Genomic DNA, 110,381 nt, shown 5'->3' with positions numbered 1-110,381 from the left:
GCGGATCTTCGGCCGGACCACATTGGTAAGCCAGTTCATGGTTTGCTCCGATGTGCGAACCCGCCCGGGGATCGCCTGAGGGGATATATGGCGGCCGGGCCCCTGCCCGGCAAGCCGCCGTGTCGCCCGCCTGGAAGCGGAATTATGGCCTATTCGGCCGCCTGTTGCGCGCCCTTGACGCCTTGGGCAAGAGAGGCCGTCAGTTCGGCGACGGCGTTGACGGTTTTGGCGGTCGCCCGCCCTTCCGCATCGAGGCTGCTCTTGAGCGCGTCGACCAGCGCGGTGCCGACCACGGCGCCGCTGGCATGCGAGGCGATGGCGCGGGCATTCTCCGGCGTGCGGATGCCGAAGCCGACGCAGACCGGCAGTTTTGTGTGTCGCTTGATGCGGGCCACCGCCTCGCTCACGGCCGTGGCGTCCGCAGCCGCCGCACCCGTGATGCCTGTGATGGCGACGTAGTAGACGAAGCCCGAGGAGTTGGCGAGCACGGCCGGCAGGCGTTTGTCGTCGGTCGTCGGCGTTGCCAGACGGATGAAGTTGAGGCCGGCCTTCATCGCGGGCACGCAGAGCTCGTCGTCCTCTTCCGGCGGCAGGTCGACGATGATCAGGCCGTCGACGCCGGCGCTCTTCGCATCACCCAGGAATTTGTCGACGCCGTAGATGTAGATCGGATTGTAGTAGCCCATCAGCACGATCGGCGTCGCGTCGTCGTCCTTGCGGAAGCCGCGCACCAGCTCCAGCGTCTTCTTCAGCGTCATGCCGGCCTTGAGCGCGCGAAGCCCTGCAGCCTGGATCGACGGACCGTCGGCCATCGGATCGGTGAAGGGCATGCCAAGCTCGATCACGTCAGCGCCCGCCTTGGGCAGCGCCTTGATGATCTCCAGCGAGGCCGCCGGATCGGGATCGCCGGCCATCAGGAAGGTGACGAAGGCCGAGCGGCCGGCTTTCTTCAGCTCGGCGAAACGGGTGTCGATGCGCGTGGTCACTTGCTCTTGCCCTTCAGGATGTCGCCGACCTGCGGGACGTCCTTGTCGCCGCGGCCGGAGAGATTGACGACCATCAGGTGCTCCCTGGGCCGCTTCGGCGCGAGCTCCATCACCTTGGCGATGGCATGGGCGGGCTCGAGCGCGGGGATGATGCCTTCCAGCCGCGACAGCAATTGGAATGCTGCGAGCGCCTCGTCGTCGGTCGCGGAGAGATAGTTCACGCGGCCGATCTCGTGCAGCCAGGAATGCTCGGGGCCGATGCCGGGATAGTCGAGGCCGGCCGAGATCGAATGCGCGTCCTGGATCTGGCCGTCGGCATCCATCAGCAGATAGGTGCGGTTGCCATGGAGCACGCCGGGACGGCCGCCCGCGATCGACGCCGCATGCAGCTGCGTCAGCCCGTGGCCCGCGGCTTCGACGCCGAAGATTTCGACGCTGGGATCATCGAGGAACGGATGGAACAGGCCCATCGCATTCGAGCCGCCGCCGATGCAGGCGACCAGCGAGTCCGGCAGACGTCCCTCGATCTCCTGCATCTGCGTCCTGGTCTCGTTGCCGATGATCGACTGGAAGTCGCGCACCAGCGTCGGATAGGGATGCGGGCCCGCCACCGTGCCGATGCAGTAGAAGGTATTGTGCACGTTGGTGACCCAGTCGCGCAGCGCCTCGTTCATGGCGTCCTTCAGCGTGCGCGTGCCCGACTGCACCGGGACCACCGTTGCGCCCAGCATCTCCATGCGGATCACGTTGGGCTGCTGCCGCTCGACGTCGACCGCGCCCATATAGACCACGCATTCGAGGCCGAAGCGCGCGCACAGCGTCGCGGTGGCGACGCCGTGCTGGCCGGCACCGGTCTCGGCGATGATGCGCTTCTTGCCCATGCGCCGCGCCAGCATGATCTGGCCGAGCACGTTGTTCACCTTGTGCGAGCCGGTATGGTTGAGCTCTTCGCGCTTCAGATAAATCTTGGCACCGCCGAGATGCTCGGTGAGACGCTCGGCGAAATAGAGCGGCGAGGGCCGGCCGACGTAATTCTTGAGGTAGCCGTTCATCTCGGCCTGAAAGGCCGGATCGGCGTTGGCGTCGGTGTAGGCCTTCTCCAGATCGAGGATCAGCGGCATCAGCGTTTCGGCGACGAAGCGCCCGCCGAAAGTGCCGAAATGGCCGCGATCGTCGGGACCGCTGCGATAGGAGTTTGGTTTGGCGATGTTCATCGGACGCTCAACTCTTGACTTGCATCTTGGATGGCGCGCGCAGCGCGGATGAAGGCCCTGATCATCTCGGGATCCTTGACGCCGGAGGCACTCTCGACACCGGAGGAGACGTCGATACCACCGGCACGGGTGACGCGGAGGGCTTCGGCGAGGTTGTCGGCATGAAGCCCGCCCGAGACCATGTAAGGCAATTTCAGATCGAGATTTTCCAGCAGGTGCCAGTCGAACGGCTCACCCAGACCGCCGGGACGGGTCGCGTCTTTCGGTGCGCGTGCATCGAACAGGATGCGATCGGCGACCGCGGCATAGCCGGGTAGCACCGCGAGATCGGCCGCGGTTGCGACCGGCACCGCTTTCATCACCGGGCGGCCGAACCTCTGCTTGATGTCGCGCAGCCGCGCGACGCTTTCATGGCCATGGAGCTGAAAAATGTCCGGCGACAGCGTGTCCATGATGTTGTCGAGGGCCGCATCGTCGGCATCGACCGTGAGCGCGACCTTGAGCGCGCGCCGGTTCACCTGCCGGCCGAGGTCGCGGCCCGTCTCCAGCGAGACATGCCGGGGTGACGGCGGGAAGAACACGAACCCCACCATGTCGGCGCCCGCGTCGAGCGCGACGTCGAGCGTCTCGCGCGTGGACAGGCCGCAGATTTTGACGAGCAGGGACATGGTCTCAAAGCAGCTGGAGGCCGCAAGCGGCGGCCGGGAAACGGGTTTTCGGTCGGGGCCGCTTCTACAACGTCGCGCGCTGCTTGTCTCGCCCGACGGGCCCGTAAAGGCCGGTCCCGGAGGGGGCGGGCAGGCGCTGCGGGTCGGGCCTTGCCGGGGCCGGCTGGGCCCGCAGATCGGCCAGTTCGCCCTTGGCAGCCCGGGCATCTGCCTCATGCCGACGCGCGGCGCGCCGCCAGTGCCGCTGGCCGAACCAGACGGCACAGCCGCCCGCGAGGACGCCGAGGGCGGTCACCAGGATCAGCAGCAGGAACAGCGGCAGCGTGATCGACAATGACGGGTCGCTCGACACGAAGGGATCGAAGGAGACCGTGACGAAATGCCGGTTGGCGACGGCGAAGACAACCAGGATCAGGCCCAGCGGAATCACGATCAGCGCGGTCAGGAACTTTCGCATCTCGCTTCGCTCGCCTTGAATCAAGGTTCGGGCCGCATCTCGCGACCGCGGGGCGCCGGCCTCAGTCCGGCGCGCCTGGATCCGGATGATCGCGGTTCAGCCGTTCGCGCATTTCCTTGCCGGTCTTGAAGAACGGAACGCTCTTCTGGTCGACGGGCACATGGGCACCGGTGCGCGGATTGCGCCCTGCACGCGCAGGGCGATGCTTGACCGAGAAGGCACCGAAGCCGCGCAGCTCGACGCGGTCACCGCGCGCGAGGGCTGCTACGATCTCTTCGAGAATCGCATTCACAATGTTCTCGACATCCCGCTGGTACAGATGCGGGTTGTGCTCGGCGATACGCTGAACAAGTTCGGATTTGATCATCGAGAGATAGGACCCGGAAGCGTGCGGATGACCATTTCCGTGAAAATACTGTGATCTGTCAAGACGCTAAATCAAGATTGAGCGTCGTGAAAATGCGTGACAAATGCCGAAAAAGCGGGCTGCCCCTCCACTCGTCAGACGGGAAAATTCTTTGTCGCTCGCCTGGTTCCCTCAATTTGACGCGGCGGGCTGCCACAAGGCCAGCATTCCATCCATTCCGAGCCGATCGACGGCCTGCACGACGCCGGTTTGCCCGAGTTGATGCGCAATCGAGCCCAAACCAAGCGCTTCCAGCGTGACGACAGCAGCTGTCTTGAGGAATGTCAGATCGCCAAAGCGCGGATCGAGCTTGTAATCGCGCACGGTGAGCCCCTTCTTGACGCCCTTCTGCTCGACCAGCCAGGTCACCGCGGTCTTCTCGTCGCCGAGCTGATCGATCAGCTTGAGGTCGATCGCCTGGCGTCCGGTGAACACGCGGCCATCGGCAACTTTTTCGAGCTGAGTGTCATCCATGCCACGCCGTTCCTTCACCAATCCCTTGAACCAGGCGTAGGAGTCTTTCACCAGCGCATCGAGCGCGGCGCGTGCCTCGGGGCTGGTCGGCTCAAAACCGTTCGGCGAGGCCTTCAGTGGCGACGACTTCACCTCTTCGACCTTGACGCCGACGGTCTTCAGCAGCTCCGAGACGTTGGGAAACTGGAACAGCACTCCGATCGAACCGACCAGCGAGCTCTGCTGGGCGATGATGTGGTCGCTGGCGATCGCGGTGATATAGCCGCCGGAGGCGGCAAGGCCCTCGACCACGACGACGAGCGGCTTCTTCGCCTTCAGCCTCACAAGCGAATCGTAGAGCTGCTCGGAGCCGGCGGTGGTGCCGCCCGGCGAGTTGATGTGAACGATGACGGCGGCGGCCTGTGAATTTTCCAGCCGCTCCAGCGCCTGCGTGCGATCGGAATCGCTGCGGATCAGGCCTTCGATCTGGACCCGCGCGATCGAACCGGCGGATGCGAACGTGCCGCGCGCACCGGGTGTCGCGACCAGCGCAAAGCTCGCGATTGCGGCGATCGCGATCAGCGCGGCGGCCACGCGCCAGAACGTCAGCTTGCGGCGGATCCTGCGGCGATCGACGATGATGTCCGAATCGAGCGACATCGGAATATCTCCAAATCAAAGACTGGGCGGCGTTGTGCCGTCACAACGTGACCACCGGCTTATCTGGATACATCAATTGCGGCGCAATTTGAAGAAAACAAGGCCCCGTGAGGGCGGAGGAAGTCGCCACAAACTCATTCGTCATCCCCGCGAACGCGGGGATCCATACCCCCAGGGAGAAGTTGTTGGCGCGAAGCTGGTAACTCCGAGTCTTCGCCAAACTTCTCCCTGTGGCTATGGGTCCCGGGCTCGCGCTTCGCGCGCCCCGGGACGACAGTTGAATATGCGGGCGCAACAAAAAAGCCCCGGCTCGCGCCGGGGCTCTGATTTCAGCGAGAGGAAGCGTTCGCTTACTTGTCGCGGTTCTTGAGCGCGGTGCCGAGGATGTCGCCGAGCGTCGCTCCCGAATCGGAGGAGCCGTACTGCGCGATGGCTTCCTTTTCTTCGGCAACTTCGAGCGCCTTGATCGACACCTGGACCTTGCGGGCCTTCTTGTCGAACTGGATCACGCGGGCATCGACCTTCTCGCCGACGGCGAAGCGTTCGGCGCGCTGGTCGTTGCGGTCACGGGCGAGCTCCGAGCGCTTGATGAAGGTCGAGAAGTCGGTCCCGGTGATCTTCACCTCGATGCCGCTCTCCTTCACTTCGAGCACTTCGCAGGTCACGACAGCGCCCTTCTTGACATCGCCCGGCTCGGCGAAGGGATCGCCTTCGAGCTGCTTGATGCCGAGCGAGATGCGCTCCTTCTCGACGTCCACATCGAGCACCACGGCCTTCACCATGTCGCCCTTCTTGTAGTTGTCGATCACCTGCTCGCCCGGAAGCTTCCAGTCGAGATCGGAGAGATGGACCATGCCGTCGACGTCGCCCTCGAGACCCAGGAACAGACCGAACTCGGTCTTGTTCTTGACTTCGCCCTCGACCACCGAACCGGTCGGATGGCCTTCGACGAAGACCTCCCACGGGTTGCGCATGGTCTGCTTGAGGCCGAGCGAGATGCGGCGCTTGACGGAATCGACTTCCAGCACCTGCACTTCGACTTCCTGCGAGGTCGAAACGATCTTGCCGGGGTGCATGTTCTTCTTGGTCCACGACATCTCGGAGACGTGGATCAGGCCTTCGATGCCCGGCTCGAGCTCGACGAACGCACCGTAGTCGGTGATGTTGGTGACGCGGCCGGTGAAGCGGGCACCCAGCGGGTACTTCGCTTCGATGCCCTGCCACGGATCGTCCAGCAGCTGCTTCATGCCCAGCGAGATGCGGTGCGTCTCGTGGTTGATCTTGATGATCTTGACCTTGACGGTCTGGCCGATCGAGAGCACCTCGGTCGGGTGGTTGACGCGGCGCCACGCGATGTCGGTGACGTGCAGCAGGCCGTCGATGCCGCCGAGATCAACGAACGCACCGTAATCGGTGATGTTCTTGACCACGCCGTCGATGACCTGACCCTCTTCGAGGTTCTGCACCAGCTCCTGGCGCTGCTCGGCGCGGGTCTCTTCCAGCACCGTGCGACGGGAGACGACGATGTTGCCGCGGCGGCGGTCCATCTTGAGGATCTGGAACGGCTGCGCGTTGTTCATCAGCGGCGCAACGTCGCGGATCGGACGGATGTCGACCTGCGAGCGCGGCAGGAAGGCCACGGCACCGTCGAGGTCGACGGTGAAGCCGCCCTTGACCTGGTTGAAGATGACGCCGGTGACCTTTTCGTTGTTCTGGAAGGCCTTCTCGAGCTTGCCCCAGCTTTCTTCGCGGCGCGCCTTGTCGCGCGACAGCACGGCTTCGCCGAGGGCATTCTCGATGCGATCGAGAAACACTTCCACCTCGTCGCCGACCTTGAGCTCGCTGTCACGGCCGGGGCCCGAAAATTCGCGCAGCGCGACGCGGCCCTCGGTCTTCAGGCCGACGTCGATGACGGCCATGTCCTTTTCAATTGCAACTACCTTGCCCTTGATGACGGAGCTTTCTTGCAGGTTGCCACCGGCGAAGGACTCGTCGAGCATCGCCGCGAAATCGTCGCGCGAGGGGCTATAGGTATCAGCAGAAGTCGAAGCCATTTGTTCTCCAGTTGCGGATGTCTTGCCGGCCGTTGGGTTCATGGGCGTATCGGGCGCGCAGTGTCGGAAGGTCCGCAAGACCTTCGAGCGACCGCTCGCTGCTCCGGCCCGGAGGCGGAACAGCGGAAGCGGGCCGGCTGAGGCCCGCGCGTTCGATACGTGGAATCAGTGTCCGGAGCCTGGATCGCGCCGGCCCCAAACAAAGGACCGGGGGTATCGACCTCAAAGAGCGGGAGCGGGCGCTTCCTCCAATGACGGCAGCGGCTTAACCCCGCGACCGGCCCGCTCGGACGGCCTCGATAATGTCGATGGCGGCCCGGGCGCCGCCTTCTATATCCAGTTGGGAGTTATCTAGCAAGTAAGCATCCGGGGCCGGTTTCAGGGGCGCAATCGGCCGGTTCTTGTCGCGCTCGTCGCGCTGGATGATGTCGGCAAGCACGGCCGCCTCGTCGACCTCCTCGCCCCTGGCCTTGGCCTCCATGGTCCGACGGCGCGCGCGGACCCTGGGGTCGGCGACGACGAAGATCTTCACGTCGGCGTGCGGGCAGATCACGGTTCCAATGTCCCGGCCGTCCAGCACAGCCCCCGGCGGATCGGCGGCGAACTGCCGCTGGAAATTGACCAGGGCCTCGCGGACCCTGGGGATCGCCGAGACGATGGAGGCGCCCTCGCCGGCCTTCTGGGTCTTCAGGGCGGGATTGCCGAACTTTTCGGGATCAAGCTCCAGCGCAGCCTGCACCGCAGCCGCCTCGTCCCGGAGATCATGGCCGGACTGCATCAGGGCATAGGCCACGGCGCGGTAGATCACGCCGGTATCGAGATGACGGTAGCCGTAATGGTGGGCAAGGCGCTTGCCGAGCGTCCCCTTGCCCGAGGCCGCGGGCCCGTCGATGGCGATGATCATGAAAACTCGGCCCCTAACGAACGCATCATAGGGATAAAATCCGGAAAGCTGGTGGCGATGAAGGCGGTATCATCGACCGTCACCGGCTGGTCGGAGGCGCAGCCCATCACCAGCGCGGACATCGCGATGCGATGATCCATGTGCGTGGCGACAGTGCCGCCGCCCGGAACGTGGCCGCGGCCCTCGACGAGCAGATCGTCGCCGGAAATCTCGACCTTGACGCCGTTGACGCGAAGCATCGCGGCTGTGGCTTCGAGACGATCGGATTCCTTGACGCGCAGCTCGTGCAGGCCGCGCATGATGGTGGTGCCTTCGGCGAAGGAGGCCGCCACCGCCAGCACCAGATATTCGTCGATCATCGAGGGCGCGCGCTCCGGCGGCACCTCGACGCCGCGGAGCTTCGAGGCGCGCACCCGCAATTGCGCCATCGGCTCGCCGGCGTCGCCACGCACTTCGTTTTCCTCGATCGAGGCGCCCATTTCGCGCAGCGTCGTGAAAAGACCGGTACGTAGCGGATTGGTCATGACGTCAGACAGAACGACATCGGAGCCTTCGACGATCAGCGCGGCGACCACGGGGAACGCCGCGGAAGAAGGATCGGCGGGCACCACGACAGTGGCGCCATGCAGCTCGGGCTGGCCGACGAGGGTGATGCGCCGGCCGTGCTGACCTTCCGGCGCCGAAATGATGTCGGCGCCAAAATGCTTCAGCATCAGCTCGGTGTGGTCGCGGCTGGCCTCGCTCTCGATCACGATCGTGGTGCCCGGCGCAGCCAGGCCCGCCAGCAGCACGGCGGATTTGATCTGCGCTGAGGCGACCGGGGTCTTGTAGATGATCGGCAGCGGATCGCGGGCGCCTTGGACGGTCAGCGGCAGACGACCGCCCTCGCCGCCTGACATGACCTTCGCGCCCATCTTTTCGAGCGGGTCGAGAATCCGGCGCATCGGGCGGCTGCGCAGCGAGGCGTCGCCGTCGAACACCGCCGAGATCGGGCAGCCGGCGACGGCGCCCATGACCAGCCGGCAGCCGGTGCCGGAATTACCGAAATCCAGGGCCGCCTTCGGCTCGGCAAAGCCCGCGACGCCGACGCCGTTCACTTTCCAGGCGAAATCGCCGGTGCGCTCGACCATAGCGCCCAGCGCTTGCATGGATTTGGCGGTATTGAGGACGTCCTCGCCCTCGAGAAGGCCCGAAATGCGGGTCTCGCCGACCGCGAGCGCCCCCAGGATGAGGGCGCGGTGGGAAATCGACTTGTCCCCCGGCACCCGTACTTTCCCGGTCAGGGGGCCGCTTGCGCGCGATTTGAGCGGCGTCGGCTTGTCGGAATGGGTCAAGATTGTGTCCTTGGATGCGCCTTTGGAGCTCGCGGGCAGGTACCACATGGTCTCCCCGCCGTCACGGGCATGTCGTTCTCTCGTAATGCGCTATTGACAGCGGGCCGCCAACTAGCCAAGTGAAACACCGCTTTTCAGACATTCCCAGGATTCCTCTGCCGTGGCCAAGTCCGAACTCGGAACCAAACGTATTTGCCCAACTACGGGCAAGAAGTTCTATGACCTCAACAAGAATCCGGTGATCTCGCCCTATACCGGCGAAGTGGTGCCGATTGCGCCCGTGGCGCCGGCTCGCGCGCCCCGCGGCGCCGAAGCCCGCCACGCCGCGGCCGCCGAGGCCACGCCGGAGCCGGCCGAGGTCGAGGAGGTCTCGCTCGAGGAGGCCGATGCCGAGGAGAATACCGGCAAGGTCAAGGCCGTGGTGCCCGAATCCGAGGACGACATCGAGGTCGACGAGACCCTCGACGACGACGATGACGACGATTCGACCTTCATTCCCGACGAGGAAGAAGGCGACGAGGACGTGACCGACATCATTGGTGACGTCGGCGGTGATGAAGAGACTTGAGATCAGCCCTGATCTGTGAAAAAGGGTGCACCGCGCGAGTCGCCTAGGACTCGCCGGCCGGGACGATCCCCCAGGATCGCCCAACTGGAAGACTAAGGGGCCATAGCTCAGCTGGGAGAGCGCTTGCATGGCATGCAAGAGGTCGGCGGTTCGATCCCGCCTGGCTCCACCAGCCTTCGCAGGCTGCGCCTGCTTCGGCTCGGCAAGCCCCCTCGTAGCGAAGGCTGCCCCGCCATAGCCCGCAAGGGCGGAGGCGGGCCTGGGCAGATTCCCAATCGCGTCCATAGACTGGTTTTGTATCCTGTCCTCGCGGGGGGATGGGCCATGAAATACGTCTACACGCTCGAAAGTCTCGACCACGAGCACTTCTATGTCGGCATCACCGACGACCTGCGGGCTCGCTTGGCGAAACCTAACGCCGGCGAGGTGCCACACATCTCAAAATATGGACCTTGGCGAATTCGGACCTATTTCGCGTTCGATGACGCGGCTCGCGCTACTGCGTTTGAACGATATCTGAAATCTGGCTCGGGGCGCGCGTTCGCGAAGAAGCACTTCTGACCGCTCCTGCTTGTCTCCCCCTACTCCCCGATCACCGCATTCAACCGGTCGCGCAGCGCGACGATCTCGTCCTTCATCGCGACCAGTTCCGAGACCGAGCAGTCCGCCGCCGCCAGGATCGATTGCGGCACGGCGCGCGCCTTGTCCTTCAATGCTTGGCCCTGTGGGGTCAACGCGATCAGAACCTGACGCTCGTCCTCGCTCGAGCGAGTGCGCTTGACGAGGTGGGCGGCTTCGAGCCGCTTGAGCAGCGGCGTCAGCGTGCCCGAATCCAGGTGCAGCCTTTCGCCGATGTCCTTGACCGGCACGTCGTCGCGCTCCCACAGCACCAGCATCACCAGATATTGCGGATAGGTCAGGCCGAGCCGGTCCAGCAGCGGCTTGTAGACGCGGTTGAAAGCGTGCGCGGCGGAATAGACCGCAAAGCAGATCTGGTTGTCGAGGCGCAGCGGCTGGTCCGCTGCCGAGTGTTTCCGGGGCATGGAGAATCTCACGAGACTTCCTCATTCTGGGGCCGGGCGCCGCCACATTCAATTGCGAACAATTAAATGTGAGGCATGCAAATTTCAATTGCGCACAATATAATTGTTTGCGATATAGGACGCACCCCAACCGAAGACCCGAGGAGACGAAGATGTCCGTGAACGTGCTCTACAAGACCAGCGCAAAAGCCACCGGCGGCCGTGACGGCCATGCCGCGACCCTCGACGGCGCGCTCGACGTCAAGCTCACCACGCCGAAGGAGCTCGGCGGCGGCGGCGGGGCCGGCAACAATCCCGAGCAGCTGTTTGCGGCGGGCTACGCCGCTTGCTTCATCGGCGCGATGAAGTTCGTCTCCTCGCAGGGCGGACCGAAGGTGCCGGCCGACGCCTCCGTCACCTCCACCGTCGGCATCGGCCCGCGCTCCGAAGGCGGCTTCGGCCTCGACATCGACCTCGCCGTCTCGCTGCCGGGCCTTGCCCGCGCGGAAGCCGAGGCGCTGGTCGAAAAGGCCCACCAGGTGTGCCCCTATTCCAACGCCACGCGCGGCAATGTCGACGTTCGCCTGACGGTCGTCTGATCCAGCGGCGGAGCGGCCGGCCCGAGATCCCCTTCGGGCCGGCCGCTTCGAGCTAATCTGCCACGCTGCGGGATTGCGCAGCGGCGGCGCATGCAGCCCTACGCGGCAGCCCATTGCTGGCGCGAAAAAACCTCGCTAGGCCTGTGATCAAATGATCGACATAGGGGAAGCGAAAGGTATGATAGAAGCTGCCAGTTCTGGAGCAGCATTGGGCGCAATGAGCGGGCTGCGCGTCATCGATCTCACGCGCGTGCTCGGCGGTCCCTACTGCACCCAGATCCTCGCCGACCACGGTGCCGACGTGATCAAGGTCGAGCCGCCCGCCGGCGACGAGGTGCGCGACTGGGGCCCGCCCTTCCACGACGAAGACGCCGCCTATTTCATCGGCATCAACCGCAACAAGCGCTCGATCGGCCTCGACCTCGCCTCCGAGGGCGGCCGTGTGGTGCTGCTGAAGATGCTGGAGAGCGCCGACGTCCTGATCGAGAATTTCAAGCCGGGCACGCTGGAGGAGTGGGGCATCGGCAGCGAGATGCTGCGCGAGAAATTTCCGCGCCTCGTGCACTGCCGGATCTGCGGCTTCGGCGCCGACGGCCCGCGCGGCGGCAATCCCGGCTATGACGCCATCATCCAGGCCATGACCGGCATGATCGCGGCGACCGGCTCGCCCGAGAGCGGACCGATGCGGATCGGCGTGCCGCTGGTCGACATCACCACCGGACTCTATGCGGCGATCGGCATCCTGATGGCACTGTCGGAGCGGGAGCGCTCGGGCCAGGGCCAGTTCCTGGAGACGACGCTGTACGAGACCGGCCTTGCCATCATGCATCCGCACACCGCGAATTATTTCATGCATGGCAAGCCGCCGTCGCTCACCGGCAACGAGCATCCCAACCTCGTGCCCTACGCGATCTTCCCGACCAAGACCGACGACATCTTCATCGGCGTCGGCAATGACGGCACCTTCCGCAAGCTCGCCAAGGAGATCGGCAAGCCCGAGCTCGGGAGCGATCCGCGCTTTGCCCGCAACAAGGACCGCATCGCCAATCGCGAGGCTCTGCGCGCCGAGCTTGCCGCCGTGTTCAGCCAGCACGAGGCCGAGCCGCTGTGCAACCGCCTGCTCGCGGCGGGCCTGCCCGCGGGCCCGGTGCAGAAGATCGACCAGGCCCTGACCAATCCGCATACCATCGCCCGCGGCGATATTATCGAGAAGGACTGGTACAAGGGCGTGGCCTCGCCGATCCGGCTCGACCGCAGCAAGCCGAGCCTGCGCCGCCTGCCGCCGAAATTCAGCCAGCACTCGGCGGAGGTGCTCGGCGAGTTCGGGTATTCCAAAGCCGAGATCGACGCGATGGTTGCGCAGGGCACGGTCTGCGGCCCCGAGCGCAAACGCTAGGGGCCATCACCTCCCACACCAGCGATGCCGCACTGCGGCGCGGGCGTGCATGTGCAATGCGGACGGAGGAGGCTCCGCGCTCGGCATTCGCCTATTTGACGACTTCCCTTCTGCCGCGCTTGCCGCTTTCGTTTCTCCCGCTTACACAGTCATGTGAACGTCATATGGCACTGCTAGCGCAAGCGATCTTTTTGACGGCCAAGGGAGGTTTACTTGATGGCTCTTCGACATTTTGGAGCGGCTGCCGCTGTTGCAATCGCAATTGGCATAACGGCTTCGCCGGCGCTGGCCGTGACCGAGATCCAGTGGTGGCATGCGATGACGGGCGCGAACAACGACGTCATCGTCAAGCTCGCCACCGACTTCAACGCGTCGCAGACCGACTACAAGGTGATCCCGACCTACAAGGGCAACTATCCCGACACGATGAACGCCGGCATCGCCGCGTTCCGCGCCGGCAACGCCCCGCACATCATGCAGGTGTTCGAAGTCGGCACTGCGACCATGATGGCCGCGACCGGCGCCGTGAAGCCCGTGTACAAGCTGATGGCCGAGGCCGGCGAGAAGTTCGACCCCAAGATCTACCTGCCCGCCATCACCGGCTACTATTCGACCTCGAAGGGCGAGATGCTGTCCTTCCCCTTCAACTCGTCGTCGACCGTGATGTGGGTCAACCTCGACGAGCTCAAGAAGGCGAATGTCGAGATCCCCAAGACCTGGCCAGAAACATTCGAGGCCGCCAAGAAGCTGAAGGCTGCGGGTCACGACACCTGCGGCTTCTCCGGCTCCTGGGTGACCTGGGTCAATCTCGAGCAGCTCTCCGCCTGGCACAACGTGCCGCTCGCCAGCAAGGCCAACGGCCTCGACGGCTTCGACACCGTGCTGGAGTTCAACGGACCGCTCCAGGTCAAGCACCTCGAGACCCTGGTCGAACTGCAGAAGACCAAGACTTATGACTACGCCGGCCGCACCAACACCGGCGAAGGCCGCTTCACCTCCGGCGAATGTCCGATCTACCTGACCTCGTCGGCATTCTTCGGCAACGTCAAGGCGCAGGCCAAGTTCGCCTTCACCGCCGTGCCGATGCCGTATTATCCGGACGTCAAAGGTGCGCCGCAGAACTCGATCATCGGCGGCGCCTCGCTCTGGATCATGGGCGGCAAGTCGGCCGAGGAATACAAGGGCGTCGCGAAATTCCTGACCTTCCTCTCCGACACCGATCGCCAGGTGTATATCCACAAGGCCTCTGGCTATCTGCCGATCACCAAGGCGGCCTACGCCAAGGCGAAGGAAGAGGGCTTCTACAAGGACCAGCCCTATCTCGAGACCCCGCTGCTCGAGCTGACCAACAAGGAGCCGACCGAGAATTCGCGCGGCCTGCGCCTCGGCAACATGGTTCAGCTGCGTGACGTCTGGTCGGAAGAGATCGAGCAGGCGCTTGCCGGCAAGAAGACCGCCAAGCAGGCGCTCGACGCCGCGGTCGAGCGCGGCAACACCATGCTGCGCCAGTTCGAAAAGACCGCCGTAAAATAAGGCGAGGGCGCCGGCAGACCGCAGGGCCTGCCGGCGCCGCCCATCATGCAAAAGCAAGCCATTTTCCAATCGAAACTATTGCCCTACGCGCTGGTTGCGCCGCAGCTCGCGATCGTCCTGATTTTCTTCTACTGGCCGGCCCTGCAGGCGGTGATCCAGTCCTTCCTGCTGCAGGACGCCTTCGGCCTGTCGACCACCTTCGTCTGGTTCGACAATTACCTCGAGCTGTTCAGGGACCGCGCCTATTTCGAGTCGATCGTCCGGACCTTCTTCTTTTCGTTCGCGATCGCCGTGTCGTCGTTGTCGTTCGCGCTGCTGCTCGCGGTGATGGCCGACAAGCCGCTGCGCGGCTCGATGCTCTACCGCACGCTCCTGATCTGGCCCTATGCGGTGGCGCCGCCCGTCGTCGGCGTGCTCTGGATCTTCATGCTGCATCCCTCGCTCGGCGTGCTCTCGCGCTATCTGCGCAGCCTGGGCGTTGACTGGAATCCGCTGCTCGACGGCGACCAGGCCGCGGCACTGATCATTCTCGCCGCCGCGTGGAAGCAAATCTCCTATAATTTCCTGTTCTTCCTCGCCGGCCTGCAAGCCATCCCGAAAAGCGTGTTCGAGGCCGCCGCGATCGACGGCGCCCGTCCGATGCGCCGGTTCTGGACCGTGACCTTCCCGTTGCTGTCGCCGACCATCTTCTTCCTGCTGGTGGTCAACATCGTCTACGCCTTCTTCGACACTTTCGGCATCATCGACACCATGACCCGCGGCGGTCCCGGCACGTCGACGGTCACGCTGGTCTACAAGGTCTATTCCGACGGCCTGCTCGGCGGCAATCTCGGCAGCTCCGCGGCGCAATCGGTGATCCTGATGGTCATGGTGATCGTGCTGACGGGAATCCAGTTCCGCTTCGTCGAACGCAAGGTGACCTACTGATGGTCGAGGAAGAGGGTATCAGGCGCTACGTCGCCCACTTCATCCTGTGGATCGGGATCGCGATTGTCGCCTTCCCCGTCTACATCGCGATCGTCGCCTCGACCCAGGACAACGCGCTGATCGCCAACGGGCAGATGTCGCTGCTGCCGGGCGGGCATTTCTTCGAGGTCTACTACCAGACCATCTTCGTCGGCACGAGCGGCTCGACCCGCGAGCCGGTCGGCAACATGATGCTGAACTCGCTGGTGATGGCGCTGGCGATCGCGATCGGCAAGATCGCGATCTCGATCATCTCGGCCTATGCGATCGTGTATTTCCGCTTTCCGTTCCGGATGCCGATCTTCTGGATCATCTTCATCACCCTGATGCTGCCGGTCGAGGTCCGCATCTATCCGACCTACAAGATCGTCGCCGACCTGCACATGCTCGACAGCTATGCCGGCCTCGCCCTGCCGCTGATCGCATCGGCGACCGCGACGCTGCTGTTCCGCCAGTTCTTCATGACCGTGCCGGACGAGCTGCTGGAAGCCTCACGCATCGACGGCGCCGGTCCCCTGCGCTTCTTCTGGGATACGCTGCTGCCGCTGTCGCGCACCAACATGGCGGCGCTGTTCGTGATCCTGTTCATCCTCGGCTGGAATCAATATCTCTGGCCGCTGCTCATCACCACCCGCGACGACATGCAGACCATCCAGGTCGGCATCCGCAAGATGATCACCACCACCGACGCGCTGACCGAATGGCCGATCGTGATGGCCACCGCCGTGCTGGCCATGCTGCCGCCGGTGTTCGTCGTCGTCGTCATGCAGAAATTATTCGTGCGCGGACTCGTGGAGACGGAAAAGTAGATCTCATGGCTAACGTCACCCTGCGCAACGTCCGCAAGACCTATCCCGGCGGCTTCGAGGCCATCAAGGGCGTCAACGTCGATGTCGCCGATGGCCAGTTCTGCGTTCTGGTGGGCCCCTCCGGCTGCGGCAAGTCCACATTGCTGCGCATGGTCGCGGGCCTCGAGACCGTTACCGGCGGCGAGATCGACATCGGCGGCCGCATCGTCAACCAGATCGAGCCCGCCGATCGCGACATCGCGATGGTGTTCCAGAACTACGCGCTCTATCCGCATATGAGCGTCTTCAACAACATGGCCTACGGCCTGCGCAACCGCGGCATGAAGGAGGCCGAGGTCAAGACCCGCGTCGACGAAGCCGCGCGCGTGCTCGAGCTCACATCGATGCTGGAGCGCAAGCCGCGCCAGCTCTCCGGCGGCCAGCGCCAGCGCGTCGCGATGGGGCGCGCCATTGTGCGCCAGCCGAAGGTGTTTCTGTTCGACGAGCCGCTGTCGAACCTCGACGCAAAACTGCGCATCGCGATGCGCGTCGAGATCCGCAAATTGCAGCGCCGGCTGAGCACGACGTCGATCTACGTCACCCACGACCAGTTGGAAGCAATGACGCTCGCCGACATTCTCGTGGTGATGAATGGCGGCCAAGTCGAGCAGGTCGGCAATCCGCTGGCGATCTACGAGAAACCGGCGACGACCTTCGTCGCTTCCTTCATCGGCGCGCCACCAATGAACCTGATGTCGACGCGCGCCGACGAGATCAAATCGCAGCTCGGCGGCACCGACGCCGGCATCCTCGGCATCCGCCCGGAAGATTTTGTCATCACCGACCAGACGCCCGCCGGCGGCGTCGCACTTCCGCTCACGGTGGAAGCGATCGAGCGCGTCGGCGCCGAGACCTTCGTCTATGGCACCCGCGCGCAGGACGAGCAGCGCATCGCCGCCAATCCCGGCGAGTTGCCGCCCGGCGAAGTCATCGTCCGCATTCCCGGAACCGGGGCCCCGGCCATTGGTGAGAGGATCCGCGTCGCCGCGGTGCGCCCAAAACTGCATCTGTTCAGCGAGGACGGGCGGACGCGGCTGGAGACCTGACGAGTTCCGAGGGGCCCTCGATCAAAAACAGCAAAAACAACCCCATGCACAGTAGCCGGGGGTTTGTTTTCATTGGGATAAATCGTCCGGCAAATTCGCCAAGCCCGGACCGGTTCGGCCGTGATGATCCCTAAGCATCTCTGCGATGTTCCGCCTGGCGCCGGCGGAAGCACTGAATCCACAGCCCCCGGCTACGTCCTTGAACCGACACGGGGATATGACCATATTGCTGACCAAGGGGCGCCTCTACGGGCCCTGATGCACCAAAGTCGCTTCGAGAGGACTTTGTAAACTATGTCTCGTGTTCCCACGCTTTCCAGTCCGTTCCTTCTGGGCTTCGATGAGATCGAGCGCGTGCTCGACCGCGTCGTCAAAGGCGCCGACGGTTACCCTCCCTACAATATCGAGAGGTGCGACCGGTCGGACGGCCAGCCCGAGCGCTTGCGGATCACGCTGGCGGTCGCCGGATTCACCCGCGACCAACTCGATGTATCCATTGAGGAAAACCAGCTCGTGATTCGCGGGCGGCAGCAGGACGACAAGACCCGGCAATACATCCATCGCGGCATCGCCGCGCGCCACTTCCAGCGCACCTTCGTGCTGGCGGAGGGGATGCTGGTGCTGGGTGCGGATCTGAAGAACGGGCTGTTGTCGATCGATCTTGCCCGGCCTGAACCGGAGAGGATCGTTAAGACAATCGCTATCAATGAGCACGAATAATGGAACGAGTAGCGGACTCGACCGCTTAGTTTCTGTGAAGGAGTCGAGACCATGAGTGAAGGTCACGTTGCGTTCGAATACGAAGCCAAGAACGTCTCTCCGGAGACGCTGGCAACCCTCGGCGAAGGCCATATCGCCTATGTGAAGCAGATCCGCTCCGAGGATGTTCCGGGCCTGTTTCCCGAAGCGCCGAAGATCGCGCCGGGCCTCAAGCTCTTCGCGCTTCACGCCGCCGACGGCACGCCGATCATGCTGACCGACAGCCGCGAAGCCGCGGTCGCCAACGCCTGGAGCAACGAGCTGCAAGCGGTGAGCGTGCACTGAGCGCACGCGCGTCAAACGAATAGGGTTTCAAGCGGGCACGCCTTCGCACGAAGGCGTGCCCGTTTTGCTTTGCGGTGACGGCCTGCCTTTGCACGCCTCAGCTTTGCTTCGCGCTTCAATGCGGCGCCGGGATCAGGGCGCGTATGATGTCTGGCTTCCAGGTCTGGCGCGCGCTATCGAACGCGGCGAAGTCATGGTCGAACTGCCAATAGGCCCAGGCCCAGCCAAGGCGGTCCGCATTTCGCGCCACGAACGACAGGTATCTCGTCCGACTCTCGGCTGGAGCGCGCTCGTACACTCCGAATTCGCCGATATAAACCGGGCGCTTTTTGCTTTCGGACCAAGCACGCACCTTCTCGAAATCGGCGAGAGCGTTCCGTTCGTCATCCGGAGTGCCCCATTCAAGCGGCCCTAGTCGCGAAAATGTTTGCGACCATGGCGCGCCCTGATGCGTGAATCGTATGGGCGCGTAATAGTGAAACGTAACGATGATATTTCTGTCCTCCGGTGGCAGCACCAGCTCCTCGACCGGCATGTCATCAATATTGAGAACAGCAGCAATCACCGTCCGCTCGGCGTTTGTGCGGCGGATGATGCCGAGACACTCATTCAGAAGGGCGTTCCAGCTGGTGGACGTCATCTGCCCGCCCGGCTCATTGAGGACCTCGAAGACCAGCGCCGGATATTTTCCGGCATAACGCTCGGCGATTTGCGTCCAGAACGCCTTCAGCTTCTCGGCGCATCCAAGCACGTCGCGCTGGCAAACATCGGTGTCGTGCTCGTCAAGGACGGGGATGAGGTTCCGGGCCAGTACCTCTTCGATAACGGCATCAAGCCGCCTCAACACGATCTCATCCACCAGATTCCCCTCGCCCATGAACTTGAAGGCAAAGAAGTTGATCCGCACGTGCGAGAACCCTGCGGTTCTGATCGCAGTGAGGTTGTCCAGACGGAATGGCGCGTCCCGGCCTCCCTCCCAGATGCCGTCGTAGCCAAGAATGTTGATGCCGCGCCCCAGTTTTGCCGGAGCGCGTGCGGTGCCCTGCCCGGCAGCATCGGCGCGGCAGCAGATCGCGAGGACGGATACCGCCAAGGCCAGAGCGAAAGTTGCCGGCCAGCGGCCGCAGGTGGCGCTCATCCGATTGCCTTCATCATTGCTGCAAGTCCTGCTGCGGCACCGGCCTGCATACGGCGAAGAAGAATGCGACGAGAAGCACGGAGGTGAACATCGTCGACCGAAGAAACATGGTCTCTGTGAAATTGGTTTGAAAGCTAAGGACGGCGAATCCGATGATGAGAGCGCAGTGGCTACGATCGATCGATCGAGTGGCGATCAGATACAGAACCTTGTCCGAAAACAGAAAAACGCTGGTGACGAACAGCACATAGCCTAGAAATCCCGTTTCGATCGCGATCGCAATGTAACCGTTATGATAGTTGTCGAGCACCCAGCCGTGGTTCTGGTTGAAATAGTCGTAAATCGAGGGAAGCGTCCAGAACCCGTTGATGCCAAAGCCCAGCAGCGGCGCGTCGTCGAAATGTTTGATGGCGTACTGCCAGATCAACGTCCGTTCGGTCAGATCGATGGTTGATTCGCCGATATGGATGGAATCATAGCCCGTGACATAGAAGTACAGGAACAGCAGGGCGGCCAGGATGCACATGATGAATGGCAGCACCGCATAGACTTTCATGCAGCGAATCGACCACATCGAGGTCACGAGCAGTCCACCCGCTGCAACGGCAACGGCCCCGGCACCTCGGGATTCCGAGGCGATGACGCAGGTCGATGCAAGCAGAAACGTCGTGAGAAAGACCGTCCATGCCTGCCCCGTCATCTTCTGATAGCAGGCAAAGAACATGAGATACGCACTGATGAAGCCGAGCGTCTGCTTCGATTCATATATTCCTTGCCACTGACCATTGTGCATCCAGCTCTGGTCCACCCCGATCTCGGGCACGAAGACCGCACAAACAGCCGAGGCCGCGACCAGTATGAAGAGACCCAGCGCCGTCGACCTGACGATGTCGTCGATGTCGATACGCGTGACGAGGCAATATGCACCGAAGGTCGTCACCCCAAGTGCCGCGCTCTTCATGATTGCCGCGGTGGTGAGGCTGGTCCAGAAAACGGAAATGGCGGCGAGAGCGTAGAATGCAGCCAGCGCAATCAGATCGGGATTGAACTGCACTCGCACGCGTGGACGCACGAAGGCACTGGCATAGATCAAGATGGTCCACATCAAGAGCGCAACGGCTTGCTGGACATAGCTCAACTCTGCGGGGAGCAGCGCGGCGTTGAAGACACCCATCGACGCGACCACATTGATGGTGATCGAGCTACGGATCACGTTTTTGGCAAGCTTTTCCACGGGAAGGCCGCGCGGCTTCCGGATCGCGCTCTCGTATGCCTCGGAATTCGCCGCGCTGTGCAAGATGGCCATGAGCTGACCTTCCTCAAGCACGGTTAATACTTTCTTAGCTCAGGGCGCGACCGCTTCCACGCCTCTTGCAGGCCCGTGCGAAACTTCGGCGTCTTACCGTCAAAATTGATCGTTTAGCTCGGAGCTGCTTAGATGCAGCATGTCACTCAAAAACGAACGCCTGCCCAAGCAACAACTCTGGTTTCCGGCCGGGCGCTATTTCCTCCGTACCGTCAAGCGCGAAGATGCGTCGCAGCGCTGGGCGGACTGGTTATCCGATCCCTGGACGGTACACGTTCTCAACACGCCGCCGCGCGCGATGACCAAGGCGGAGATCGCCGACTACATCAAGACCTTCGATCAGCGCGAGCGGCTGCTGCTCGGAATCTTCGAGAAAGGCAGCCGCGCCCATGTCGGCTTCATCCGCCTCGATATCAACGCAGCAGTGAGCGAGGGCCTCGTCAGCGCGGTGATCGGCGAGAAGGAGCACCGCCATGCAGGCGCGACGGTGAACACCTTCATTCCGTTGCTCAAGTTCGTATTCGACGATCTCAAGCTGAGCCACGTGCGCGCATTTGTGCTGGAGCGAAACCAGACGACGATTCAATATCTGTCGAAGCTCGGATGGACGCTCGAATCCGAGCCCCAGAGCCCGGTTCGATCGCATACGGACGGGTCGCTCCTGGTGCTGCGCCGGATGAGTTGGGACCGGGCGGGCTTCCAGACCTGGCTGAAAAGCCCCATCGGACAGCGGATCGTAAATCGCATGGAAGCGGCGCAAGGCTGAGCCCGGCCGCGTCCTGCGTCAGACTGCAATCGGCGCTTGTCGGTACTTGGCTCAGTACCTTGCTCAATACTTGGCGACGACCGCCGATCCGCCGAAGCGATAGTTGATGCCGACTTTCACGATATCGATGTCCTGACGGATGTCGATCAAGGCGGTGGACCCCGCGGGATTGACGAAGCCTACGCGCTTGCTGTCGAAACCGTAGTGGTTGTACTCGACCAAAGCCGACCAGTTCGGAGCGAAGGCCCACTCGACGCCCGCACCTGCGGTCCAGCCGACCCGATCGGTGCTGGTGGTTGCGTTACATGCGATGAAGGGAGGTCCGCAGAAAAATCCGCCGACGGTGATAAAATTGTCCAGGCTGTAACGGTCATGCGCGAAGCCGACGCCGCCCTTGCCGTAAACAAGGAAACGATCCCAGGTGTAGCCGACGCGGCCGGTGACGCTGGCAACCCAGTCTGTTCGGCTGGAGAGTGTCGCCGGGTTGCCGCTCTTGCCGCCGAAGAACGGATCGTTCGCGACCCCATGGATGTCGGTTCCGGCAAAATCGCCCGCGATGCCGATCACCCAGTTATTGGAGAACTGATAGTCGCAACCGGCCTGAACGCCGCCGACCACCCCGTCGCCGTTGACGCCGATGCGGTCGCCCGGCAACGCCCCCGTCGTGGTGACCGGAAAACCGGGAACACCCGTCGCTATCGCCGGATCCGTGAAACCGGTCCTGCTCCAGCCCCCGCCGACATGGCCGCCGACATAACAGCCGGTCCAGCTGAAGGGCACGGCCGCTACGACCGGAGCCTTCGTGTAGGGACGCGCCCCCAAATCAGCAGCCTGAGCCGAACCTGCGACAATCAGAGCCGACGTGGCCAGAAACAGCCTTTTCATTGTCATTCCCCCAACAATCAGCAATTGCAAAATTTCCGACAGGGTACACCGGTCGAACGGCGGATGCTGTATTGACTCAGCAACACTCCGACACTTTCAGAAATGCGGTTCTGCTCAATCTTGAACGCAAAGCACCGCTGCGCGACGCCTCAAGCGTGAGAGCGACGCCTTGGGCTTAGCTCATCGAGAGAGGCTGACAAAGGTCGCGCGCGGCGGCGAAACGCGAAAATGACGCGGCACGCGCTCTCGCCAGTGACGATGACGAAGATCAGGCCGCCGTCGCGGGCGGCAGCGCCAGCACCGAATAGATCGCCTGGGCATCGCGCGAGGCGCGGAGCTTCTTGGCGATGTCCTGGTCGCGCAGGAGACGGGCGATGCGGGCGAGGGCCTTGAGGTGATCGGCGCCGGCGCCTTCGGGGGCGAGCAGCAGGAACACCAGATCGACCGGCTGGCCGTCCATCGATTCGAAATCGATCGGGCGATCGAGCCGCGCGAACAGGCCGAAGATCTTTTCCAGCTTGGGCAGCTTGCCGTGGGGAATGGCGACGCCATAGCCGACCGCGGTGGTGCCGAGCTTCTCGCGCTGGAGCAGCACCTCGAACACCGCGCGCTCGTTCTGTCCGGTGAGCTCGGCGGCCCTGGCCGCGAGCTCCTGCAAGGCCTGCTTCTTGCTGTTGACCTTCAATGCCGGGAGAATCGCCTCGGGTGCGACCAGATCGGTAATCGGCATGAAAGGTTTCCGAGGTGAATTAAACCGTCAGGTTCCGAATTGGCCAGCTTGGTCAACCAAGCCGGGCCGGCATCAAGAAGGTGAAGCAGGAGGAGGACTTAGCCCGGTCCTGATGTGGGGCGCTTCTACTCCAACGCAATCCCGGTGCCAACTCCTGCGTGCGGCTTTGTCCCGGTCATTGTTAAGGGCTGCGGTTGGTACGGGGACCCGATCCCAGCCAGGATGGCCCAACCTAACCCCCCGGCTTGGCGTCCACCCTGGTTCCCGGGGGGTCAATCCAGCCCACATTGCCGTCGGCCCGACGGTAAATGATGTTCACCCGGCCGCTGGAGCCGTGATGGAAGACCAGGCAGGGCGCCCCGCTCAGGTCCAGCTCCATGACGGCCTCGCTGACCGACATCTGCTTCAGCGAGGTGGTGGCCTCGGCGATGATGACGGGGCTGTAGCCGGTGACCTCGTCCTCGTCCTCACCCTCGCCCGGCGCTTCCAGCACATAGCTGGTGGCATCCATGGCGGCCAGCGCTGCGGAGGCGACATGGGCCTTGCGGGCCGAGCGGTCCTTGAGCCGGCTCTTGTAGCGCTTGAGCCGCTTCTCGATCATCACGAGCGCCTGGTCGGCGCTGGCATAGGCGTCCGGCGCGTTCGAATCGGCCTCCAGCGTAATTCCGGAATCGAGATGCAGCGCGCAATCGGTGCGGAAGCCGAAGCCGTCCTTGCTCAGCGTGATGTGCCCGGAATAATTGCCGTCGAAATATTTGCGCAGGACCTCCTCGGTCCGGTCGGAAACGCGGCCGCGCAGGGCCTCGCCGACGCTGACGCTCTTGCCCGAAATCCGAAGAGTCATGTGATGCCTCGCTTGGTTTTACGTGCCCAGCTTGGATCGGTCTCGATGGGAGAGTGAGAGTAGCGCGATTTCGCGCCAGCGCAATCAGGCCGGCTCGGTGTTGCGGGAGCGATCGGACATTGCGGTGGAAATGACGTTACCAAGAGCGCTCTGCTTGTCGCGGCGGCGTTGCACCGAGGACGGAATGCGCATGGCTTCGCGGTACTTCGCGACCGTGCGGCGGGCAATATCAATGCCCGAGGCGCGCAAGCGTTCCACGATGGTGTCGTCCGATAGAATCGCCAACGGCGCTTCCGAATCGATCAGCTGCTTGATGTGGTGGCGGACGGCTTCGGCGGAATGCGCCTCGCCGCCGTCGGCCGACGCGATCGAGGCCGTGAAGAAGTATTTCAACTCGAATGTGCCGCGATTTGTCGCCATGTATTTGTTGGCGGTGACGCGCGAGACGGTGGATTCATGCATCTGGATGGCGTCGGCGACGGCCTTCAGATTCAGCGGCCGCAGATGCGCGACGCCATGGGTGAAGAAGCCGTCCTGCTGGCGCACGATTTCGGTCGCAACTTTCAGGATGGTGCGGGCGCGCTGATCGAGCGCGCGCACCAGCCAGGTCGCGTTCTGAAGCGCGTCGGTGAAATAGGACTTGTCGCCGTCCTTGCCGATCTTCTTCGACAGCTCGGAATAATAGGTCTGGTTGACGAGCACGCGCGGCAGGGTGTCGCTGTTGAGCTCGACGTGCCAGCCGCCGTCCGGGCCCGGGCGGACGTAGACGTCGGGCACCATGGTCTGGAGTCGCGCCGAGCCGAACTTCATGCCGGGCTTGGGATTGAGGCGGCGGATCTCGCCGATCATGTCGGCGATGTCCTCGTCGTCGACGCCGCAGACTTTCCGCAGGCCCGCAATGTCGCGCTTGGCGAGGAGATTGAGATGCTCGACCAGCGCCTGCATCGCCGGATCGTAGCGGTCGAGCTCGCGGAGCTGGATCGCCAGGCATTCGCTCAAATTGCGCGCGCAGACGCCGGGCGGATCGAATTTTTGCAGCACGGCGAGAACGGCCTCGACGTCCGCTTGCGATGCGCCAAGGCGCTCGGCGGCCTGGCCGAGATCGGCCGGCACATAGCCGGCCTCGTCGACGAGGTCGATCAGGTACTGGCCGATCATCCGCTGCGCCGCCCCGGTGAAGGCGACCGACAGCTGCTCGGCCAGATGGTCGCCGAGCGTGGTCTCGGCGGCGACGAAAGCTTCGAGATTGTAGTCCTCGTCGCCGGAGGCGCCGCCGCCCCATTCGGTATAGGTGGTCGGTGCGATGTCCTGGGCGTTACGGGCCGCAGCCTCGGCGGGTTCCTCGGAGAAAACGTTGTCGAGGCCCGTATCGAGGGTCTGCTCGATCTCGGCGCGGGTGCCAAGGTCCTTGTTCATCCAGTCTTCCTGGCCCGGTTCGAAGGCCTCGCCGGCACCGCCAAAACCGTCGTCGCCCTGGCCGTCGCCCTGGCCACCGGACTCCTCGCCATCATTGAAACGACCGGCGTCGGCGGGAGCCTCTCCTGCGGCGGGCTCGTCGTTGGCGCGCTCCAAGAGCGGGTTCCGCTCGAGTTCCTCCTCCACGAAGGTCGTGAGATCGAGATTGGACAATTGCAGCAGCTTGATCGCCTGCATCAGCTGCGGCGTCATGACCAGCGACTGCGATTGCCGGAACTCTAATCTCTGCGTAAGCGCCATGAAGCAAGAACCGATCCCAAAAAGTTGGTCCGATTTTTGCTTATCCTAGTCTCAGCCCGATGTACACGGCTTGACGAATTGGAAAAAAGGGCTAGAGGCGGAATTCCTCGCCAAGGTAAAGGCGGCGAACGTCCGGATCTGCGACGATTTCGTCCGGGCTGCCCTCGGTCAAGATTTCACCGGCATAAACGATGTAGGCGCGGTCGGTGAGGCCGAGCGTCTCGCGGACATTGTGGTCGGTGATCAGCACGCCGATGCCGCGGTTGGTGAGATGGCGGACGAGGTCCTGAATGTCGCCGACTGCGATCGGATCGATGCCGGCGAAGGGCTCGTCGAGCAGCATGTAGTTCGGACGCGTCGCCAGCGCGCGCGCGATCTCGACGCGGCGGCGCTCACCGCCCGACAGCGCGATCGACGGCGATTTCCGCAGGCGCGTGATGTTGAATTCGTCGAGCAGCGAATCGAGCTGCTGCTCGCGCTTCTTGCGCGACGGCTCGACCACTTCGAGCACGGCGCGGATGTTCTGCTCGACGGTGAGGCCGCGGAAGATCGAGGCTTCCTGCGGCAGATAGCCGATGCCGAGCCGCGCGCGCTGATACATCGGCAGCTTGGTGACGTCGTGGCCGTCGAGCTCGATGGCGCCGCGATCGGCCTTGATCAGGCCGGTGATCATGTAGAACACGGTGGTCTTGCCGGCGCCGTTCGGGCCGAGCAGGCCGACCGCTTCACCGCGGCGCACATAGATGCTGACGCCCCGCACCACGTGGCGGCTGCCAAAACTCTTTTCCACGCTATGCACAGCCAGAAAGCCCGGCCGCTTCAGGAGCTGCGGCCCGCCGGCACCGTTGGGCCTGCCGCCGGTCCTGACCGGGTGGACCGCCTGCGCACGCGGCGGCTCGGGCTGATAGTCGTCTCGATAGTCGCCCTGGAATTGATCGGGCGCGCGCATCGGCTGATCACGGGCGATCGGCGGCGCGTCCCGCACCGGGCTCGGCACAAGGCCGCCAACGCCGTCACCGAGCGCCGTGATGTCCTGACGCGCAAATCCTGGCCGGCCGCGTTTGGCGGGGCGCCGACGGAACATGCTGAAGAGATCGACCATCCCCGCCTTCTAGCCTTTCGCGACGATCCTGCGCGAATTCGCGCGATCTGCCGCACCGGCCTTTCGATTCGCCGACGCAGCATGAGTGAAGGGATGTCTCATGCCCAGTGAAACACGCCCGAAAAGCGGCGGACCCCGCTTCGAAAGCCCTGTGCGGTAGATACAGTCTCGCCGGGCAAGCTTCAACCTCGGATCGGGAGCATCCGAACCAAGCCGTTGAAATCGCGCCAGGAACTTACTTTTGCTTGCTTGCGCCGGGCAATTGCAGAGGCGGGGCCGCGGGCTTGCCGCCTTGGGCGCCTGGGCCGCCCGATCCGCAATCATTGCCGCCCTGCGGCAGCAGCGCCTGCACCCGGCCGCTGTCGGATTCCACCCGAGAGACGCCCGTGGTCATGTCCACCGCCAGACGATCGCCGCGCAGCACGTTCTTGCACTGTGTCAGAACCACGCCGCCGAGCATGGTGATGAGATTGGTCCTGGTATCGAACACGGCGGTCTCGCCCGTCACCACCTGGTCCTTCTGGGTGACGACGACATTGCCGCGCGCCTCCAGCCTTTTGATCGAGGAGCTGCCGCCCGGGCCCGGCGTCGCCGACTGCATCGGCGCCGACTTCGCGCCCTTCGCCGCGGGTTGCGGCGCGGCGGGCTTGTCGCCGCCCGAGTCGTAGAACACCACCAGCGTCTTCGAGGTCATGGTGGTGTCGCCCTGCACGACCTTCACATTGCCGGAGAAGGTCGCCTCCTTCTTCTTGTCGCGCATCTCGAGCGAGGCGGCTTCGATCTGGATCGGCTGATCGCGGTTCTGCGAAAAGCCCTGCATCGCGTTGGGCACGCCTTGCATCGTGCTCTGTGCGACGGCGGCCCCTGCTGCAACAAGCGTGACGCTGACGGCGAGCGCGGCCGCATTGAGGATGGCTCTGCGCTTGTCGTCGTCGCGCGGAAAAAAACCGATCATGAAAATCACTTTGAATTGGCAGACTTGTTCTGGGGCGTACGCGTCTTCGCCGGCGTCGCGGGCTCGGGTGGCGCAGGCTGAGCAGCGGGTTCGTCCAGCTTGTCCAGGTGCATCACCACATTGCCCTCGAAGCGGATGACATCACCGCCTTCCGTGATCCGCAGCCGGTCGGCGGTCAGCGTGCCGTTGGTCAGCTTGACGTCGACACGCTCGTCCGACGAGACCGTGCCCTTGTTCATGTCGACGAACGCCGTGTTCAGCCGCGCCTCGTAGCCGGTCGAGGTGCGCAGCACGATGTCCTTGGCAAGGCTGAGCTGCTGCTGCTTGTTGTCGAAGCGGCCGTAGCGCGAATCGAGGAACAGGGTGGATTGATCTTCCATCAGCACTTTGGCGCGCAGATCATTGAGATCGACATGGTCGGCATCGGTGATGTCCTGCGTCGCGGTCTTGGCCCAGAGCTCGTAGGGCCGCTGGTCCGGCGTGAAGCCGGACATGTGCGGCGATTCCATCGTGATCTTGGTGCCCGTCACCACGAGGTTGCCGGAGTCCAGCTTCACGGGGATCTGGAACGGATTGAGGAAGGTCGAGATGGCGACGATCGCGGCCATCGACGCGGCCACCGTCGCCGGCACCGCAACGCGCAGAATCCTGACCAGGCGGCTGTGGCGCGCCGCGCTGGCAAACTTCGCCGCAAGCGCGGCGTCGTAAGTGGGATTCTGGGCCGAATTCACCGCTGCTCCAGAGTGTCGCTCGCGCTGTCCGTTCGAAAGCGGACCATTGTAGCCGACACCGCCAAGATATGCAGCCCGCGACAGGCCGCACGAAAGTGTCCGAAACGGGGCGGCTGCTCGGGCTAACGGCCGCGGGGCGCTTCAGGAATGCGCGAAAATGTCCTCTTCCGCCCAGCCCTGGAGGTCGAGCAAGGCGCGGGTCGGCAGGAAGTCGAAACAGGCCTTTGCCAGCGCGGTGCGGCCTTCCCGGACCAGCATGGCATCGAGCCGCTCGCGCAAGGCATGCAGGTGGAGCACGTCGGAAGCGGCGTAAGCGAGCTGCGGCTCGGTCAGGCTGTCAGAACCCCAGTCGCTGGACTGCTGCTGCTTGGAGAGGTCGACATTGAGCACCTCGCGCACGAGGTCCTTGAGGCCATGGCGGTCGGTGTAGGTGCGGACCAGGCGGGAGGCAATCTTGGTGCAATAAATCGGCCCGGTCATGACGCCGAAGGTCTGGTACAGCACCGCGACGTCGAACCGCGCGAAGTGGAAAATCTTGGTGATGGTGGGATTGGCCAGCAGCGCCTTCAGGTTCGGCGCGTCGGTGTGGTCCTTGGGGATCTGCACCACGTCGGCGCTGCCGTCGCCGGGCGAGAGCTGCACCACGCAGAGCCGGTCGCGGTGCGGATTCAGCCCCATGGTCTCGGTGTCGATCGCCACCGCTGTGGTGTAGCGCGTGAGGTCAGGCAGGTCACCGCGGTGCAGGCGTACGGTCATGGCGTGTCAAAACCTCGGGTCGAATCGGTCTGTCGGCATCATAGGCTAATCGGATTGCCCGCGATGTAGCCACTGGCGGCGGGCCGCGCAAGCGCCGGCTGTTCCCTGCAAAGGGTCAGATCGCCGCCAGCATGATGCAGATCATGGCCGCGACCGTCATGCGGCTGGCGCCGTCGCGGAAGGTGTACAGAATCGGATCGTCCGGCATCTCGCGGCGATGCGCCATCATCAGGGCACGGCCGAACCAGTAGAGCAGCAGCGGGTTGAGCAGCCACAGCATCCAGGGCCGGCTGTAGAGCGGCGCCACCGCGGAGGAGGAAACGTAGAGCGAGAACACGGTCACCGCGTTCATGGCGCTCGCCGCCGCCATCGCGCCGATGATGTGCAGGTCGGTGACCTTGTAGTCGCGGTTGGAAGGATCGGCGAGGCCCGCGCTCTCGCGCATGCTGAGCTCGCTGAAGCGCTTGATCAGCGCCAGCGAGGTGAACACGAACAGCGAGAAAATCAGCAGCCATTCCGACAGCACCACGCCGACGCCGACCGCGCCGGCGATGATGCGCAAGCTGTAGAGACCGGCGAGCGTGACGACGTCGACCAGCATCTTGCGCTTGAGCACGAGCGAATAGGCGATGGTGGTGGCGAGATAGCCGCCGAGCACGGCGAGGAACAAAGGCGAGATGCAGAGGGAGGCTGCGACCGCGACCAACCACAATGCGGGGATCGCTGACAGCGCCGAGGAGATCGGCAGATCGCCAGCGGCGAGCGCGCGATGGCGCTTGGTCGGATGCTGCCGGTCGGCGGCAAGATCCAGCAGATCGTTCATCAGATAGGCGCCCGACGCACAGGCCGAGAACGCCAGGAACGCCAGCAGCGCGTAGCCGAGCGTCGGCAGATTCATCTGATGCGCGGTGATGACAGGCACGAACACCAACGTGTTCTTGGCGTATTGATAGACCCGCAGCGCCTTCGCCCAGGTCTTGAGGCTCGCGCGAGTGCGGCTTCGGCTGTCGATGCGATCGATCGCGCCGCGATCGAACGGCAGACTGCCGCCCGCGGAAAGATCAGCCGGCGTCACGACGCCGTCAAAGCCGAGATGCGCGGCGATGCCGGCGGCATGATCGGCAAAACGTCCCGCGACGAGATAGATTTTTACGCCCCGCGCCCGCGCCGCCAGCGCCCGGTTCAGCACATCGGCCTCGTAGGGGAGGTGGGCATAGTCGATCTCGGCCCGCGCCAGGATGTCCGTGAGCGCCGCCATGCCAGGGCGTCCGCCCGCGCCGAAGCGGGCCAGCATGAGGGCCGGCCTGGAGAACAGCGCCTCCATCAGCAGCTCGGACCGCAACAGGGCGCCTTCGAGATCGATGACGAGCGTCCGCGCAGCCGCCGCCGGCTCGGGCGTGCCAGAATCATACTGCCAGGCAGGCTGCTCCATCCGAAAACGCTCTGAGTTGCCGCAAACTGACCGGCCCAAAGGCTGGGAGGGCCGGGGAGCAGGGAAATGGACGTCAGGACACTAGGGGAGCATTCGCTAAAAGCGGCTTAATCCGGGATTGGGAAACCGCCGGAGGGCGGATGGGGCAGGTCCGCGGATCCAGCAACAAATACAGCTTTATCAGCGAGATAGTAGAGAAATGACACCCGCTCTCACGGCGTCTTCTTCGGCGCAGGCATGGCAGGCTTCACGGCGGCCGCCGGGGATTGCGGCTGGGCGGACGCGGCTTCCGGCGTAGCGATGGCGATGGCGAACAGACGCCATTGGCCCGCGACGATTTGAAACGTGAGATCGAATCGGATCTGCTGCGGCTGGGTCGGAATGTAGCCCGCAAGATGCAGCATTCCACGCTGGTCGAGTGCGGGCGCATCCGAGAATTGCGGCGCCAGCAATGCCGCGCCGTAGAGATCGAAGTTGCGGCGCCGCAGATCGAGAAAATTCAACGCGAGATCGGCGGCGGTGTTGCGCGCCTGGAAGTCGGGCGCAGCGAGATCGCGCAGCACGGTGTAATTGCCCGTGCGGTTGGCATCGTTGAGCGTGAGCAGCGTCGAGCGGATCAGATAGAGCGCCTGTTCCAGCGTGACAGGTAGCGACGGCGTGGGAGCTGCGGCCGGCGCTGGTGCCTTTTGAGCCGCCGCCCTGTCGTCGACACAGGACAACAGCAACACCGACGCGATCAGGACGCGCGCAATCAGTTGCATGGATTGACCGCGCCCGCCCTCACCAGCCGACGCGCATTCCGACGCGGCCGCCCAATCCGCCGCCATTCGTTCCATAAGTCAGGCCGCCGCTGGCCTGCACGTGTTCGCTGACGCGGAGCGCTGCACTCATCGAGAGCGCATTGGTGTTTTGAAACGTGCCCCAGTTCATGGTCATCGCGATCCTTTCGGACGGCATCAGCCAGGGCGAGCCGGACATCGCAAAGGCCATCGCGACACCGTTGATCGCCTTGCCGGCCCTGCCGTCGAGCTCGCTGAGGCGGGCATTGATGCCGGCGAGCTGGCTATTGATGCTTGCGATATCTCCGGAACTCGCTAGCCCGAGCGCACCGAGCGACGTGGAGGCGAGGTTGCCGGCAGCGTCGGTGGTGACGAATTGCACTGGTCCGGACTGCGCGGCCGCGCTCGCGGCCGAGGTGACGCCTGACATCGTGTAGGTATTGCTCGCGGTACCGTAAACCTGCTGGTTCGCGCGCGTCGCGGTGGCGCCATTGCCGATCGCGGTGGCGTTCGCGAAGGTCGCCGACGCGCCATTGCCGAAGGCCGACGAATTTGCGCCGGTGGCGTGGGCGCCGTTGCCGACCGCAGTATTGGCGACGCCGTTTCCGTTCGCCGTCGCGTTGTTTCCGACCGCAATGTTGAAGCTGCCGGTGCCGCTGGCATTAGATTGCGCGCCGTTCGCAATATTCCTCGAATTGGCGCCACTGGCATTCGCCAAATAGCCGGTCGCCGCGTTGGAGCTGTTCGCGCCAAATGCGATGGCGGCGTTGCCGGTCGCGACGTTATAGCTTCCGGATCCGCTCGCGTTGGTGTTCAGGCCGGTCGCGATATTGATGCTGTTGTCGCCGGTCGCGTTCGAGCTGCCGCCGGACGCAATGTTGGCGCTGCCGTTGCCGTAGGCGTTGGCGTTGTTCCCCGTCGCGGTGTTGGCGCTGGCGTCGCCGTAGGCCTTGGCGCCAAACCCGTTGGCAAGATTTCTGCTGTTGTTCCCAGAGGCATTGGAACTGCGCCCTGTCGCAACGTTCCTGCTGCCGTCCCCGTTAGCCAGGGCGTTCAACCCGGACGCAAGATTGCCGCTGTTGTTGCCACTGGCGTTGGCCCCGGCGCCGGCCGCGATATTGGTGCTGTTGTCACCGCTGGCCCGCGCGTTGTTTCCGGACGCCATGTTTTTGCTGCCTTCACCGGTGGCGATGGCTCCCGCTCCGGTCGCGCTGTTGAAGCTGTTGTTGCCGCTGGCGTTGGCATTGTTTCCCGTCGCAATATTGGAGCTGCTATCGCCGCTGGCATTTGCGAGGCCGACGGCGATATTGCTGCTGGAATTTCCAATGGCGTTGGAGCCGGCCCCCATCGCGGTGTTGTTGCTGCCGTTGCCGAAGGCAGATGCGGTGGGCCCGCAGGCAACATTGCTCGCCGATCCGCCCGCCGTGGCGCCCTGCTCAGACAGGGCACCATCCACGCACACGAACTGAGCCCGGGCTTGCGGTGCGCTGGCGCAGGCCGTGATCACGGCAATCAGCAGCATGGCGAAACAAGCGGTGATTCGCGCTCGCGATGAATTCATCATGTTGGTCCCCCCACCCCGTCTTCCAACCTTGCGGCCGGCAAGTGGCGTACGAGGAACGAAGACCGCCGTCACTTCCAGCCGCAGGCCGCCACCACATCAACGCGGTTGGCGCTTCCGCGACATACGACACTCAAAGCATGCAGGCTATGTCTTTGGGAAGACACCGATGTGCCACGGGACCGCGCGGCATTCCGTCCTCCCATATTCATGGGGTGCAGACAGTGTCCCGGCTTCTCAATCCGCGCACTCCCTCGCGAAGAAGCCGGCCGCTTCGCCGACGTCAGGCTGTTGCCCGGATCCCACACCCGGCGCGAGCTTCAAGTTCCGGCAGGAACGAGGGCCGTGCACCCCGTGAAAATCGTGCGACCCACCCCATCTACCAGTTTCTCCCCCGCTCCCGACGAAATCGAGACCCATGACCGAACCGTCGCTCGCAGCGCCGCTTGACGATCAGCAGGAACGCCCGCGCGGCTTCTCCCGCTACCAGGCGCTCCTCATCGCGCTGCTCGCGTTCACGCAGTTCACGATCATCCTCGACTTCATCATCATGTCGCCGCTCGGCGCCATCCTGATGCCCGCGCTCGACATCACGGCCACCCAATTCGGCGTCGCGGTGTCGGCCTACGCGTTCAGCGCGGGACTCTCGGGCATCCTGGCCGCCGGCTTTGCCGATCGCTTCGATCGCAAGCGCCTGCTGCTGTTCTTCTATGTCGGATTCACGCTCGGCACCATGCTCTGCGCCGCCGCGCAGACTTACCATGTGCTGCTGCTCGGCAGGATCGTGACCGGATTGTTCGGCGGCGTGATCGGCTCGGTCGTGCTGGCCATCACCACCGATTTGTTTCCGCTGCATTTGCGCGGCCGCGTGATGGGCTTCATCCAGACAGCGTTCGCCGCGAGCCAAGTGCTCGGCATTCCCGCCGGGCTGTTTCTCGCCAATCACTGGGACTGGCATGTCTGCTTCGTTGCGATCGTCGGCCTGTCGATCGCGGCGATCGCGATCATCGCCTTCGCCATGGAGCCGGTCGAGGCGCATCTGAAGCTGAAGCAGGACCGAAACCCGTTCCGCCATCTGATCGCGACGATCGGTCAGCCGCGCTACACGCTGGCGTTCGGCGTCACGACGCTGCTGGCGACCGGCGGCTACATGCTGATGCCGTTCTCCAGCGCCTTCACTGTGCACAATCTCGGCATCGACATCACGCATCTGCCTACGATCTATCTCGTCTCCGGCCTGTTCAGCATCGTCACGGGGCCGCTGGTCGGCAGGGCCAGCGACACATTCGGCAAATACCCGACCTTCGTGTTCGGCAGCGTGGTGTCGGTCATCATGGTGCTGATCTACACCCATCTCGGCCATGTTTCGCTCGTGACCGCGATCCTCGTCAACGTGCTGATGTTCGTCGGCATCTTCTCGCGCATGATCCCATCGCAGGCGCTGATGTCGGCGATCCCCGACCAGAGCCAGCGCGGCTCGTTCAGCGCGATCAGCGCCTCGCTCCAGCAGCTCTCCGGCGGGCTCGGCTCGGTGCTCGCCGGCGCGATCATCGCGCAGGCTCCGGACGGCGCGCTGATCCATTTCGACCGGATCGGCTACGTCGTCGTCGCCTCGGCCATCGTCGCGCTGGTCGCGATGTATTTTGTGCAGAAGGCGGTGGCGGAGCGGACGGGAAAGAGGGTGGTGTGAGGGGAAGCGGGAGGAGAAGCAGCACGGCGCTGCTGGTCGCATTGGATGCCGCGATCGCGCGCGGGCTCAACGACGCTGAAGCGGGCCGGGTCAAGCCGGGTTCGGAGGTGTTCGATCTGCTGGAAGCGAAATTGGCGGGCAAGGCCGACCGGACATTATCATCGCCGCGGCGCCCGAAGGACTAGGCTTTCTTTGCGAAGGCGACCGCCGAATAACGGTTCACCAGCTTAAAATGGTGCCCAGGAAAGGACTCGAACCTTCACGGCCGTTAAGCCACTGGCACCTGAAGCCAGCGCGTCTACCAATTCCACCACCTGGGCATGCCGTTTGGGGCACGGAGGCGGTTACTACGGTTCGGTGACGCGGTTGTCAATTCATGCTTGAGCCATGTTTCGGCGGGCGGATTGCGCATCGCAAACCGGCCCGATACAAGCCTGATAGCACGCACGCTTCCCGCAGGAATGGACCCAGGATAGCTCCCATGGCATCGAATCTGGACACGCTCGTCACGGTTTTCGGCGGATCGGGGTTTTTGGGCCGGAATGTCGTCCGGGCGCTGTGCAAGCGCGACTACCGGGTCCGGGTTGCGGTGCGGCGGCCGGAACTGGCCGGATACCTCCAGCCCTCCGGCAAGGTCGGGCAGGTCCACCTCGTGCAGGCGAATTTGCGCTATCCCGCCTCGGTCGAGGCGGCGCTGCGTGATTCGCATGTCGTGATCAATCTGGTCGGCATTCTCGCCGAGGGCGGTGCGCAGACGTTCGACGCCGTCCAGGCCAGGGGCGCCGAGACCGTCGCCAAGGCGGCCGCGGCCGCAGGTAGCCGGCTGGTGCATGTCTCGGCGATCGGCGCCGGCGCCGATTCGCCCTCGCACTACGCCAGGGCCAAGGCGGCCGGCGAAGCGGCGGTGCTGGCGGCAGTTCCCTCCGCCACGATCTTCCGCCCGTCCGTGATGTTCGGCCCCGAGGACCAGTTCACCAACCGCTTCGCGGCGCTGGCCCGGATCTCGCCGGTGCTGCCGCTGATCGGCGGCGATACCAAGATGCAGCCGGTCTATGTTGGCGACGTCGCCACCGCGATCGCCGATGCCGTCGACGGCAAGGCCAAGGCGGGCGCGACCTACGAGCTCGGCGGGCCGGAAGTGCTGACCATGCGCGAGATCATCGAGGCCATCGTCGCGATCGCCGACCGCAAGCCGATGCTGGTGCCGCTGCCGTTCGGCCTTGCCCGCTTCAAGGCCAATTTCCTGCAATTCGCACCGGGCGCGTTCAAGCTGACGCCGGACCAGGTCACGCAGCTCGGGCGCGACAATGTCGTCTCGGATGCGGCGAAGGCCGCTGGCCTGACGCTGGAAGGGCTCGGCATCGCCGCCGATTCGCTGGAAGCGATCGCCCCGCAATATCTCTGGCGCTTTCGCCCGCAGGGCCAGTTCCAGCGCAAGAGCGCGTGAGGTTTCTCTCTTCACCTCGCCCCGCTTGCGGGGAGAGGTCGGATCGCTCTTGCGATCCGGGTGAGGGGGTACAGGTCTCTCGACGATCGCGCGCGGGGAGAGAGGCCCCTCACCCCTACCCTCTCCCCGTAAGAACGGGGCGAGGGAGCGCACCGCCGCTGCCGCAACAACCTCAAAACTTCAGCTTCTTGAACACGGCCTCCGGCAGCGTCTTGATGATCAGCATCACGAGACGCCATTTGCCGCTGACATAGACCACGTCGGTCTTGTTCTCGACCGCGCTGAGGATCGCATCGCCCACCACCGGCGCTTCGACCGTAAGCGGGCCGATCAACTTCATGCCTTCCGTCATTTTCGTGCGGACGAAGCCGGGCTTTACCGTGACGACGTGGACGCCGCCGCGGCTCGCACGCGCGCGCAGGCCGGACAGGAACGCGGAGAAGCCCGCTTTCGCCGAGCCGTAGACATAGTTGGAGGCGCGGCCACGGTCGCCGGCGACCGATGACACACCGACGATCGTGCCGGTGCCGCGTGCCAAGAACTTTTCGGCGAACAGGCCGAGGATCAGCGACGGGCCTTCGTAGTTGGAGCGTATGATCGTAGTGGCGTGCGCGAGATCGCTCTCGGCGTTTTGCTGCACACCGAGCAGGCCGACGATCGAGATGACGACATCGGGCAGTTCCGGCAGGCTGCCGACAAAGCCCTCGAACGAGGCGGTGTCGAGCACGTCGAACTTGTAAAGGCCGGCCTCGATGTTGTAACGCGCGCGCAGATCGGCGGCGTCAGGCTCGAGCGCGGCGACGTCGCGGCCCGCGAGGCCGACATCGTACCCCGCCTTGGCAAAGGCGCGCGCGGCGGCGCGGCCGATGTCGGAGGAGCCTCCCAGCACCAATACGGTCTTGCGTGACGTCAAGGCTGCACCTCATCAAACAAACGCTGTGAAAGCTTCGAGCGGATGATCCCGGCGGGATCGAGCGCTTTGCGGATCGCGTTGAAGCGTTGCAGGGCGGGATAGCCGGCTTCGAACGTCGCGCGCGACTGGCGCGCGTCCTTGGCGAGATAAAGCCGTCCGCCGGCAGCAACGACCAGGCGGTCGATCTCGTCGAGGAAATTCAGGATGTCGCCCTTCACCGGGAAATCCAGTGCCAACGTGTAGCCCGGCAGCGGGAACGACAAAATGCCCTCGCCCTGGCCGAGCTTCTTGAGCACCGCAAGGAAGGAGGCATCGCCGCGCCGTGCGACGCGGTCGAGGATGTCGGCGAGTACCGCGCGCGCACCAGCTTCCGGGATCACGCATTGGTGCTGGAGGAAGCCGCGCCTGCCATAGATGCGATTCCAGTCACTGATGCTGTCGAGCGGAAAGAAATAGGGATAGAGCGAGACCACATGGCTGCCGCCGGCGCGCCGCGCGCCCATGCGGTAGTAGAGCTCGTTGAAGGCGCGGATGCTATAGCGGTTCAGCGTCATCGACGGCAGGTCGATGGGGACGCCGAGGCCGGGATTCTGGCCGACGGGGAATGCAGCGGCGCCACCGGCAAGCTCGTCTTTGGCGGCGTGCTCGCCGAGATAGATCAGCGAGCGGCCGAGATCGCGCCCTCGCGCCGCGCAATCGATCCACGCCACCGAATAGGTCGCGGCATCGCCGGCATCGAGCGCACGCATCGCCGCATCGAGATCGGACGCCGAGATCACCCGCTCGCGGATCCAGCCGGTTTCAACGGTGCGCAGTCGCATCGTCGCTTCAAGGATCATTCCGGTGAGGCCCATGCCGCCGACGGTCGCGAAGAAGGCGTCCGAATTCTGCTCGCGCGAGACTTCGATGGTTTCGCCCTGCCCGGTCCGCAGCAAAATGCTGTCGACATAGCGGCCGAAGCCACCCTCGCAATGATGGTTCTTGCCGTGAACATCAGCGGCGATGGCGCCGCCGACCGAGACGAAGCGCGTGCCGGGCACCACGAAGGGCAGGAAGCCGCGCGGGCCAAAGGTGTCGATCAAATCCGACAGCAGCACGCCGGCTTCGAGGCGGATGCGGCCGGTCGCCGGATCGAACGACCTGACCCGGTCGAACCCGGTCATAGCAATCGTTCTGACGGTGCCGATCGCAGCATCGCCATAGGCGCGGCCGTTGCCCCGCGCCACCGATCCGACCACCACGGCTTCGCCAACGGCCTCGAACGACCGCGGACGCAGCACATCGCTATCGACGACCGGGAAACGCCCCCAGCCGCTGACGAGGGTCATGGCTCAGCTCCTCTGCAGGGCGCGCCGCCCCGCTCTGGAAACTGCCTACCGATCAAAAGCTTATTTTGCGTTGAGGCGTGGTGGAGCCGTAGCCCGGATGGAGCGCAGCGAAATCCGGGATCGTGCCGCAAGCGATGTCGGCCCCGGATTGCGCTGCGCTCCATCCGGGCTACGGACCTCAATGCGTTTGCGAAAAGTTAACGTCCCAACGCCAACGCGATCAGGCCGAGGGTGCCGACGATCACGCGCCACCAGGCGAACACCACGAAGCCGTGGCGGGTGACGTAGCTCAGGAACGTCTTCACCACGATGACAGCGGTGATGAACGACACGATGAAGCCGATCGCGATGATGCCCATGTGGTCCATCGTCATCTCGGAGCGGTTCTTGTAGAAATCGTAGGCGAACGCACCGATCATGGTGGGAATGGCGAGGAAGAACGAGAACTCCGCCGCCGCGCGCTTGTCGGCGCCCAGAAACATCGCCGCGACGATGCTGGCGCCGGAGCGCGACACGCCGGGGATCATGGCCACGCACTGCGCGATGCCGATGTAGAGGTACATCAGCAGCGGAAACCTCGTCGCGTCATGCTCGCGCGCCTTGAGATCGAGCCGATCGACCCACAGCAGAATGGCGCCGCCGACGATCAGCGAGAAGCACACCACCCACGGATTGAACAGCATGCTCTTGATGTATTTGCCGGCGACGAGGCCGACGATCACGGCGGGCAGGAACGCCACCAGCACGCCGATCACGAAGCGGCGCGCATAGGCATCGCCCGTGAACATGCCGATCGCGACGTCCCACAATTTCTTGAAGTACAGCACGACGATCGCGAGGATCGCACCTAACTGGATCAGAACCGTAAACGAATCCCAGAACGCGCCCTCGCCGAGATGGAAGAAGCGCTCGGCGAGCAGCAAATGGCCGGTCGAGGACACGGGAAGGAACTCGGTCACACCCTCGATGATGCCGAGGATCACTGCCCGTATTTCATCTGACATATTTACGGTCCATTTGCGCTGGAAAAGCGGGGCTCTTCTCGCCTATTCCCCCCCATGCCGCAATCGCAAAATGCGACATCACGCCCTTGCTTCGCGGTTTTGAAGGACTAGTGTGGCGCCGCACAAACATTGATGGATTCTTAAGCACCATCACATAGTCAAAGGCTTCATGTTTACGCTGTTTCATCATCCGTTCTGTCCGCATTCGCGTTTCATCCGCCTGGTCGCGGGCGAATACGGGCTCGACCTGAAGCTGGTCGAAGAGCGCAGCTGGGAGCGGCGCGAGCAGTTTCTCCTGCTCAATGCGGCCGGCACGACGCCGGTTCTGGTCGATGACGAGCAGCCGCCGATCCCGGGTGCAGCCATCATCGCCGAATATGTCGACGAAGCCTACGGCGCCGAGATGGGACCCAAGCGCCTGATGCCGGAGACGATCGGCGAGCGCGTCGAGGTGCGCCGGCTGATGGCCTGGTTCAACGAGAAGTTTTTCGAGGAAGTCTCGCATCCTCTCGTCACCGAGCGCATCTACAAGCGCTTCATGAGCGAGGAGAACGGCGGCGGGGCACCCTCGGCCGACGTGATGCGCGCGGCCAAGGCCAATGTGCGCTATCATCTGGCCTATATCGGCTGGCTGGCGCAGACGCGTAACTTCCTCGCCGGCGACCGGCTCACCTACGCGGATCTCGCCGCCGCGGCGCATCTTTCGGCGATCGACTATCTGGGCGATGTGCCATGGAGCGAGGACGACGCAGCAAAGGCGTGGTACGCGCGGGTGAAATCCCGCCCGTCGTTCCGTCCGCTGCTGAGCGAATGGCTGGCCGGCGTGCCGGCGTCGCGGACCTATGTGGACCTGGATTTCTGAACTCCGATCCGACTGAACTGAAGGCGGCGCTTGCGCGCGAAGCGCGCGCGCTCGGCTTCGACTGCATCGGCATCACAGAGCCCGGCACGATCGGGAGCGCCGGAAAGCACTTCCTCGAATTCATCGCATCGGGCGGCCACGGCGACATGGACTGGCTCGCCGCGCAGCCGGAGCGCCGCGTTGATCCGCGCGGGCTGTGGGCCGACGTGCGCAGCGTGATCATGCTCGGCGTCAACTACGGTCCCGACTCTGATCCGCTCGCGATCCTGAAACAGCGCACGCGCGCGGCGATCTCGGTCTATGCGCAGGGCGACGACTATCACGACATCATCAAGAAGCGCCTGAAGGCGCTGGCGCGCTGGCTGGTCGCGACCGCGCCGTCGGACGTGAAGGTGTTCGTCGACACCGCGGCCGTGATGGAAAAGCCGCTCGCCCAGGCCGCGCATCTGGGCTGGCAGGGCAAGCACACCAATCTGGTCTCGCGAGAGTTCGGCTCATGGCTGTTTCTCGGCGCTATCTACACCACGCTGGAGCTGCCGCGCGACGATGCCGAGGTCGATCATTGCGGCTCGTGCCGGGCCTGCCTCGACATCTGCCCGACGTCGGCGTTTCCCGCGCCCTACAGACTCGATGCGCGGCGCTGCATCTCCTATCTCACCATCGAGAACAAGGGACCGATCCCGCGCGAGTTTCGCAAGGCCATCGGCAACCGCATCTATGGCTGCGACGACTGCCTTGCTGCCTGTCCCTGGAACAAGTTCGCGCAGGAGGGGCGTGAGGCAAAGCTTGCGGCACGTGACGAACTGCGCGCGCCTGGACTTGCGGAGCTCGCGCGTCTGGATGATGCAGCGTTTCGCGCGCTGTTCACGAAGTCGCCGGTCAAGCGGATCGGCCGCGACCGGTTCTTGCGCAACGTGCTGATTGCGATCGGCAACTCCGGCGAGGTGGCACTGGCGGAGGAGGCCCGGCGATTGCTGGAGGATGCGAGTCCGCTGGTGCGTGGCGCTGCGGTGTGGGCGCTGGCGCAGTTGGTGCCGGATGAAGAATTCGCGGCGATCAAAGCGAGGGCGATTGCGAACGAGCGTGACGAAAGCGTGCGTGAGGAGTGGCAGCCCGCTTCCTAATCCTGCGCTGTCATGCTCCGCGAAGCGGGGCATCCAGTACGCCGTGGCCTCTCGGTTCAATCACAACCGCCTCGGAGTACTGGATCGCCCGGTCAAGGCCGGGCGACGACACCTGTTGTTGTGACGAGCAGGCACGCTCCCGCCGCCCTTGATTTCCCCTCCCGTTCCTTCAATCTCGCGCGTCATGACAAACATGCCTTTCTTCACCCGCGATGGCGATACATTCCATCCGACGGAAGTCGCCAACGGCCCGTGGGATCCGAAATCGCTGCACGGACGCGTCATCATCGGCCTGCTCGGCTTCGCCATCGAGGAGCGCCATTCCGGCCCCGAATTCGTGCCGGCGCGACTGACCGTCGACATGTTCCGGCTGCCGACCATCGACAAGCCGATCGAGGTGACGACGCGGCTCGTGCGCGACGGACTACGTATCCGCGTGGTCGAGGCCGAGTTTGTCTCGGGCGGCGTCGGCATGGCGCGCGCCTCGTGCCAGCTGCTGCGGCGGACGCAGAATCCCGACGGCAATGTCTGGTCACCGCCGAACTGGGACGTGCCGAAGCCATCAGACATTCCAAAACCCATCGATCCCAGGCTCGGCATGAACGGCAAATGGGCGACGCGGCCGATCGTCGGTCACATGGGCTCGCTCGGGCCGCGAAAACTCTGGATGAGCGAGGTGCGCGAACTCGTTGCGGGCGTGCCGATGACGCCGTTCGTGCATGTCGCCACCGGCGCCGATTTCGCCAGCCCGTTTGCCAACGCCGGCGACAAGGGGCTCGGCTACATCAACAGCGACGTCACGATCTATCTGCATCGTCTGCCGGTGACGAACTGGATCGGCTTCGAGGTGGTGAACCACCAGGCCACCGACGGCGTCGCGATCGGCGAATGCTGGCTCTATGACGAAGAAGGCCCGATCGGTACTGCCACGGTCGCGGCGCTGGCGCAGCGCAAGCCGTCGGCGAAGCCGCCGGCACCGCCGTAGCCGTCATTCCCGCGACGTGCGTAGCACGAGCCCGGAATCCATAACCACGATCGGGAATATGGATTCCGGGCTCGCGCCGAGTGGCGCGCCCCGGAATGACAACGTGGAGAGAGTCAGGCCAGATGCCGCTGCATCTCCGGCCGCGCCTTCAGCTCCGCTCCCTGCTTGCCGACGATCTTCGCAATTCGCTCCGGTGCAAATTTCAGATCGACAAACGCCGGCGCGGTGTTGGCGACCTCGTGATAGCTCACGATCTTGCCGTCGCGCAGCGTCATGATCGCCACGCCCTCGAACATCGCCCGCGCGCCGTTTGCTTCCGGCATGGTCGATTTGTAGCTGAACGTGTAGCGCGCATAGAGCGTGGCGCCGTCGGTAACAGGGTCATGCATGTCCCAGCGGAAATCGGTCGCGGTGCGATAGAACCAGTCGTCGATCATCGCGGCGATCTTCTCGCGGCCTGCGAAGCCGCCGTAGAACACGTCGTGATAGACGCCGTCTTCGGTGAAGAGATCGGCAAAGGCACGGCCGTTGCGTTGCTCGACGGCGTCGCAGAAGGTGCGCAGCATGGCGGTGATGGTCATCGGCATTTCTCCTCCCCGTTTTCCGTCATGCCCCGGCTTGACCGGGGCATCCAGTACGCCGCGGCTTCGCGGTTCTATCGCTGCCGTCTCTGGAATACTGGATTGCCCGCTTTCGCGGGCAATGACAGCGAGTACGACAATTTCACCCGATCTCGGCCACCGCGGCAAGAATGCGGGCGATGTCCCGCGGACGGGACAGGCGGTGGTCGCCGTCCTGGATCATGGTCAGCACGACGTCGTCGGCCGGCAGACGATGCGTGAGCGCAAAGGCATGCTGCCAGGGCACGTCGGGATCCTGCGCACCTTGCAGGATCCGGACGGGGCAGCCGAGATCGATCGCGCTGCCGAGCACGAGATGGTTGCGGCCCTCCTCGATCAGGTTCCGCGTGATCGGATAGGGCGAGCCGTCGCCATAATCGGACGGCCGCAGCCAGAAGCCTTTTGTCTCGATCTCCTTCCTCACCTCGGCCGAAAAATTTTTCCACATCAGCTCTTCGGTGAAATCGGGCGCCGGCGCGATCAGCACCAGGCCTGCCAACGCCGCTTGACCGGTGCGCTTCCTGATTTCGCGGGCGAGCAGCAGCGCCATCCAGCCGCCCATGGACGAGCCGATCAGGATCTGCGGGCCATCGCAGAACCGCTCGAACACCGCGACGCTGTCCTCGAGCCAGCGTCCGATGGTTCCATCGGCGAAATCGCCGCCGGATTCGCCGTGGCCGGAATAGTCGAACCGGACCATGGCGCGGCCATGGTCCCTGGCCCAGCCATCCAGCGCCACGGCCTTGCTGCCCTGCATGTCCGACTTGAACCCGCCGAGCCAAACCAAGCCGGGGCCCTCTCCGGCGCGGTGGCGTACCGCGATCCGGCGAGCGGACGGGCCTTCGCCCACCTCGATGAAGTCGAGCACGGCATCGGGAATTGCATCGGTCATGGAACGTTTACTCTGGCTGTGCGGTTTGAGCTGTCTGGACCTCTTCTGCAGCGCAGCCCGGCATCGGTACCGACCCTACATTGGCCCTTGTAGTGGTATTTGGAGACGCTTGCGGAACAGAAGCAAGGTGTCTATGTCGTGCAGCGTGCTGACAGGCGTGGCCAAAATGCCGCGCATTTGAGGGTTTTTTGCCTCCTGCACGAGCGACTTGCTTGCCCGCAAACGCAACTTCCTTCAAGATAGCCGCTTCTTTCACAACTTTGGAGAACCACCCATTCGCCGTCCTAATAAAGCTCCGCCCGCTGCCAGCAAAGACGGGCCGCGCATCAACGACGATATTCGCAATGCGCAGATCCAGCTGATCGATCAGACCGGTGACAACCAGGGCACGGTCGAGACCGTCTTGGCCATCAAGATGGCCCAGGACGCTGGCATGGATCTGGTCGAGATTTCGCCGAACGTCAGCCCTCCCGTCTGCAAGATCATGGACTACGGGAAGTACAAATATTCGGCCCAGAAAAAGGCCGCCGAAGCCCGCAAGCGGCAGAAGACCGTCGAGATCAAGGAGATCAAGCTCCGCCCGATGATCGACGATCATGATTACGACGTGAAGATGCGCGCGATGCAGCGGTTCTTCGAAGAGGGCGACAAGGTCAAGATCACGCTGCGCTATCGCGGGCGCGAAATGGCGCACCAGGAGATCGGCACCAAGCTTCTGGACAAGATCAAGACCGACGTCGCCGAGCTCGCCAAGGTCGAGCAGGACGCGCGATTCGAGGGTCGCCAGGTCGTCATGGTGCTGGCGCCGCGCTGAGAACAGCTCGCTGGGAACTTGAGAGTTCAACGGCCCGTCCGGATCTCCGGCGGGCCGTTTTGTTGAGGGGATCATGCGAGCCGCAGGAGAGATCGGCGTAGCGCGCCGGGTGAGGGCTTTCTCCTCTTTGGGGGCTCTCGCCTGCGGAGACACCCTCTCCCCGAGAGGGGGAAACGGGCCATTTTGGTCCTGCTTTCTTGCGACACGGCTTGGATATGAGGGCAGCAACTCCGAATAGTCGCGGGGCCCGGTTTCCGGCGGTTCATCGTTGCCAATCGGCTTGTCCTCTGGCATAAGCCCAGCCTTCATCGCCCGGCTGATTAAGGGCTGCCGTGGCGGTGTTTCGTGCGGGTTTCGCGCTTGTTCGTAAAACCTGAGCACAATCAACGCTCTAATAGAGCATTTTGACGGCCAGCCGCCTTCGCGGGCGGATTTCTGTGGCCATTAGGAGAGCCAAATGCCCAAGCTGAAGACCAAATCGGGCGCTAAAAAGCGCTTCAAGGTGACTGCCACCGGCAAGGTGATGTTCGCTCATCGCGGCAAGCGTCACGGCATGATCAAGCGGACGAAGAAGCAGATCCGTCAGCTGCGCGGCACCGCCGTGCTGTTCAAGACCGACGGCGACAACGTCAAGAAGTACTTCTTGCCGAACGCCTGATCGCGTCCACGATCTTGCCACCTCCGCCGCACCTCGCGCGGCGATCCTAAACCTAAGTCATCTCTGAAGGACTTTGTCATGTCTCGCGTCAAACGCGGTGTGACCGCCCACGCCAAGCACAAGAAAGTCTACAAGGCCGCCAAGGGCTTCTACGGCCGCCGCAAGAACACCATCCGCGCCGCCAAGCCGGCCGTGGAAAAGGCCCAGCAGTACGCTTTCCGTGATCGCAAGCGCAAGAAGCGGACGTTCCGCGCGCTCTGGATCCAGCGCATCAATGCTGCCGTCCGTCCGTTCGGCCTGACCTACAGCCGATTTATCGACGGCATGGCCAAGTCCGGAATCACCGTGGACCGCAAGGTGCTGTCGGATCTCGCGATCAGCGAGCCCGCGGCGTTCCAGGCGATCGCCGAGAAGGCCAAGGCTGCACTCGCGGCCTGATGAGGCCAGCGCTAGCGGGCCTTCGGGCCCGCAGCCTTCAGTGCGCGTTGCGAATAACGTTGCGCGACCTGCGCCCGGCAAAACGCTGCGAACGAAAGATACATGGTGCCGGACTTGTTCCGGTACTTGCCGTCACAGACGCGTATCTCGCGTGTGTAAGCCTGCTTTTGCGCCGTGTTGAGGCCGGGCATGAAGTCCGCCTCGCATTTCTTCTCGACAGCGGCACCGAGATCGACATCGCCGCTCGCAGTCAATTGGCAATCCTGAAACACCTTCATCGCGCTTTCGCAGCTCTTCTGGGTGCTGATGGTCTCGACGACCTCGTCCAGCGTCATCGACTTGTCCATGCAGACCATGGCGCGCGCAGGGGTACCGGCGACGAACAGAACGACGGCGAGAGCGGCAAAAGAAGCAGCAAGGCAGGATCTCGAAAGCATCGCGAAAGTCTCCTCGTACCCCGTTGGTGCCGGGCCCCCGCGTGAGGTTCAACCCAGCCGCTCCAGGCCCGGAATGACGGGCTTTTCGCTTGACGTTACGGCCTTCGGGCGGCGACAACCCAGCCGAATTTAGCAGCAAGGATTTGACTGTGTCCGACCTCGCAACGCTTGAAACGTCCATCCTCGACCAGATCACCGCCGCAGGCGATGAAGCCGCCCTCGAAGCGGTGCGCGTCGCAGCGCTCGGCAAGAAGGGCTCGATCTCGGCGCTGCTTGCCACGCTCGGCAAGATGTCGCCCGACGAGCGCAAGACGCAAGGTGCGGCGATCAACCAGGCCAAGGACAAGGTCACCGAGGCGCTCGCAGCAAAGCGCGACGTCCTGAAGTCGGCGGCGCTCGATGCGCGGCTAGCTTCGGAAACCGTCGACGTCACCTTGCCGCTGCGAGATGCACCGGCTGAAGCCGGCCGCATCCATCCCTTGAGCCAGGTCTGGGACGAGCTGACGACGATCTTCGCCGACATGGGGTTCTCGGTCGCCGAAGGCCCCGATATCGAGACCGACGACTACAATTTCACCAAGCTGAATTTCCCGGAAGGCCATCCCGCGCGCGAGATGCACGACACGTTCTTCTTCCATCCGAAGGAGGACGGCTCGCGCATGCTGCTGCGGACCCACACCTCGCCGGTGCAGGTGCGCACCATGCTGAGCCAGAAGCCGCCGATCCGCGTGATCTGCCCGGGCCGCACCTACCGCATCGATTCGGACGCGACCCACACGCCGCAATTCCACCAGGTCGAAGGCCTCGTCATCGACAAGCATTCGCATCTCGGCCACCTCAAATGGATCCTGCACGAGTTCTGCAAGGCATTCTTCGAGGTCGACCACATCAACATGCGCTTCCGTCCCTCGTTCTTCCCGTTCACCGAGCCGTCGCTGGAAGTCGACATCCAGTGCCGCCGCGACAAGGGCGAGATCCGCTTCGGCGAGGGCGAGGACTGGCTCGAGATTCTCGGCTGCGGCATGGTGCACCCGAACGTGCTGCGCGCCTGCGGCATCGATCCGGACGAGTACCAGGGTTTTGCCTGGGGCATGGGCATCGACCGCATCGCCATGCTGAAATACGGCATCGCCGATCTGCGCCAGCTGTTCGACAGCGACGTCCGCTGGCTGTCCCATTACGGCTTCAAGCCGCTCGAGGTGCCGACGCTGGCGGGAGGGCTGAGCTCGTGAAATTCACCCTCTCCTGGCTGAAGGATCATCTCGAGACCGACGAGCCGCTGGACAAGCTCGCCGACAAGCTCACCATGATCGGGCTCGAGGTCGAGAACATCGAGGACAAGGCGAAGGCGCTCAAGCCCTTCACCATCGCCAGGGTGATCTCGGCCGAGCAGCATCCGAATGCGGACCGGCTGCGCGTCTGCATGGTCGATACCGGGAGCGGTGCTGCGCCGGTGCAGGTCGTGTGCGGCGCGCCGAATGCGCGTGCGGGGCTCGTCAGCGTGTTCTCAGCCCCCGGCACCTACATCCCCGGCAAGGACATCACGCTCAATGTCGGCACCATTCGCGGCGTCGAGAGCCGCGGCATGCTGTGCTCGGCGGCCGAATTGCAGATCTCCAACGACCATGACGGCATCATGGAATTGCCGGCGGATGCGCCTGTTGGCGCTGCTTACGCCGAATGGGCCGGCCTCGGCGATCCCGTGGTCGAGATCAATCTGACGCCGAACCGGCAGGACTGCACTGGCATTCACGGCATCGCGCGCGATCTCGCCGCCGCCGACATGGGCAAGTTCAAGGACCCGACGATCAAGCCGATCAAGGGCGAATTCCCCTGTCCCGTGAAGGTCACGGTCGAGGACGCCACGCTGTGTCCGGGCTTCGCGCTACGCCTCGTGCGCGGCGTGAAGAACGGCCCGTCGCCGGAATGGCTGCAGAAGCGGCTGACCGCGATCGGCCTGCGTCCGATCAACGCGCTGGTCGACATCACCAACTTCATGACCTACGACCGCGCGCGTCCGCTGCACGTGTTCGACGCCAAGAAGGTCAAGGGCAATCTCGTCGTGCGCCGCGCGCGCGACGGCGAGACGCTGCTCGCGCTCGACGGCCGCACCTACAATCTCGACCCCAACACCTGCGTGATCGCGGACGAGCACGGCGTCGAATCGCTTGCCGGCATCATGGGCGGCGAAGCCTCGGGCTGCGACGAGACCACCACCGACGTGCTGATCGAATCGGCGCTGTGGAACGAGATCAACATCGCCCAGACCGGCCGCAAGCTCGGCATCAATTCGGATGCGCGTTATCGTTTTGAGCGCGGTGTCGATCCGGCCTTCATGGTGCTGGGGCTGGAGCTCGCGACGAAACTCGTGATGGAGATGTGCGGCGGCACGCCATCCGAAAACGTCGTGGTCGGTAAGGCCTTTGGCGACGATCGCATCATCGATTTCCCCCTCACCGAGGTCAAGCGCCTGTCCGGCATCGAGGTGCCGCAGCCCGAGATGAAGCGCATCCTGACCCATCTCGGCTTCATGATGGCGGGTCCGGGCCCGGTGGTGAAGATCGCGGTGCCGTCCTGGCGCTCCGACGTGCACGGCAAGGCCGACATCGTCGAGGAAATCGTCCGCATCTACGGCGTCGACAAGGTGCCGATGACGCCGTTCGAGCGCGGCGACGACGCGCGCAAACCGGTGCTGACGCCGCTCCAGCTCCGCACCCGCCGCGCGCGGCGCGCGCTCGCGAGCCGCGGTATCATCGAAGCGGTGACGTGGTCGTTCATCGCCAAAACCGCGGCCGAACTGTTCGGCGGCGGCCAGCGCGAGCTCGAAGTGGCCAACCCGATCGCGTCGGATCTCTCCGATATGCGCCCGACCCTGCTGGCGGGACTGATCGCGGCGGCACAGGCCAATGCGGATCGCGGCTTCGGCGATGTCGCGCTGTTCGAGGTCGGCCAAGTGTTCAGGGGCGACCGCCCGCAGGACCAGTTCATGGCGGCCAGCGGCGTGCGCCGCGGCTTTGCTTCGTCCGAAGGACTCGGCCGTCATTGGACGGGCTCGGCGCACGCCGATGTGTTCGACGCCAAGGCCGACGCGCTCGCGGTGCTCGCTGCGACCGGCGCGCCGATCCAGGCGCTGCAGATCGTCGCCGGCGGACCGGCATGGCTGCATCCGGGCCGCTCCGGCACGATCCAGATCGGGCCGCAGAACGTGCTCGGCACTTTCGGTGAGGTGCACCCCCGTGCGCTCGAGGCGCTCGGCGCCGACGGTCCGCTGGTGGTGTTCGAGGTGATTCTGGACCGCATCCCCGAGGCGAAGAAGAAGCCGACGCGCGCCAAGCCCGTGATCGAGCTGTCGGCGTTCCAGCCGGTGTCGCGCGATTTTGCTTTCATCGTCGATCGTGCCGTGAAGGCCGGCGACATTGTCCGTGCCGCGCAGGGCGTCGACAAGAAGCTGATCACCGGCGTCAACGTCTTCGACGTCTATGAAGGCAAGGGCATCGATGACGGCAAGAAGTCGGTCGCGATCGCAGTGACGCTCCAGCCGCGCGAGAAGACCCTGACCGACCAGGAGATCGAGGCCGTCGCGGCGAAGGTCGTGGCCGAGGTGACGAAGAAGACCGGCGGTACGTTGAGAGCATGATGGCGAAAAGTGCGAAACGGTTTTCGGACAACATCATGCTCCAGAAATAAAGCATGACCCTTGCGGACTTCCTCCCGAAGGACGTCAGCCTCACCGTTGCGACGGCGCTCTGCGCCGTCGCTTTCGTTTCGGGTACCGCGCGCGGCTTCTCCGGCTTCGGCTCGGCACTGATTTTCATGCCGCTGGCGAGCAGCATCGCTGCGCCCCGGCTGGTTGCCGCGCTGCTCCTCGTCATCGATTTCGTCGCGGCCGCGCCGCTGCTGCCCGACGCATGGCGCAAGGCGGATCGCAGGGCCACCGCGGTGATCGTGTTCGGCGCGCTGGTCGGCGTGCCCGTCGGCACTTATTTCCTCAGCGTGCTCGAGCCCGTCACCACGCGCTGGATCATCTCCTGCTTCGTCGCGGCACTCCTGCTGCTGCTGCTGTCGGGCTGGCGCTATCGCGGCAAGGACCACGCCTGGCTCTCGGTCGGCATCGGCGGCCTCTCCGGCTTCTGCAGCGGCCTCGCACAGACCGGCGGCCCGCCGATTGTCGGCTACTGGCTCGGCCGTCCCGTCGCGCCGATCGTCGCGCGCGCCAACATCGTGCTGTTCTTCGGCGCCTCGGATTTCTTCTCGATGGTCAGCTACGCGACGACAGGCCTGATTTCACGGGAATCGCTGGTGCTCTCGCTGATCGTCGGCCCGGTCTATGCGATCGGCGTTGCGTTCGGCGCCTCGCTGTTCGGACGCGCCAGCGAGAAGGTGTTTCGCGGCATCTGTTACGCGCTGATCGCGATGGCTGTCATCGCCGGACTGCCGGCGCTGGACCGAATTTTGCGCTGAACCATCCTCGTCGTCCCGGGCAAGCGCGCCTCAAGCGCGCGCAGATCCGGGACGACAGCGAAGATTGTTGCGGGCTGAATTGCGCTACGGCCGCGGCGCGCGGCGCTTCTTGGTCGATTGCGTCGGCACGTCGGCTGGCTCGTCCTTGAGCGCGCCGATCTTGCGCAGCGCTGCGTCCGCGGCGCGTTCGCCGCTTTCCCAGGCGCCATCGACGGTGCCCCATAGCGTCTCGTGCGTGGCTTCGCCGGCCAGGAACAGGTTGCCGATCGGCTCCGCCAAAATCCTTCGCGAGAGTTGACCGCCGGGCGAGGCCGCCGACATCGCGCCCATCACGAAGGGCGAGGCATTCCAGCGCGTCGCGCTGGCCTTCTGCACGGCGGCCGCAGCCTCGCTGCCGAACAGTTTCGTGATCCACTCCCTGGCGAAGGCGATCATCGCCTTCTCGCCCTGCCCTGAGAGATCGCGGCCGAACGAGCCGCCGACGTCGATCGAGCACAGCGAGGAGCCGCCGATATTGGCGAGCATCAGCGCCGTGCGGGTCGAATTGCTCTGCTCGATGAGAATGTCGTCGCGCGAGAGCCCGAGCGGATTGCCCGGCAGTTGCAGCACGATGTGATCGTAGCTGCCGAGCGTGAGCTTTGCGGCGGCATCGAGCGCGCGCTTGGGAATATCGGGCCCGAACTTGATCGCGCCCGATGTCAGCACATTGGTCGAGACCGTGACGATGACCGCACGGGCGGCGATCTTGCCGGATGCGGTCTCCACGCTGACGTCGCGATTGCTCCAGACGATGCGGCTCGCCGGTGTCGACAACGCGACCGGCACCGGCTCACCGAGCCGGTTGATCAGCGTGCCCAAGCCTTGGCGGCAGGCGATAGCGGCGTTGCGGTCCTGCGCGCGCGCCTTGTCGATCGCCGACAGCTCTTTCAGGTCCTTGCCGGCAAAGCTCGCGCCGAGCACGAACTCGGCCGCACCGGCCCAGTCGCCGAGATCCTTCGGCAGCACCGAGCCGCAGGCTGTATCGAGCTTGCCGCGCCCGGCCTCGTCGATGGCGCGGTTGGCGCGTACCAGCGCGGCGAGAAACTCTTCGGTCTCGCCGGCGCGCGCATTGCGGCGGCCGACGCGCATCTTCTGGCCTGACGGCGCCGGCAGCACGTCGAGCCCGGCGCTGCGCGCCAGCCGGATCATCGGATTGGTCTCCGGATTGTGCATCCAGCGCGCGCCTCGATCGAACGGCACTTCGAAGGTCGTCGTGTCCGTAATACAGCGGCCGCCGACCTGCGCGGCGGCCTCCACCACCGCGACCGTGCGATTGGCCGCCATGATGCGCCGCGCTGCAGCGATGCCGGCTGCGCCGGCGCCGATCACGACGATGTCCGCCTCGCGCGGCGGGGCCGCGGCGGTGGCGCGCAGGACCGGCATCGCGGCTACGGCCGCCGACGCCGACAGGAAACCGCGGCGCGTGATTGTCATGTCATGGTTTCCGGGGACTTGCGGCGAACAGGAACAGCTAGCGAACCTTGCCGCATCCGATGTTGCGCAGCAACCATCATGGTAAATCAATCGTGCTTGATCTCACAGAGTGATGAACCGAATTGCAAGACGTTTCGACCATGATAGAAAAGGGAAAAAGACGGCCGGAAAAGGCCGTGGGGGGAGTTTGAAATGGGGACGGTCCTGGACTCAGTCGGCAAGTTGATCGCCGCGTACCTCTCGAAGGAGGTGCCGGGCTACGAGCCGTTCACGCCGAGCGACCCCGAGCATCTGCGCGGCGTGATCGAGCCGGGCGACGTGCTGCTGGTCGAGGGCAACAACCGCATCTCCGGCATCATCAAATATCTGACGCAGTCGACCTGGTCCCACGGCGCGCTTTATGTCGGCCCAATCGAGGGTGCGCAGGAGCCCGACGGCGAGCCGCATGTGCTGATCGAGGCCAATATCGGCGAAGGCGTCACCTCCGCGCCGCTGTCGAAATATTTCCCCTATCACACCCGCCTCTGCCGCCCGGTCGGGCTGTCCTACGAGGACCGCACCACGGTCTGCCGCTATGCCATCAACCGCATCGGCTTCGGTTACGACACCAAGAACATCGTCGACCTGATGCGCTTCCTGTTTCCGCTGCCGATCCCCCAGCGCTGGCGGCGCCGCATGATCGCGATCGGCTCGGGTGATCCCACTAAGATCATCTGCTCGGCGCTGATCGCGCAGGCGTTCGACGCCGTGCGCTACCCGATCCTGCCGAAGATCACCAAGGCCGGCAGCCGGGCGGCGCGCCGCGAAATCCTGCACATCCGCGATTCCTCGCTCTACATGCCCCGCGACTTCGACATCTCGCCCTATTTCGAAGTCGTCAAACCCACCATCGTGCACGGCTTCGACTACACAGCCCTGCACTGGGCCGACAAGCAAAAGCCGCTCGAGGAGGTAGCGGGCTCATTCGGGGTGTTTCCAGAAACGCTCGGTGCGCCGCCGCTCGTTCCTGAGACGGCTGACGAAAAGGCGCCGGATGAAATTTCGGCTGAGAAAGTGATGCGTGAGGCGGCTGCGGAGATGAGCGTCGCCTTCTCCGAGCATTTCGTGCTGCTGAACGAGCTCGCGATGAACCGCGCGCGGGCGCGGGAGATGGCAGCTTAAGGCATCACTCTCGCCACCGTCATTGCGAGGAGCGGAGCGACGAAGCAAATCCAGAGATCCACCGCGATGGGATTCTGGATTGCTTCGCTTGCAATGACGAAGAGACCTACCGCTCCGCGCGCCCGATGACCGCCATCAGCTCCGCGATCTTGTCGCGCTGATCCGCCTTGTCGCCGCTGGCAATGGCGTGCTCGACGCAATGGGCGACGTGATCCTTCAGAATCTCTTCCTCGACCCGGCGTAGCGCGGCGCGCACCGCCGAGATCTGCGTCACGACGTCGATGCAATAGCGGTCCTCCTCGACCATTTTCGAGAGGCCGCGAACCTGTCCCTCGATCCGGCCGAGGCGTTTTCCGACGGATGCCTTGATGACCTTGCGCATGCGCCCTATATACCCCCCCAGGGTATGCGTTGCAAGACCGGAGCATGGCAATGAACGAGGCCGAACACGGGCACCATCACAACCCGGAAACACATTCCGGCTGCGGCTGTTCCACCAAGGCCGCTCCGCCCGCCGACAAGCCCGCGGCTTCCCGCTGCGGCGGGCACCGCGATCACGCGCATGACCATGGCGAGGCCGCGACAAAAGTCGTCGATCCGGTCTGCGGCATGATGGTGGATCCTGCGACCTCGAAGCATCGCTTCGAGCATCGCGGCCAGACCTTCCATTTCTGCTCGGCCGGCTGCCGCACCAAATTCGCCGCCGATCCCGAGAAATATCTCGCCACGGATAAGGCGAGCGAGCCCGAGATGCCCGCGGGGACGATCTACACCTGCCCGATGCATCCGCAGATCCGCCAGGTCGGACCCGGCAGCTGCCCGATCTGCGGCATGGCGCTGGAGCCGGAAGTCGCGAGCCTGGAGACCGGGCCCAATCCCGAGCTTGCCGACATGACGCTGCGGTTCTGGATCGGTGGCGCGCTGGCCGTGCCGCCGGTGGTGCTGGAGATGGGCGGTCATCTCGTCGGCCCGCACAGCTGGATCGATCCGACGCTGTCGAACTGGATCCAACTCGTTTTCGCCACCCCCGTCGTGCTGTGGGCCGGCTGGCCGTTCTTCGTCCGCGGCTGGCAGTCGCTGCTGACGCGCAACCTCAACATGTTCACGCTGATCGCGATGGGCACCGGCGTTGCCTATGTCTACAGCCTGATCGGCACCATCGCGCCGCAGATCTTCCCCGCTACGTTCCGCGGCCATGAGGGCGCGGTTGCCGTCTATTTCGAAGCCGCCGCCGTCATCACCGTACTGGTGCTGCTCGGTCAGGTGCTGGAGCTGCGCGCCCGCGATGCCACGTCGGGCGCGATCAAGGCGCTGCTGCAGCTCGCCCCGAAAACCGCGCGCCGCGTCGAGCCTGATGGCAGCGAGCATGAGGTCGAGATCGACACGCTCCATGCCGGCGATCGCCTGCGCGTGCGCCCCGGCGAGAAAGTGCCGGTCGACGGCAACATCCTGGAGGGTCGCTCCTCGCTCGACGAATCCCTCGTAACCGGCGAATCCATGCCCGTTACCAAAGAGGTCGACGCCAAAGTGATCGCCGGCACGCTCAACCAGTCCGGCAGCTTCATCATGCGCGCCGAGAAGGTCGGACGTGAGACGCTGTTGTCGCAGATCGTGCAGATGGTCGCCGACGCCCAGCGCTCGCGCGCGCCGATCCAGCGGCTTGCCGACCAGGTCGCGGGCTGGTTCGTGCCGGCCGTGATCATCGTTGCCGTCGCTGCATTTGCGGCGTGGGCCTGGTTCGGCCCGGAGCCGCGGGTCGCGTTCGGTCTCGTCGCCGCTGTCAGCGTGCTGATCATCGCCTGCCCCTGCGCGCTCGGGCTTGCCACTCCGATGTCGATCATGGTCGGCGTCGGCCGTGGCGCGCAGGCGGGCGTGCTGATCAAGAACGCCGAGGCGCTGGAGCGGATGGAGAAGATCGACACGCTCGTGGTCGACAAGACCGGTACGCTGACCGAGGGCAAGCCGAAGGTGGTCGCGATCGTCCCGGCCTCCGGCTTTACGGAAGACGGCATCCTTCGCCTCGCCGCCAGCGTCGAGCGCGCCAGCGAGCATCCGCTCGCCGATGCCATCGTGCGCGCGGCCAAGGAGAAGCAGCTCACACCCGGCCAGGTCGAGCAGTTCGATTCGCCGACGGGCAAGGGCGCGACCGGCAGGGTCGACGGCAAGACCATCGTGCTCGGCAACGCAAGGTATCTGTCGTCGATCGGGATCGACACCGGGGCACTCGACACCGAAGCCGAACGGCTGCGTGGCGACGGCGCAACGGTCATCAACATGGCCGTCGACGGCGCGATCGCCGGCCTGTTCGCGATCGCCGACCCGGTCAAGGCCTCGACCCCGGAGGCGCTGAAGGCGCTCGCGGCTGAAGGTATCAAGGTGATCATGCTGACCGGCGACAACCGCACCACGGCGGAGGCAGTGGCGCGCCGGCTCGGGATCGCCGAGGTCGAGGCCGAGGTGCTGCCGGACCAGAAGAGCGCGGTGGTGACGAAGCTGCAAAAGGCCGGGCGCAGCGTCGCGATGGCCGGCGACGGCGTCAACGACGCGCCGGCGCTGGCTGCGGCCGAAGTCGGCATCGCCATGGGTACCGGCACGGATGTCGCGATGGAGAGCGCCGGCGTCACCCTGCTCAAAGGCGATCTCACCGGCATCGTGCGCGCCCGAAAACTGTCGCAGGCGACGATGAGCAACATCCGGCAAAACCTGTTCTTCGCCTTCATCTATAACGCCGCGGGCATTCCGATCGCGGCCGGCATCCTCTATCCGGCGTTCGGCGTGCTGCTCTCGCCGATCATCGCGGCAGCGGCAATGGCGCTGTCCTCGGTCAGCGTGGTCGGAAATGCGCTGCGGCTTCGCGCGACGCGGCTGTGAGACGATGGTGCGCTCTCCCTCGCCCGTTCTTACGGGGCCGAGACGAGCTTCGCTCGCTCTGAGAGGGTCGGGGTGAGGGGTTTCTCCGCGACGACGGTAAGCGTTGCGTTCGCGGAGAGTCCCCCTCACCCGGAATCCGAGCTACGCTTGAATTCCGGCCTCTCCCCGCAAGCGGGGCGAGGCAAGAAAGAGCGGTACGCGCGGAGGGGACCTGATGCAGCGAATTACGATCACGATCGAGGACGACCTGCTGGCCGAGATTGATGCTGCGGCCGAAGCGCGCGGCTATCAGAACCGCTCCGAGATCATCCGCGACCTCGCCCGCGCTGGCCTGCAACAAAGTACCGAGGGCACCGCGCAGACCGGTCGATGTGTCGCCGGCCTCGTCTATGTCTACGACCACGCCGCGCGCGATCTGTCAAAGCGGCTGGTGCAGGAATTCCACGGCCATCACGACCTCGCGCTGGCGACGCTGCATGTCCATCTCGACGACAACCATTGCATGGAGATGACCGCACTGCGCGGCGACGCCGGCGAGGTCAGGCATTTCGCCGACCACATCATCGCCGAACGCGGCGTGCGTTATGGGCGTGTGGTGATGATTCCGACAGGTGAGGGGAAACATGTAAAGGCGCGGAAGCACGGGCATAGACATGAATAGCCTCGGACTTGTCGCGACCCTTGCCGAAACCACCTGGCATGTCTAACTCTCGCCGAGAGTTTCCTGAGAGGTGCTGCCATGCTGGATGCCGCCATCAAGGCGCTGTCGCAAATGATGTCGCCGGCGATGCGCTCGATCCTGTGGCGCTCGATCGGCGTTGCGCTGGTGCTGATCACCGTGCTGGCGGTCGGCCTGCAGCGGCTGCTCAGCTGGTTTGCGACCTCTGGCGAGGTCTGGCTGGAGGGCCTGCTCGGTCCGGGCTGGCACTCCTCGCTCGAGGTCTTGTCCTGGATCGTCTCGATCGCGGCGGGCCTCGGCGTCGTGTTCGGCGGCGTGTTCCTGATGCCTGCGATCACCTCGCTGGTGGCGAGCCTGTTCGTCGACGACGTCGCCGACATCGTCGAGCGCGAGCACTATCCGGCCGAGCGTCCCGGCGTTGCGCTGCCGCTCGGCCAGGCGATCTACGAGGGCGTCAAGACCGCGTTGCTGACGATCGTAGTCTATCTGATCGCGCTGCCGCTGGTCCTTTTCGCCGGCGCCGGTTTCCTGATCTTTTTCCTCGCCACGGCGTGGCTGCTGGGGCGCGAATATTTCGAGCTCGCCGCGATGCGCTTCCGCTCGCCGGAGGAAGCCAAGGCGATGCGGCGCGACAATGCCGCGACCATCTTCACCGCCGGTCTCTTCATCGCCGCCTTCGTCTCGATCCCGATCGTGAATCTGGCGACGCCGATCTTCGCCATGGCCTTCATGGTCCATATGCACAAGCGGCTATCAGGACCCCGGCCCGAGCTGATCGAGCCGGCGCGGCAGATGCGGTGACGACGACCGGCGCGGCACCGCTCAGACCGTCCTCTCCGGCCACCGGCAGAGATCGTTGATCAGACAGACGTCGCAGCGCGGCTTGCGCGCGAGGCAAGTATAGCGGCCGTGCAGGATCAGCCAGTGATGGGCATGCAGCATGAACTCCGCGGGGATCACCTTTTCGAGACCGAGCTCGACCTCCAGCGGCGTCTTGCCGGGCGCGATGCCGGTGCGGTTGCCGACGCGGAAGACATGCGTATCCACCGCCATGGTGTGCTCGCCGAAGGCCATGTTGAGCACGACATTGGCGGTCTTGCGCCCGGCGCCCGGCAGCGACTCGATCTCGGCGCGGGTGCGCGGCACCTCGCCGCCGAATTCGCTGAGCACTTTTGCCGACAGCGCAATGACGTTCCTGGCCTTGGTGCGATAGAGGCCGATGGTCTTGATGTACTCGCGCAAGCGCTCTTCGCCCAGGTCGAGCATCTTCTGCGGGGTGTCGGCGACCTCGAACAACGCGCGCGTCGCCTTGTTGACGCCGGCGTCGGTGGCCTGCGCCGACAGCACCACGGCGACCAGCAGCGTGAACGGATTGATGTGCTCGAGCTCGCCTTTCGGCTCCGGATTGGCCTTGCGGAAGCGGCTGAAGACCTCGTGGACCTCGGCTGGCGTCCAGGGTTTTGTAACTTTGAGCGATTTCTTGGCAGGCGCTTTCGGCTTCGCGACAGCCGCCTTTGCCTTTTTCTTCGGCACGGCGGCTTTGCGCGGGGCCGGCTTGCGGGTGATTTTCGCCATGATCGGGATATACTGAGGGACGATGAGCCCAGGCAACGAAATTGCGCGCGAGAACGAACCGCAAATCTTCTCTGCGCTGCTGACGCCGCACCGCTCGCTGAACCGCACCGGATTCCTCGCCGTGATGCTGTTCCTGAGCGTCGTCAGCTTTGCCACGGGCCTCGTCTTTCTGATGATGGGGGCGTGGCCGGTGCTCGGCTTTTTCGGCCTCGACGTGCTGGTGATCTGGTGGGCCTTCAAGGCCAATTTCCGCACCGCGCGGGCGCGCGAGGAGATTACGGTCACGACGTCTGAATTGCGCGTGCGGCGGATCAGCCCCCGCGGAGAGGTCGCCGAATGGACGTTCAATCCGCTCTGGGTCCGCCTCGACATGGAAGTCGACGAGGACTTTGGCATCGAGCATCTCTATCTGATCTCGCGGGGCCACCAGATCCAGCTCGCCGGTTTCCTGGGGCCTGACGGAAAAGCAAGTTTTTACAAAGGCTTGGTTGAGGCGCTGAACGCGGCGAAGCGCGGCCCGACCTACAATCCGATCACCTGATCGTCGAGGTCGGAAATCGGGTGGTTTGGGGCCGGTACCGCGCCTACATTTCCGCTCATGATGACACTCGCCATACATGACCAGCGCCTGGCCAAGCCGGGCCCCCAGAACGCCGCACTGCGCGACTATGATTCAGTGCGCCGGGCGATCGCGTTCATTTCGGAGAACTGGCGCACGCAGCCGGCCATCGAAGCGATGGCCGATGCGGCCGGCGTCACGCCGGATGAGCTGCACCATCTGTTCCGCCGCTGGGCCTCGATCACGCCGAAGGCTTTCATGCAGGCGCTCACCCTCGACCATGCGAAGGGCCTGCTGCGGGACTCCGCGAGCATCCTCGACGCGGCGCTCGACTCAGGGCTCTCGGGTCCGGGCCGGCTGCACGATCTCTTCGTCACCCATGAAGCGATGTCGCCGGGCGAATGGAAGAACGGTGGCGCGGGACTGACGCTGCGCTATGGCTTCCATCCCTCGCCGTTCGGCACGGCGATCGTGATCGCCACCGGCCGCGGCCTGTCGGGCCTCGCCTTTGCCGATCCTGGCGAGGAACAGGTGGCGCTTGCCGACATGACGCGACGATGGCGGAACGCAACATACGTCGAGGATCACGAAGGTACCGCACCATTGGCGCAGCGCATCTTCGACACAAAACTGTGGCGGCCGGACCAGCCGCTGCGCGTGGTGATGATCGGCACCGATTTCGAGGTCCGGGTATGGGAGACGCTGCTGAAGATCCCGATGGGCCGCGCGGTGTCTTATTCGGACATCGCCTGCAAGATCAACAGCCCGAAGGCCTCGCGTGCCGTCGGTGCCGCCGTCGGCAAGAATCCGGTCTCGTTCGTCGTGCCCTGCCACCGCGCGCTCGGCAAGAGCGGCACGCTGACCGGCTATCACTGGGGCGTCACCCGCAAGCAGGCGATGCTCGGCTGGGAGGCCGGGCAATTGGGGATGCAGTAGGCGAGCTACCGTAGGGTGGGCAAAGCGAAGCGTGCCCACCATGCATCGGCGATCGCGGAAGAATGGTGGGCACGGCGCTACGCGCCTTTGCCCACCCTACGGGATCGTATTATCCCGCCAGATCCAGCTTCGAGGCCACCGTCGAATCCGCATTGAGCCGGTAGATGATCGGCACGCCGGTCGCGAGTTCGCGCTTCAGAATGCCTTCGGGCGAGAGCTTTTCCAGCACCATGATCAGCGCGCGCAGCGAATTGCCGTGGGCGGCGACCAGCGTGCGCTTGCCGTTGAGCACGGCGGGCAAAATCTCCTGCACGTAATAAGGCAGCGCACGCGCGAGCGTGTCCTTCAGGCTTTCGCCGCCGGGCGGCGGCACGTCGTAGGAGCGGCGCCAGATCAGCACCTGGTCCTCGCCCCATTTCTTGCGGGCGTCGTCCTTGTTGAGGCCGGAGAGATCGCCGTAGTCGCGCTCGTTCAGGGCGAGGTCCTTCGAGGTCGGCAGGCCCTTCTGATCGAGCTCGCCAAGGATGAGATCGAGCGTGTGCTGCGCGCGCGTCAGCACGGAGGTGTAAGCGACGTCGAACACGAGGCCCTGCGCCTTCAGCTTGCGGCCGGCTTCGCTGGCTTCCTTCACGCCGAGCTCGGTGAGATCAGGATCCTTCCACCCCGTGAACAGGTTCTTCAGATTCCATTCGCTCTGGCCGTGGCGCACGAGCACGAGAAGACGTTCGCTCATCAACTGCTTTCCGTTTTTTCAGATGTCGGACAGGCCGAGCACGTCGGCCATGGAGTAGTGCCCCGGCTTCTTGCCCTGCGCCCACAGTGCTGCCTTCAGCGCGCCGTGTGCGAACAGCATGCGGTCCTCGGCCTGATGCGACAGCGTCAGGCGCTCGAACGGACCGAGGAAGGTGACGCTGTGATCGCCGGCCACGGTGCCGCCGCGCAGCGAGGCAAAGCCGATGGCACCGGGCTTGCGCGCACCGGTGATGCCGTCGCGACCGCGTTCCGAATGCTCGTCGAGCGCGATGCCGCGGCCGCTTGCTGCCGCCTGGCCCAGCATCAGCGCGGTGCCGGAGGGCGCGTCGATCTTCATGCGGTGATGCGTTTCCACGACTTCGATGTCGAAGCTTTCGTCGAGCGCCTTGGCGACACGCTTGACCACCGCGGCCAGCAGATTGACGCCGAGGCTCATATTGCCGGACTGCACCACGACCGCGCGATTGGTGACGCTCTTGATCACCGCGTTGTCGGAACCCGACAAGCCCGTCGTGCCGATGACGTGGACGAGGCCGCGCTCGGCCGCGATCGCGACATTGGCCAGGGTCGCCGCCGGCACAGTGAAATCGAGGATGCCATCGGCATCCTTCGCCATTGCCCAGAGGTCGCCGGAGAGCTTGATGCCATTGGCCGGCAGGCCCGCGAGCACGCCGGCATCCTTGCCGAGCAGCTCCGAGCCCGGCGCCTCCAGCGCGCCCGCCAGCACCGCGCCTTTGCTCTCGGCAATCGCCCGCGTCAGCGTGCGGCCCATCCGGCCGCCGGCTCCTGCAACAATCAAGCGCATGTCGGACATGGTTCACCCTCTCCACGCCCTATAGCGGGAGCGGGCCGTTCCGGCAACCGATCAGGCCTTCAAAAGGCCCGTGGGGCGGGTCTTCCGAGCACGGGCGCAACGCTAAAGCACGAGCTCCAGGTCTTTCTTGAGCACGATCTGGCCATCGCGCTCGACAACATAAGTGGCCTTGTAGGAGCCGCGTTCCCACCCGCCGGGAGGCCGCTTCTTCCCCGCAAAGAGCATGAATTGCGCCTTGTTGGCCTGAAGTGATGCAGACCGATTTTCCGCAATGACGTTCTCGAGGGGATCCTTGATAACCAGCCATTGCGCATCACCCGCCTTCAACCCGATAGCCCGCACGAACGCGACGATCGCCATCGAACTGGTGGTCGGCGTTTGCCTCTCGGCACTGCCGTCCTCGATGAGTTCCATCGTGACCGGCCCTGTCGTAAAGCCCGCATTGAGGATGGCTCGTTCCTGGTACTCGAGCTTCGGGCGGAGGGCAGCAAGCCACAGCGATTGACCGCCCTCGCAAGACTCGGGGCGAACCCCATACGCAAAGGGATCGACGACGACGCCATTGTGCCTCACGGTGAAGTGGAGGTGAGGATACTCCGTGAGGCCGGAGAGTCCGACACGGCCGATCGGCTGTCCGAGGTCGACCTTGTCTCCAGGCTTGACCGACACACTGCCGGCGGCCAGGTGGCAGTACTGGGTTTCCCACCGCTCCGGATGTTCGATGACGACGCCATTGCCACATTCGGCCTCGCGCACCGCTTCGCGTCCCGATTTTGTGTAAGCGCCGTCCGGAGTATCGTTGCGTGTACGAAGAATGCGGCCGCCTGCCCCTGCGCGCACGTCCACGCCGGCCCTTTGCACTGCCAGCGAGGGCAAGCGAAAATCGGTGCCGTTGTGGTCGTGATAAGTCAGCGTTCCGCATTTGTAGTCTCGCGCCGACCGCGACGGATCGAGATCCGTGTAATTCTGGATGTAGCAGGTACGGCCAGGGTCGCAGGCAATCGGAAGCGCCAATTGAATGCTCTGGCCATGGGCAGGGAAGCCGGCCCCGGCCGATGCCAGGGCAGCGAACATCCGGGAGAGGAAACCTGCGCAGCTCATGCGCCTCGTCATCGCCGAGAGCCCGTACTCAGTCAGACGAAGGCTTGCCAGCCGTCCGCAATCTCATCGGGCCCTCTTCGTCCAATCGACCGCCGAAGACCGGCCGGCTCACCCGGTTCTCGCGCCTGCCAGCGCCAAAAGGCGACTGGGTGAGATGATACAGAAGAAAGAACTCCGACTGTCGATTGATCCCCAATTTGAGCATGATCCTCTTGGTGTAGGTTCGCACCGTTGCCTCCGTCAGCCCAAGCTCGGCTCCAATATCGCGAGGGCACTGGAATTGAAGAATCCGGGCGACGATTCTTTCCTCGGCCCAGTTCAACCCGAAGGCAGATGCAATGCAGTGCGCGCCCTGCACGTCATCGAATTGCGGCACGACGATGAGGGCCTGGCCCAGCTTGTCATGCGTTGGAACAGCGCCGATCTTGGCGAAGGCGAACTGCTGACGATCCATCGAGAGCGGTACCGTAGTGCTGAAGCATCCATGAGTCCCGCTCTCGATGAGCACTTTCCCGATGGCTCTCCGCAAGCTCTCGGTCACGGAAGCGCATGAGCCGGCGAGCCTGCCTCCATCCATCCTGAGCAGCTCGCGTTCGGTAAGCAGCGCGCGCCCACCATGATTGACTGCGTAAATGTGCAGGCCCGGGTCCACGATGATGGCGGGAAAGGTCAGCTCTTCGAGCCAGAGTTGCGCATCGAGCTGCCCCGGCGTTTGCCGGGCAAGTGAATGAGCAGCCTTCCACAGGGGGCGGACGGTATGCGCTAAGCCGGGAATCTCGGCGGCGGCAAGCGCGGCCGGTCGCCATCCCGCCACGAATACGACCGTGGTTCGCGCATCGGAAGCAAACCTACCAATGACCGAATGACTCCTTCCCGGAGGTTCCGCGCCGATCAACTTGCGGACGAAGGAGGTCCGGGAATTGATCGGCTCGAGCGAGGCGACATCTTCGGCGGTGCCCTTGCGCGCAATTCGCTCGACTATCGTCGTGCATGACGGATCGGTAGGAGCGTCACCGATTCTGACTTCTTCCAGCCCGGAGGCGGATATCATGGCTACGTAGCAGCTCCGGCAACCGAGCAATTCCGCCGTGGCCTTCGCGAAATATTCCATTGCTGCCTGTTGCGCGCGCGGCTCCGGACAAGACCCTGACGGGCCGCATCTGTCATTGCCTTGCTTCGGGGTGCGATCGACGCAATCGGAACGAAAATCATCCTGTACGGAAGGTAGTGCCTTACTGCACTCATGCACGGTCGCCTCCCTCATAAGCCCGCCCACCCCTTACCAGCGCTCAATTCTCCCTGAACGCACGGTTGATCCGTAACGTCATCGGCTGCAGAAGATATTCCGCAAAGGTTCGTTCCCCCGTCTCGACAAATATCTCGACAGGCATTCCAGGCATCAATGTGGAGATGTAGGAGGCCGTCGGTGCGTTGGGGTCCAGCTCAACCTCGGCCAGATAGGAGCTGTCGCCGGAACGGGTGTCGGTCAGTGCGTCTGCCGCAACGCCGACGACTCTTCCCTCGAGCATCGGCCGGCGGCGAATGTTCAGCGCATGAACCCGCACACGGGCCATCTGTCCGACATAGACCTCTTCCCGATCGGCAGGCTTCAATGTCGCCTCGATGACAAGTCGATCTTGCGTCGGAACGATCTCCATAAGGGTTTCCCGAGGTCCAAGCACGGCATTGAGGTCCCTGCTATTGAGGTCGACGATCCTTCCGCTTTCCGGGGCACGCAATTCAGACCGGACAAGCTGGGCACGTAACGCGGCAATTCGATGTCTGAGGTCGCCGATCTCTTCGCTCGTCGCATGCCGCTGCTTGGCGATATCCTGAGTTTGGTTGAACCCCAATTGCCGGCGTCTGTCCTGCAACTCCGAGATCTTGCCCTGCATCTCCGAAATTGATGCGGCATTGCGATCGACCTGTCCGGCAGCCTCGGCCTCGGCGCGTTGCAACGCCAGCAGACGCGGTTTCCGGGCGAGGCCCTTTGCGAGGAGATAGCTCGTGTCGGCGATCTCTTCCCGCAACAGTTTGAGTTGCTGTTCAAGTCCTTGAGTGTTGCTCTGCAGGCCGCGGATGGCGTCCGCGTTTTGCAGCATCTGCTGATCGATCACCTTGCGCTCGTTCTCAATCGCGGCTAGTCGCGCGGCAAATTCGGCCTCCTGGGTTTGAATGGCGATACGTGCGGAGAGACGGGTCGCATTTTCGCGCAATTCGTCGGGAAACCGGATTGACTTCGCGGCGTCTTGCTCTGCCGCCAGCCGGGCCTCCATCGCCAGATCAGCAAAGAACTTCGTTTCGAGGGAACCAAGGGTCGCTTCGATCTGCGCGGTGTCGAGCCGTGCGATGAGTTGACCGGCTTCGACGTGGTCGTTCTCCCGGACATAGATCGATTTGATGATTCCGCCTTCCAGATGTTGCACCGCCTTGCGCTTTGAATGGACCTTGATGAAGCCCGGTGCCACGACGGCGCCGCGGAGCGGAACCGTGGTTGCCCACAGGCCGAAGCCGCAAAATTGCAGGACGAGCAATACGCAACCCCAGGCGATGATCCGTCGCATGTCGGATCGCGGTTGCTCCGTCGGCCACGTCTTCAACCGGCCGGCGACAGGCGCGGACATCGCGGAGGCATGACTGGTCTGCGTCATGGAATGACCCTTCTGCCTGGCAGCCTCTGAGGTTCAACATTGCGCGGGAGCCCTGGCGAACCCGGTACCGGTGCCGGCCGCTGGGCGCGAAGAACCTCATACGGCGGTCCGAAGGCGATCTGGTTGCCGTCCCTCAACAGCAGCACGGCATCGGCGATGGTCAACAGCCGCGGCCGGTGGGTGACGATCACCGACGCTGCGCCGCGCGCTTTGGCCGATTGAATGGCGGAGCACAACGCTTCTTCGCCGTCCGGGTCGAGATTGGCATTGGGCTCATCCAGCAGAATCAATTTGCGATCGCCGAAGAAGGCGCGTGCAAGACCAATGCGCTGACGCTGGCCACCGGATAGCCTGCAGCCGTCGCGGCCGATTTCGGTCTGGTAGCCGGCCGGAAGGGACAGGATCATCTCATGCGCCTGCGCGAGCATGGCCGCGGCGACGATGGCCTCATCCCGTGCACATTCGTCAAACCCGGCAATGGCTTCGGACACTGTTCCATCCAGGAGCTGCACGTCCTGGGGGAGATAGCCTACAAACTGCCCAAGCTGGTCGGAATCCCAGGTATGGAGGGCTGCGCGGTCCAACCGGATCGCACCGGTGGTCGGCCGCTCGAGGCCGGCCATCAAGCGCAGCAATGTGGATTTTCCAGCGCCGGTCGGTCCGATCACGACGACAAGTTCGGAAGGCCGGCATTGAAATGATAGGCCCGCGAGAATGGGACGCTGCGTCCCGCCGATCCGGAATGTCACCCGTTCGACCTGGAGGATGCCGGATGGCGGCGGAAGCAAGGTCTTCCGCGGACGCGCAAGAACCGGTATCGCAGCGTTGCAGACTTGCGTCCAGGCGTCCTGCGCAGATGCCAACGCGCGCCAGGCCGAGACCAACCCTTCCATGGGCTGCAACGTGCGCGCTATCAGGATTGAGCTCGCGATCAGACTGCCGGACAGCACCTCGTTCTGGAGCACGAGCCAGGCACCGCAGCCGATCGCGGCAATCTGCAGGATCGTCCTGACCATTCGCGCGGCGGCCGTAATCGTGTAGATGCGTTCGCTGGCCCGCACGACAGGAGACAGGGCTTCGTCACTGAGGCTCATGAAGGCGCGGATGGCGCCCTGGGTCCAGCCCATCGCCCGCACCACGCTGGAGTGCCGGACGATTCCATCAAGCATTGCCTGTGTCTTCAATGCGGCCTGCGAAGCCTGCGCAATTTCCCCGCGCGCGATCCAGTGGCTTGCAACACCCATCGCCAATAGGACACCCACCCCGATCAGGGCTATGACGCCATACCAAGGGTGCAGGAAGAACAGGACGAGAATGAACACCGGGAGGAATGGAGCATCTATCAACGATGTGACCGTTCCGCTCGACAGGAAACTTCTCAACTCGCGAAGCTTGACCAGATCGTGCTGCCGGCCGTCGCCCGGCGCCGCGCCGATGATGCTGCCTTCAAGGATGATCGGAGCGAGGCAGTGCTCGAACCCAACCGCGAACCGGCTCAACAGGCGGTTACGAAATGTGTCGAAGGCGGCGCTGAAGGCGAGAGCGCCAACGGCGATAACGGTGAGGCCGACAAGCGTCTCAACGCTTCCGCTGCTGAGCACACGGTCGAACACTTCGATGGAATAGAAAGGTACGACCAGCAGCAGCAGGTTTACGGACACGCTGAAGCAGACGATCCACACCAATGCGAATCGTCCCGGAATCAAGGCCACCAGCAATCTCTGACTAGATGCTGGGATCGCACCACGGTTACGCGAATACATAACTGCCGGCACTATCACTGACTGAAATGAGGGCGGGGCGACCTGACAGCCGCCCCGCTACTAGTCGGCGCTATACAACTTCGATCGCCGTATATCCGGCGGCATTGTTGATGTCATCGATCGACTCGAACGGTGTTGCACCGCCCGAGACGCCGTCGAGCTGGATTGTGCCGAAGCCGAAATCCAGCACGGTGTTGGTACCATCGTCGTCCACGACGACCGTGGCCGGGTCAAAGCCTGCCGGAGCATCGACATGGACGACATCGCCATCAACAGCACTGAGGTCGGTGACCTCATCATTGCCGAAGTTGGTCGCCGTGCCGTCACCGAAATTGTGCGTATCGGTACCCCCGCCACCCGTCAGCACATCGTCGCCGAGCCCGCCGCTGAGGACATCGGCGCCGTTGCCGCCGCTCAACTCGTCGTCGCCGGCATCACCATTCAGGGTATCGTTGCCGGCCCCTCCCGACAGGGAGTCGGCCCCATCTCCACCATTCAGGACATCGGTACCGTCGCCGCCGGCTAGCGTGTCGTCTCCGGCGTCGCCGTTGAGCGTATCGTTGCCGGCTCCGCCGCTGAGTTCGTCATCGCCAGCACCGCCGCTCATGGTGTCGTTACCCGCACCTCCGGCCATGAGGTCGTCTCCGGCATCGCCGAACATCGTATCGTTGCCGGCGCCGCCATCCATGAGATCATCGCCGGCATCGCCATGCATGGTGTCGATACCGTCGCCACCATTCAGCGTATCGGCGCCGGCACCACCGTTCAGGATGTCGTCGCCCGTACCGCCATTCAGCTGGTCATTGCCAAGTCCGCCGTTCAGCGTGTCGTTGCCGGCGTCGCCATTCAGAGTGTCATCCCCGAGGCCGCCGTTGAGTACGTCGTTGCCGTCGCCGCCGTTCAATACGTCATTGCCGGCGCCGCCGCTCAAAGTATCGTCGCTGGCGTCACCCCATAAGGTGTCTGCGCCTGCGCCGCCATGGACGTCATCGTTGCCGTCCCCGCCATGGATGCTGTCGTCGCCGGCGTCACCAAAGAGGTGATCGTCGCCGGTTCCACCATCGATGGTATCGATGCCCGCGTTTCCATGGATGGTGTCGACGCCGGCATTTCCGCTCAGCGTATCGTCGCTCGCGCCGCCATTGATCGTGTCATCGCCATCGCCACCGCTGATGGTATCGATACCGGCATTTCCATCCAGGGTATCGTTGCCGGCACCGCCATCGATGGTATCGTTGCCCGGGCCGCCGCTTACGGTATCGTCGCCGTCCAGACCCGTGATGGTGTCGTTGCCTTGCAGGCCATTGATCTGATCGTCCGCAGCTGTACCGGGCAATGCATCGTCGCCAGCTGTTCCGTTGATAAGGGCCATGGTCTCCGCTCCCGTTGCATGGAAATGCGCGACGCGGGTCGGATTGCGGCCCGGACGTCGCAGATTTCGGGTTTGGCTTGATGCCCATCACCTATCGATGTGGGCTCCGATCAAGCAACCTTGGTTGAAAGGAGAGCGATCCAGCAATCCCCATTTGGGGACAAAAGAATACGACAAGCTGGTGGACCCAATGACGGCCACAGCCTCCGTCTCAGGCGCGTACGGCGCTCACGCGTTCAATCGAATGAGTCCGTCAAGCCAATGCAAGGTGATGTCGGCGCGCGTGCGAGCGGAGATGTCTCCGACGCTCATCCGATCGCGTACGATGATCGCACCCGGGTGCTGTCCGCGAATGCTCGCGTCAACCCGGGATAGGCGCTCGTGGAATTCGTCTTCAGGGCTGCGGGCCGTCATAGCCCTCGATGATGATGAGGTCGGCGATCGAGTGCGGCTGGCGCACCTTGATGTTGGCCTGGTATTCCGGCGAATTGTAGCAGGCGATCGCGGTCTCGTAGTCCGGGAATTCGATCACCACGTTGCGGGTGCGGCTGGCGCCTTCGACCGTGGTGAACTTGCCGGCACGGACGACGAAGCGACCGCCCCATTTCTTGAAGATCGGACCGTTGGCGACGGCGTAGGGCTTGTAGCCCTCGTCGTTGCTGACGTCGACACGCCCGATCCAGTAGCCTTTTGCCATTGTTTTTCTCCCTGGTTGTTGATCAGCCGAGCGCTTGCGCGATCTCGGCCTGGATGGCTTCCGCGATCGCCCTCGGATCCGAGGCTTCCACCACCGGTCGTCCGACGACGAGATAATCCGCGCCGGCGCTGATGGCGCGGCCGGGCGTCATGATGCGCTTCTGATCACCGCTCGCGGCACCCGCCGGGCGGATGCCGGGGGTGACGAGGCTCATCTGGTGGCCGACGATCTTGCGCAGGGCGCCGACCTCCTCTGGCGAGGACACCAGACCATCGACGCCGAGCACCTGCGCCTGCTGCGCGCGCGCCTCGACCAGTTCGGAGACGCCGAGCCGAAAACCTGCCGCATGCAGATCGTCCTCGTTGTAGGAGGTCAGCACCGTGACGGCGAGGATCTTGAGGTTCGAGCTGCCGCGGCCTTCGACGGCGCCCTTCATGGTCTGCGGATAGGCGTGCACGGTGAGGAAGGTCGCACCGAGCTTCGTAATGCTCTCGACGCCTTGCGACACGGTGTTGCCGATGTCGTGCAGCTTGAGATCGAGAAAGACTTTCTTGCCCTTGTCGGCGAGCTTGGCAACCAGCGGCAAGCCGCCGGCATAGGCGAGGCGATAGCCGATCTTGTAGAAGGTGACGCTGTCGCCGAGCTTCGCGATCATCGCCTCCGCGGCATCGACGCTCGGCAGATCGAGCGCAACGATCAGGCGGTCTTTCGGGGCGATCTCGGCTGGAATCATGTCACCTCACATCATGCGTTGGGAAATGTCGATCAACTGCGCTACCAGCTCCTTCAACGCGGCGATATCGGCCTCGTTCTTCAGCCTGTCCATATCGTCATAGGCCTCTCCGGCAAAAGCGAGCGTGAGCTGGCTGGCAATCACATTGGCGTGGCATGAGGTCAGGATCAGCCTGAGCGCCTGGAGCGCGCGGGCGGCACCAAGCCGGCTCTGCGAGGCGCCGGCGAGCGCGAAGGGGCGATTGCGGAACACTTCGCCGCGCGGCTCGTGCAGCTCATGCACGCGGCTGACCCAGTCGATCGCGTTCTTCAGCAGCGGCGGCACCGAGGCGTTGTATTCGGGCGAGACGATCAGCACGCCATGATGCGCGCCGATCATGCGCTTGAGATTGATCGCGTGCTTGGGCACACCAGACTTGGCCTGCAGATCGCCGTCGTAGATCGGCAGCGGAAAATCGGCGAGAGAGATACGGGTGACGTCGACGCCGGCCTGGGCAAATTCATAGGCGGCCACCGCCGCCAGCTTCGCATTGTGCGAGCCGGTGCGCAGCGAGCCGGGAATGACCAGGATTTTGGGTGCGGGCATCCAATCCAATGCGTTCGGCGAAACGAGCCCGCCGTGCAAAGGAAGATGCCGGCGGAATTAGTCCTTGCGATACACCCAGACGCGGGCCGGCGGAAGGTTCATCCAGATCCGTTCCGAGGCCTCTGTGGACACGCCGGGCAGCGATTTCGGGATCGGCGGAACCACCGCATAGGTGAACTGCACGAAGGGCGCGCCGGGCGCCAGCGCCGTGAAGGCGTCGCGGATGAGCCGCAGCCGCGTCAGCATCGGTTTCGTGACCAGTGGCAGGCCCGAGACGACCGCGGAGGCCGGCGCGCTCAGGACATTCCAGAGCGTGTCGCGCAGGCGATAGGCATCGCCCTGCACCACCTTGGCTTGCGGATAGCGGTCGCGCAGCAGCGCACAGAAGCCGGGATTGTATTCGACGAGGACGAGGCGCTTCTGGTCGACGCCGCGCTCGACCAGGGCCGAGGTGATGGCGCCGGTGCCGGGCCCGAGCTCGACCACCGGTGCGTCCGAATTGATATCGACGTAATGCGCCATGGTCCGGGCCAGCAGCTTGCCCGACGGCATCACTGCGCCCATGTGGAGGGGCTTTTCGATCCACGATCTGAGAAAGCGCACCTCGTCGTCGAGACGAGGCTTCTTCAACGCACGCGCGGACGATGGCAATGGCATGTCTGGACCGGACGGGACCGCAGGACCGCGGCGTGTCAGAAAATAGTCATAAACTCGTATAGGCCGAAGGCGATATGGTCAAGACGAGTCAGCTGGCCCGATTACTGAACAGATCCTTGACCTTGGCGAAGAAGCCAACGGATTCCGGCTGGGTGTTGCCGGACGAAAGCTTTTCGAACTCGGCCAGCAATTCCTGCTGCCTCTTGGTGAGGTTCTGCGGGGTCTCGACCGCGACCTGGACGTACATGTCGCCCATCTGGCGCGAGCGCAGCACCGGCATGCCTTTTGATGCGATGCGGAATCGGCGGCCCGACTGGGTTCCGGACGGCACCTTTACCTTGGTTTGTCCGCCCTCAATGGTCGGCACCTCGAACTCGCCGCCAAGGGCGGCCGTCACCATCGAGATCGGCACTCGACAATGCAGATCGGCACCGTCGCGCTGGAACAACTGGTGCGAGGCCAGCGACAGGAAGATGTAGAGGTCGCCGGGCGGGCCGCCGCGAACCCCGGCCTCGCCCTCACCGGCGAGCCTGATCCGCGTGCCATCCTCGACCCCGGGGGGAATGTTGACCGACAGATTCCGCTCGCGGGTGACCCGGCCCTGGCCCGAGCAGGACGGGCAGGCATCCTCGATCATCTGGCCGCGGCCCTGGCAGCCCGGGCAGGTGCGCTCCAGCGTGAAGAAGCCCTGCGACTGCCGCACGCGGCCGGCGCCGCCGCAGGTCGAGCAGGTCTTCGGCTTGGTGCCGGCCTTGGCGCCGATGCCCGAGCAGGCCTCGCAGGTGACCGAGACTGGAATCTCGATCTGCGCGGTCTTGCCGCCGAAGGCTTCCTCGAGCGTGATTTCCATGTTGTAGCGCAGATCGGCGCCGCGCTCGCGGCCGCCGCGGCCGCGCTGCCCGGCCATGCCGAACAGGTCTTCGAAGATGTCGGAGAACGAGGAGGCGAAGCCCGCGCCGAAACCTGCGCCGCCACCGCCGCCCTGCTCGAAGGCCGCATGGCCGAAGCGGTCATAGGCCGCGCGCTTGTCCTTGTCCTTGAGGACCTCGTAGGCCTCGTTGATTTCCTTGAACTTGACTTCGCTGGTGTCGTCCCCGGGATTACGGTCCGGGTGGAATTTCATCGCAAGCTTGCGGAAGGACGATTTCAGGACGGAATCGTCGGCACTGCGATCGACTTCCAGGGTTTCGTAATAGCAGCGCTTGGTGGACGTGGACATGTCGGACTCGGTCTATCCAATCGCAGGTCAAGTCGGCGAGAACAGGCGTTCCCACGCGACGATATAGGCAGCCTTCCGCCTCACGGCAGAGGGCAGCTCGGCGGCGTTCAGAATAACGGCTGGGAATTGATCGGTCGTAACGGGGCCGATTTTAACAGAGTCTTGGCCCGCCCGTCCCGACACGGCGGCCTCCCCCGCGAGGGAGGAGGCCGGTAGCGCGTGTGGGGTCCAAGCCGTCCGCATCATCACCCTCTTGGGGATCAGGCGGACTTCTTGTTGTTCTTGTCGTCGTCGACTTCGGTGAATTCCGCGTCGACGACGTCGTCCTTGGCCGCGTCCTTCTTAGCGTCGGCCTCGGCCTGCTGCTTGTACATGGCCTCGCCGAGCTTCATCGAAGCCTGCGCCAGCGTCTGGGTCTTGGCCTTGATCGCCTCGGCATCGTCGCCCTTCAGCGCTTCCTTGAGGTCGCTGACAGCATCCTCGATGGCACGGCGCTCGGTCTCGGCGACCTTCGAACCGTGCTCGGCCAGAGCCTTCTCGGTCGAATGCACCAGGCCATCTGCCTCGTTCTTGGCGATCACCGCCTCGCGACGCTTCTTGTCCGCCTCGGCATTGGCCTCGGCGTCCTTGACCATTTTCTCGATGTCGGCTTCCGACAGGCCGCCGGAGGCCTGGATGCGGATCTGCTGCTCCTTGGCCGTGGCCTTGTCCTTGGCCGACACGTTGACGATGCCGTTGGCGTCGATGTCGAAGGTCACCTCGATCTGCGGCATGCCGCGCGGGGCCGGCGGAATGCCCATCAGGTCGAACTGGCCGAGCATCTTGTTGTCGGCCGCCATTTCACGCTCGCCCTGGAAGACGCGGATGGTGACCGCGTTCTGGTTGTCCTCGGCGGTCGAGAACACCTGGCTCTTCTTGGTCGGGATCGTGGTGTTGCGGTCGATGATGCGGGTGAACACGCCGCCCAGCGTCTCGATGCCCAGCGACAGCGGGGTCACGTCGAGCAGCAGCACGTCCTTGACGTCGCCCTGGAGCACGCCGGCCTGGATCGCGGCACCGATCGCCACGACTTCGTCCGGGTTGACGCCCTTGTGCGGCTCCTTGCCGAACAGCTGCTTCACGACCTCCTGCACCTTCGGCATGCGCGACATGCCGCCGACCAGAACGACTTCGCCGATCTCACCGGCGGTGACGCCGGCGTCCTTCAGCGCCTTGCGGCAGGGCTCGACGGTCTTCTGGACGAGGTCGTCGACCAGCGCCTCGAACTTGGCGCGGGTGAGCTTCATCGTCAGATGCTTCGGGCCGGTCTGGTCCGCGGTGATGAAGGGCAGGTTGATCTCGGTCTGCGTCGTCGACGACAGCTCGATCTTGGCCTTTTCAGCGGCTTCCTTCAGGCGCTGCAACGCGAGCTTGTCGTTGCGCAGGTTGATGCCCTGCTCCTTCTGGAACTCGTCGGCGAGATAGCCAACGAGGCGCATGTCGAAGTCTTCGCCGCCGAGGAAGGTGTCGCCGTTGGTCGACTTCACCTCGAACACGCCGTCGCCGATTTCGAGAATGGAGATATCGAACGTGCCGCCGCCGAGGTCGTACACGGCGATCGTGCCGGTCTTGGTCTTGTCCAGACCATAGGCCAGCGCGGCCGCGGTCGGCTCGTTGATGATGCGCAGCACTTCAAGGCCCGCGATCTTGCCGGCGTCCTTGGTCGCCTGGCGCTGGGCGTCGTTGAAGTAGGCGGGAACGGTGATGACGGCCTGGTCGACCTTTTGGCCGAGATGGGCTTCCGCGGTCTCCTTCATCTTCTGCAAGATGAACGCAGACACCTGCGAGGGCGAGTAGGTCTGGCCGTCGGCCTCGACCCAGGCGTCGCCGTTGGAAGCCTTCACGATCTTGTACGGAACGAGCTTCTTGTCCTTCTCGACCATCGGGTCGTCGTAGCGGCGGCCGATCAGGCGCTTCACTGCGAAGAACGTACGCTCGGGATTGGTAACGGCCTGGCGCTTGGCCGGCTGGCCGACGAGGCGCTCACCGTCGTCCGTCACGGCGACGATCGAAGGCGTCGTGCGCATGCCTTCGGAGTTCTCGATGACTTTGGCGTTCTTGCCATCCATCACGGCAACGCACGAATTCGTGGTGCCGAGGTCGATCCCAATGACCTTTCCCATGGTCCTGATATCCTTGTTTTTGCGGCAGGTCGGTTGGGCCCAGAAGGCACCCGATCCAAACCCCCTAAGATCAAACATCCGCGATATTGCGATGGTTGGGGGTCATATAGGAGGGGGGGAGGGGCCTGCAAGGACCGAACGCAAGTTTCGGCCGTGAAAACATTGGGTTTTGGAAGATCATATCCGGGCATCGCCGCCCTTGCGGGTGATGAATTATTAACAGGTTCAGGCGTCGGCCGGCCCCGCCACCGTGATCCGCCCTGCCCTGTTACCGGCGAGCCAAACCCGCTAAAAGGCGGACCGGCCGGAAAGCGCCATCAAGGCTGCTTCGCGCGACAGAGCGGCCCGGCGGCCGACCATCGAACGGCCTCAATGTGAACCAATCAGAGTGCCCATGAAGCTAATCCGCCCCCTCGCCGCGCTCGCCCTCCTCGCCGCAACAGCGCTTCCGGCCTTCGCCGCCGACGTGGTTTTCCCGCCCGGCTTGCGCCTTGGCATGGTGCCGCTGGTCGGGCTGAGCACGGCAAAGACCTTTCCGGGCTTCGAGAGCGAGGACGGCAACGTCAAGGTGCTGATCACCGAGCTGCCCCCCGCCGCCTATGGCGAGGTCGTGAGCGCCTTCAATTCCAATCCCGCCGGCACCGCCGGCGTCAAGCAGGACAAGATCGAGACCCCCGCGGGTCTTGCCTATTTCACCACCGAAAGCGGCAAGGCCGGCGATACGCCGGTGAAGCGCTATTCGATGATCGTGCCGGGCGCCGGCTTCTCCGGCTACGTCGCGGTCCAGATCCCGGAGAACGCGGCAAGGATTTACACCGACGAGGCGGTACGGCAGATGTTTGCGAGCACTGTGACCCGCAAGCAGGTCTCGGCCGAAGAGCAGATCGCGCTGATGCCGTTCAGGATCACCGATCTCGCCGACTTCAAGGACATCCGCACGCTGGCGCCCGGCTCCAGCATCATCCTGGCCGACGGCGACGAGAGCACGGGCTATGAGTCGAAGCCGTTCATGATCCTCGGCCTGATCGGCGCCACTCCGCAAGCCGCCGACGACCGCGCCCGCTTCGCCCAGGAGGCCGCGCTTCAGATCCCCGGTGTGCGCGAGTCGCGCGTTACGATGTCGGAGCCGATCCGCATCAATGGCCAGCAGGGGTTCGAGACCCGGATCGACGGCGCCAGCGGCAAGGACAAGACGGCGGTGACCGTGGTGCAATGGATCCGCTTCTCGAGCGGCGGTGCCTCGCTACGCATCATCGCCAGCGCCCCGCGCGACCAATGGCCAGCCGCCTTCACCCGCTTCCGCGCCGTGCGCGACGGCATCCAGCCGAAGGGCTAGCCAAGGCCGGCTGCATTTTCGGGCTTCTGTTCGTATACGAACGGAACTAGGCTTCCTTCCGTTGGATCATCCTGGAGGGAGGCGAACGATGCTAGATCGGCGACAAATTTTGGCAGCGCTCGGGACCACGGCGCTGGCGGCCCTCGCACCAACCGCTCTCTCGGCAGCCGCATCGATCAAGCCGGACGATGCCTCCGCGCTGCTCGTGATCGACGTGCAAAACTGCTTCCTGCCGGGCGGCAGCCTCGCCGTTAAGGAAGGCGAGCAGGTCGTGCCCGTCATCAACAAGATCTCGAAAGCGTTTTCGAACGTGGTGATGACGCAGGACTGGCACACGCCCGGTCACATCTCATTCGCATCGGTGCATTCGGGCAAGAAGCCGTTCGAGACCGTGGACTTGCCCTACGGCAAGCAGGTGCTGTGGCCCGACCATTGCGTGCAGGGCACCGACGGCGCCGCGCTGTCGAAGGACCTTGCGATCCCGCATGCCGAGCTCATCATCCGCAAGGGTTTTCACAAGGACGTCGACAGCTATTCGGCCTTTCTCGAAGCCGACGGCAAGACCTCGACGGGACTTGCCGGCTACCTCAGGGGACGCAAGATCAAGCGCGTCTTCGTTGCGGGCCTGGCGACCGACTTCTGCGTCGCCTGGACCGCACTCGACGCGCGCAAGGCGGGCTTCGAAGTCTATGTGGTCGAAGACGCCTGCCGCGGCATCGACAATCAGGGCTCGCTGGCAAAAGCCTGGGCCGACATGGCCAAGGCCGGCGTGAAGCGGATCCAGTCCGCGGATATAGCGGTGGGTGCGTAAGCGTTTGGCGCAGTCATTCCGGGACGATGCGAAGCATCGAACCCAGAATGACGCCAAGACTTTGAGGATCAGTTCGCGGCGCCGTTCGGCTCGTTGGCGTTCGCCGCGGGCGCGGCCTTTGCGCCGCCCTTGGCGACACCGACCAGGGCCGGGCGCAGCACGCGCTCGCCGATGGTGTAGCCGGCCTGCATGACCTGCACGACAGTGCCAGCGGGCACCGACGCATCAGGCACCTCGAACATCGCCTGCTGGAAGTTCGGATCGAACTTCTGGCCCGAAGGGTCGAACTTCTTCACGCCGTGCTTTTCCAGCGCGTTGAGCAGCGAGCGCTCGGTGAGTTCGACACCCTCGATCAGCGAGGTCAGGCCGGGATCAGCCGTGGCCCGCGCCTCGGCCGGGACGGCATCGAGCGCACGCTGGAGATTGTCGGCGATGTCGAGCACGTCGCGGGCAAAGCCGGTGATGCCGTAGAGACGGGCATCGGCGACTTCCTTGGTGGTGCGCTTGCGCAGGTTTTCCATCTCGGCCAGCGTCCGCAGCATGCGGTCGCGCGCCTCGGCGGCTTCCTTCTGCAAGCTTTCGACCGAGCCGGGCTCGGGATCGTCGGGCATGATGTAGGGTTTTGACACCACGGGCTCGCCGGTCGGCGCGGTCGTGTCTTCGGGTTGCCGGTCTTGATCGGTCATCGGCTCAGGTCTCGAATTCGTTTGCAGAGATTGTTGGCCCGGATATCGTGCCTAAGCTCATGAAAATCAAGCGCCCGTGATCGACTCAGCCGCCGGTCAGCCCCCCAAAAGGCGGCTGACGATGCGGGCGGCATAGTCCACGGTCGGGATCACGCGGGCATAATTCAGCCGCGTCGGCCCGATCACGCCCAAAACGCCGACGATATGGCCGGCGGCATCCCGATACGGCGAGATGATCGTGGAGGAGCCCGACAGCGAGAACAGCTTGTTCTCCGAGCCGATGAAAATGCGCACGCCTTCCGCGGTTTCCGCCCGGCCAAGCAGATCGATCACGCCGCGCTTGGTCTCGAGATCGTCGAACAGCAGGCGAACCCGCTCCAGATCCTCCAGCGCATGAAGGTCTTCGAGCAGATTGGCATGGCCGCGAACGATGAGCTGGCGATCCTCGTTCTCGCCGCCGGACCAGCTCGCGATACCGGCCGAGATCACCTTCTGCGTGAGCTGATCCAGCTCAGCGCGGGCTTCGCCCAGTGCAGTTTCGAGCTCGAGCCGCGCCTCGGCCAGCGTTCGGCCGCGAATCCGCGCATTGAGGAAATTGCCGGCCTCCGTCAGCGCCGAGGACGGAACTCCGGGCGGCAGGGTCAACACACGGTTTTCGACCTGACCGTCCTCGCCGACCAGGATCACCAGCGCCTTCTCGGGTTCCAGCCGGACGAATTCGATGTGCTTCAGCCGCGCATTGGATTTTGGCGTCAGCACCACCGCGGCGGCGCGGGTGAGGCCGGACAGGCGCGTCAGCGCTTCCGACAGCGCCGCCTCGACCGATTGGGCGTGGCCCACCGACGTCAACTGGCTCTGGATCGACTGCCGCTCCGCGTCATTGAGATCGCCGACCTGCATCAAGGCGTCGACGAAGAAACGCAGGCCGAGTTCCGTCGGCAGCCGGCCGGCGGAGGTGTGCGGGGCATAGATCAGGCCGAGGTGTTCCAGATCGGCCATGACGTTACGGACCGAGGCCGGCGACAGCGGCATGGCGATCAGGCGCGAGATATTGCGCGAGCCGACCGGCTCGCCGGTCGCCAGATAACTTTCGACGATTTGACGAAAGATGTCGCGGGAACGCTCGTTGAGCTGGGCGAGGCCTGCGCGCGGCGCGATCAGATGGATCGGATCGTGATGGGCCACAGACGGTAACTCCTCTCAGACGCTCATAATTTGTCTATCCCCGAGGGTTATGACAAGCGTGGCGTTTGCGGGCGTGGAAATCGGAGGTGAAAAAGCCTTGTCCTTTCCCCTTGCCGCATACCCTCACCCCCCCTACAAGCACCGCGAACAGCCCTTTTCCGAGAGTTTTGGAGGATTTCCCATGCGGCCAAGCCGCCGTGCGCCCGACGAATTGCGCCCCGTGACGCTCGAGCGCGGCGTGGTCAAATATGCGGAAGGCTCGTGCCTGGTGAAATTCGGCGACACCCATGTGCTGGTCACGGCTACGCTGGAGGACCGCCTGCCGCCGTGGCTGAAGGGCCAGGGCCGCGGCTGGGTCACCGCCGAATACGGCATGCTGCCGCGCGCGACCTCCGAACGCACCCGCCGCGAAGCCTCGGCCGGCAAGCAGAGCGGCCGCACTGTCGAGATCCAGCGCCTGATCGGCCGCTCGCTTCGCACCATCGTCGACCTCGAAGCGCTCGGCGAGCGCCAGATCACGGTCGATTGCGACGTGCTCCAGGCCGACGGCGGCACCCGCACGGCCTCGATCACCGGCGCCTGGGTCGCGCTCGCCGATTGCATCGCCTGGATGAAGGCGCGCAACATGATCAAGGCCAATGTGCTGCGCGACAACGTCGCCGCGATCTCCTGCGGCATCTATCAGGGCAAGCCGGTGCTGGATCTCGACTATGCCGAGGATTCGGAAGCCCAGACCGATGCCAATTTCGTCATGACCGGCGACGGCCGCATCATCGAGGTGCAGGGCACCGCGGAACGCGAGCCCTTTACGCAGGACGAGTTCCTGGCGCTGATGGCGCTGGCCCAGAAGGGCATCGCGCGGCTGGTGGACTTGCAGAAACTGGCTGTGGCGTAGTCAATAGGCCATGCACCGCCGAATCACCGGAAAGCTCGTCATCGCGACCCATAATCCCGGCAAGCTCGCCGAGATGCGGGAGCTGCTCGCGCCTTACGGCATCGAGGCGGTGTCGGCCGGTGAGCTCGGCCTGCCCGAGCCCGAGGAGACCGGCAACGATTTCCGCAGCAATGCCGCGATCAAGGCGATCACGGCGGCGCAGGCGACCAAGCTTCCATCCTTCGCCGACGATTCCGGCATCGTGGTCGACGCACTCGCCGGCGCGCCCGGCATTTTCTCGGCGCGCTGGGCTGGCCCGTCCAAAGACTTCACCGCGGCGATGACGCGGATCGAGCGCCTGTTGCAGGAGCGCGGCGCCACCACGCCCGACAAGCGCAAGGCGCATTTCATCTCCGCGCTCTGCGTCGCCTGGCCCGACGATCACCTTGAAGAGGTCGAAGCGCGCGTCGACGGCACGCTGGTCTGGCCGCCGCGCGGCACCGCCGGCTTCGGTTATGACCCGATGTTCCTTCCCAATGGTCACGACCGCACCTTCGGCGAGATGGAGAGCATCGAGAAGCATGGCCTGCCGCCGCTCGGCCTTGGCCTGTCGCATCGCGCCCGCGCCTTCGTGAAACTGGCGGAGATCTGCCTTGAGCCGCGCTAAGGAAGCCTTCGGCGTCTACGTGCATTGGCCGTTCTGCCTGTCGAAGTGCCCGTATTGCGACTTCAACAGCCATGTCCGCCACGCCGCCATCGACGAGGCGCGGTTTGCGTCGGCCTTCGCGCGTGAGATCGCAACCACCGCCGAGCGCGCGCCCGGCCGCAAAGTCACCTCGATCTTCCTCGGCGGCGGCACGCCGTCCCTGATGCAGCCCGCAACCGTCGGCGCGGTGCTCGATGCGATCGGCAAGCATTGGGCTGTGGCCGGCGATGTCGAAGTGACGCTGGAAGCAAATCCAACCAGCGTCGAAGCCACGCGCTTTGCAGGTTACCGCGCCGCCGGCGTCAATCGCGTCTCGCTCGGGGTGCAGGCGCTCGACGATGTCTCGCTGAAGGCGCTTGGCCGGATGCACAGCGCGCGCGAGGCGCTCGATGCGGTCGCCATCGCGCGCCGCTCGTTCGACCGTTACTCGTTCGACCTGATCTACGCCCGCCCCGACCAGACGCCAGCGATGTGGGCCGACGAGCTGCGCCTCGCGATCGATGAGGCAGCCGAACATCTGTCGCTCTATCAATTGACCATCGAAGAGGGCACGCCGTTCTTCGGCCTGCATCAGGCCGGCAAGCTGAAGACGCCGGACGAAGCGGTCGCGCGCGCGCTCTACGACGTCACGCAGGAGACCTGCGACAAGCTCGGCCTGCCCGCCTACGAGATTTCAAACCACGCACGGCGCGGCGCCGAGTGCCGGCACAATCTGGTCTATTGGCGCGGCGAGGAATATGCCGGCATCGGGCCCGGCGCTCACGGCCGGCTCGACATCGACGGCATCAGGCACGCGACCGCCACCGAGAAGCGCCCCGAAGCCTGGCTGATGCGGGTTGAGACCAACGGCCACGGCAACGTCACCGACGATCTCCTCAACAGCGAAGAGCGCGCCGACGAATTCCTGCTGATGGGATTGCGTTTGGCCGAGGGTATCGACCCCGAGCGCTACCGCGCGCTGTCAGGCCGCTCGCTCGATCCCAAGCGGATCGCGCTATTGCGCGAGGAAGGCGCGATCACAGTGGATGGGACGGGCCGGCTCCGCGTGACCAGCAGCGGATTCCCGGTGCTGGACGCGGTGGTGGCGGATCTGGCGGCGTAGTCAGTGCCGTAGGGTGGGCAAAGGCGCACTTGCGCCGTGCCCGCCAATTCCATGCGAATTTGTTGAGAAATGGTGGGCACGGCGCGCAAGCGCGCGCCTTTGCCCACCCTACGGCAGCTCGCTAAGCCCCAAAACTCTTCGGCGAACCGGCGACCGCAACACCGCCGCCGGTCGTCACTTTCATCACCGCGAGACCGCGTTCATTCGTGCCGTCCGCGCGGAAGCGGAACAGGCCGTCGATGCCGGCAAAGCCCGAGGGGTTGGTGAGCACATCGGACGAGAAGCGCGTGGGCCCCTGCGTGCGCGCGAGCGCGGCGACGAGCGCCACCGCGTCATAGGCGAGCGTTGCGGTACGGATCGGCTCGGCGCCATATTTGGTACGGTAGCGGCCGGAGAACGCGCGAAAACCGGCTGGATCGGGCGCGGCGTAGAGACCGCCTTGCAAGCTCGAGCTGGCATAGACGCGGGGACTGTCCCACAGGCCGGTGCCGAGCAGCTGGATGTTGCGTAAGTTCGCGCCCGCGGCCGTCATCGCATCCGCCACCGCAACCACGGCATCGCCGTCATCGGCGATGAACAGCGCATCGGCGCCGCCGAGCTGCTGCGCCACGGTGCGCGCCGGCGTGGCGCGATCGGCGCCGTATTTCTCGAACGCGACGATGCGCCCGCCGCGCCGCGGCACCGCCGCCTTCACCGCGGCCTCGACGACGTTGCCGTAGGCATTGTCGGGCACGAGCACCGCGACCGAACGCTTTCCGATGCTGGCGGAATATTCGACGATGCGGTTGACGTCGGACTCCGGTAGGAACGAGAGCAGATAGACGCCGCGCCCGGCGATGCTGGAATCGGTCGAGAACGCGATCACGGAAATGCCGCGCGTGCGCGCGACCTGCGCCACCGCTGGCACGGACTGCGCGAACAGCGGCCCCAGGATGATCTCGGCGCCTTCGTCGACCGCCTGCTGTGCGCCTGCCTGGGCGCCTTGCGGGCTGCCGTTGTCGTCCTTGATCAGGAGCTGGATGTTGGGATTCTGGAACTCGGCCAGCGCCATCTCGGCGGCATTGCGCATGGATTGCGCGGCAAGGCCCGCATTGCCGGCGGCCGAGAGCGGCAGGATCACGGCGACCTTGACCCCGCCGGTGCCGGCGGTCGCGGCCTGCTGCGGCGGGCCGGCCGGCTGGGCCGGCGGCGCGGAGGAGCTGCTGAACGGGTTGGAGAACTGGCTGAGGCTCTGCTGTACGCCGGCACAGGCCGACAGCAGGGGCGTGCCAAGCAACAGGCCGAGCGCGCTCCGACGGGTCGCCCCTGATATCAAGGGCCCCTGAACGGGGGATTCCTCCGGAAAGGAAGATCTGGGATCACGCGGGCCCATGGCAGCTTCTCTTTTGACCGGCGATCGCCAGCCGGTCATAACAAACTCGCCGCGACACAAGCCGCGGATTCAGGCATATTGTCGGCAAATAGTTAACCAAAACAAAAGGATAATGACCGCTTAACGCGACCGCACCTCAAATCTGGCTAGCTGTCCGCCCTCCGTCACACAGCATCAAGGCGGCGTTTCCGCCGCGAATATGGCGCTGCTGCTTCATTCCCTCGGGAATGTGATGCCGGATGGATCACAATCCAGTCCCTCGCCCCTCGCCTCGACACGATCTTTTTCGAAGGACCGGTTCCCAGCCCAGGTGATCATGCCTAAGTTCGATCCATTATGCGCGCAAAGCCGGCCCCGATAAATACGCCTGAAGGCCCAGATGCCGCCCCGCGCGGTTTCTCCATCGACGCCCATCGGCTCACCGCCCCGAAGGCGGCGCCGGGCCTGCATCTGGTCGCGACTCCCATCGGCAATCTCGGTGACATCACGCTGCGAGCGCTTCAGACGCTGGCCGGCGTCGACGTCATTGCCTGCGAGGACACCCGCATCACGCGGCGCCTGACCGAGCGCTACGATATCTCGGCGCAGCTCAGGCAATATCACGAGCACAATGCCGAGGCCGCGCGTCCAAAAATCCTGGAGGCACTCGCGGCAGGCGGTTCGGTCGCGCTGGTGTCGGACGCCGGCACGCCGCTGATCTCCGATCCCGGCTTCAAGCTGGTGCGCGAAGTCTGCGCCGCCGGCCACGCGGTCTATGCGCTGCCCGGCCCGTCCTCGGTGCTGGCGGCGCTGTCGGTCGCGGCGCTGCCGACCGACCGGTTCTTCTTCGAGGGTTTTTTGCCGGCGAAATCGGCTGCGCGAAAGTCGCGCCTTGCCGAGCTCGCCCGCATCGACGCGACGCTGGTGATGTTCGACTCCGGCAACCGGGTGCAGGACACGCTGGTTGAGCTCGCCGAGATCATGGGGACGCGCGAGGCCGCGATCTGCCGCGAACTGACCAAGCTGCACGAGGAGGTTTCGCGCGCGACGCTGCACGAGCTGGCGCGCGACGCGGAGGCGCTGGAGACGCGCGGCGAATTCGTGCTGGTGATCGCCCCGCCTGCGGCCGATGCCGAGATGCTGACATCGGATGCGCTGGACAATCTCTTGCGCGATCAGCTTGCAGCGCACAGCGTTAAGGATGCCGTGGCGCATGCGGTGGCACTCTCGGGCCGACCGCGCCGCGAGGTCTATGCCCGCGCGCTCGAGCTTGCGAAAGACTTAAGGGACGGCGATGGCGAAGACTGAGGTCCCGGCGGAACCCAAGATCGCCTCGCCCGAACGCGTCGCCGCGTTCCGCACCGGCATCTCCGCCGAGAGCCGTGCCGCAGCCTTCCTGATGGCCAAGGGCTACCGCATCCTCGCCAAACGCTTCCGCACCCCGCATGGCGAGATCGACATCGTGGCCCGCCGCCGCAATTTGATCGCCTTCGTCGAGGTCAAGGCGCGCGCGACGCTGGACGACGCCGCCTTCGCCGTAACCGCACGCCAGCAGCAGCGCATCATCGATGCCGCGCAAGGCTGGCTCGTGGCGCATCCCGAGCATGCCGAATTCGAATTGCGATTCGACGCCATGCTGATTGCGCCGCGCTCACTTCCGCGCCATGTGTTGGCGGCATTCGACGCCTCGACCTGAAAGGCAGACCATGAAACTCAACGTCGCCGTCCAGATGGACCCCATCGCCCGCATCAACATCAAGGGCGATTCCACCTTCGCGCTGCTCCTGGAGGCGCAGAAGCGCGGCCACGGCCTGTCCTATTACACGCCCGACAAGCTCTCGATGGTCGGCGAGGAGATCGTCGCGCCCGTCCAGCTTCTGACCGTGCGCGACGAGCCCGGCAACCATTTCACCCTCGGCGAGCCGAAGCGTGAAGCCCTCAACGCCTTTGACGTGGTGCTGCTGCGCCAGGATCCGCCGTTCGATCTTGCCTACATCACCTCGACGCATCTGCTCGAGCGCATCCATCCGAAGACGCTGGTGGTCAACGATCCGGCCTCGGTGCGCAACGCGCCGGAAAAGCTGTTCGTGATGAATTTTCCGCAGCTGATGCCGCCGACCCTGATCTCGCGCGACCTCGACGAGATCAACGCGTTCCGGGACAGGCACGGCGCCGTGGTGATGAAGCCGCTGCACGGCCATGGCGGCGCCGCGGTGTTCCGCGTGATGCCGCAGGACATGAATTTCGGCTCGCTGTTCGACATGTTCTCGGTGACGTTCAAGGAAGCCTGGGTGATCCAGCAATTCATCCCCGAGGTGAAGCACGGCGACAAGCGCATCATCCTCGTCAACGGCGAGTTTGCCGGTGCGGTGAACCGCGTGCCGGCCGCCGACGACCTCCGCTCCAACATGGTGCGCGGCGGAGCTGCTCAGGAGACCGAGCTCACCCCGCGCGAGCGCGAGATCTGCGCCACCGTTGGACCTGCGCTGCGCGAGCGCGGCCTGCTGTTCGTCGGCATCGACGTCATCAATGGCAACCTCACCGAGATCAACGTGACCTCGCCCACCGGCATCCGCGCGATTGCAAAGCTCGGCGGCCCCGATGTCGCGGCGAAGGTCTGGGACGCGATCGAGCAGAAGCGGGCGAAGTAGCGCCGCTCTTTTCGTACCCGGATGGAGCGCAGCGAGTCCGGGATGCCTCGGCATATTCAGCGGACCCGGATTGCGCTTCGCTCCATCCGGGCTACGCACTGCATGCGCGGCTTCACGCGCACGCACCCGTAACCACCCATTCACCATGACACCCCGCGTCTCATCCGAACGCAGCAGCGCGCCTGCGTGAATCTACGGGGCCGCTGGCCGACCGGCTAACGCGACGTTCACCATCCGCCCAGAACGCGCGTCGTCACGGCCCATCACACTCGGCCTCGCAACACCCCTTATACTTTTACTCCCTACTCATCGATGCAGGGGAACCCGCCAGGTGCGGTTCGAGTGCCCCGCGTAAGAGTAGAAACGTATGAATACCGCACGCATTGTCGTTCTCGTCATCGCGCTGGGCGCCGGCGGCGTCGCCGCCTATCTGGCGAGCGGCTATGACAACAAGCCCGCGCCCGCTCTTCCCGTCGCCGAAAAGCTGCCGACGGTCGAGGTGCTGGTCGCGAAGAACGACATCCAGCTCGGCCAGGCCGTCAAGCCCGAGGACCTGCAGTGGCAGACCTGGCCGGCGGCGACCGCGAGCAACGCCTTCATCCGCCGCGACAACAGGCCCGAGGCGCAGATCCAGATCGCCGGCTCGATCGCGCGCGTGCCGTTGATGCAGGGCGAGCCGATCCGCGAGCAGAAGCTGGTGAAGGCCGATGGCTCCGGCTTCATGGCGGCGATCCTGCCCTCCGGCATGCGGGCCGTTTCCACCGAGATCTCCGCCGAGACCGGCGCGGGCGGCTTCATCCTGCCGAACGACCGCGTCGATATCATCCTGACCCGCCGCCTGAAGAATCCCGATGGCGCCAATGGCCCGACCGGCGGCAATGACCTCATCCTGTCCGAGGTCATCCTGGCCAATATCCGCGTGCTCGCGATCGACCAGGCGCCGAGGGAAAAGGACGGCCAGACCGCGGTGCTCGGCAAGACCGTCACGCTCGAGCTCAGGCCCGACCAGGTCGCCGCACTTTCGGCCGCGCGCCAGGGCGGCACGCTCACACTCGCGCTGCGGAGCATCGTCGATGCCAACGCAGTCGACCTCAAGCTCGAGGACGAGACAGCCAAGCGTTCCGGCGGCGTGAGCGTGATCCGCTACGGCGTGCAGGCACAGCAACTGACGTCACAGAAGTGATGATGGGGACAGCATGAACTACGGGGATGATCGTACGGGCATGCGCCTTCGGGGGAAGCGCGCATACCCGTTCTGGGCAGGGGCAATGCTGATGCTGGGGCTGGTCGCCCCTGACTTCGCCAGCGCCGCGGACGCGCCGGTCGGCGACCAGGCGCCGCTGCAGGCACCGGATCTCGGCGTCTCGCCGGTCGGGTCCATCGCATCGGCCCGCACGCGTTCGCTGTCGCTCGGCGTCGGCAAGTCGGTCGTCATCGACCTGCCGCGCGAGGTCAAGGACGTGCTGGTGGCCGATCCCAAGATCGCCAATGCGGTGATCCGCTCGGCGCAGCGCGCCTATATCATCGGCGGCCAGGTCGGCCAGACCAACATCGTGTTTTTTGCCGCCGACGGCCAGCAGGTCGCCTCCTACGACATCGCGGTGAAGCGCGACCTCAACGGCATGCGCGCGGCGCTGCGCCAGTCGCTGCCGGGCGTGCAGATCGAAGGCGTCGGCGACAGCGTGATGCTGACCGGCTCGGTGTCCAGCCCGGTCGAGGCCCAGCAGGCCGGCGATGTTGCCGCAAAACTCGTCGGCGGCTCGGACAAGGTCGTCAACAACATCGTCGTCCGCGGCCGCGACCAGGTGATGCTCAAGGTCGTGGTCGGCGAGGTCAGGCGTGACATCGTCAAGCAGCTGGGCGTCGACCTCAGCGCCAGCCTGAACGCCGGCACCGCAGTGGTGAATTTCAACAACTCCAATCCGTTCTCGGTCAGCGGCGGGCCGATCGTCGGCAGCAACGGGCTCGGCGTGGCCGGCCTCGCCAAGGGCGTCGCCACCGTCAGCGCGACGATGCGCGCGATGGAAAGCGCCGGCGTGATGCGCACCCTGGCCGAACCGAGCCTGACCGCGATCTCGGGCGAATCCGCCACCTTCATCGCCGGCGGCGAATTCCCGATTCCCGCAGGCTATTCCTGCGATCCGGTCACCCACGTCTGTACCACCCAGGTCACCTACAAGAAGTTCGGCATCTCGCTGAACTTCACCCCGGTCGTGCTCAGCGAAGGCCGTATCAGCCTGCGGGTGATGACGGAGGTGTCGGAGCTGTCGAACCAGAACTCGATCACGTTGACGCAGGCGGTGTCCTTGAACTCATCGAATTCCATCACCATCCCGTCGGTCCAGACCCGCCGCGCCGAGACCACGCTGGAAATTCCCTCGGGCGGATCGATGGCGATGGCCGGCCTGATCCAGCAGCACACCAAGCAGGCGATCAACGGCCTGCCCGGCGTCGACCAGGTGCCGATCATCGGCGCGCTGTTCCGCAGCCAGGACTTCGTCAACAACGAGAGCGAGCTGATGGTGATCGTGACGCCCTATGTGGTGCGCGCAGTCGCCCAGAAGGAATTGTCGCGGCCCGACGACGGCTTTGCGCCGGCCTCAGACGCGCAGACGGCGCTGCTCGGCCGCATGAACCGCCTTTATGGCATCGCGCGCCGCGCCGATCCGATCGACGCGAGCCACGGCGATTTCGGCTTCATCATCGACTGAGACGAACGGTTTGGGGACCGGGCAAGAAACGGGGCAAGAGGGGACAAGGCGATGACGAAGACGATCGCGGATCGACGTCGCAACCTGCGGGTCGCGCTGGCATTGACGGGGCTCTCCGTCCTGCTCGGCGCCTGCAACACCACCGGTGACATCGTCACCCAGACGGTGCCGACCGACTATCGCCAGCGTCACCCGATCGCGGTGCAGGAAGCCAAAAAGTCGATCGTCATCTTCGTCGGCAAGGCCAGAGGCGGCCTCTCGGCCGCACAGCACGCGGACGTCGCGGGCATCGCCCGGGACTGGGTCCGCGAAGGCACCGGCTCCGTCGTGGTCGACGTGCCCGTCGACGCCGCGAATTCGCGCGCCGCGGCGGCGACCTACCGCGAAATCCGCGCCCTGCTCGCATCCGGCGGCGTGCCGTCGCGCGCCGTCGTCCAGCATCCCTATCGACCAGAGGATCCGGGACTGCTGCCGACGATCCGCCTGAGCTATTCGAAGATCGCCGCGGTCGCGGGCCCGTGCGGGCTGTGGCCGGAAGACCTTGGCCCGAATATCCTCGACCCCGGCTACAACGAGAACCGGCCGTACTTCAACCTGGGCTGCGCCAGCCAGCGCAACCTTGCGGCCATGATCGACAATCCCGCCGACCTGGAGCAGCCGCGCGCCGAGACGCCCGCCTACACGGCGCGGCGCGACATGGCCTTCGACCGCTACCGCAAGGGCTCGACGACGGCGACCTCCTATCCCGAGGCCGACAAGGCCAAACTCAGCGACACCGGCAAATGACAGGAATCCACGACGAAGAAGCGGACGAACCGCGGCACCCCGAGGAACACATTGCGCCGGTTCCCCGGATCTCCGTGCAGGCCTTTTGCGAGACCGCGCAGACGCTCAAAGCGGTGACCGCGGCCGGCGAGGATCGCCGTCTCGCCAAGGCGCATCTCACCGCCAGGGACGGCGGGCTTGCCGCGGCCATCGAAGTCTATGAGACGATGCCGACGCCGAACGTGATCGTGATCGAATCCGACGGCACGCGCGACATCCTCGAGGGTCTCGACGACCTCGCCGGCGTCTGCGATCCCGGCACCCGCGTGGTCGTGATCGGCAATCCGAACGACACCGCGCCCTATCGCGAACTGGTGCGCCGCGGTGTCAACGACTACGTGATCGGACCGGTCGAAACGCTCGACGTCGTCCGCTCGATCTGCAGCCTGTTCTCGGCGTCCGAAGCCATCATCACCGGCCGCGTCATCGCCGTGGTCGGCGCCAAGGGCGGCGTCGGTGCGTCTACCGTCGCACACAATGTCGCCTGGACCATCGCCCGCGACCTCGCGCTCGATTCCGTCGTGATCGATCTCGACCTCGCCTTCGGCACCGCAGGCCTCGACTACAACCAGGACCCGGTGCAGGGCATCGCCAACGCGGTGCTCTCGCAGGACAGGCCGGACACGGCGCTGATGGAGCGTCTGCTCTCCAAATGCACCGAGCGCCTCAGCCTTCTCGCGGCGCCTGCCACCCTCGACCGCGTCTACGATTTCGGCGCCGAGGCCTTTGATGCGATCTTCGACACGCTGCGCATGACCACGCCCTGCATCGTGCTCGACATTCCCCACCAATGGTCGGGCTGGACCCGCCGCGCGCTGGTCAACGCCGACGACATCGTCATCGTGGCCGAGCCAGATCTTGCTAATTTGCGCAACACCAAGAATATGCTGAGTGTGCTGAAGGCGGCGCGGCCGAACGACCGGCCTCCGCTCTACTGCATCAACCAGGTCGGCATGCACAAGCGGGCGGAGATCGACGTCAAATCGTTCGCCAAGACAATGGAAAGCCAGCCGATCGCGGTGATCCCGTTCGACTCGAAACTGTTCTCGACCGCGGCCAACAACGGCCAGATGATCGCGGAGGTCTCCAAAAGCCACCGCACCACGCTTCTGTTCCAGAACATGGCGAACCGCCTCGCCGGGCGTGGCGACGTGAAGAAGCCGAAGCGCTCGCTGCTCGGACCGCTGCTGAAGAAGCTCAAGGGCAGGTCAAGCCGCGGCTCGGCCCCGCATCGCAAGGCATCGTAGGAACAAGCGGCCGGCGGGCTATTTGTCCGCCCGCTGCTGCTTCTTGGCCAGCAGTTGCCGCAGCGCCGTGACCTTTGCCGCGGCCTGGTCCGGCGGCAGGTCGCCCTTCACGATGGTCTCGGCCTCGGCCTGCTTGCCTTGCAGGCCCACCACCAGCGCGAGGTTGGCGCGCACGCGGGAATCGGCGGGATTGCGCGCATTGGCGCGGCGCAGCGTTTCCTCGGCCCGCGGCAGATTGTTCTGGAGCATGTAGGACAGGCCGAGATTGGACAGAACCTGCGGCTCTTCGGGCACGATCTTCAGCGCAGCCGCATAATATTGCTGCGCCTCTTCGCCGCGGCCGAGCTGGTCGAGCGCCGCGCCCTGCGCCGACAGGATGCGCCAGTCGGGATCTTCCGGCGCATGCGCCCGGCCGAGCACATCGAAAGCCTGCTGGAAGTTGCCGCTGTCGGCGAGCGCGCGGCCGTAGCCGGCGAGCAGCGCCTTGTTGCTGGGATGGGCGAGCACGGCCTGCTCCAGCACCGCGACCGCCTGCGCGCGCTGGCCGGTCTCGCGCAACGCCTTGCCGTATTCGAGCGCGACGTTGGGATCACCAGGCTTGGCGCGATAGCGCTCGCGAAGGGCATCCATGTCCCGCCTGGGGTCGGCCTTCGGGTCGGTCTTGCCGGCCGTTTCCGGCTTGCTGCCGAGCGCGCCGGTGACGTCCTCCAGGCTCATGGTCTGACAGCCGCCGAGGGCAAGCACCAGAAGCACTGAGAACAGAAATCTCGCCGGGGGAAAAGCAACGGACGAACGCGTGGGCATACTCTGATCACTCGGCGACTGATCAGAGATGCTTACCGATTAACGCTAAAGTCCCGTTAAGGACGCCGGGCCCGGTGGCCTAATCGGTGAATTCAGCACCGAACTCGCAGCCGATACGCCAGCGCAGACGGCATTGGCGGGAATAGTCCGGCGCGAAGATGATGGTGAATTGCGGCGGCACTTCCAGGAATTCCGCCACCACTTTCACGCCCCCGTCCGAGATATCCGTGATCGTGCAGTCCCGCGGCAGCGAGCCCGCGCCAAAATGAATCTTGGCGAGCCGCGTGCACACCCGTCGTTCGCTTCTCCGGCGATTTGCAAGCATCTGAATTGTTCACCCGTTAGACCACGGCCCATCCCGCACCCCTAGGAGTAGCGAACATTCGTTGGAATGTGCTGAGGACAGAAGCTGGCATTCGAGGCGTAGTGTCTTCGTGATATTTACGGCCGATTAGGGTTTTCCGGGCCTGCGGGATCGTTCCCGTATTGTTCTTGCGGAAGGGACCGAGCTCTGCTACCCTCGATTGTGCAAGAGGGCAGGTTGCTTGGGCATGGTTCAGCGGGTTTCTACCGTCGCCTTTGAGGGGATCGAGGCCCGCGCGGTCGACGTGCAGGTGCAGGTCGCGCCCGGCCTGCCGGCCTTTGCCATCGTCGGCCTGCCCGACAAGGCGGTGTCGGAGGCGCGGGAACGGGTCCGCTCGGCGCTGATCGCCTCGGGGCTGGCGCTGCCGGCGCGGCGGATCATCGTCAATCTGGCGCCGGCCGACGTCCCGAAGGAGGGCAGCCATTACGACCTGCCGATCGCGCTCGGGCTGATGGCCGCAATCGGCGCGATCCCGCCGGATGCGCTGACCGGCTTCACCGTTCTCGGCGAGCTCGGCCTCGACGGCTCGATTGCGCCGGTGGCCGGGGTTTTGCCCGCCGCGATCGGCGCCAACGCGCGCGAGGAGGGTTTGATCTGCCCGGCGGCCTGCGGCTCCGAAGCGGCATGGGCAAGCCCGGACATCCAGATCATCGCCGCGACGTCGCTGATCCAGATCGCCAACCACTTCAAGGGCACGCAGGTGCTGTCGCGGCCATCTCCGCGCGTGCACGAGGCCGCGGCCTCCCTGCTCGACCTGCGCGACATCAAGGGCCAGGAGAGCGCCAAGCGCGCGCTGGAGATTGCGGCTGCCGGCGGACATCATCTGTTGATGATCGGTGCGCCCGGCGCCGGCAAGTCGATGCTGGCCGCACGCCTGCCCTCGATCCTGCCGCCGCTGTCGCCGGGCGAATTGTTAGAGGTCTCCATGATCGCCTCGGTTGCCGGCGAGATCGAGGGCGGCGCGCTGACGGCGCGGCGGCCGTTCCGCTCGCCGCATCATTCCGCCAGCATGGCCGCGCTTACCGGCGGCGGCATCCGCGCCAAGCCCGGCGAGATCTCGCTCGCGCATCAGGGCGTGCTGTTCCTCGACGAGTTGCCGGAGTTCGATCCGCGCGTCCTGGATTCGCTGCGCCAGCCGCTGGAGAACGGCGAGGTCTCGGTCTCCCGTGCCAATCATCGCGTGACTTATCCCGCGCGCTTCATGCTGGTCGCGGCGATGAATCCGTGCCGCTGCGGCAACGCGTTCGAGCCCGGCTATGCCTGCAAGCGCGGCCGCATCGACCGCTGCACCGGCGATTACCAGGCCCGCATCTCCGGACCGCTGATGGACCGCATCGACCTGCGCATCGAGGTGCCGGCCGTCACCGCAGCCGATCTGATCCTGCCGCCGCCGGCCGAGGGCTCGGCCGAGGTCGCCGCGCGCGTGGCAGCGGCGCGCGACATCCAGCTCGCGCGTTACGCGGACGCCGGCCTGCCGAAGATCCGCACCAACGCCGAGGCGCCGGCCTCCGTGCTGGAGGAGATCGCCAAGCCCGACGCGCAAGGCCAAAAACTGCTGCGCGACGCCGCCGAGACCATGCGGCTGTCGGCGCGCGGCTATCATCGCGTGCTGCGGGTGGCGCGCACGCTCGCCGACCTCGACAATTCCGACAAGATCGGCCGGCTGCACCTCGCCGAAGCGCTGTCCTACCGCGCCCCTCGCGGAGGATGTGCGCCAGATGGCATGATCATTCCGCGCATCAACCCGGCGGTAACGAGTTTCCTTTACGCTCTGCAAACCATAAGGCCCAAGAGTTCCCCGTCGTAGTTCCGGTCGGGCCTGGCGAGTAGAGTGTCATGTTGCGTTTCAAGATCCTGGCCTCGGTTGTTCCCCTGCTGGCCGCCGCGGTGTTTGCCCGCAGCGAGATCGGATCGGTCTCGCATCCCTGCATCGCCCTGGGCGACACCTCGGTCGAGCTGACATCCCTGTTCTGGACCGCCGGCGTGCATGTCGCCTTCACCGACGATCTGTCGCGGGCCACGGTGCGGGTTCAGATCACCGACGATGCGGACGCGGCCGACTTCGCCGTCGTCGACGACGGGCTCGGTTCGGAAGCGGAGTCCTGCCAGGCCAATCCCTCGACCCGTCTGATCTCGATTGCCGCGGAGCCCGTCGACGGCGGTCCGGTGATCTAACTCTCCACCGAGGGACCGGCGGATTACCGCATCTATGTGCGCTCGAAGACGTTCTCGCAGCGCGAGGCGGCGGCGCTGATCGTCGGCGCCCATGGCGGACACCGCCCGCTCCCGCTCCAGGCCGCCTCGCTCTGAGCCGTTAACACCTCGTCAACCCTGTTTGGAGGCAGCGCCGAAGCCTCAAACTGTTCGCAAGGTCGAGGCGACATCGTCGCAGGCGGCGGTGGCGGAATTTCGCACAAGAGTCGGGGTCGGTGGCGATGGATCGGACGTTCCGGATCAAGGTGCGCATGCGCCGCTTCAGGCGGCAGCATCCCAGAATCGCCTTCGCGATCCGCTCCTTCATGATCTTCTCGGCGACGTTCGGCGGCGCCTATGGCTTCGTCTCCGGCAGCCGGTCCGAGAACTCCGGCTATGACCCCAACGCGTTTGCGATCGGCGCGAGCTTCCTGTTCGCGCTCGCCTGCCTGGGCCTCGCCACGCTCAGCATGCGCCTCCGTTTCGTCAACAAGCGTCTGCGCACCCTCGCCGCCCACAACGAAGCGCTGATCGATCGCAATTGGGAGCTGAAGGAAGCGGAGGAACGCGCCCGCAGCCTGTTCGAGCAGCAGGGCGATCTGATCGTGCTGCGCGACACAAGCGGCCGCATCACCTTCGCCAACGACGCCTATTGCGCGCTCGCGGGCCGGGCGCGCGGCGCGCTGGTCGGCACCCGCTTCGATTTCGACGTGCTGGAGCAGGGCGACGGCGCCCGCGAAAGCAACGGCACCCGCATTCACGACCAGAGGATCGCCACCCCGCTCGGCGCGCGCTGGATCGCCTGGCGCGAGGGCTATGTCCGCCTCGATGCCGGCCAGCCCGCCGAGTTGCAGAGCGTCGGTCGCGACGTCACCGACCGGACCGAGACCGAACGGGCGCTGTCGGAGGCGCGCGACCAGGCCGATGCTGCCAACCGCGCCAAATCGCGTTTTCTGGCGATGGCCTCGCACGAGATCCGCACGCCGCTGAACGGCATCATCGGCATGGGCGGCCTGTTGCTCGACACCAATCTGACTCCGGAGCAGACCACCTACGCCCGCGCGGTGAAAACCTCCGGCGAAGCCCTGATGGCGCTGATCGAGGAGCTGCTCGATTATTCCAAGATCGAGGCCGGCAAGCTCGATCTCGAGCAGCGTCCGTTCGCGCTCTCCACCCTGATCGAGGAGATCACCGAGCTGCTGGCGCCGCGCGCGCAGGCCAGGAATCTCGAGATCGCCGCCTATGTCGACGAGCGCCTGCCGCTCGAGGTGGTCGGCGATGCCGCGCGGCTGCGCCAGGTGCTGCTCAATCTTGCCGGCAATGCCATCAAGTTCACCGCGACCGGCGGCGTCGCGCTGATCGTCGAGCCCGGCATCTGGCCGAACGAGATCAGCTTCCTGGTGCGCGATACCGGCATCGGTATCGCACCCGAAGCGCAGCAACGCATCTTCCGCGAATTCGAGCAGGCCGACGAGGGCGTCGCGCGCACCTATGGCGGCACCGGCCTCGGCCTTGCCATCAGCGAGCGCATCGCCAAGCGCATGGGCGGCCGAATCACGCTCACGAGCGAACCGGGCAAAGGCTCGACATTCGAGGTCGCGATCCCGCTCGCGCCATCGCAAGGAGGCAGCGGACAGACGGCGTTTCCAAGCCCCGACCTCACCGGCAAATCGATCCTGCTGATCGCTGACGGCATCGAGGCCTCGCTGATCGCGCGGCGGCTGGAGCGCTGGAGCGGCCAGATCTGCCTGGTTTCGGATCGAGCGGTCGCTGAGGCGCTGTTGCCCGAACGATCGTGGCACGCGGTGCTGATCGACCGTGCGCTCGGTCCTGACGTCGCCGACCGCCTGGGCGAAGCGGCTCGCACACACGCCTCGCAGCGGCTGGTGCTGCTGACGTCGGGCTCGCGCCATGAGAAGATTTCGCCGGCCTTCACCGGCTTTCTGGTCAAGCCGCTGCGCGCCGCCTCGCTCGCCGCGCGCCTGACGCGACCGCCCGAAATTGTCGCACCGGATCTCGCCCCAGAGCCCCCGATTGAGAACACCGCCAATGCAATGGCGGCGAAGGGCCTGTCGATCCTCGTCGCCGAGGACAACGAGATCAACGCACTGCTGATGCGGTCGTTGCTGACCAAGCTCGGCCACCGTGTCGTCATTGCCGTCGATGGCGAGGCCGCGCTGGAATCCGGGCTCGCCGCGGCATCGGCCGGCACGCCCTACGATCTCGTGCTGATGGACATCCAGATGCCGCAGCTCGACGGCATCGAGGCGACCAAGCGGATCCGCGCGCATGAGGCCGCCACAGGCAGCCGCCACACGCCGATCCTGGCGCTGACCGCCAATACGCTGGTGGAGGACCGCTATGCCTGCTTCGAGGCGGGCATGAACGGGTTTTTGATCAAGCCGCTGGATCGCGAGAAGCTGGAAGAGGCGCTGACGGGGCTGGCGGCGGCCCGGCATCTGGCGGTCTGATCCACGACCGCCCCAGCGTTTCCGCGCATGGGAACGTCATCTCCGTCGACATTCGATGATTGAAATCGACCCCGCTGCACGTCACCATCCTTCCGGGGACCGTTTTCAAGACACGAGGTCACGGAGATGAACGCGCTTTACCGCCTCGCTGCGATTGTTCTTCTTGCCGGATTCAGCTCGGCCGCCGCGGCCGATGGCCCGGAACTGTTCGCTTCGCTCAAGCAAGGCGGTTATGTGCTGGTGTTTCGCCACACCGCCACCGACGAGAGCCAGAAGGACGTCTACCCGTTCAAGTTCGACGACATGAGCGCCCAGCGCCAGTTGAGTGAAAAGGGCAGGGACATGGCGCGGCAGATCGGCGCGGCAATCAGGGAGTTCGCAATTCCCGTCGGCGATGTCTACACCAGCAGGCTGAACCGTGGCATCGAGGCCGGCAAGCTGCTCTCCGGCCGCGAGGTCAAGCCAGTCGAGGCGTTGACGGACAGCAGCAACGCCAGCGCGTCCGGAATGGCGAACCCGACCGGTGCAAACGCAAAGGCCGGGCTGGCCGTGCGTCAGCTCGTCGATGCATCGCCGCGGGCCGGCACCAACACCTTCCTGGTCACGCACAAGACCAATATCGCCGACGCCTTCAGCAAGGACGCCGGCGATGTCGGGGAAGGCGAAGCCTTCGTCTACCGGGCAAGCACCACTGGTGCTGCGACTTTCGCGGGGCGTATCAAGCCCGCGGATTGGATTGCGAAAGCCGGCAAGTGACGGCTGGAGCAAGCGCGACATGACGAGACGCCGCTCGCGACGTTTCGCGGCCACTCAAACCCGTCGTTGGAGGCCAGCACCTTGGCTGCTCAGCCATCGTCCCGATCGCCAGACGGGGACCGCAAGAACAGCTCCCCAAAGCATGCTGTTTCCAACAACAGCTGCCCATTGTAGCGCGGAGGATACTCCCTTGGCCTGGACCTGAGAGGCGGGCCAAAAAAGCGTGTCCGACAGTGCCCTGACCAGACTTTCGGCCTGGCTGATACTTTCAGCCGAGTCGAAGCGTGCCATCGCCAGGGAATGACCGACGAGAAGAGAGCTCAACGCCAACAAGAGATGAGCCGTTGCCAGACATACGGCGATCGAGAGGTATCTCGGGCGCTTCATGCCGGCTTCCAACGCGATGATTGACCGGCGGCAAAGCCGAGCTTCGGGAACATCGCGAGGCTACCCGGCACGAGCCCAACTACAACCTTCGCAGCGCCACGCTCGACACGGTGTGGTCGGCGCCCTTCTTCAGGATCAGCGTCGCGCGGGGGCGGGTCGGCAGAATGTTGTCCTCGAGGTTGGCAAGGTTCGTGCGCTCCCAGATCGCGATCGCGGTGGCAGTGGCTTCCTCGTCAGACAGCAGCGCGTAGCGGTTGAAGTAGGACTTTGGATTGACGAAGGCAGTGTCGCGCAGCGACAGGAAACGCCTGATGTACCACTGCCGCAGCGCCGCCTCGTCGGCATCGATATAGACCGAGAAATCGAAGAAGTCGGAGACCACAGGCACCGCCTTGCCGTCGCGCGGCAGCTTGCCGGTCTGCAGCACGTTGACGCCCTCGACGATCAGGATGTCGGGCTGATCGATCTCAGCCCATTCGTTCGGCACGATGTCGTAGGTCAGATGCGAGTAGACCGGCGCGCGCACATGGCGGCGGCCGGCCTTGATGTCGGAGAGGAAGCTGAGCAGCAGCGGCAGGTCGTAGCTCTCCGGAAAGCCCTTCTTCTGCATCAGGCCCTGCCGCTCGAGCACGGCGTTGGGATAGAGAAAACCGTCGGTCGTGATCAGCTCGACCTTGGGGCGCGGCGACCAGCGCGCCAGCAGCGCCTGGAGCACGCGAGCCGTGGTGGATTTTCCGACCGCGACCGAGCCGGCGACGCCGATGATGTAGGGCATCTTGCGGTCGCGGATGTTAAGGAACTGGCGCTCCGCGTAATACAGCCGCTGCATCGCATCGACATAGATCGACAGCAATCGCGACAGTGGAAGATAAATGTCCTCGACCTCCTGCAAGTCCAATCGATCATGCAGCGAGCGCAGCCGGTCGAATTCGCCAGGCTCCAGCGTCATCGGCGTGTCGTCGCGCAACCGCGCCCATTGCTCGCGCGTGTAGAGGCGGTACGGATTATACTGCTGCTCGGGTGCGCGGATATCCATGACGCGACTCTCCACCTCAGCTGCCGCCCTTGCGCGACGCCTTTTCTTCCAACCCTGACATATTGGTCCGCTTGTCCAGTGCGGCCTCGACCTCCTCCAGCTTTACGCCGCGGGCCTTGAGCAACACAAGGAAATGGTAGAGCAGGTCGGCGCCTTCGGCGATCAGGTGATCGCGATCGTTTTCGACTGCTGCGATTACGGTTTCGACTGCTTCCTCACCGAACTTCTTGGCGCAATGTTCTGCGCCCTTGTCCAGGAGCTTGCGGGTATACGAGGCCTCGCCGCCGGCCGCCGCCCGGGCGTCGATGGTCTGGGCCAGATCGTGGATCGTGAAACGCGGCATACAGAATACTCGGAAAACGCGACCTGGCCGATGACCTCAGCGGATTAGCCGGTCCTCACCCGTTGATGTAGCATTTTTATGAACGGGAGTCGTCAGGCATCGAGGCGCATGGGCAGCCCGCGCCGAGACATATGCTCCTTGGCTTCGCGGATGGTAAATTCCCCGAAATGGAAGATCGAAGCGGCCAGCACGGCGGTGGCGTGGCCGTCGCGGATACCGTCGACGAGGTGGTCGAGATTGCCGACGCCGCCCGAGGCGATCACGGGAACGGAAACGCTGTCGGCGATCGCCCGGGTCAGCGGGATGTCAAAACCCTGCCTGGTGCCGTCGCGGTCCATCGAGGTGAGCAGGATTTCGCCGGCACCGAGCGAGACCACTTCCTGGGCATATTCGATGGCGTCGATGCCGGTCGAGTTGCGGCCGCCATGGGTGAAGATCTCCCAGCGCTCTCCGCCACCGGCGCGCTTGACGCGCTTGGCGTCGATCGCGACCACCACGCACTGCTCGCCGAATTTTTCGGCGGCTTCCTTGACGAACTCGCGCCGCGACACCGCGGCACTGTTGATCGAGACCTTGTCGGCGCCGGCGCGCAGCAGCGTCTTGATGTCGTCCACCTTGCGCACGCCGCCGCCGACGGTGACGGGCATGAAGCAGGCTTCCGCCGTGCGCCGGACCACGTCCAGCATGATGCCGCGGTTCTCGTGGGTCGCGGTGATGTCGAGGAAGGTAAGCTCGTCGGCACCGGCGGCGTCATAGGCGATCGCGGCCTCGACGGGATCGCCGGCATCGCGCAGATCGACGAAGTTGACGCCCTTGACGACCCGTCCGTCCTTGACGTCGAGGCAGGGGATCACGCGCACCTTGAACATGTGACGTCTCCTAGGCGCGCGCGTTGCGGATCAGGGTGAGGGCGGCAGTGGGATCAAGCCGACCGTCATAGAGCGCCCGGCCCGCGATCGCGCCGGCGAGCTTTTTCGCGCGCGGCGTCAGCATCGCCTTGACGTCCTCGATCGAGGCGAGGCCGCCGGAGGCGATCACGGGGATCGAGATCGCGTCGGCCAACGCGATGGTCGCATCGAGGTTGAGGCCCTTGAGCAGACCGTCGCGCGCGATGTCGGTGAAGATGATGGCGGCAACGCCGGCATCCTCGAAGCGTTGCGCGATCTCCAGCGCCGTCACCTGCGAGGTCTCGGCCCAGCCTTCGACCGCGACCTTGCCGTCACGGGCATCGAGGCCGACCGCAACGCGGCCGGGAAACTTTTTCGCGGCTGCCTTCACCAGTTCAGGATCGCGCACCGCGGCGGTGCCGATGATGACGCGGGTGATGCCCTTGTCGAACCAGGCTTCGACGGTCGCGAGATCGCGAATGCCGCCGCCGAGCTGCACCGGAATCCGGATCGTCTTCAGCATCGCCTCGACAGCCTGCGCATTCACCGGCTTGCCTGCGAAGGCCCCGTCGAGATCGACGACGTGGAGATACGCAAAACCCTGCGCGACAAAGCTCTGCGCCTGCGCCGCGGGATCGAGGTTGAACACGGTCGCGCGCGCCATGTCGCCTTGCTCGAGGCGCACGCATTGGCCGTTCTTGAGATCGATCGCGGGAAAGAGGATCACGGTTTCCATCGCAAAAAGTTCGAGATCAGGGCTAGCCCAAAGCGCTGGCTCTTCTCGGGGTGAAACTGCGTGCCGATGGCGGTGTCCTTGCCGACGATTGCGGTGACCGGCCCGCCATAATCGGCGCGCGCGAGCACGTCCGCCTCGTTGGCGGCGTTGAGGTGGTAGGAGTGCACGAAATAGGCGTGCTGGCCCTTCGGCCCGAGCGGCAGCTTGTCCAGTACCGGATGCTCCCGCAGCACATCGAGCGTATTCCAGCCCATGTGCGGGATCTTGAGGCTCTCGTCGCGCGGCGCGATCTTTTCGACGTCGCCGCCGATCCAGTTCAGGCCCTGCGTGATGACGTGCTCCTTGCCGCGGGTGGCGAACAGCTGCATGCCGACGCAGATACCGAACATCGGCCGCGCCTTGACGCGCACGGCTTCGGTGATCGCCTCGACCATGCCGTTGACGGCATCGAGCCCGCGCCGGCAATCGGCGAAGGCGCCGACGCCCGGCAGAACCAGGCGGTCCGCACTGTAGGCCTGGTCCGGATCGCTGGTGACGAAGACCTTTTGCGGATTCTCCATGCTGCGCGCGGCGCGCTCGAAGGCCTTGGCGGCGGAATGCAGATTCCCGGAACCGTAATCGATGATGGCGACGCTCATCTTGACCCTCCCGGTTCTGGAAATAATCCAATGATGCCGCCCGCCGGAATCGGCGGCGGGTTCGAGAATTGCTGACCCGGCGTGGTGCGGGTCGGCGGCGGGCCGCCGCGATCGACGGCCCATTGATCGTTGACGATGCCGCGCTGCTTCTGGCTCCAGCGCTCGAAGAAGCGGCGTTCTGCTGTGTCTTCATCATCCGCAACGACCACATCGAGCTGACGCCAACTGCCGCGTGAAAGAGTCCAGCGGCGCAGGCTCGAGGCCTCAAATCCCGTCAGCAGCGCGACGATGAGATCGGCGAAGAAGATCGAGCCACGCCCGATGCCGAGGCTGGACAGCCCCGCATTGAAAGCGGCGAAGAAGATCACCCAGCCGATCAACGCCAGCCACAGCCGATGCCACAACAGCCAGAGCGGGCCGAAGACCATCGCCCAGAAATGGAAGCCGTCGCGCACGAACACGAACTTGTCGGTCGCGCGCAGATCGGCTCCGGCAGGGGAGGGAGCATGAACCGTATAGACAGGCATGGTGATGCCTCGTTCTCAAGAATTCAGTGATACCGCAAGCGGCGCGTGCCGCTGGCCCGAGACGTCAGCCGCCGAGCGAGCCCTTGGTGGACGGGATTTCGCCCGCAGCCTTCGGATCGATCGCGATCGCGGTGCGCAGCGCCCGCGCCAGACCCTTGAAGCAGGATTCGGCGATATGGTGGCTGTTATCGCCATATAGGGTCTCGACGTGGAGAGTCACGCCGGCGTTGATGGCGAAGGCCTGGAACCACTCGCGCACCAGCTCGGTGTCGAACTCACCGATCTTGTCGCGGGGGAAGTCGGCCTTGAACACCAGAAACGGACGGCCCGAGATGTCGATCACCACGCGCGACAGCGTCTCGTCCATGGGCATGTGCACGCCGGCATAGCGGGTGATGCCCGCCATGTTGCCGAGCGCCTGCCTGACGGCCTGGCCGAGCGCGATGCCGGTGTCTTCGGTGGTATGGTGATGATCAATGTGCAGATCGCCCACCGCCTTGACCGTGAGGTCGATGCGGGAATGGCGGGCGAGGAGATCGAGCATATGGTCGAAAAAGCCGATGCCGGTCGCGATATTGGACACGCCGGTGCCATCGAGGTTCACGGTGACCTCGATGTCGGTTTCCTTGGTCTTGCGCTTGATCGACGCGGTGCGCATTGAAAGCTTTCGCATTTGGTTGGGCATGATCGTCTCGGAAAACCGGTGCCCACTTTTCCGGATCATGCCCGTTTGGCCCGAAAACGCCGGTCTTTTAACAGCCAAATGACGCCTTCGCTACTGCGGGAACGCCCTGCAGGGCAGCACTTGGGCCTATGGTGAGCAAAATTTGGGGCCGGAGCGGCCCGTTGTGCCCAGAGCCCCGACCGCCTAGATCAGTCAGGACAACGAGGTATTCCATGCAGGACTCCCCAAACAGCTCGCCGGTCTGGCACGGCACTACGATTTTGACGGTCCGCAAGGCCGGCAAGGTGGTGGTCGGCGGCGACGGCCAGGTCTCGATCGGCCAGACCGTAATCAAGTCCAACGCCAGGAAGGTTCGAAAGCTCGGCAAGGGCGACGTCATCGGCGGCTTTGCCGGCGCCACAGCCGACGCCTTCACCCTATTCGAGCGCCTGGAGGCCAAGCTCGAGCAATATCCGGGGCAGTTGACCCGGGCCGCGGTCGAGCTGGCCAAGGACTGGCGCACCGACCGTTATTTGCGGCGGCTGGAGGCCATGATGATCGTGGCCGACAAGGACGTCTCCCTGGTGCTGACCGGCACCGGCGACGTGCTGGAGCCCGAGGCCGGGGTCATGGCGATCGGCTCCGGCGGCAATTACGCGCTGGCGGCCGCCCGCGCCCTGCTCGACACCGACAAGGACGCCGAAACCATCGTCCGCCGCTCGCTCGACATCGCCGCCGACATCTGCGTCTACACCAACCGCAACGTCACCATCGAAGCCCTGTCGGCCGGCTAGGCCATGGCTCTCGCCTACACCTTCCGCCCGATGACCGCGGCCGATTTGCCGTTGATCCGGCGCTGGCTGGGCGAGGCGCATGTGCGGGAATGGTGGGGCGATCCGGACGAGCAATTTTCGCTGGTGAGCGGCGATCTCGATGAGCCGGCAATGGACCAGTTCATCGTGTTGGCGGGGATGCGCCCGTTCGGCTATCTTCAGTGCTACAGCCTGACAGCCTGGAATGCAGGTTTCGGCCCGCAACCGGAGGGCACGCGTGGGATCGACCAGTTCATCGGCGAAAACGACATGATCGGGCATGGCCACGGTTCGTCGTTGATTCGCCAGTTCGCCGGCGAGCAACTGCGGCAGGGTCTGCCGCGCATTGTCACCGATCCTGATCCGCGCAATGCACGCGCCATCCGCGCCTATGAGAAGGCTGGATTTGTCCGCGACCGCATCGTCGAGACGCCGGACGGGCCGGCGCTGTTGATGGTGCACGAACCATGACTCTAACAAGCACGCTCGAAAGCAAGGTCACGGTACCGCCGCTCGCATGGGCCGGCATCGCGCTGTTGTTGCTGGCCCTGCAGGCCTCGATCCTGTTCGCCATGGGGCGGGTGCCGATCTGCACCTGCGGCTACGTCAAGCTCTGGCATGGCGTGGTGAACAGCTCGGAGAACTCGCAGCACATCGCCGACTGGTACAGTTTCTCGCACGTGCTGCACGGCTTCCTGTTCTATGGATTGACCTGGCTGCTGTTTGCGCGGCTGCCGTTCGTGCCTTTGTCGTGGCCGGCGCGCTTGATCACCGCCATGCTGATCGAAGGCGCCTGGGAGATCGTCGAGAACTCACCGTTCATCATCGAGCGCTACCGCGCCGGCACGATCTCGCTGGACTATTTCGGCGACAGCATCGTCAATTCGATCTCCGACACGCTGTTCATGGTGCTCGGGTTCCTCGCCGCACGCACGCTGCCTGTAACGGTGACGGTCCTGCTCGGGCTCGCCTTCGAAATCATGCTGGCGCTCCATATTCGCGACAATCTGACGCTCAATATCCTGATGCTGATCCATCCGCTCGACGCCGTGAAACAATGGCAATCCGGACCGCCCATCATCTGACCCAAAATGCGGCTTGTCCTCGGCCCCCTCCCGCCCTAGCTAAACAGACATGACAGACTTCTCCCCCCGCGAAATCGTTTCCGAACTCGACCGGTTCATCGTCGGCCAGGCCGACGCCAAGCGCGCCGTGTCGATCGCGCTGCGCAACCGCTGGCGCCGGCAGCAGCTCGAAGGCTCGTTGCGCGAAGAGGTGCTGCCGAAGAACATCCTGATGATCGGGCCGACCGGCGTCGGCAAAACTGAAATCGCGCGACGACTGGCCAAACTCGCCAATGCGCCGTTCCTGAAGGTTGAGGCCACGAAATTCACCGAGGTCGGCTATGTCGGCCGCGACGTCGAGCAGATCGTGCGCGATCTCGTCGAGGTCGCGATCGCCCAGGTGCGCGAGCGCAAGCGCAAGGACGTGCAGGCGCGCGCGCAGCTCGCGGCCGAGGAGCGCGTGCTCGATGCGCTGGTCGGCGCCAATGCCAGCTCCGCGACGCGGGAATCCTTCCGCAAGAAGCTGCGCGCCGGCGAATTGAACGACAAGGAGATCGAGATCGAGACGCAGGGCGGCGGCAGCGGCATGCCGATGTTCGAGATCCCGGGCATGCCGGGCGCGCAGATGGGCGCGATCTCGATCGGCGACATTTTTGGCAAGCTGGGCGGCCGCAGCAAGACGCGACGGCTGACGGTGGGGAGCTCGCACGAGATCCTCGTCAACGAGGAGTCCGACAAGCTGCTGGATACCGAGCAGTTGACGCTGGAGGCGATCAGCGCGGTCGAGAACAACGGCATCGTATTCCTCGACGAGATCGACAAGATCTGCGCGCGCGACGGCCGAGTCGGCGGCGACGTCTCGCGCGAGGGCGTGCAGCGCGATCTGCTGCCGCTGATCGAGGGCACCACGGTCTCGACCAAGCACGGCGCGGTGAAGACCGACCACGTCCTGTTCATTGCCTCCGGCGCCTTCCATGTCGCAAAGCCGTCGGACCTGTTGCCGGAATTGCAGGGCCGCCTGCCGATCCGCGTCGAATTGCAGGCGCTGACCCGCGACGACATGCGCCGCATCCTGACCGAGCCCGAAGCCTCGCTGATCAAGCAATATGTCGCCCTGATGCAGACCGAGGGGGTCACGCTCGACATCACCGACAGCGCCATCGATGCGTTGGCCGACGTCGCGGTTGCCGTCAATTCCACCGTCGAGAACATCGGCGCGCGGCGGCTGCAGACCGTGATGGAGCGGGTGCTGGACGAGATCTCCTTCACCGCCCCCGACCGCAGCGGCGAGACCGTCAGGGTCGATGCCGACTTCGTGCAGAAGCACGTCGGCGACCTCGCCAAGAACGCGGATCTGAGCCGGTTTATTTTGTAATTGGGCCGTGGTCGGCTATCTTTCCCGCTGTCGTCCCCGCGAAACGGGGACCCATAACCACCAGCGGTCCTTGTTGAAACAGATGGCGGCTCCGACCCCGGCTCACACGACCTCCTGCGGTTATGGGTCCCGGATCTGCACTCGCTTTGCTCGCTTGTCCGGGACGACAGCGGAATCTTGTGCGCGGCAGGTGCTCGGTGCCCGCTAGCATCCTGCAAAACCCCTGGCGTCTCCTGCTCGCGATCAACGCGGCGGTCATCCTCGGCGTCTTCGTCCACAAGATCCAGCTGCCGCCTTTCGTTCCCTATATCCACCTCCTGGTCGACTACCATTTCGGCTTCATCAAGCGCGCGCTGATCGGGGCGGTCGTCGCGCTGGTCACGGACAAGGTGCCGGTATGGCTGGTGTTCGCGCTCGGCGGCGCGACCTGGCTGGTGACGCTCGGCCTCTATGCAAGACTGTTCCAAAAGACGTTTGGCTTCACCGCGAAGACGCTGCCGCTGTTCGTCTTCATCGCGGGCTCGCCGTTCTTCCTCAAGAATTTCATGCACACGCTCGGCCATTTCGACATCTATGGCTGCGCGCTGGCGATCATCCTGCTGCTGATGCCGACGGCCTCGCTGCTGTTCGTGGCCTTGGCCGCGCTATTCGCGATCATTCTCGTGCTGATCCACCATATTCATCTGCTGATGTACGTGCCGACGATCATCACCATCGTCGTGATCCGGCACTATCTCGCGGATGGCATCAGTCGGGCGAAGGTCGCGTTCGGCCTCATAGCACTGCTCTGCGTGAGCGCGCTGTTCTTCGCCGCTCAGTTCTTGGGAGCGATGCCGATCCCCGAAGCGGATTTCGTTGCCTACCTGAAGACCCGGATGGCCGATCCGTCGCGGACCGACCTGCTTCAATTCGCCTACATCTGGTACCAGCCGCTGGCGAAGGAGATTTCGGACACCTGGGGGCGCCTGCCGCACAACATCCTCGGCGTGCCTGTATTTGCGCTGCTGATCTGGCTGCACACGCCGCTCTGGCGCTATTTTGCGAGCCTGATCGGCGCGCTCGCGAGCGATCTGCACCGCCGCCTCGTCGTCGCGGCGCTGATCGGTATCAGCCTCGCCTATCTCGTGATGTTCGCAATGGTGTTCGACTATTCACGCTGGATCTCGAACTGGGCGGTGTGCATGTTCCTGATCCTGCATGCGGTGAAGATGCTGCCCGCCAAGAATGAATCGCCGCTGATCCCGGCGGAGGATCGAAGCACCAACGTCTTCGGCTTGGTCCTCACGCTGATCCCGCGCGTCGGAATCGTGCGGCCCTTCTAATATCTCGCCCGGCGAATGCGCACATAAAGCGCGCCCTCGCCGCCATGGCCGATGCCTGCCTCCTCAAACCCGACGACGAAGGCGCGGAATTCCGGCAGGCTCAGCCATTCCGGCACCTGGCGGCGGAGCACGCCGCTTTCGCTGCCGCTGCGGCCCTTGCCGGTGATGACGAGCACGAAGGTCAGGCCGTCATGATGGGCGCGGTTCAGGAAGCCGGTCAGCGCGCGATGGGCGCGCATCTGCGTCATGCCGTGCAGATCGAGCCGCGCCTCGATCTCGCTGCGGCCGCGCGACAGTTTTGTTCGTTCGCGCTTGCCGAGCGGCGCGAGCGGCGGCATGGCCGGCTTCGCGGCACGTGGTGCCGGCGCAGCGGCAATCGGACGTGGCGGTGGCGCAGGTCTCGTGGCCGGCATTGCGGGTGAAGGCTCGGCACCAGCCGCGGCCAGCGCCTTCGCGACGCGATGCTTCCGCAGCGGCTTGACCTGCTTTGCGACCGTGTCCCACAGCTCGCGCTCCTCCGCGCTCAGCGCGCGGCGGCGCGGCGAGGGACGAGGCTCCAGCACGGGCGGACGGGACGATCGCTTCATTGCTGTCGATGGGGACGATTTTTCACCGGCCGTCGCGGCTCGGAAACGGGGTCGATCACGGGACGCGGCACCGGCAGCGGGACCGGATTGGCGACAGCGACCGTCTCACCTTTACCTTGCGCCACCGCTGCGGCCGGAGCCGCCGGCTTGGACTGATCGGTCTGCGGAAACAGTTTTGCGATCTTCTCCGAGGGCCGCGGGTCAGGCACCGGGAGCTTCGCGGCGAGCACACTGGGATCGAGGCCCTTCGGCACCAGCATGACGAAATGCATGGGATGCCGCAGCCGCCCCGAGACGCGGCCGGCATCTGCGCCGGCACCGAAATAGAGGTCGGCGCGCGCGGGGCCAATGATGGCCGAGCCGGTGTCCTGCGCGATCATCAGGCGATGGAACGGCGTCTTGGCGCGCTCGGACTCGATCGGCAGCTCGCCCTCGATGAAGAACGGCGTGCCGTAGACATGCAGCGCCTTGTCGACCGCGATCGAGCGGCCGGCGGTCAGCGGAATGCCTTGCGCGCCGACCGCTTCTTCCTTGTCGGACAAATTGACCTCGCGGAAGAAGATGTAGGAGCGGTTCTGGCGGCGCAGCTCCCTGGCGCCATCAGGGGTCTGCGCCATCCATTCTCTGATCTTCTGCATCGACATCTCTTCCTTCGGGATGATGCCGCGCTCGATCAGGATGCGTCCCACGGCCGTGTAGGGATAGCCGTTATAGGCGTCGTAGTTCAGCCGGACCGTGCCGCCGTCATCGAACTTGATCCGCGCCGAGCCCTGGATCTGCGCGAACAACAGATCGGTCGGGTCCTTCAGCCAGGCGATCTCCAGCCCGCGGCCGGCGATTTTGCCGTCCTCGATCTCGCCGCGATCGTAATAGGGCACGAGCTTGCGGCGGCCGATCTTGCGGTAGACCGGGCCCTTGTTGGGCAGGCTGACCGAATCCTGCCTGTAGCCGCGCACGAACAGGTTGGAGGGCCGGCGATAAACCGGCACGTTAAAGACGTCGGTCTGCGTCCGCGATCCCTCCAGCACCGGCTCGTAATAGCCGGTGACGAAACCGTCGGGCTCGCCGAGGCGCGAGATCCGCAGCGGTGCGAAATTCTCCTCGAAGAAGATCTTGGCCTTGGCGTCGTCGGCGAGATCGAGCGACTTGGCGGCACGGCAGGGTTCGCTCAGCGAGGCGCCAAGTGCCTTTGATTCTGCTTTTGATTCCGCCTTCGGTTCGGCCGCGCCGGTCTGCGCACTGATGGTCCGGCAGCTCGCGCGAAAAGTCTTGTAGGCCGCGAGATGATTGTCATCGCTCCAGCCCTTCACCTCGGCCCACGCCAGAGGCAGATATTGCGCGCCGGGGATCTCGAACGGCAGCCGAAGCTGCGGATAGGGCAAGGCCCGCGGCGGAGCGGCAGGCAGTACCGGAGCGTGGTGGTGATGGCTGCGATAGTGGCGCCGCGCCGCCTCGGCGCCGAGCGAAAACGACGACAGCACGACGGCACCTGCGCAAAGCGCCGTCGCGCTGTTCTTCAAGAAGACCTTAATTCGCGCTTCCGGTGCCAACCAGCTTCCAGTTTGGATCGCGAGAGGTGATGTCGCGGGCGAAAGTCCAGATGTCGGTGATGTCGGCGACCGTGTCGGCGCTGCCGTCGACGATGTTGCCGGTCTTATCACGGGTGACCGAGATCATCTGCGAGACGAAACGCACGGTGAGCTGGGCAGTGCGGTCGCGCTGCTCGGCGCCGACGAGTTCCGCCTTGTCGATCGAGACGAAGCGCGTCTCGGTCTTCTGCTCGTTCTTCTCGCGCTCCTTGATGGCCGCATCGAAGCTGTCATAGACCTCCGACGACAACAGGTCACGCAACGCGCGGCGATCGCCATTGGCGAAGGCCAGCACGATCATTTCATAGGCGCCACGGGCACCCGAGATGAAATGCCGCGGGTCGAAGGTGGAATCCTTTTCGACGATGGCGTCGAGGCCCTGCGCCAGCGCGGTGCCCGGCTCGGTCAGGCCCTTCCAGCGGTCGGAGGGCGGGGTCGGTTCGGCGGTCGGCGCCAGCGGAGCCTGGTCGATTACCTTGCCCGGCATGGTCACGACGTTCTTGTCCTGGGCACCCCCCAGCGCATTGCGGGCGGCGGTGCGGTCGAACGGCGGCCGCTCGTTACCCGTCCGCTGCCCCAGCACGCTGCGCAGCCTCAGGAAGATAAAGACCGCCAGCGCCAGGAAGATGATGGTGTAGATGTCCACGTCGTATTCGCTTTCTGGTCTTCTCGATAAGGGGTCGTCTCGAAGGGGTCGCCGCCGGGAAAATCAATCCGGCCAGTAGACCGTTCCACACGGAAACGGCAAGTCTACATCACCATTTTAGGTCCGTGCGTCAGGTCCGTGGGATGTAGGCACGAATTCTTGCCCGGCCAATGGCGCCTTTTGGCACAGCGCCGAGTGTAGCGCGTTTTATGCTTAAGGGGAAACCCGATCCTGGCCGGAAATCGCGCATCTTCAATCGTTTAACGTACGATTGGGTCGGGAGGCCGGGTGAACGTCACAATTGTGGGGCGCGGCCTGGATCCCCCGTCAGGGACCGTTCGTCCTTGTGGAACGAGGCGGCCCTATGTTAGCCAACCGCCGCGAAATTCAGCCCCAATCGGGTAAGGAGAGACTTTTATGACCAACGGCAACGGCACCCCTCCCGAGGCGGCCCAGGCTCCCCAGCTCAACGTGCTGGCGCAATATACCAAGGACCTCTCGTTCGAAAATCCGAACGCGCCCAGCTCGCTCCAGCAGCAGGGCCAGCCGCCCCAGATCAACATCCAGATCAATGTCAGCGCCAACAATCTCAGCGACACCGAGTTCGAGGTGACGTTGTCGGTCGAGGGCAAGGCCGAGACCGCGGGCAAGATCATGTTCTCGTTCGAGCTCGCCTATGCCGGCGTGTTCCGCATCGCCAATGTGCCGAAGGAGAACCTGCATCCGCTGGTCATGATCGAATGCCCGCGCCTGCTGTTCCCGTTCGCTCGCGAGATCATTGCGACCGCGGTGCGCGACGGCGGGTTCCCGCCCCTGATGCTGGATCCGGTCGACTTCGTCGGTCTCTACCGTCAGAACGTGGAGCGACAAATGGCCGCCGGTGGTCAGGCAGGCCAGGCTTAACCAGCAGGCCTAACCAGCCGGAAGGGCGGCTGGAGCGGGCAGGAACTCGTTCCAGATCGCCTTGTCGCCAAGCGTTGCGACGAAGGCCCGATGGGCATCGCGCTCGGCATCGGTAATCCGCGGCGCAAGCGGCACCAGGCGCTGCCGCCGCTGCGCATCGCCAGCCGCATTGACCCGAATTTCCTCGGCTTCCGAAGCCAGCAGCAGCTGCGACTGCCGCGCTCCGACCAGATCGACATAGACCTCCGCAAGCAGCTCGGCATCGAGCAGCGCGCCGTGCTTGGTGCGGTGCGAATTGTCGATCGAATAGCGCGAGCAGAGATCGTCGAGCCGGTTCGACACGCCGGGATGCTTGCGCCGCGCCAGCAGCAGCGTATCGACCAGCCGCTCGCGCGGGATCGCCGCACGCTTGATCCTGTCGAGCTCGGCGTTGATGAAGCTGATGTCGAAGGAGGCGTTGTGGATTACGAGCGGCGCATCGCCGATGAATTCCAGGAAC

The 110,381-nt window shown here is 64.6% G+C and carries 111 protein-coding genes, 2 tRNA genes and 2 pseudogenes (2 of these 115 cut by a window edge); 52 read left to right on the top strand and 63 right to left on the bottom strand.

What is annotated here, in order from left to right:
* The 10 genes from accD to aroA all read right to left on the bottom strand — a co-directional run.
* On the bottom strand, positions 1 to 39 hold the 5' end (the start) of the coding sequence (gene accD, locus QSV46_RS18385) for an acetyl-CoA carboxylase, carboxyltransferase subunit beta (protein ID WP_314954104.1). The gene continues 903 nt to the left of window position 1, outside the view; 39 of the gene's 942 nt are visible here — the first part of the coding sequence; its start codon is at positions 37 to 39; its stop codon lies off the left edge, out of view.
* Between the two features lie 110 nt (positions 40 to 149).
* On the bottom strand, positions 150 to 986 hold the full coding sequence (gene trpA / locus QSV46_RS18380) for a tryptophan synthase subunit alpha (protein ID WP_314954100.1): 837 nt from the start codon (positions 984 to 986) through the stop codon (positions 150 to 152).
* Complete coding sequence (trpB, locus tag QSV46_RS18375; protein WP_314954097.1) at positions 983 to 2,200, bottom strand: tryptophan synthase subunit beta; 1,218 nt, start codon at positions 2,198 to 2,200, stop codon at positions 983 to 985. The genes trpA and trpB overlap by 4 nt, the downstream gene beginning before the upstream one ends.
* Complete coding sequence (locus QSV46_RS18370; protein ID WP_314954095.1) at positions 2,197 to 2,868, bottom strand: phosphoribosylanthranilate isomerase; 672 nt, start codon at positions 2,866 to 2,868, stop codon at positions 2,197 to 2,199. The genes trpB and QSV46_RS18370 overlap by 4 nt, the downstream gene beginning before the upstream one ends.
* A gap of 64 nt (positions 2,869 to 2,932) precedes the next feature.
* Entirely contained in the window at positions 2,933 to 3,325 is a 393-nt protein-coding gene (locus QSV46_RS18365) for a lipopolysaccharide assembly protein LapA domain-containing protein (protein WP_314954092.1), read from the bottom strand.
* 61 nt (positions 3,326 to 3,386) lie between these two features.
* A complete protein-coding gene (locus tag QSV46_RS18360; RefSeq protein ID WP_007598410.1) occupies positions 3,387 to 3,692 on the bottom strand; it encodes an integration host factor subunit beta in 306 nt (101 codons plus the stop codon).
* A gap of 171 nt (positions 3,693 to 3,863) precedes the next feature.
* Positions 3,864 to 4,844 carry a signal peptide peptidase SppA gene (sppA, locus tag QSV46_RS18355; RefSeq protein WP_314954040.1) on the bottom strand — a complete coding sequence of 327 codons (981 nt, stop codon included), beginning with the start codon at positions 4,842 to 4,844 and terminating at the stop codon, positions 3,864 to 3,866.
* 350 nt (positions 4,845 to 5,194) lie between these two features.
* Positions 5,195 to 6,898: a 30S ribosomal protein S1 gene (gene rpsA, locus QSV46_RS18350; RefSeq protein ID WP_314954037.1), complete on the bottom strand. Its 1,704-nt coding sequence runs from the start codon at positions 6,896 to 6,898 to the stop codon at positions 5,195 to 5,197.
* 265 nt (positions 6,899 to 7,163) lie between these two features.
* Positions 7,164 to 7,802 (bottom strand): (d)CMP kinase, encoded by a 639-nt coding sequence (cmk, locus tag QSV46_RS18345; RefSeq protein ID WP_314954034.1) that lies wholly within the window; start codon positions 7,800 to 7,802, stop codon positions 7,164 to 7,166.
* Positions 7,799 to 9,184: a 3-phosphoshikimate 1-carboxyvinyltransferase gene (gene aroA / locus QSV46_RS18340; RefSeq protein ID WP_409997179.1), complete on the bottom strand. Its 1,386-nt coding sequence runs from the start codon at positions 9,182 to 9,184 to the stop codon at positions 7,799 to 7,801. The genes cmk and aroA overlap by 4 nt, the downstream gene beginning before the upstream one ends.
* Before the next feature lie 112 nt (positions 9,185 to 9,296).
* Between aroA and QSV46_RS18335 the strand changes: the two genes are divergently transcribed.
* The 3 genes from QSV46_RS18335 (at position 9,297) to QSV46_RS18325 (ending at position 10,265) form a co-directional block, all read left to right on the top strand.
* On the top strand, positions 9,297 to 9,704 hold the full coding sequence (locus tag QSV46_RS18335) for a TIGR02300 family protein (RefSeq protein WP_314954028.1): 408 nt from the start codon (positions 9,297 to 9,299) through the stop codon (positions 9,702 to 9,704).
* Positions 9,705 to 9,800: 96 nt separating this feature from the next.
* Positions 9,801 to 9,876 (top strand) — tRNA-Ala (locus QSV46_RS18330).
* 152 nt (positions 9,877 to 10,028) lie between these two features.
* The gene (locus tag QSV46_RS18325; RefSeq protein ID WP_314954025.1) at positions 10,029 to 10,265 is read left to right on the top strand and encodes a GIY-YIG nuclease family protein; all 237 of its coding nucleotides are present in this window, start codon (positions 10,029 to 10,031) and stop codon (positions 10,263 to 10,265) included.
* A gap of 20 nt (positions 10,266 to 10,285) precedes the next feature.
* Here the strand turns inward: QSV46_RS18325 and QSV46_RS18320 are convergent, their stop codons facing one another.
* Positions 10,286 to 10,747, bottom strand: a complete 462-nt coding sequence (locus QSV46_RS18320; RefSeq protein WP_314954022.1) for a MarR family transcriptional regulator — start codon at positions 10,745 to 10,747, stop codon at positions 10,286 to 10,288.
* A 152-nt stretch (positions 10,748 to 10,899) separates the two neighbouring features.
* Here QSV46_RS18320 and QSV46_RS18315 point away from each other — a divergent pair, with 152 nt between their 5' ends.
* From QSV46_RS18315 to QSV46_RS18280, 8 genes are all read left to right on the top strand, one after another.
* Complete coding sequence (locus QSV46_RS18315) at positions 10,900 to 11,325, top strand: organic hydroperoxide resistance protein (protein WP_018323436.1); 426 nt, start codon at positions 10,900 to 10,902, stop codon at positions 11,323 to 11,325.
* Positions 11,326 to 11,542: 217 nt separating this feature from the next.
* Complete coding sequence (locus QSV46_RS18310; protein ID WP_314954014.1) at positions 11,543 to 12,721, top strand: CaiB/BaiF CoA-transferase family protein; 1,179 nt, start codon at positions 11,543 to 11,545, stop codon at positions 12,719 to 12,721.
* A 216-nt stretch (positions 12,722 to 12,937) separates the two neighbouring features.
* Positions 12,938 to 14,254, top strand: a complete 1,317-nt coding sequence (ugpB, locus tag QSV46_RS18305; protein WP_314954011.1) for a sn-glycerol-3-phosphate ABC transporter substrate-binding protein UgpB — start codon at positions 12,938 to 12,940, stop codon at positions 14,252 to 14,254.
* A gap of 45 nt (positions 14,255 to 14,299) precedes the next feature.
* Positions 14,300 to 15,181, top strand: coding sequence for a sn-glycerol-3-phosphate ABC transporter permease UgpA (ugpA, locus tag QSV46_RS18300; RefSeq protein WP_314954009.1), 882 nt, complete (start codon positions 14,300 to 14,302; stop codon positions 15,179 to 15,181).
* Positions 15,181 to 16,029 carry a sn-glycerol-3-phosphate ABC transporter permease UgpE gene (gene ugpE / locus QSV46_RS18295; RefSeq protein ID WP_314954005.1) on the top strand — a complete coding sequence of 283 codons (849 nt, stop codon included), beginning with the start codon at positions 15,181 to 15,183 and terminating at the stop codon, positions 16,027 to 16,029. The genes ugpA and ugpE overlap by 1 nt, the downstream gene beginning before the upstream one ends.
* Before the next feature lie 5 nt (positions 16,030 to 16,034).
* Entirely contained in the window at positions 16,035 to 17,114 is a 1,080-nt protein-coding gene (locus QSV46_RS18290) for a sn-glycerol-3-phosphate import ATP-binding protein UgpC (RefSeq protein WP_314954002.1), read from the top strand.
* Positions 17,115 to 17,408: 294 nt separating this feature from the next.
* A complete protein-coding gene (locus QSV46_RS18285; protein WP_211383850.1) occupies positions 17,409 to 17,834 on the top strand; it encodes an Hsp20 family protein in 426 nt (141 codons plus the stop codon).
* Positions 17,835 to 17,885: 51 nt separating this feature from the next.
* Positions 17,886 to 18,158, top strand: a complete 273-nt coding sequence (locus QSV46_RS18280) for a DUF1150 family protein (protein WP_011083553.1) — start codon at positions 17,886 to 17,888, stop codon at positions 18,156 to 18,158.
* A gap of 115 nt (positions 18,159 to 18,273) precedes the next feature.
* Here the strand turns inward: QSV46_RS18280 and QSV46_RS18275 are convergent, their stop codons facing one another.
* Together QSV46_RS18275 and QSV46_RS18270 are read right to left on the bottom strand one after the other, a co-directional pair.
* Positions 18,274 to 19,296: a glycoside hydrolase family 5 protein gene (locus QSV46_RS18275; RefSeq protein WP_314953938.1), complete on the bottom strand. Its 1,023-nt coding sequence runs from the start codon at positions 19,294 to 19,296 to the stop codon at positions 18,274 to 18,276.
* Positions 19,297 to 19,309: 13 nt separating this feature from the next.
* A complete protein-coding gene (locus QSV46_RS18270; RefSeq protein ID WP_314953935.1) occupies positions 19,310 to 20,602 on the bottom strand; it encodes an O-antigen ligase family protein in 1,293 nt (430 codons plus the stop codon).
* A gap of 139 nt (positions 20,603 to 20,741) precedes the next feature.
* On the opposite strand from QSV46_RS18270, the gene QSV46_RS18265 reads away from it, so the two are divergent.
* Entirely contained in the window at positions 20,742 to 21,368 is a 627-nt protein-coding gene (locus QSV46_RS18265) for a GNAT family protein (RefSeq protein WP_314953932.1), read from the top strand.
* A 63-nt stretch (positions 21,369 to 21,431) separates the two neighbouring features.
* Here the strand turns inward: QSV46_RS18265 and QSV46_RS18260 are convergent, their stop codons facing one another.
* The 11 genes from QSV46_RS18260 to QSV46_RS18210 form a co-directional block, all read right to left on the bottom strand.
* On the bottom strand, positions 21,432 to 22,253 hold the full coding sequence (locus QSV46_RS18260; protein ID WP_314953929.1) for an outer membrane protein: 822 nt from the start codon (positions 22,251 to 22,253) through the stop codon (positions 21,432 to 21,434).
* Between the two features lie 268 nt (positions 22,254 to 22,521).
* Entirely contained in the window at positions 22,522 to 22,983 is a 462-nt protein-coding gene (gene ptsN / locus QSV46_RS18255) for a PTS IIA-like nitrogen regulatory protein PtsN (RefSeq protein ID WP_314953926.1), read from the bottom strand.
* 232 nt (positions 22,984 to 23,215) lie between these two features.
* The gene (gene hpf, locus QSV46_RS18250; RefSeq protein WP_314953922.1) at positions 23,216 to 23,827 is read right to left on the bottom strand and encodes a ribosome hibernation-promoting factor, HPF/YfiA family; all 612 of its coding nucleotides are present in this window, start codon (positions 23,825 to 23,827) and stop codon (positions 23,216 to 23,218) included.
* Between the two features lie 84 nt (positions 23,828 to 23,911).
* Positions 23,912 to 25,543 (bottom strand): RNA polymerase factor sigma-54, encoded by a 1,632-nt coding sequence (gene rpoN / locus QSV46_RS18245; RefSeq protein WP_314953919.1) that lies wholly within the window; start codon positions 25,541 to 25,543, stop codon positions 23,912 to 23,914.
* Positions 25,544 to 25,634: 91 nt separating this feature from the next.
* Positions 25,635 to 26,645, bottom strand: a complete 1,011-nt coding sequence (gene lptB / locus QSV46_RS18240) for an LPS export ABC transporter ATP-binding protein (protein ID WP_314953915.1) — start codon at positions 26,643 to 26,645, stop codon at positions 25,635 to 25,637.
* A gap of 235 nt (positions 26,646 to 26,880) precedes the next feature.
* Positions 26,881 to 27,600 (bottom strand): LptA/OstA family protein, encoded by a 720-nt coding sequence (locus tag QSV46_RS18235; protein ID WP_314953912.1) that lies wholly within the window; start codon positions 27,598 to 27,600, stop codon positions 26,881 to 26,883.
* 5 nt (positions 27,601 to 27,605) lie between these two features.
* The gene (gene lptC, locus QSV46_RS18230) at positions 27,606 to 28,331 is read right to left on the bottom strand and encodes an LPS export ABC transporter periplasmic protein LptC (protein ID WP_314953911.1); all 726 of its coding nucleotides are present in this window, start codon (positions 28,329 to 28,331) and stop codon (positions 27,606 to 27,608) included.
* 141 nt (positions 28,332 to 28,472) lie between these two features.
* The gene (locus QSV46_RS18225) at positions 28,473 to 29,087 is read right to left on the bottom strand and encodes a ribonuclease D (RefSeq protein ID WP_314953909.1); all 615 of its coding nucleotides are present in this window, start codon (positions 29,085 to 29,087) and stop codon (positions 28,473 to 28,475) included.
* Between the two features lie 115 nt (positions 29,088 to 29,202).
* Positions 29,203 to 30,519, bottom strand: a complete 1,317-nt coding sequence (locus QSV46_RS18220; protein WP_314953907.1) for a UbiA family prenyltransferase — start codon at positions 30,517 to 30,519, stop codon at positions 29,203 to 29,205.
* 212 nt (positions 30,520 to 30,731) lie between these two features.
* On the bottom strand, positions 30,732 to 31,280 hold the full coding sequence (locus QSV46_RS18215) for a hypothetical protein (RefSeq protein WP_314953905.1): 549 nt from the start codon (positions 31,278 to 31,280) through the stop codon (positions 30,732 to 30,734).
* A 19-nt stretch (positions 31,281 to 31,299) separates the two neighbouring features.
* Positions 31,300 to 32,862, bottom strand: coding sequence for a hypothetical protein (locus QSV46_RS18210; RefSeq protein ID WP_314953902.1), 1,563 nt, complete (start codon positions 32,860 to 32,862; stop codon positions 31,300 to 31,302).
* Positions 32,863 to 33,277: 415 nt separating this feature from the next.
* On the opposite strand from QSV46_RS18210, the gene QSV46_RS18205 reads away from it, so the two are divergent.
* Positions 33,278 to 34,549 carry an MFS transporter gene (locus QSV46_RS18205; protein ID WP_314953899.1) on the top strand — a complete coding sequence of 424 codons (1,272 nt, stop codon included), beginning with the start codon at positions 33,278 to 33,280 and terminating at the stop codon, positions 34,547 to 34,549.
* Positions 34,546 to 34,734, top strand: a complete 189-nt coding sequence (locus QSV46_RS18200; RefSeq protein WP_314954446.1) for a hypothetical protein — start codon at positions 34,546 to 34,548, stop codon at positions 34,732 to 34,734. Before QSV46_RS18205 ends, QSV46_RS18200 begins: the two co-directional genes overlap by 4 nt.
* A gap of 48 nt (positions 34,735 to 34,782) precedes the next feature.
* Here QSV46_RS18200 and QSV46_RS18195 read toward each other — a convergent pair.
* A tRNA-Leu gene (locus QSV46_RS18195) sits at positions 34,783 to 34,869 on the bottom strand.
* A 161-nt stretch (positions 34,870 to 35,030) separates the two neighbouring features.
* Here QSV46_RS18195 and QSV46_RS18190 point away from each other — a divergent pair.
* Positions 35,031 to 35,996 carry a complex I NDUFA9 subunit family protein gene (locus tag QSV46_RS18190; RefSeq protein ID WP_314953897.1) on the top strand — a complete coding sequence of 322 codons (966 nt, stop codon included), beginning with the start codon at positions 35,031 to 35,033 and terminating at the stop codon, positions 35,994 to 35,996.
* Between the two features lie 172 nt (positions 35,997 to 36,168).
* On the opposite strand, the gene QSV46_RS18185 is transcribed toward QSV46_RS18190, so the two are convergent.
* From QSV46_RS18185 to QSV46_RS18175, 3 genes are all read right to left on the bottom strand, one after another.
* On the bottom strand, positions 36,169 to 36,909 hold the full coding sequence (locus tag QSV46_RS18185; RefSeq protein ID WP_314953894.1) for an SDR family oxidoreductase: 741 nt from the start codon (positions 36,907 to 36,909) through the stop codon (positions 36,169 to 36,171).
* A complete protein-coding gene (locus QSV46_RS18180; protein ID WP_314953892.1) occupies positions 36,906 to 38,237 on the bottom strand; it encodes an FAD-binding oxidoreductase in 1,332 nt (443 codons plus the stop codon). Before QSV46_RS18180 ends, QSV46_RS18185 begins: the two co-directional genes overlap by 4 nt.
* A gap of 197 nt (positions 38,238 to 38,434) precedes the next feature.
* On the bottom strand, positions 38,435 to 39,241 hold the full coding sequence (locus QSV46_RS18175; protein WP_314953891.1) for an undecaprenyl-diphosphate phosphatase: 807 nt from the start codon (positions 39,239 to 39,241) through the stop codon (positions 38,435 to 38,437).
* Between the two features lie 169 nt (positions 39,242 to 39,410).
* Between QSV46_RS18175 and QSV46_RS18170 the strand changes: the two genes are divergently transcribed.
* The 3 genes from QSV46_RS18170 to QSV46_RS18160 all read left to right on the top strand — a co-directional run bounded on the left by QSV46_RS18170 (position 39,411) and on the right by QSV46_RS18160 (position 42,212).
* A complete protein-coding gene (locus QSV46_RS18170; RefSeq protein ID WP_314953889.1) occupies positions 39,411 to 40,103 on the top strand; it encodes a glutathione S-transferase family protein in 693 nt (230 codons plus the stop codon).
* On the top strand, positions 40,052 to 41,227 hold the full coding sequence (queG, locus tag QSV46_RS18165; RefSeq protein WP_314953885.1) for a tRNA epoxyqueuosine(34) reductase QueG: 1,176 nt from the start codon (positions 40,052 to 40,054) through the stop codon (positions 41,225 to 41,227). The genes QSV46_RS18170 and queG overlap by 52 nt, the downstream gene beginning before the upstream one ends.
* Before the next feature lie 184 nt (positions 41,228 to 41,411).
* Positions 41,412 to 42,212: an acyl-CoA thioesterase domain-containing protein gene (locus QSV46_RS18160; RefSeq protein ID WP_314953883.1), complete on the top strand. Its 801-nt coding sequence runs from the start codon at positions 41,412 to 41,414 to the stop codon at positions 42,210 to 42,212.
* A gap of 113 nt (positions 42,213 to 42,325) precedes the next feature.
* Here QSV46_RS18160 and QSV46_RS18155 read toward each other — a convergent pair whose 3' ends face one another.
* Positions 42,326 to 42,793: a nuclear transport factor 2 family protein gene (locus QSV46_RS18155; RefSeq protein ID WP_314953881.1), complete on the bottom strand. Its 468-nt coding sequence runs from the start codon at positions 42,791 to 42,793 to the stop codon at positions 42,326 to 42,328.
* A gap of 142 nt (positions 42,794 to 42,935) precedes the next feature.
* Complete coding sequence (locus QSV46_RS18150; protein WP_314953879.1) at positions 42,936 to 43,724, bottom strand: alpha/beta hydrolase; 789 nt, start codon at positions 43,722 to 43,724, stop codon at positions 42,936 to 42,938.
* A gap of 274 nt (positions 43,725 to 43,998) precedes the next feature.
* Between QSV46_RS18150 and infC the strand changes: the two genes are divergently transcribed.
* From infC to rplT, 3 genes are all read left to right on the top strand, one after another.
* Entirely contained in the window at positions 43,999 to 44,538 is a 540-nt protein-coding gene (gene infC, locus QSV46_RS18145; RefSeq protein WP_314954435.1) for a translation initiation factor IF-3, read from the top strand.
* A gap of 457 nt (positions 44,539 to 44,995) precedes the next feature.
* Entirely contained in the window at positions 44,996 to 45,196 is a 201-nt protein-coding gene (rpmI, locus tag QSV46_RS18140) for a 50S ribosomal protein L35 (protein WP_008143958.1), read from the top strand.
* A 78-nt stretch (positions 45,197 to 45,274) separates the two neighbouring features.
* On the top strand, positions 45,275 to 45,634 hold the full coding sequence (gene rplT, locus QSV46_RS18135) for a 50S ribosomal protein L20 (RefSeq protein ID WP_027561620.1): 360 nt from the start codon (positions 45,275 to 45,277) through the stop codon (positions 45,632 to 45,634).
* Positions 45,635 to 45,645: 11 nt separating this feature from the next.
* On the opposite strand, the gene QSV46_RS18130 is transcribed toward rplT, so the two are convergent.
* Positions 45,646 to 46,071 carry a hypothetical protein gene (locus QSV46_RS18130; protein ID WP_314953817.1) on the bottom strand — a complete coding sequence of 142 codons (426 nt, stop codon included), beginning with the start codon at positions 46,069 to 46,071 and terminating at the stop codon, positions 45,646 to 45,648.
* Positions 46,072 to 46,220: 149 nt separating this feature from the next.
* Between QSV46_RS18130 and pheS the strand changes: the two genes are divergently transcribed.
* From pheS to QSV46_RS18115, 3 genes are read left to right on the top strand one after another with little or no spacing between them, the layout of a single operon-like run.
* The gene (gene pheS, locus QSV46_RS18125) at positions 46,221 to 47,303 is read left to right on the top strand and encodes a phenylalanine--tRNA ligase subunit alpha (protein WP_314953814.1); all 1,083 of its coding nucleotides are present in this window, start codon (positions 46,221 to 46,223) and stop codon (positions 47,301 to 47,303) included.
* Positions 47,300 to 49,708, top strand: a complete 2,409-nt coding sequence (gene pheT / locus QSV46_RS18120; protein WP_314953810.1) for a phenylalanine--tRNA ligase subunit beta — start codon at positions 47,300 to 47,302, stop codon at positions 49,706 to 49,708. The genes pheS and pheT overlap by 4 nt, the downstream gene beginning before the upstream one ends.
* A 53-nt stretch (positions 49,709 to 49,761) precedes the next feature.
* Positions 49,762 to 50,532 (top strand): sulfite exporter TauE/SafE family protein, encoded by a 771-nt coding sequence (locus QSV46_RS18115; protein WP_314953808.1) that lies wholly within the window; start codon positions 49,762 to 49,764, stop codon positions 50,530 to 50,532.
* Positions 50,533 to 50,616: 84 nt separating this feature from the next.
* Here QSV46_RS18115 and QSV46_RS18110 read toward each other — a convergent pair whose 3' ends face one another.
* Positions 50,617 to 52,005: a flavin monoamine oxidase family protein gene (locus QSV46_RS18110; protein WP_314953805.1), complete on the bottom strand. Its 1,389-nt coding sequence runs from the start codon at positions 52,003 to 52,005 to the stop codon at positions 50,617 to 50,619.
* 192 nt (positions 52,006 to 52,197) lie between these two features.
* On the opposite strand from QSV46_RS18110, the gene QSV46_RS18105 reads away from it, so the two are divergent.
* Entirely contained in the window at positions 52,198 to 53,166 is a 969-nt protein-coding gene (locus QSV46_RS18105) for a YiiX/YebB-like N1pC/P60 family cysteine hydrolase (protein ID WP_314953803.1), read from the top strand.
* 106 nt (positions 53,167 to 53,272) lie between these two features.
* On the opposite strand, the gene QSV46_RS18100 is transcribed toward QSV46_RS18105, so the two are convergent.
* Entirely contained in the window at positions 53,273 to 53,548 is a 276-nt protein-coding gene (locus tag QSV46_RS18100) for a metal-sensitive transcriptional regulator (RefSeq protein WP_314953801.1), read from the bottom strand.
* Between the two features lie 50 nt (positions 53,549 to 53,598).
* On the opposite strand from QSV46_RS18100, the gene QSV46_RS18095 reads away from it, so the two are divergent.
* The 3 genes from QSV46_RS18095 (at position 53,599) to QSV46_RS18085 (ending at position 57,517) form a co-directional block, all read left to right on the top strand.
* Positions 53,599 to 56,037: a heavy metal translocating P-type ATPase gene (locus tag QSV46_RS18095; RefSeq protein WP_314953796.1), complete on the top strand. Its 2,439-nt coding sequence runs from the start codon at positions 53,599 to 53,601 to the stop codon at positions 56,035 to 56,037.
* Positions 56,038 to 56,251: 214 nt separating this feature from the next.
* Complete coding sequence (gene nikR, locus QSV46_RS18090) at positions 56,252 to 56,698, top strand: nickel-responsive transcriptional regulator NikR (RefSeq protein WP_314953794.1); 447 nt, start codon at positions 56,252 to 56,254, stop codon at positions 56,696 to 56,698.
* 78 nt (positions 56,699 to 56,776) lie between these two features.
* Entirely contained in the window at positions 56,777 to 57,517 is a 741-nt protein-coding gene (locus QSV46_RS18085) for a sulfate transporter family protein (protein WP_314953790.1), read from the top strand.
* 21 nt (positions 57,518 to 57,538) lie between these two features.
* Here the strand turns inward: QSV46_RS18085 and nth are convergent, their stop codons facing one another.
* Positions 57,539 to 58,291, bottom strand: coding sequence for an endonuclease III (gene nth / locus QSV46_RS18080; protein WP_314953787.1), 753 nt, complete (start codon positions 58,289 to 58,291; stop codon positions 57,539 to 57,541).
* 22 nt (positions 58,292 to 58,313) lie between these two features.
* Here nth and QSV46_RS18075 point away from each other — a divergent pair, with 22 nt between their 5' ends.
* Positions 58,314 to 58,832, top strand: coding sequence for a DUF2244 domain-containing protein (locus tag QSV46_RS18075; RefSeq protein WP_314953784.1), 519 nt, complete (start codon positions 58,314 to 58,316; stop codon positions 58,830 to 58,832).
* A 57-nt stretch (positions 58,833 to 58,889) separates the two neighbouring features.
* Positions 58,890 to 59,786 carry a bifunctional helix-turn-helix domain-containing protein/methylated-DNA--[protein]-cysteine S-methyltransferase gene (locus tag QSV46_RS18070; RefSeq protein ID WP_314953781.1) on the top strand — a complete coding sequence of 299 codons (897 nt, stop codon included), beginning with the start codon at positions 58,890 to 58,892 and terminating at the stop codon, positions 59,784 to 59,786.
* Positions 59,787 to 59,895: 109 nt separating this feature from the next.
* Here the strand turns inward: QSV46_RS18070 and QSV46_RS18065 are convergent, their stop codons facing one another.
* The 13 genes from QSV46_RS18065 to dnaK all read right to left on the bottom strand — a co-directional run bounded on the left by QSV46_RS18065 (position 59,896) and on the right by dnaK (position 74,293).
* Positions 59,896 to 60,519, bottom strand: a complete 624-nt coding sequence (locus QSV46_RS18065; protein ID WP_314953779.1) for a 2,3-bisphosphoglycerate-dependent phosphoglycerate mutase — start codon at positions 60,517 to 60,519, stop codon at positions 59,896 to 59,898.
* Positions 60,520 to 60,537: 18 nt separating this feature from the next.
* Complete coding sequence (gene dapB, locus QSV46_RS18060) at positions 60,538 to 61,353, bottom strand: 4-hydroxy-tetrahydrodipicolinate reductase (RefSeq protein ID WP_314953776.1); 816 nt, start codon at positions 61,351 to 61,353, stop codon at positions 60,538 to 60,540.
* A 102-nt stretch (positions 61,354 to 61,455) separates the two neighbouring features.
* A complete protein-coding gene (locus tag QSV46_RS18055) occupies positions 61,456 to 62,427 on the bottom strand; it encodes a M23 family metallopeptidase (protein WP_314953773.1) in 972 nt (323 codons plus the stop codon).
* A gap of 55 nt (positions 62,428 to 62,482) precedes the next feature.
* Positions 62,483 to 63,565 carry a helix-turn-helix transcriptional regulator gene (locus QSV46_RS18050; RefSeq protein WP_314953769.1) on the bottom strand — a complete coding sequence of 361 codons (1,083 nt, stop codon included), beginning with the start codon at positions 63,563 to 63,565 and terminating at the stop codon, positions 62,483 to 62,485.
* Positions 63,566 to 63,743: 178 nt separating this feature from the next.
* Positions 63,744 to 65,018 (bottom strand): HlyD family type I secretion periplasmic adaptor subunit, encoded by a 1,275-nt coding sequence (locus QSV46_RS18045; protein ID WP_314953766.1) that lies wholly within the window; start codon positions 65,016 to 65,018, stop codon positions 63,744 to 63,746.
* Between the two features lie 83 nt (positions 65,019 to 65,101).
* Complete coding sequence (locus QSV46_RS18040) at positions 65,102 to 66,817, bottom strand: type I secretion system permease/ATPase (RefSeq protein WP_314953763.1); 1,716 nt, start codon at positions 66,815 to 66,817, stop codon at positions 65,102 to 65,104.
* A gap of 121 nt (positions 66,818 to 66,938) precedes the next feature.
* Positions 66,939 to 68,240 (bottom strand): calcium-binding protein, encoded by a 1,302-nt coding sequence (locus QSV46_RS18035; RefSeq protein WP_314953760.1) that lies wholly within the window; start codon positions 68,238 to 68,240, stop codon positions 66,939 to 66,941.
* A gap of 394 nt (positions 68,241 to 68,634) precedes the next feature.
* Positions 68,635 to 68,937: a DUF1330 domain-containing protein gene (locus tag QSV46_RS18030; protein WP_314953758.1), complete on the bottom strand. Its 303-nt coding sequence runs from the start codon at positions 68,935 to 68,937 to the stop codon at positions 68,635 to 68,637.
* A 22-nt stretch (positions 68,938 to 68,959) separates the two neighbouring features.
* Entirely contained in the window at positions 68,960 to 69,670 is a 711-nt protein-coding gene (gene pyrF, locus QSV46_RS18025; RefSeq protein WP_314953755.1) for an orotidine-5'-phosphate decarboxylase, read from the bottom strand.
* Positions 69,671 to 69,676: 6 nt separating this feature from the next.
* Positions 69,677 to 70,255 carry an NAD(P)H-dependent oxidoreductase gene (locus QSV46_RS18020; protein WP_314953752.1) on the bottom strand — a complete coding sequence of 193 codons (579 nt, stop codon included), beginning with the start codon at positions 70,253 to 70,255 and terminating at the stop codon, positions 69,677 to 69,679.
* A 57-nt stretch (positions 70,256 to 70,312) separates the two neighbouring features.
* On the bottom strand, positions 70,313 to 70,912 hold the full coding sequence (locus tag QSV46_RS18015; RefSeq protein WP_148743606.1) for a class I SAM-dependent methyltransferase: 600 nt from the start codon (positions 70,910 to 70,912) through the stop codon (positions 70,313 to 70,315).
* Between the two features lie 88 nt (positions 70,913 to 71,000).
* Positions 71,001 to 72,131, bottom strand: a complete 1,131-nt coding sequence (gene dnaJ / locus QSV46_RS18010; RefSeq protein ID WP_314953744.1) for a molecular chaperone DnaJ — start codon at positions 72,129 to 72,131, stop codon at positions 71,001 to 71,003.
* Between the two features lie 260 nt (positions 72,132 to 72,391).
* On the bottom strand, positions 72,392 to 74,293 hold the full coding sequence (gene dnaK / locus QSV46_RS18005) for a molecular chaperone DnaK (protein WP_314953741.1): 1,902 nt from the start codon (positions 74,291 to 74,293) through the stop codon (positions 72,392 to 72,394).
* Positions 74,294 to 74,687: 394 nt separating this feature from the next.
* On the opposite strand from dnaK, the gene QSV46_RS18000 reads away from it, so the two are divergent.
* Positions 74,688 to 75,629 carry a hypothetical protein gene (locus QSV46_RS18000; protein WP_314953738.1) on the top strand — a complete coding sequence of 314 codons (942 nt, stop codon included), beginning with the start codon at positions 74,688 to 74,690 and terminating at the stop codon, positions 75,627 to 75,629.
* Between the two features lie 88 nt (positions 75,630 to 75,717).
* Complete coding sequence (gene pncA, locus QSV46_RS17995; protein WP_314953736.1) at positions 75,718 to 76,440, top strand: bifunctional nicotinamidase/pyrazinamidase; 723 nt, start codon at positions 75,718 to 75,720, stop codon at positions 76,438 to 76,440.
* Positions 76,441 to 76,508: 68 nt separating this feature from the next.
* Here pncA and grpE read toward each other — a convergent pair whose 3' ends face one another.
* Complete coding sequence (gene grpE, locus QSV46_RS17990; RefSeq protein ID WP_314953735.1) at positions 76,509 to 77,126, bottom strand: nucleotide exchange factor GrpE; 618 nt, start codon at positions 77,124 to 77,126, stop codon at positions 76,509 to 76,511.
* Between the two features lie 96 nt (positions 77,127 to 77,222).
* Positions 77,223 to 78,311 carry a heat-inducible transcriptional repressor HrcA gene (hrcA, locus tag QSV46_RS17985; RefSeq protein ID WP_314953732.1) on the bottom strand — a complete coding sequence of 363 codons (1,089 nt, stop codon included), beginning with the start codon at positions 78,309 to 78,311 and terminating at the stop codon, positions 77,223 to 77,225.
* A gap of 181 nt (positions 78,312 to 78,492) precedes the next feature.
* On the opposite strand from hrcA, the gene rph reads away from it, so the two are divergent.
* From rph to hemW, 3 genes are read left to right on the top strand one after another with little or no spacing between them, the layout of a single operon-like run.
* Positions 78,493 to 79,206, top strand: coding sequence for a ribonuclease PH (gene rph / locus QSV46_RS17980; RefSeq protein WP_314953729.1), 714 nt, complete (start codon positions 78,493 to 78,495; stop codon positions 79,204 to 79,206).
* A gap of 10 nt (positions 79,207 to 79,216) precedes the next feature.
* Positions 79,217 to 79,852, top strand: a complete 636-nt coding sequence (rdgB, locus tag QSV46_RS17975) for an RdgB/HAM1 family non-canonical purine NTP pyrophosphatase (RefSeq protein ID WP_314953726.1) — start codon at positions 79,217 to 79,219, stop codon at positions 79,850 to 79,852.
* Complete coding sequence (hemW, locus tag QSV46_RS17970; RefSeq protein WP_314953723.1) at positions 79,839 to 80,993, top strand: radical SAM family heme chaperone HemW; 1,155 nt, start codon at positions 79,839 to 79,841, stop codon at positions 80,991 to 80,993. The genes rdgB and hemW overlap by 14 nt, the downstream gene beginning before the upstream one ends.
* A 121-nt stretch (positions 80,994 to 81,114) precedes the next feature.
* Here the strand turns inward: hemW and QSV46_RS17965 are convergent, their stop codons facing one another.
* Positions 81,115 to 82,365: a penicillin-binding protein activator gene (locus tag QSV46_RS17965; protein WP_314953721.1), complete on the bottom strand. Its 1,251-nt coding sequence runs from the start codon at positions 82,363 to 82,365 to the stop codon at positions 81,115 to 81,117.
* A gap of 336 nt (positions 82,366 to 82,701) precedes the next feature.
* Here QSV46_RS17965 and rsmI point away from each other — a divergent pair, with 336 nt between their 5' ends.
* The 7 genes from rsmI (at position 82,702) to QSV46_RS17930 (ending at position 89,778) form a co-directional block, all read left to right on the top strand.
* The gene (rsmI, locus tag QSV46_RS17960) at positions 82,702 to 83,652 is read left to right on the top strand and encodes a 16S rRNA (cytidine(1402)-2'-O)-methyltransferase (protein ID WP_314953718.1); all 951 of its coding nucleotides are present in this window, start codon (positions 82,702 to 82,704) and stop codon (positions 83,650 to 83,652) included.
* The gene (locus QSV46_RS17955; protein WP_314953715.1) at positions 83,639 to 84,040 is read left to right on the top strand and encodes a YraN family protein; all 402 of its coding nucleotides are present in this window, start codon (positions 83,639 to 83,641) and stop codon (positions 84,038 to 84,040) included. The genes rsmI and QSV46_RS17955 overlap by 14 nt, the downstream gene beginning before the upstream one ends.
* A gap of 10 nt (positions 84,041 to 84,050) precedes the next feature.
* Positions 84,051 to 84,995 carry a glutathione synthase gene (gene gshB, locus QSV46_RS17950; protein ID WP_314953712.1) on the top strand — a complete coding sequence of 315 codons (945 nt, stop codon included), beginning with the start codon at positions 84,051 to 84,053 and terminating at the stop codon, positions 84,993 to 84,995.
* A 367-nt stretch (positions 84,996 to 85,362) separates the two neighbouring features.
* Entirely contained in the window at positions 85,363 to 86,178 is an 816-nt protein-coding gene (gene cpaB, locus QSV46_RS17945) for a Flp pilus assembly protein CpaB (RefSeq protein WP_314953709.1), read from the top strand.
* A 13-nt stretch (positions 86,179 to 86,191) separates the two neighbouring features.
* Positions 86,192 to 87,706: a type II and III secretion system protein family protein gene (locus tag QSV46_RS17940; protein WP_314953708.1), complete on the top strand. Its 1,515-nt coding sequence runs from the start codon at positions 86,192 to 86,194 to the stop codon at positions 87,704 to 87,706.
* Between the two features lie 51 nt (positions 87,707 to 87,757).
* Complete coding sequence (locus QSV46_RS17935; RefSeq protein ID WP_314953705.1) at positions 87,758 to 88,492, top strand: CpaD family pilus assembly protein; 735 nt, start codon at positions 87,758 to 87,760, stop codon at positions 88,490 to 88,492.
* Positions 88,489 to 89,778 (top strand): CpaE family protein, encoded by a 1,290-nt coding sequence (locus QSV46_RS17930; protein WP_314953702.1) that lies wholly within the window; start codon positions 88,489 to 88,491, stop codon positions 89,776 to 89,778. The genes QSV46_RS17935 and QSV46_RS17930 overlap by 4 nt, the downstream gene beginning before the upstream one ends.
* 18 nt (positions 89,779 to 89,796) lie before the next feature.
* Here QSV46_RS17930 and QSV46_RS17925 read toward each other — a convergent pair whose 3' ends face one another.
* The gene (locus QSV46_RS17925) at positions 89,797 to 90,582 is read right to left on the bottom strand and encodes a tetratricopeptide repeat protein (protein ID WP_314953699.1); all 786 of its coding nucleotides are present in this window, start codon (positions 90,580 to 90,582) and stop codon (positions 89,797 to 89,799) included.
* Positions 90,583 to 90,661: 79 nt separating this feature from the next.
* Complete coding sequence (locus tag QSV46_RS17920; protein ID WP_027534981.1) at positions 90,662 to 90,907, bottom strand: PilZ domain-containing protein; 246 nt, start codon at positions 90,905 to 90,907, stop codon at positions 90,662 to 90,664.
* Between the two features lie 226 nt (positions 90,908 to 91,133).
* Between QSV46_RS17920 and QSV46_RS17915 the strand changes: the two are divergent.
* The 4 genes and pseudogenes from QSV46_RS17915 (at position 91,134) to QSV46_RS17900 (ending at position 96,366) form a co-directional block, all read left to right on the top strand.
* Positions 91,134 to 92,673, top strand: a pseudogene (locus QSV46_RS17915) (YifB family Mg chelatase-like AAA ATPase).
* A gap of 109 nt (positions 92,674 to 92,782) precedes the next feature.
* Positions 92,783 to 93,256, top strand: a pseudogene (locus QSV46_RS17910) (hypothetical protein).
* Between the two features lie 125 nt (positions 93,257 to 93,381).
* Entirely contained in the window at positions 93,382 to 95,610 is a 2,229-nt protein-coding gene (locus tag QSV46_RS17905) for an ATP-binding protein (protein ID WP_314953687.1), read from the top strand.
* 126 nt (positions 95,611 to 95,736) lie between these two features.
* Positions 95,737 to 96,366, top strand: a complete 630-nt coding sequence (locus QSV46_RS17900; RefSeq protein ID WP_314953684.1) for a histidine phosphatase family protein — start codon at positions 95,737 to 95,739, stop codon at positions 96,364 to 96,366.
* 466 nt (positions 96,367 to 96,832) lie between these two features.
* Here the strand turns inward: QSV46_RS17900 and coaA are convergent, their stop codons facing one another.
* From coaA to hisB, 7 genes are all read right to left on the bottom strand, one after another.
* Positions 96,833 to 97,789, bottom strand: a complete 957-nt coding sequence (gene coaA / locus QSV46_RS17895; protein ID WP_314953681.1) for a type I pantothenate kinase — start codon at positions 97,787 to 97,789, stop codon at positions 96,833 to 96,835.
* A 16-nt stretch (positions 97,790 to 97,805) separates the two neighbouring features.
* Positions 97,806 to 98,132: a phosphoribosyl-ATP diphosphatase gene (locus QSV46_RS17890; RefSeq protein ID WP_314953678.1), complete on the bottom strand. Its 327-nt coding sequence runs from the start codon at positions 98,130 to 98,132 to the stop codon at positions 97,806 to 97,808.
* Between the two features lie 92 nt (positions 98,133 to 98,224).
* Positions 98,225 to 99,001, bottom strand: a complete 777-nt coding sequence (gene hisF, locus QSV46_RS17885) for an imidazole glycerol phosphate synthase subunit HisF (RefSeq protein ID WP_314953675.1) — start codon at positions 98,999 to 99,001, stop codon at positions 98,225 to 98,227.
* A 10-nt stretch (positions 99,002 to 99,011) separates the two neighbouring features.
* The gene (hisA, locus tag QSV46_RS17880) at positions 99,012 to 99,755 is read right to left on the bottom strand and encodes a 1-(5-phosphoribosyl)-5-[(5-phosphoribosylamino)methylideneamino]imidazole-4-carboxamide isomerase (protein WP_314953671.1); all 744 of its coding nucleotides are present in this window, start codon (positions 99,753 to 99,755) and stop codon (positions 99,012 to 99,014) included.
* On the bottom strand, positions 99,743 to 100,393 hold the full coding sequence (hisH, locus tag QSV46_RS17875; RefSeq protein WP_314953669.1) for an imidazole glycerol phosphate synthase subunit HisH: 651 nt from the start codon (positions 100,391 to 100,393) through the stop codon (positions 99,743 to 99,745). Before hisH ends, hisA begins: the two co-directional genes overlap by 13 nt.
* Positions 100,390 to 100,920, bottom strand: a complete 531-nt coding sequence (locus QSV46_RS17870; protein WP_314953666.1) for a DUF2628 domain-containing protein — start codon at positions 100,918 to 100,920, stop codon at positions 100,390 to 100,392. The genes hisH and QSV46_RS17870 overlap by 4 nt, the downstream gene beginning before the upstream one ends.
* A 64-nt stretch (positions 100,921 to 100,984) precedes the next feature.
* On the bottom strand, positions 100,985 to 101,578 hold the full coding sequence (gene hisB / locus QSV46_RS17865; protein ID WP_314954433.1) for an imidazoleglycerol-phosphate dehydratase HisB: 594 nt from the start codon (positions 101,576 to 101,578) through the stop codon (positions 100,985 to 100,987).
* Positions 101,579 to 101,817: 239 nt separating this feature from the next.
* Between hisB and hslV the strand changes: the two genes are divergently transcribed.
* From hslV to QSV46_RS17840, 5 genes are all read left to right on the top strand, one after another.
* A complete protein-coding gene (hslV, locus tag QSV46_RS17860; protein ID WP_314953664.1) occupies positions 101,818 to 102,378 on the top strand; it encodes an ATP-dependent protease subunit HslV in 561 nt (186 codons plus the stop codon).
* A 3-nt stretch (positions 102,379 to 102,381) separates the two neighbouring features.
* Positions 102,382 to 102,867: a GNAT family N-acetyltransferase gene (locus QSV46_RS17855; RefSeq protein ID WP_314953661.1), complete on the top strand. Its 486-nt coding sequence runs from the start codon at positions 102,382 to 102,384 to the stop codon at positions 102,865 to 102,867.
* Complete coding sequence (locus tag QSV46_RS17850) at positions 102,864 to 103,481, top strand: DUF2585 domain-containing protein (RefSeq protein WP_314953659.1); 618 nt, start codon at positions 102,864 to 102,866, stop codon at positions 103,479 to 103,481. The genes QSV46_RS17855 and QSV46_RS17850 overlap by 4 nt, the downstream gene beginning before the upstream one ends.
* Before the next feature lie 49 nt (positions 103,482 to 103,530).
* On the top strand, positions 103,531 to 104,835 hold the full coding sequence (hslU, locus tag QSV46_RS17845; RefSeq protein WP_314953656.1) for an ATP-dependent protease ATPase subunit HslU: 1,305 nt from the start codon (positions 103,531 to 103,533) through the stop codon (positions 104,833 to 104,835).
* A 197-nt stretch (positions 104,836 to 105,032) separates the two neighbouring features.
* Positions 105,033 to 106,157 carry a hypothetical protein gene (locus QSV46_RS17840; RefSeq protein WP_314953654.1) on the top strand — a complete coding sequence of 375 codons (1,125 nt, stop codon included), beginning with the start codon at positions 105,033 to 105,035 and terminating at the stop codon, positions 106,155 to 106,157.
* Here QSV46_RS17840 and QSV46_RS17835 read toward each other — a convergent pair.
* Genes QSV46_RS17835 through QSV46_RS17825 form a run of 3 tightly spaced genes read right to left on the bottom strand, consistent with a single transcriptional unit; the run spans position 106,154 to position 108,979 of the window.
* Entirely contained in the window at positions 106,154 to 106,744 is a 591-nt protein-coding gene (locus QSV46_RS17835; RefSeq protein ID WP_314953651.1) for a Smr/MutS family protein, read from the bottom strand. The two genes, QSV46_RS17840 and QSV46_RS17835, sit on opposite strands and share 4 nt — an antisense overlap.
* Positions 106,741 to 108,294, bottom strand: a complete 1,554-nt coding sequence (locus tag QSV46_RS17830; RefSeq protein WP_314953646.1) for a murein transglycosylase A — start codon at positions 108,292 to 108,294, stop codon at positions 106,741 to 106,743. The genes QSV46_RS17835 and QSV46_RS17830 overlap by 4 nt, the downstream gene beginning before the upstream one ends.
* Positions 108,272 to 108,979, bottom strand: a complete 708-nt coding sequence (locus QSV46_RS17825) for a Tim44/TimA family putative adaptor protein (protein WP_314953643.1) — start codon at positions 108,977 to 108,979, stop codon at positions 108,272 to 108,274. Before QSV46_RS17825 ends, QSV46_RS17830 begins: the two co-directional genes overlap by 23 nt.
* Positions 108,980 to 109,396: 417 nt before the next feature.
* Here QSV46_RS17825 and secB point away from each other — a divergent pair, with 417 nt between their 5' ends.
* Positions 109,397 to 109,882 (top strand): protein-export chaperone SecB, encoded by a 486-nt coding sequence (secB, locus tag QSV46_RS17820; RefSeq protein WP_314953639.1) that lies wholly within the window; start codon positions 109,397 to 109,399, stop codon positions 109,880 to 109,882.
* Positions 109,883 to 109,891: 9 nt separating this feature from the next.
* Here the strand turns inward: secB and dnaQ are convergent, their stop codons facing one another.
* Positions 109,892 to 110,381, bottom strand: the 3' portion of a protein-coding gene (gene dnaQ / locus QSV46_RS17815; RefSeq protein ID WP_314953636.1) for a DNA polymerase III subunit epsilon. It continues 227 nt past the right edge of the window; only the last 490 of its 717 coding nucleotides appear in the window; its start codon lies beyond the right edge, outside the window; the stop codon is at positions 109,892 to 109,894.

The sequence above is a fragment of the Bradyrhizobium cosmicum genome (genome assembly GCF_032290525.1).
In the GTDB taxonomy this organism is placed as follows: domain Bacteria; phylum Pseudomonadota; class Alphaproteobacteria; order Rhizobiales; family Xanthobacteraceae; genus Bradyrhizobium; species Bradyrhizobium cosmicum_A.
This window is presented reverse-complemented; position numbering and strand designations above follow the sequence as displayed.

What these genes read in the sequence shown, in the direction of transcription:
- dnaK (WP_314953741.1), bottom strand. Translation starts at nt 74,293, where the DNA reads ATGGGAAAGGTCATTGGGATCGACCTCGGCACCACGAATTCGTGCGTT.
- QSV46_RS18205 (WP_314953899.1), top strand. Translation starts at nt 33,278, where the DNA reads ATGACCGAACCGTCGCTCGCAGCGCCGCTTGACGATCAGCAGGAACGC.
- QSV46_RS18315 (WP_018323436.1), top strand. Translation starts at nt 10,900, where the DNA reads ATGTCCGTGAACGTGCTCTACAAGACCAGCGCAAAAGCCACCGGCGGC.
- QSV46_RS18065 (WP_314953779.1), bottom strand. Translation starts at nt 60,519, where the DNA reads ATGAGCGAACGTCTTCTCGTGCTCGTGCGCCACGGCCAGAGCGAATGG.
- lptB (WP_314953915.1), bottom strand. Translation starts at nt 26,645, where the DNA reads ATGGTCGATCTCTTCAGCATGTTCCGTCGGCGCCCCGCCAAACGCGGC.
- secB (WP_314953639.1), top strand. Translation starts at nt 109,397, where the DNA reads ATGACCAACGGCAACGGCACCCCTCCCGAGGCGGCCCAGGCTCCCCAG.
- coaA (WP_314953681.1), bottom strand. Translation starts at nt 97,789, where the DNA reads ATGGATATCCGCGCACCCGAGCAGCAGTATAATCCGTACCGCCTCTAC.
- hisA (WP_314953671.1), bottom strand. Translation starts at nt 99,755, where the DNA reads ATGGAAACCGTGATCCTCTTTCCCGCGATCGATCTCAAGAACGGCCAA.
- ugpA (WP_314954009.1), top strand. Translation starts at nt 14,300, where the DNA reads ATGCAAAAGCAAGCCATTTTCCAATCGAAACTATTGCCCTACGCGCTG.
- QSV46_RS18160 (WP_314953883.1), top strand. Translation starts at nt 41,412, where the DNA reads ATGACAAACATGCCTTTCTTCACCCGCGATGGCGATACATTCCATCCG.
- QSV46_RS18270 (WP_314953935.1), bottom strand. Translation starts at nt 20,602, where the DNA reads ATGGCCATCTTGCACAGCGCGGCGAATTCCGAGGCATACGAGAGCGCG.
- QSV46_RS18055 (WP_314953773.1), bottom strand. Translation starts at nt 62,427, where the DNA reads ATGTTCGCTGCCCTGGCATCGGCCGGGGCCGGCTTCCCTGCCCATGGC.
- QSV46_RS18020 (WP_314953752.1), bottom strand. Translation starts at nt 70,255, where the DNA reads ATGCCCGCACCCAAAATCCTGGTCATTCCCGGCTCGCTGCGCACCGGC.
- hpf (WP_314953922.1), bottom strand. Translation starts at nt 23,827, where the DNA reads ATGACTCTTCGGATTTCGGGCAAGAGCGTCAGCGTCGGCGAGGCCCTG.
- hslU (WP_314953656.1), top strand. Translation starts at nt 103,531, where the DNA reads ATGACAGACTTCTCCCCCCGCGAAATCGTTTCCGAACTCGACCGGTTC.
- QSV46_RS17935 (WP_314953705.1), top strand. Translation starts at nt 87,758, where the DNA reads ATGACGAAGACGATCGCGGATCGACGTCGCAACCTGCGGGTCGCGCTG.
- QSV46_RS17965 (WP_314953721.1), bottom strand. Translation starts at nt 82,365, where the DNA reads ATGGGCCCGCGTGATCCCAGATCTTCCTTTCCGGAGGAATCCCCCGTT.
- cpaB (WP_314953709.1), top strand. Translation starts at nt 85,363, where the DNA reads ATGAATACCGCACGCATTGTCGTTCTCGTCATCGCGCTGGGCGCCGGC.
- gshB (WP_314953712.1), top strand. Translation starts at nt 84,051, where the DNA reads ATGAAACTCAACGTCGCCGTCCAGATGGACCCCATCGCCCGCATCAAC.
- hisH (WP_314953669.1), bottom strand. Translation starts at nt 100,393, where the DNA reads ATGAGCGTCGCCATCATCGATTACGGTTCCGGGAATCTGCATTCCGCC.
- QSV46_RS18095 (WP_314953796.1), top strand. Translation starts at nt 53,599, where the DNA reads ATGAACGAGGCCGAACACGGGCACCATCACAACCCGGAAACACATTCC.
- QSV46_RS18045 (WP_314953766.1), bottom strand. Translation starts at nt 65,018, where the DNA reads ATGCGACGGATCATCGCCTGGGGTTGCGTATTGCTCGTCCTGCAATTT.
- QSV46_RS18050 (WP_314953769.1), bottom strand. Translation starts at nt 63,565, where the DNA reads ATGGAATATTTCGCGAAGGCCACGGCGGAATTGCTCGGTTGCCGGAGC.
- QSV46_RS18150 (WP_314953879.1), bottom strand. Translation starts at nt 43,724, where the DNA reads ATGACCGATGCAATTCCCGATGCCGTGCTCGACTTCATCGAGGTGGGC.
- QSV46_RS18105 (WP_314953803.1), top strand. Translation starts at nt 52,198, where the DNA reads ATGGGGACGGTCCTGGACTCAGTCGGCAAGTTGATCGCCGCGTACCTC.
- QSV46_RS18015 (WP_148743606.1), bottom strand. Translation starts at nt 70,912, where the DNA reads ATGCCATTGCCATCGTCCGCGCGTGCGTTGAAGAAGCCTCGTCTCGAC.
- QSV46_RS18075 (WP_314953784.1), top strand. Translation starts at nt 58,314, where the DNA reads ATGAGCCCAGGCAACGAAATTGCGCGCGAGAACGAACCGCAAATCTTC.
- ugpE (WP_314954005.1), top strand. Translation starts at nt 15,181, where the DNA reads ATGGTCGAGGAAGAGGGTATCAGGCGCTACGTCGCCCACTTCATCCTG.
- QSV46_RS18360 (WP_007598410.1), bottom strand. Translation starts at nt 3,692, where the DNA reads ATGATCAAATCCGAACTTGTTCAGCGTATCGCCGAGCACAACCCGCAT.
- QSV46_RS17850 (WP_314953659.1), top strand. Translation starts at nt 102,864, where the DNA reads ATGACTCTAACAAGCACGCTCGAAAGCAAGGTCACGGTACCGCCGCTC.
- aroA (WP_409997179.1), bottom strand. Translation starts at nt 9,184, where the DNA reads ATGTGGTACCTGCCCGCGAGCTCCAAAGGCGCATCCAAGGACACAATC.
- hisB (WP_314954433.1), bottom strand. Translation starts at nt 101,578, where the DNA reads ATGCGCACCGCGTCGATCAAGCGCAAGACCAAGGAAACCGACATCGAG.
- QSV46_RS17920 (WP_027534981.1), bottom strand. Translation starts at nt 90,907, where the DNA reads ATGCTTGCAAATCGCCGGAGAAGCGAACGACGGGTGTGCACGCGGCTC.
- QSV46_RS18215 (WP_314953905.1), bottom strand. Translation starts at nt 31,280, where the DNA reads ATGCAACTGATTGCGCGCGTCCTGATCGCGTCGGTGTTGCTGTTGTCC.
- QSV46_RS18225 (WP_314953909.1), bottom strand. Translation starts at nt 29,087, where the DNA reads ATGACCGTACGCCTGCACCGCGGTGACCTGCCTGACCTCACGCGCTAC.
- rplT (WP_027561620.1), top strand. Translation starts at nt 45,275, where the DNA reads ATGTCTCGCGTCAAACGCGGTGTGACCGCCCACGCCAAGCACAAGAAA.
- hslV (WP_314953664.1), top strand. Translation starts at nt 101,818, where the DNA reads ATGCAGGACTCCCCAAACAGCTCGCCGGTCTGGCACGGCACTACGATT.
- QSV46_RS18030 (WP_314953758.1), bottom strand. Translation starts at nt 68,937, where the DNA reads ATGGCAAAAGGCTACTGGATCGGGCGTGTCGACGTCAGCAACGACGAG.
- QSV46_RS17870 (WP_314953666.1), bottom strand. Translation starts at nt 100,920, where the DNA reads ATGCCTGTCTATACGGTTCATGCTCCCTCCCCTGCCGGAGCCGATCTG.
- QSV46_RS18175 (WP_314953891.1), bottom strand. Translation starts at nt 39,241, where the DNA reads ATGTCAGATGAAATACGGGCAGTGATCCTCGGCATCATCGAGGGTGTG.
- QSV46_RS17925 (WP_314953699.1), bottom strand. Translation starts at nt 90,582, where the DNA reads ATGCCCACGCGTTCGTCCGTTGCTTTTCCCCCGGCGAGATTTCTGTTC.
- rpsA (WP_314954037.1), bottom strand. Translation starts at nt 6,898, where the DNA reads ATGGCTTCGACTTCTGCTGATACCTATAGCCCCTCGCGCGACGATTTC.
- hisF (WP_314953675.1), bottom strand. Translation starts at nt 99,001, where the DNA reads ATGTTCAAGGTGCGCGTGATCCCCTGCCTCGACGTCAAGGACGGACGG.
- QSV46_RS18085 (WP_314953790.1), top strand. Translation starts at nt 56,777, where the DNA reads ATGCTGGATGCCGCCATCAAGGCGCTGTCGCAAATGATGTCGCCGGCG.
- queG (WP_314953885.1), top strand. Translation starts at nt 40,052, where the DNA reads ATGGCTGGCCGGCGTGCCGGCGTCGCGGACCTATGTGGACCTGGATTT.
- QSV46_RS18285 (WP_211383850.1), top strand. Translation starts at nt 17,409, where the DNA reads ATGTCTCGTGTTCCCACGCTTTCCAGTCCGTTCCTTCTGGGCTTCGAT.
- QSV46_RS18265 (WP_314953932.1), top strand. Translation starts at nt 20,742, where the DNA reads ATGTCACTCAAAAACGAACGCCTGCCCAAGCAACAACTCTGGTTTCCG.
- rdgB (WP_314953726.1), top strand. Translation starts at nt 79,217, where the DNA reads ATGCACCGCCGAATCACCGGAAAGCTCGTCATCGCGACCCATAATCCC.
- rpoN (WP_314953919.1), bottom strand. Translation starts at nt 25,543, where the DNA reads ATGGCGCTTACGCAGAGATTAGAGTTCCGGCAATCGCAGTCGCTGGTC.
- QSV46_RS17905 (WP_314953687.1), top strand. Translation starts at nt 93,382, where the DNA reads ATGGATCGGACGTTCCGGATCAAGGTGCGCATGCGCCGCTTCAGGCGG.
- QSV46_RS17855 (WP_314953661.1), top strand. Translation starts at nt 102,382, where the DNA reads ATGGCTCTCGCCTACACCTTCCGCCCGATGACCGCGGCCGATTTGCCG.
- dapB (WP_314953776.1), bottom strand. Translation starts at nt 61,353, where the DNA reads ATGTCCGACATGCGCTTGATTGTTGCAGGAGCCGGCGGCCGGATGGGC.
- QSV46_RS18000 (WP_314953738.1), top strand. Translation starts at nt 74,688, where the DNA reads ATGAAGCTAATCCGCCCCCTCGCCGCGCTCGCCCTCCTCGCCGCAACA.
- QSV46_RS18220 (WP_314953907.1), bottom strand. Translation starts at nt 30,519, where the DNA reads ATGGAGCAGCCTGCCTGGCAGTATGATTCTGGCACGCCCGAGCCGGCG.
- QSV46_RS18290 (WP_314954002.1), top strand. Translation starts at nt 16,035, where the DNA reads ATGGCTAACGTCACCCTGCGCAACGTCCGCAAGACCTATCCCGGCGGC.
- QSV46_RS17930 (WP_314953702.1), top strand. Translation starts at nt 88,489, where the DNA reads ATGACAGGAATCCACGACGAAGAAGCGGACGAACCGCGGCACCCCGAG.
- QSV46_RS17890 (WP_314953678.1), bottom strand. Translation starts at nt 98,132, where the DNA reads ATGCCGCGTTTCACGATCCACGATCTGGCCCAGACCATCGACGCCCGG.
- QSV46_RS17940 (WP_314953708.1), top strand. Translation starts at nt 86,192, where the DNA reads ATGAACTACGGGGATGATCGTACGGGCATGCGCCTTCGGGGGAAGCGC.
- cmk (WP_314954034.1), bottom strand. Translation starts at nt 7,802, where the DNA reads ATGATCATCGCCATCGACGGGCCCGCGGCCTCGGGCAAGGGGACGCTC.
- QSV46_RS18210 (WP_314953902.1), bottom strand. Translation starts at nt 32,862, where the DNA reads ATGATGAATTCATCGCGAGCGCGAATCACCGCTTGTTTCGCCATGCTG.
- QSV46_RS18280 (WP_011083553.1), top strand. Translation starts at nt 17,886, where the DNA reads ATGAGTGAAGGTCACGTTGCGTTCGAATACGAAGCCAAGAACGTCTCT.
- QSV46_RS18370 (WP_314954095.1), bottom strand. Translation starts at nt 2,868, where the DNA reads ATGTCCCTGCTCGTCAAAATCTGCGGCCTGTCCACGCGCGAGACGCTC.
- pncA (WP_314953736.1), top strand. Translation starts at nt 75,718, where the DNA reads ATGCTAGATCGGCGACAAATTTTGGCAGCGCTCGGGACCACGGCGCTG.
- QSV46_RS18155 (WP_314953881.1), bottom strand. Translation starts at nt 42,793, where the DNA reads ATGACCATCACCGCCATGCTGCGCACCTTCTGCGACGCCGTCGAGCAA.
- nth (WP_314953787.1), bottom strand. Translation starts at nt 58,291, where the DNA reads ATGGCGAAAATCACCCGCAAGCCGGCCCCGCGCAAAGCCGCCGTGCCG.
- QSV46_RS18035 (WP_314953760.1), bottom strand. Translation starts at nt 68,240, where the DNA reads ATGGCCCTTATCAACGGAACAGCTGGCGACGATGCATTGCCCGGTACA.
- QSV46_RS18110 (WP_314953805.1), bottom strand. Translation starts at nt 52,005, where the DNA reads ATGACAATCACGCGCCGCGGTTTCCTGTCGGCGTCGGCGGCCGTAGCC.
- QSV46_RS17835 (WP_314953651.1), bottom strand. Translation starts at nt 106,744, where the DNA reads ATGAAGCGATCGTCCCGTCCGCCCGTGCTGGAGCCTCGTCCCTCGCCG.
- QSV46_RS18070 (WP_314953781.1), top strand. Translation starts at nt 58,890, where the DNA reads ATGATGACACTCGCCATACATGACCAGCGCCTGGCCAAGCCGGGCCCC.
- QSV46_RS18180 (WP_314953892.1), bottom strand. Translation starts at nt 38,237, where the DNA reads ATGACCCTCGTCAGCGGCTGGGGGCGTTTCCCGGTCGTCGATAGCGAT.
- rsmI (WP_314953718.1), top strand. Translation starts at nt 82,702, where the DNA reads ATGCGCGCAAAGCCGGCCCCGATAAATACGCCTGAAGGCCCAGATGCC.
- rpmI (WP_008143958.1), top strand. Translation starts at nt 44,996, where the DNA reads ATGCCCAAGCTGAAGACCAAATCGGGCGCTAAAAAGCGCTTCAAGGTG.
- QSV46_RS18130 (WP_314953817.1), bottom strand. Translation starts at nt 46,071, where the DNA reads ATGCTTTCGAGATCCTGCCTTGCTGCTTCTTTTGCCGCTCTCGCCGTC.
- QSV46_RS18275 (WP_314953938.1), bottom strand. Translation starts at nt 19,296, where the DNA reads ATGAGCGCCACCTGCGGCCGCTGGCCGGCAACTTTCGCTCTGGCCTTG.
- QSV46_RS17900 (WP_314953684.1), top strand. Translation starts at nt 95,737, where the DNA reads ATGAACGCGCTTTACCGCCTCGCTGCGATTGTTCTTCTTGCCGGATTC.
- QSV46_RS18190 (WP_314953897.1), top strand. Translation starts at nt 35,031, where the DNA reads ATGGCATCGAATCTGGACACGCTCGTCACGGTTTTCGGCGGATCGGGG.
- ugpB (WP_314954011.1), top strand. Translation starts at nt 12,938, where the DNA reads ATGGCTCTTCGACATTTTGGAGCGGCTGCCGCTGTTGCAATCGCAATT.
- trpB (WP_314954097.1), bottom strand. Translation starts at nt 2,200, where the DNA reads ATGAACATCGCCAAACCAAACTCCTATCGCAGCGGTCCCGACGATCGC.
- QSV46_RS18260 (WP_314953929.1), bottom strand. Translation starts at nt 22,253, where the DNA reads ATGAAAAGGCTGTTTCTGGCCACGTCGGCTCTGATTGTCGCAGGTTCG.
- QSV46_RS17955 (WP_314953715.1), top strand. Translation starts at nt 83,639, where the DNA reads ATGGCGAAGACTGAGGTCCCGGCGGAACCCAAGATCGCCTCGCCCGAA.
- QSV46_RS18365 (WP_314954092.1), bottom strand. Translation starts at nt 3,325, where the DNA reads ATGCGAAAGTTCCTGACCGCGCTGATCGTGATTCCGCTGGGCCTGATC.
- QSV46_RS18115 (WP_314953808.1), top strand. Translation starts at nt 49,762, where the DNA reads ATGACCCTTGCGGACTTCCTCCCGAAGGACGTCAGCCTCACCGTTGCG.
- sppA (WP_314954040.1), bottom strand. Translation starts at nt 4,844, where the DNA reads ATGTCGCTCGATTCGGACATCATCGTCGATCGCCGCAGGATCCGCCGC.
- rph (WP_314953729.1), top strand. Translation starts at nt 78,493, where the DNA reads ATGCGGCCAAGCCGCCGTGCGCCCGACGAATTGCGCCCCGTGACGCTC.
- QSV46_RS18310 (WP_314954014.1), top strand. Translation starts at nt 11,543, where the DNA reads ATGAGCGGGCTGCGCGTCATCGATCTCACGCGCGTGCTCGGCGGTCCC.
- QSV46_RS18170 (WP_314953889.1), top strand. Translation starts at nt 39,411, where the DNA reads ATGTTTACGCTGTTTCATCATCCGTTCTGTCCGCATTCGCGTTTCATC.
- QSV46_RS18320 (WP_314954022.1), bottom strand. Translation starts at nt 10,747, where the DNA reads ATGCCCCGGAAACACTCGGCAGCGGACCAGCCGCTGCGCCTCGACAAC.
- QSV46_RS18235 (WP_314953912.1), bottom strand. Translation starts at nt 27,600, where the DNA reads ATGATCGGTTTTTTTCCGCGCGACGACGACAAGCGCAGAGCCATCCTC.
- dnaJ (WP_314953744.1), bottom strand. Translation starts at nt 72,131, where the DNA reads ATGTCCACGTCCACCAAGCGCTGCTATTACGAAACCCTGGAAGTCGAT.
- pyrF (WP_314953755.1), bottom strand. Translation starts at nt 69,670, where the DNA reads ATGATTCCAGCCGAGATCGCCCCGAAAGACCGCCTGATCGTTGCGCTC.
- ptsN (WP_314953926.1), bottom strand. Translation starts at nt 22,983, where the DNA reads ATGCCGATTACCGATCTGGTCGCACCCGAGGCGATTCTCCCGGCATTG.
- nikR (WP_314953794.1), top strand. Translation starts at nt 56,252, where the DNA reads ATGCAGCGAATTACGATCACGATCGAGGACGACCTGCTGGCCGAGATT.
- QSV46_RS18100 (WP_314953801.1), bottom strand. Translation starts at nt 53,548, where the DNA reads ATGCGCAAGGTCATCAAGGCATCCGTCGGAAAACGCCTCGGCCGGATC.
- grpE (WP_314953735.1), bottom strand. Translation starts at nt 77,126, where the DNA reads ATGACCGATCAAGACCGGCAACCCGAAGACACGACCGCGCCGACCGGC.
- QSV46_RS18325 (WP_314954025.1), top strand. Translation starts at nt 10,029, where the DNA reads ATGAAATACGTCTACACGCTCGAAAGTCTCGACCACGAGCACTTCTAT.